Genomic DNA, 115,343 nt, shown 5'->3' on the forward strand with positions numbered 1-115,343 from the left:
GGTCAGGAGAGGTTTTTTCTTAATTCTTTTGAAAACCTTTATCTTTTACATATTGATTTAAATAGGTTCTCGGTTTTTGTTTCATGAACTGCAGGATTTGATCAGACCACGTTTCAACCCGCTTGCCGTTTGTTCGTTTATCATAATAAGCGGAAATGGTTTCATCATATTCCTTCATATAACTGCGGAAGTGTTCTTCATTCGTATCGTACGTGTTTTCATGATATACGGCTTGTTTCGGCAGGCGCGGCTTTTGACCGGACGGATGAGCGGGATGACCGACTACCAAGCCGAACAGCGGCAGCACATGGTCAGGCGTTCCAAGCACTTCCGTCACCTGATCAAGTTCATTTCGAATGCCTCCGATATAACAAATGCCAAGTCCCATTGATTCCGCGGCAACACTTACGTTTTGTGCGGCAAGTGCGGCATCAATGACGCTGACCATAAACATTTCCGTATTCTCAAGAAGCTCGGTAATGTTTTCGCCTTTTTCCTCAGCAAGTTTTTTATGACGGTACAAATCAGCGCAAAACACAAACAAGTGCCCATTATTCTCGACGTAAGGCTGGTTTCCGGCCAGTGCCGCCAGCTTCCGCTTTTTCTCCTTATCAGTTACGCCGATGATGGAGTAAGCCTGCACGTAACTGGACGTTGACGCCGCCTGGGCGCTTTTCACTAATGTATCTATCTCTTCTGCTGTCAGAAGCTCGTCAGTAAATGATCGGATCGACCGATGATTAAGTATGGTTTCGATGGTATTGTTCATATAAAAGCCTCCTTCTTTCTATATCATATCCGAAAGGGAATCATGTCAAAAGCGAAATGCTCTAAACAAAAAAAGACAGCCCGAAGAACGAGCCGTCTCACATTAAGAATTGAACAAGTAGCTTTTATATTTCGTCAGCTGCACACTTGCGTTATATACGATCCCGAAGCTGATTAATGTAGAAAGCACCGAGCTCCCCCCATAGCTGACAAACAGCAGCGGAATACCGGTAACCGGCATAATGCCGATATTCATCCCGATGTTCTGGAAGGTGTGAATCACGATAAGTGCAGTAAATCCTACGCAAAAAAACGCGCCAAATCGGTTAAACGCATGCAAGCGGTCAATCAACACCACAAGCCTGTAAATTAAAAAGAAAAACATGACAACCGCAATGGCGCAGCCTAAAAATCCAAAACTTTCACCCAAAATCGCAAAGATAAAGTCGGTCTGTCCCTCAGGTACGTACACCTTCAGATTATGAACGCCGTTTCCGGTAATGCCGCCCGATCCGATCGCCATAACGGCCTGATCCACCTGCCAGCTTTTATCGCTCTCTGCCTGAGTCGTTGCCGCACTGGAGTCAGACATCCACGATGTAATCCGGTTAATTTGATAATCCGCAATGCCGATTGAATTCGCCACATGGGGAAATTCAATCACCAGCACTAAGAAAAGGCCAAGCACAAGCGCGGCCGAACCGCCGATAATGGTGATCAGCTTCCAGTTTACACCTGACATAAACACCATCACCATAACGATAAACAGACAGATCGCACCCGTTCCGGCATCCTGCAAAACGATCATCCCGATCGGAATAACCGTCCATGCCGCAATTTTCAAAAGCAGATTCACATCTTCCCGAAGTGACCTTTGATCCTTCGGGCCCGCCTTCGATATAATGGACGCGACCATCATCATAATTCCTATTTTCGTAAACTCAGAGGGCTGGAGGGTAAAGTTTCCGATTTGAAACCAGCTCTTCGCTCCGTTTTTAATCGGCGCGATGGATTCCGGCGCCACACGCAAAAGGAGCAGCGACAGCACGCCGGCAATCAATACGTACAGACTCAGTTTCTCAAGCTGCTCTAAATCAAAGTACAGCAATAATCCGATGAATCCCGCACCTATAACATAGAAGACAATCTGTTTCATCCAGGCACTGCCTCCGTACTGCCCGAACTGTCCGGCCGCATAAATCGCGGCAACACTAATTATTAAAAACACACCAAATATAAAAATCAAATCCCCCTGATAATAGGGATTTTGCTGTTTCTTATATCGACTCATTCTATCCCGCCTTACATTTTCATCGGAAGTCACTATTGTTTATTATACATGAACACCGTTCAAGAAAACATGTTGAGGTTGCTTCCTTTTTATTTTTTACGGTTTGGGGACTACACGACATATGACGTGTCAGAAAAGGAAATGTTTCGGTCATGATGAAACTTTTCCGATAAAAAACCCCTTCTCGTCAGAAAAGGGGTTTCAGCCTATGTTTAACGTCATAAACAAGCTGTTCGGGTCCTCTTTATAATGTGCAAACGGATCACAATATTGAAACCCGGCTTTTTCATACAGGCGTCTGGCGGGGAGAAAAGCCTCCATAGAACCGGTTTCTAAGCTGATCCGCTGATAGCCCCGCCGCCTTGCTTCTTCAAGCATATGGCGGAGGATCCGGTTGGCAACGCCTTTTCTGACATGATGCGGAGAGGTTTTCATTGATTTGATCTCACCGTGCCGGCTGTTTAGCTCCTTTAAGGCACCGCAGCCGAGCAGGATGCCGTTTTCCCTCGCACTCCAAAACGTAACGTCAGGCTGACGCAGCCGGTCCGCATTGAGCGCATGTATACTTTCCGGAGGAGAATGCATGGTCATGCTCTTCAGATGATCCTGCAAAAGCGCAAAGACATCCGGCGCTGTGACATCTTCTTTCCTTACGTCCACTTCAAACCACCCTTGCTGTGCATATTTTCTTTGACCATAGCAAAGGTTCACAGCCTGCGCCATTCCATTGTCCGGAAATGTGACAGGGTATTTGGCCTTTCCGGTTTCTTGTACCTATCCAAAAATGAGGCAATAGTTGCAATACATTTCTCGAAAAAGCGGTATCAAAAATTGGAAAACATGGTATAATAATTGTAACAAAATGTTCAAAAAACGACCACAAAACAGACACATTTTATTCTCTGTATTTCATTTTGGAAACGCTCCCATAAAATGAAAGGAGACATGTAAGATGGACATGTTTTTTGCTTATTTACTGGTCGCAAGCGCAACACCCCTCTTTATCTGGCTGGATAACAAAAAAGTCGCTCTTTCGGCCATACCGCCAATTATTCTCATGTGGGTTTTCTTCTACTTTTACGCAACCAGCAGCCTATCCCCTCTCGGCCACACACTTATGATCATCCTGTTTGCCGTCAACGTCATCGTTGCCCATATCGCCGCCTTTATCATTTACGGCCTTCCGCGCCTGCGCCGGAGAAGAAGCCAATAAAGGCACAAAAAACCCTCTTCGCATAAACGAAGAGGGTTTCTTTTTATTCCTGATGTTCGGAATGATGCTTCGCACCGCCAGGAGGGTTTCCATCCATATGGTCACCGTGATGGTAGTGCGCCGCAAAGATCCAGATGGAACCAAGGATGATAACAATCGCTCCGAAAAATCCGAAGAGCGTGTTTCCGACTTGAATTCCGCCGTTTTCACTTTCTGTCATGTGCATGAACATGAGAAGCTGAAGACCGGCTTGGATAAATGCGAATCCGAAAATGATCCAGAGTTTTGCTGATGAGCTTAAATCCGTATATACCGCAACCCAAAGGGCCAGCAGGGTCAGAATAATAGACAACGCAAAACCTACGATATGCTTCCACGGAAAGTGGCTGTGTTCAGCAGATTTGTTTGCCATATTATAGTCCCCCCAATCCGATGAGATAGACGCCTGTAAAGATGAAGATCCAAACAACGTCTAAGAAGTGCCAGTATAAACTTGAGATAAAGATTTTTGAAGACGTCTGCGGCGTTAATCCGCGTTTCTTCAATTGCAGTAAGATGCCGGCAATCCAGAAGATACCGATCGTTACGTGCGTTCCGTGCGTTCCCAGAAGGACGAAGAATCCAGACCAGAAAGCACTTGTACCGAGAGATGCTCCTTCATGTACATAGTGGATGAACTCGTTAAGCTCACATCCGACGAAGCCCGCGCCGAGAAGAAGCGTAATGATCGTCCAAATGACGACGCCTTTTAAACTTCCGCGACGCATTTCATGAACAGCGATCCCGCAGGTGAAACTGCTGATCAGAAGCAGGAATGTCATGATCATGACAAGCTTCACTTCAAATAATTCAGCCGGTAAGACTCCTCCTGCTGTTCTTCTTTGAAGAACGAAGAAGGTTGCAAATAGTGTTGAGAACAACACAATCTCTGCCCCTAAAAAGATCCAAAACCCGAGAATATTGAGTCTGCCGGTTTCAGATTGATATTCCATAGGCGCGTTAGAATTGCCGTGTTCTGCATGTTCCATAAATCACGCCTCCTTTATTCGGAAATCTTTCTTTCCGTCTCTTTTATTTCTTCAACAGGTATATAGTAGCCATTGTCATATTCAAATGAACGAAGCACCATGCAAAGCAGAATGCCGATCAAGCCGACAATGCCCATCCAGAACCATTCAAATACAAGTCCGAAGCCTGCAATACCGAACGCCACTGACATAATAAGCGGTCTTCCGGAGTTGTGCGGCATATGGATTTTCTTGAACTTGCTTTCCGGATGAATATCCGTTTTGTCTTCTTTCAATTGCAGGTACGCATCTTGAGATTTCACTTCAGGAAGCACCGCAAAGTTGTAATGCGGCGGAATCGCAGATGAAGTCGCCCACTCAAGCGTACGTCCCACGCCCCATGAATCTCCGCTGATCTCGCGAGTAGAGTAGCGGAAGCTGTAGTAGATGTTGTAACAAAGGATTAAGAATCCGACACCCATCATGAAGGCTCCGACAGTTGAAATAAAGTTCAATGCAGTCCATCCGTCATTCGGTCCGTATGTGTAAATACGGCGAGGCATACCTTGCAGCCCCAAGAAGTATTGAGGGAAGAAACATACATTAAATCCGATCATAAAGATCCAGAAGAACCATTTTCCGATTCTTTCGTTCAGCTTGTGACCGAACATTTTCGGATACCAGAAAATAAATCCTGCGAAACATGCAAATACCGTACCCGCGATCAGCACATAGTGGAAGTGAGATACGAGGAAGTACGTATTATGGTATTGATAATCCGCTGCAGCCATCGCAAGCATAACCCCTGTTACCCCGCCGACAACGAAGTTCGGGATGAACGCGAGCGCCCACAGCATCGGTGTTGTAAAACTGATTCGGCCTTTATACATCGTAAAGAGCCAGTTAAAGATTTTAACCCCGGTCGGAACCGAAATCGCCATCGTTGTAATCGAGAAGAAAGAGTTAACAGACGCACTGTTCCCCATTGTGAAGAAGTGGTGAGTCCATACAAGGAAACTCAGGACGGAAATGGCGATAATTGAGCCGACCATCGCTTTGTAACCGAATAACTGCTTTCTTGCAAACGCTGAAATAATTTCAGAGAAAATACCGAATGCCGGTAAGATAACGATATATACTTCAGGGTGTCCCCAAATCCAGAACAAGTTAGCCCAAAGCATCGGCATACCGCCGGCTTCCAGCGTGAAAAAGTGAGCGCCGAACAAACGGTCAAATGATAACAGCGCCAATGCCACTGTCAAAACAGGGAAGGCGAATACGATAATAACCATTGTAATCAGCGTCGTCCATGTGAACATCGGCATACGCATCAGCGTCATGCCTTTCGTACGCATTTTCAGGATCGTCACCATAAAGTTGATACCCGTCATCAGCGTACCGATACCGGCAATCTGAAGACCGAGCAGGTAGAAGTTCTCACCAGGCCCGGGACTCATGTCGTTGCTTGCCAGCGGCATGTAACTCGTCCAGCCTGCGTTCGGAGAACCTCCGATAACGAAAGAAATATTGAAAAGCATCGCACCTACGAAGAACGTCCAGAAACTCAGGTTGTTCAAGTAAGGGAATGCTACGTCGCGCGCACCGATCTGCAAAGGTACGACAACGTTGATCAGACCGATTAAAAACGGCATCGCCATGAAGATAATCATGATCGTACCGTGAGTCGTAAAGATCTCATTATAGTGGTTTGAGTCTAAAAAACTGTTATTAGGAAGCGCTAACTGGGCGCGCATCATCAAGCCGTCGACCCCGCCGCGGAACAGCATGATAACAGCAGAGATAATGTACATGATTCCAAGTTTCTTATGGTCTACAGACGTCAGCCATTCAGACCAGAGCCATTTCCACTTTTTGAAGTATGTGAGTACAACGATGATAGCGATAGTGGAAAGCGCAATGGAAACTTGTGCGCCCAGAATTAATGGGTCACCTGTTACAAAAAATTCATCCCATCTCAATTTCATTCGGGCTTCCTCCTTTCTTGTTCAATTTCAATCTTGTTTATCGTCGGATACTTTAAATTCGTTTTTCTTTACATTTTCCCACGGATCTGTTTTAGAGTGCGGTGATACGGCTTTGTAGCCAAGGCGTTTGCGCGCCTCCATCGCATATTCGGCATCTTGGCCGTGGTCAACGTATTTTAAGTGTGTAGAAGAGAACGTTAATTTACCGACATTCTCCGGAAGCATCAGTTCGTCATACTTCTCTTTCGTCAGCTTTGGAGAATCGCTTTGGGCTTTTTTCACCCAGCTGTTAAAGTCTTTTTGCGTAACAGCTTTTACGTTGAATTTCTGGTCGGCAAAGTGTTCGCCGGTGAAGTTCGCGTTGCGGCCTTCATATGTTCCCACTTTGTCAGCCTGTAAGTATTGATCCATCAGCATTCCCGCCATCGCGTATTTTTGTCCCCCAAGCTGAGGAATCCATAGCGATGCCATTGAATCGGCTGAAGAAATTTTAAATAAAACCGGACGGTCTACAGGAATGTTCAGGTAGTTAACCGTCTCAATATCCTGCTCTGGGTAGCTGAATACCCATTTCCAGTCTACCGAAGTAGCATAAACAACAAGAGGCTCTTTATCCTTTGTCGCTTCAGGCGCTTTTTCTAACGAATATATCGTCTGTACGGTAGGCACAGAAAGTGCAATAACAATTAAAATTGGGATCACTGTCCAGACTACTTCTAAGAACGTGTTGCCGTGCATCTCGGGCTTGTAATTTCCGCTGTCTTTGCCTTTGCGGTCGCGGTACTTCACTAAAATGATTGTAAATAGTACGAAAACGACGCCGACAATGAACAGCATAAATCCGATTGACAAGAGAATCAGATCTTTCTGCTGGTCTGCTACAGGTCCTTTCGGATCTAAAACGGAAATGTCGCTGCATCCGCCCAGTACGAAAACAACAGCCAACATCGCTAATAAAAGTAACGGTTTAAATGCTCTGAACAAGAAGATCACCATCCTTCCTATTGATGTAGTGAATCTGAAATGTACTTTCTCAAAATCTTTTCTCTATCTACCTTGTTATGCTATCAAAATCTGCCCTTATTAGCTTTATTTTTTTCTAAAGTTCATCTTTTTTTCGACCTAATGTCACAAAATCGTCAAAAAATGCATGAACTTTTTCCACTTGCGCAAACCAAACATAAAAAGTTTTAGATCATTTAGCATATATAGAGAAAAAAGATAGTGAGAACGAATAATACCAAATAAAGGTTTACCATAATAAAAAACGCTGGTCAACAAAAAGATTCATTTTGTTAAACATTCTACAAAAGAAATATTTTTTCCTTTGTTCACACCTTTTCACACGGTTTCCATTTTAACGCAACGCATTATGAAAAAAAAGACCGGAACGCGCCTTGATATGTTCATTATAAAAAACACATTTATATGTTTAATATGGACAAAACGAAGGAAACATATAGGCATAAATAATAAAAAATAGGAAGTGATATTTATGGGTTTTATCGTATCTCTGATTGTCGCTATTATTATCGGCTGGATCGGAAGTTTATTTGTAAAAGGCAGTATGCCCGGGGGAATCATCGGGTCAATGATCGCCGGTCTGATCGGCGCATGGATCGGGCACGGACTGCTCGGCACATGGGGTCCTCACCTTGCCGGCTTTGCCATTATTCCGGCAATCATCGGAGCTGCGATCGTGGTGTTCTTATTCAGCCTGATCGCCAGAAGCAGAGGATAAAAAAAAAGCCTCGTCCCTTATGGGATGGGGCTTTTTTCCGGTAGAGCGCCCAAATGGCGGATAAACCGCCGGAAAGCCGCTCTGCCTTCTTCTGTTTGTTTAAAGACGCCGGCATGCTCCAGTATCCGCGCAAAGGCATGGCCGATTTCCTCTTTCAGAATCTGTTCCGCGTTTTCTTTCGTTACCTTCCGCTTATGCAGCACACTGAGCGCCCAATCTTTATGCGCTGCCGCAGAAGGGTCTGCCGTTAAGACCGCTTCCGGGTCCGGTGAGCACAGCGCTTCAGCCGTGTATTTCATTTCTTGTTCAAGGCGGCCCGGCAGAATCGCAAGCCCCATTACTTCAATCAGTCCGATATTTTCTTTTTTCAGGTGATGAACTTCCTGATGGGGATGAAAAATTCCCAGCGGATGCTCATCAGAGGTGCGGTTATTTCTGAGGACGAGATCTAATTCGAATAAACCGTTTCTCCGCCGGGCAATCGGCGTAATTGTATTGTGCGGTGTTTCTCCTGAATGGGCGAGGAGATCAGCCGCCTCATCGGAATAACCGCGCCACGCCCGCAGGATGGCATCCGCCGCGCCGGAAAGCTCAGACGCACTCTCGCTTTGCAGGCGGATGACCGACATCGGCCACTTCACAATTCCCAACACCGTTTTCGGATAGTCAGGCAGCCTGTACCGGCTTTCTGTCTCCGCCCGCGCCATCGGGAATTCATAATTGCCCCCCTGAAAATGGTCGTGGCTTAAAATACTGCCGCCGACAATCGGCAGATCAGCATTGGAACCGAGAAAATAATGAGGATACTGGCTGACGAACGACAGCAGCCGGTCAAACGTTTTTTTGCTGATCTTCATCGGTTCGTGCCGGTCTTTCAAAACGATGCAATGCTCCCGGTAATACACATACGGAGAAAATTGCAGAAACCACTGCTCATCGCCGAGAATTACCGGAATGACACGAAGGTTTTGACGCGCCGGGTGATCCGGTCTCCCCTCGTACCCGACATTTTCTTTACAAAGAACACATCTCGGATAATCGGATTGAGGCTGCTCTTTGGCAGCGGCAATTGCTTTCGGATCTTTTTCCGGTTTTGAAAGGTTGATCGTGATGTCCAGCTTTCCGTAAGCCGTCTCAGCCGTCCACCCGACATTCCGCTGTATTCTGTCCGAACGGATATAATACACATCCTCTGAAAATCGGTAAAACGCCTTTGTCGCCTGCTCCGGCCCGTGCACCGCCTTTGTTTCTTCAAAACGACGGACAATCTCGGACGGCTGCGGGGCAAAGCAGCCCATGATCTTCGCACTCAGCAGGTCGCGATAGGTGTCTGTATCGGCTGCAATCCGGCCCGTTTCTGCCGCCCATTCATAAACCGGGGCCAATATGTCCGGCAATGATGCCGTCGATACATTTTCTTTCTGTTCTGGAACCTCCGGATGGGTGATATGCAAAGCTTCATACAAACGGTTTCTCGTATATTCAATATCAAGAAATGAAATCAGCTCTTTTTGCAATCCGTACCGGATTAAACGTTCCACGTGCCGCTCAATTGCCATCGTCATCCCCCTTTAGTTCTCTCGCTCCGGCTCCGACATCCGCCGTGTAAAAGTCAGCTTTTCTCCCTGTCTTCTCCTCATAGCGGGCCCCTGCCGTTTCAATAAAATCCGAAACCGCATCGTCCTTGACGATACTGACTGTACAGCCGCCGAAACCGGCTCCCGTCATCCTTGATCCGATCACCCCGCCGTGGCGCCAGGCCGCTTCAGCCAGTGTATCCAGCTCATGACTCGTCACCTCGTAGTCATCGCGTAAAGAGAGATGCGAATCCCTCATTAATTCACCGATATGATGAAGCTGATTGTTACTGAACATGTCGGCGGCCTCTATTGTGCGGTGATTTTCATAGACGGCGTGTTTCGCCCGGCGTCTGTTCACTTCATTCTGAATCAGCTCCGCATGGGCGTCAAAAGCGGAAGGGGTCAGCTCTCCCAGTGATTGAACGGAAAGATGCTTCTGAAGATCACAAAGCGCTTCCCCGCACTCCTTGAGCCTCGTATTATAGCCTGAGTCTGCAAGCGTTCGTTTTTTATTGGTATTTGCAATAACGATCGACAGCCCCGACAGCCCGAGTTTTGTATATTCAAAGCTGAGCGTCCCGCAATTCAGCAGAATCGCATGATGTTTCTTTCCCATTCCGATGGCGAATTGATCCATTATTCCGCAGCTGACGCCGATAAAGGAATTCTCCGCCGTCTGAGCGAGCTTCACCAAGTCGAGCATATCCGCCTCAAGCTCATGGCATTCCTTGAGAATGACCGCCGTAACAAGTTCAATCGAAGCCGAAGATGACAGCCCCGCGCCGTTCGGGATGTTTCCCCAGAACACAATATCGAAGCCGTGCGGAAGGGAAAAACCGCTGCCGAGACATTCCGCCATGACCCCTTTCGGATAATTGGCCCACCCGTCCTCTTTTTGATAACGGATATTATCGAGACTGCATTCCTTTATGCCCGCATCTTTAAAATGATGAGAGTACATTCTGACGAGCCTGTCCCCTCTCTCCCGGACGGCTGCATATGTACCGATCGTCAGCGCGCAAGGAAAGACGTGGCCCCCGTTATAATCCGTATGCTCTCCGATGAGATTCACTCTGCCGGGCGCAAAGAAAATGCGCAGGTCCTCCGATTCCCCGAATACATCAACAAACGCTTTCTTTATTTTGTGCTTCATACGCATCCCCTTTCACCATTACACTTTCCCCCGGGGCGCGGAAAGAAACCGTTATGACACGCCCTCTTCTTTCGCTTTTCTGAAGACAATCCACTTGCTGGCCGCATAGTTGACGACTACGATAATGACGTTATCGGCGATTTTCGCCAACGTTTCGTTCATATGAAATTGACTGACCAGAAGAATCATCATGGCGAGATCGATGGCTAGAGACAATACCCGCACGCTGAAAAAGGCCGTCAATTCTTTCATCAGACTCCGCATCCCCGCGGTCTTTTGCTGAAATACATACAGTTTATTCGTGACATATGCAAATAGAACGGACAGAACCCAAGCAGCGACAGTCGCCGCCTTGTAATCCATCTCAAATGCCGACGTCAGAAAGTAAAAACTGGCGATATTCACGATGGTCGTGAATATCCCCATAATGATATACATCATAATTTCTCTGTAGCGCATGGCAGTTCCTCGCTTTCTGAAAGACTTTTCTAAACCTTTTGTCAAATCAAGAAGAACGTTACCCTGATTTTCTGCCGCTGACAAAAACATAGAGCGCGTCAAACATGCTGCGGAAAGTAACCGGCCTTCCCAGCACATTGGATTGCTTAATCATCCCGTCGATGAGCGCGCACATCATGTTAGCGGTATGCTCGGTATCTATATGGTCTTCTATTAAATTTCTCGATTTGAGCCAATTTATGTACATGGTGCTTTCTTCTATCCATAACTTATAAAGACGGATATAAGCTTCATATTCACTGACGACTTTGTAAGTAGGCATATGAACGGCAAAAGACACAACATTCCAGGCAGGCTTGCTGTTTACAAACCGCATCAACAGGCTGGCCGCGCTTGCCGCAGCTTCACAAAGCGTCAACGGCCGCGCTGTTTGCTTTTCTAATTCGTCGAGATAGCCGGTGATGATCCTTTTTTTAATCTGACGCCTGTCTAATAAATGCTTCAGAAAATCTTCCTTGCTTTCAAAATGAACGTAAAACGCGCCTTTGCTGAAACCCGCCGCTTTACTGATGTCATCGATTGAGACTGAATCGTAAGCTCTTTCAATCAGGAGATGAAGGCCTGCGTCAATAAAACTTTCAAATGTTTCTTCTCTCTTAATTTGAAATTTGTTTTTTTTCATTTTTTACCCCAGCTGTTTGATCATTCACTTTATCTTACACCGAATCATTCTTTTGCGGTATTTTTTATGCAAAAAGAATATGCTAGTCGACGCTTTGAGGGTAAATATTAATAGGTCATATGATTTATTTTTATTTGCATACTATCCAGTCAGTATTTATTTGTTTATTATTATACGTAAGAATTCTTGAAGGATTTTGGTTATTTCAGTCATTTTCTTAGGGAATAGGTAGGTGAATTCATCTTCAATTTGGGATTACCGGCCAACTATGTGTGATATTTGTTATACATTGGCTGCTGTAGCTGGGCAAATCAATTTTTCAATTGGAGGTTCTTATGAAAACTCATGTAATGAAAGATATAGATCAAGATTGGCAATTGTTAATTCAAGAGGCTAGAATCATGGGTTTGCACATTGACGATGTGAGGCGCTTCTTAAATACTGAAAAAGCGGTGAAGAAAAAAACACCAATGAAAAACACCATCCGCCAGCGGTAAGATTACAGGCGGATCCTTTTACTATATGACCTGCCACAGTCCGCCCGCACCCGAGTTTTCAAAGGAACAGCCGCAATAAGAGGGGAATCAGAGAACAAACCGTATACCGGACAACCATTCCCGTCCGCATTCCGCAATTGAACAGCCAAACATGGTGATATGAGATCCCCCCGCTGCATATCTTGTGTATATGCCCATTTATGAGGTGATACACAGATGGATACGAATCCCTATTATGATGAAAAACAACAGAACTACTACGAAGGCCTGAATCCTTATTTATTGAACAAAATAGACGAAAACTGGCGGACAGTGCTTGATGTCGGCTGCGGAACAGGCAATTTAGGAGCGGCGATCGAAGACCGCGGAATAACGGTTTACGGCATTGAAGCGTATCCCGAAGCCGCAAAAAAGGCGGAAAGCAAATTGAGCCACGTGCTTTGCGGCGACATTGAATCCGCCATTCTTCCGTACGAATCAGAACAATTCGACTGCATGCTGTTCGGAGACGTTCTTGAGCATCTTATCGATCCGTGGTCCGTGCTGAAAAAGCTTCGTCCTTATGTAAAAAAAGACGGCACGGTGCTTGCATGCATACCGAATGTCGGCCACATCTCAGTGGTGCTGGAGCTTTTAGCCGGCAAATGGACTTACAGTGACGCCGGATTAATGGATCAGACCCACCTGCGTTTTTTTACCCGTGAAGAGACGCTTTCATTATTTAAAGCCGCCGGTTATGAGGTGAAACGCATTGAGGCGATCCGCGTTGATCACCCCTCTTATCACAAAGCCATCGCAGCATTGCACGAAGTATGCGTACAGCTTGGCATAAGGCATGACTTTATGACAGAAGCATCGGCCTATCAATATGTGATTGAGGCCGAGAGGAGCATGTAATGGATTCACATTCATTTCTGTTTGTCGTCTGTGTGAATGACGAGCCGCTGTACTCCCGGTGCAAGAGCCATATCATGCAGCTTACCGTCCCCCCTTCATACTCCGTTGATATCATGCCGATATACGATTCAGCAAGCATGGCCTCGTCCTACAACAAAGCGCTGAGACACCCCTCCAAATATAAAATTTATCTGCATCAGGATACCTTTATCATTCATCAGCATTTCCTTCATGACATGCTTCATATCTTTCAATCTCATCAGGAGCTCGGCCTTCTCGGTGTCGCCGGCTGCAAAACCCTGCCGCCGAACGGCATTTGGTGGGAAAGCGGAGAGCGGATGGGAAAAGTGATTGAATACCGGGGGAATGCTTATCACCCGCTGGACTTTGAGCACGGCGATGAAGACGGCCTGTTTACGCCCGCTGACGCCATTGACGGCTTGTTAATGGCGGCTCAATATGACGTGGAGTGGCGGGAGGATTTGTTTCGCGGCTTTCATTTTTACGACACATCACAGTCGCTTGAATTTCAAAAACACGGCTATCAAGTCGGCGTCGCCTGCCAAAAAGACCCTTGGTGCCTTCATTTTTGCGGCGACTCATTTGACGCCGCGGCATATGAAGCGGACAGACAAACATTTGTCAAACACTATATGGCAAAGCCCTCTCGCTGATCGAGAGGGCTTTTTTCGGGTTAACGTTTATTCAGTTCCCGCTCAATGATTTGTTCAAAGGTTTCCTTTCCCGCCGCGCCAGGGATTCTCTCATCGCCGATGATAAACGTCGGCACTGCCGTAATGCCGGCTTCTTCATAAGCATGGCGGAGCGCTTCCTGCTGTACGTGTCTGTACGCTCTTGTCTCAAGCGCCTCTTTAAAGGCAGCGCCGTCAAGTCCGGCTTCTTCCGCAAGCTTTGTCAGCACGCCAACGTCACCGATATTTTGTTCTTCCTGAAAGAACGCCTGAAAAACGCGTGTATGGTATTCGCTTCCTTTCCCATGTTCCTTTGCGAAATGAAAGCCCTCAAATGCCAAATCCGTGTAAGGATGCGGTGACACGCGGGGGAACGTGATTTCAACGCCTAACGACTGCGCCATCGGCTCAATGGAGTTTTTCCACATCTGCCGCTTGGCGGGATCATTCACCGGATCAAGTTTCGGCGAGGGGCTCGGACGCAATTCAAACGGCATCCATTCCACCTGTACGTCCTTGTCCTTGATTGCTTCTTCAAACGCCGCTTTGCCGACAAAGCAAAACGGACATACATAATCAGAATATACTTTAATCTGCAGTGTCATTGTAAGTCTCCTTTCCTTTTCATTTTAAGTTGTAACACATATAGTTACAATTGTTTTTTTAAAAACACCCTCCATATGGAAGGTGTCACGATTCCAGCAGCCTTTGGGCGATATATTCTCCTTTTTTACAGCCGCCGGGACAGGCGAATAAGGAAGAGCCGATCGTTTGTGTGTATTCATTCAACGCATCCTTTGCCGCCAAAGCCTTCAGCATCGGGACAAATTGGCGGTCCGGGTCTTTTTGAAAGCAGATAAACAGCAGCCCTGCGTCAACATAGCCCGTCTTTGGATCAATTCCGTCCGTATAGGAAAATGCCCGGCGCAGAATCTGTCTGCCGGTTGATTTTGCCACGCTGACATGCGAGTCGGCGGGAATTTGATTCAGCTTCACGGGATCGGTTTCCTTTTTTTGTCCGAAAGGCGCGCCCGAGCTTTTCACCCGTCCGAACGTGTCCTCTTGTTCCTTCAAGGATGAACGGTCCCATATATCTAAAAACATCTTAATTTTCCTAAACGCCATGTACGTGCCGCCCGTCATCCAGTCCGGCTCTCCTGATTGAACCCAAACGATCGAATTCATCAGGTTTTCATCCTTCGTGCTTTGGTTGCCGGTGCCGTCTTTGAATCCGAAGAGGTTGCGCGGTGTTTCCCCGTTTTTCCCGCCGCTTAAGAAACCTTTATTGAGAAAGCGGACTTCGCACACGCCTGCTGCCTGTTTCATCAGGTTGCGCACCGCGTGAAACGCCGTTTGTTCATTATCCGCGCAGACCTGTATGACGATATCACCGCCGCCTTGTTTTTTATCGAGCTTGTCGTTAGGCATCGGCGGAATATCGGCGAGATGCTTCGGTTTTTTATCTTTCAGTCCGAAGCGGTCCTTCCCGTCTTTCTCGAAAAACCCGGGGCCGAAGCCGAAGGTAACGGTCAAATTCGCCGGGGCCAGATCCTGCGACTCCCCGGTATCCTGCGGAGGCATATATTTATTTTTCTGTTCGCCCGACGGGACGGCGCCTGAAGTCAGCAGCTGCGTCAGGCTTGTCCATTGTTTGAAAAGGGAGATGACATCGGCTTTGTCGCTTGACATGACATCAAGCGCTGCAAAATACACATACGTCTGATGTGCCGTTGTGATTCCCGCTTGGTGCTTTCCGTAAAAAGGAACGATTTGATCACGATCACGTTTTTCATCATTCTTCTTTGAAGCGGTGGCCGCCGGTTTGAAGAGCGGCGCGAGTCCTCCGAGGCCGCTCGCTCCGACAGCGACGGCGGCGCCCGCGACGGCGCCCCACTTCAGGACATCCCGTCTGTGGATCTGTTTTTCCTTGTTTTGTTCATCGCTCATGCTGTGTCTTAACTCCTTTTAAAGCACATCGGCAATCTTCGACATGGTTTCAGAAAGGGCCGTCAGCTTCGTGCTTATCTCTCTGATTTGATCTGTACTTAATGTATCACAAGACATATACGATTGATCGCACGTTTTGTATTTCGACATCAAAACTTCAAATTCGCTGAATTCCGCATCAAGTTTTTCCGTGACCTCGAAATGATCTCTCACTGCGCGCTTTTCACTGTTTCATAGAGGGCTTTTAAGCCTTCGGCGCCGGCAGTGATTGGTTCAGGCATCACTTTGAGCGAAGCGATAGAGCCGTCAAACACTTCGGTCGATATTGCAAGCTGATTGCCCTGTTCTTGACATACGGCTTATATTCTCCAAGTCCGTCACTGCCTTTTTGCGCACACAGAAAAAGGGCCGCCCTATCGGGACAGCCCTGCTTTGGAGCGCCGAATTTCCTCTGAAAACTTCCGCGCCGCCGCTTTTGGATCTTCGGCTTGGCTGATGGCGCTGATCATGCTGACGCCGTCTGCACCCGCTTCAATGACGGGCGCCGCGTTGTCAGCCGTAATGCCGCCGATTCCTACAATCGGAATGGTGATGCCTTGACACCTTACCTCTTCAATCAATGTAACGCCCTGCACGGCTTCAGCATCTTTTTTTGTTTCGGTCGGATAGACCGGGCCCATTCCGACGTAATCGGCTCCGGCGGCTTCCGCCCGCTTCACCTCGGAGACGTTATGTGCCGACACACCGAGAATCATATCGCCGATTGCCGCTCTCGTTTCTTCGGCGTCTGCGTCATCCTGCCCGATATGCACTCCGTCCGCCTCAAGGCGCAAGGCCAATTCGACATCATCATTAATGATGAAAGGAATCCCGGCCTGCCTGCAGACATCCTGCACCCGCTTCGCGAACAGAACACGTTCCTCCCCTGTTAAAGAACCGCTCCCCTTTTCCCGAAATTGAAAAAGCGTAGCGCCGCCCTCAATGGCTTTTTTCACCACGGAAACGGGGTCTGCGCTTGTATTGTTTGATCCCATAATAAAATAAACCGATAACATATCCTTCATCATTTCCCGAGAAATACGCGTCATTTTTCTATCACCCTTTCAATTGCGGCAAGCTCGGCCGCTTCTTGTTCTGAGATGCTTGCCAGCTTGTTTAAAAGCTCAATCTGGAAGCTGCCCGGCCCCTTATGGGAGGTGTCCAGAGCGGCAAGCTGAGCGGCGCTTCCGTATACAGAAACGGCTGAAACGGCCGCTTGCAGAACGTCCTGCTCCGCTGCGCAGAAGGCTCCGATTACAGACGTCAGCAGGCATCCCGCCCCCGTCACCTTCGTCAGCAGTTTATCACCGTTATGTACGGCGTATGTGTCGTCGCCGTCGGAGATGACGTCGGTTTTTCCGGTAATCGCAATGACCGTCTTCAGCCCGCTTGCAGCCGTCTTTGCGAGCTGAACCACATCTCCTCCGGCTTCCCCCGCATCCACGCCTTTTATCTTCCAATCAGGGGCGCCGGCAATATTGGCGATTTCCGCGGCATTTCCGCGAATGGCGGACAAGCGGACCTCCTGTATGATCTTGCTGGCTGATGCCGTCCGAAACGGCGTGGCGCCGGCGCCTACCGGATCAAAAATGACCGGAACGCCGTTTTCATTGGCCGATTTTCCGGCTGCGATCATAGCTTCAACCGACGCCGAACTGAGGGTGCCTATATTCAGGACGAGCGCTCCTGCGATTTTCGCCATGTCGGCTGCCTCCTCAATTGCATAAGCCATAACGGGCGATGCGCCGAGCGCGAGCAGTCCGTTAGCGGTGAAGTTCGTGACGACATTATTGGTGATACTGTGAACGAGCGGGTTTTGATCCCGCACTTTACTCAAGTGTTGAGCTGCGGTTTGTGCGTCCATGCTTAATCATCCTTTTTTCTCTTTTTCGGATTCCATAAATACGATTTCGTATGCTCCAGCCAGGCTCTGGCGGCAAAGGACATATAGCGGTCTTTCCGCCAAATGATGGCTAAATGCCACGGAATGACCGGATGAACGAGCGGAATGGTTCTGACTTTGTCCGGATCAAGACCGCGGCAGATTCTTTCCGGCAAGAGGCCGATACCGAGATTGGCGGATACCATTTCGCTGATAAAGTCCCACTGTGACGTTTCATAAATGACGTGCGGCCTGAATCCGGCTTTCACGCATTCCGTCATAATTCGATTATGAAGGACAAAATCCTCCCTGAAAAATATGAACGGCTCTTCTTTTAATTCGTGAAGACTGCATTCTTTCTCGTCAGCGAGCCGATGTGACGGATGGACGACGAGCATAAGGGTTTCCTTGACGATTGTGAACGTATGAAAAATCTCTTCATTTGCGGGAAGCACGACGACCCCGATATCAAGCGAGCCGTCCTCCACCCCTTGCTGCACTTTAATAGAGCCGTCCTCAACAAGCTGAAACGTCACATCGGGATATGTGACGCGGAAGTCACCGAGCACTCTCGGGAAAAAGCCGGACCCGATCATCGGCGGAAGACCAATGCGGACGTGCCCTTTCTTCACTTCCATAATATCGTTCAGCTCTGACGTCAGGTTTTGGAATGACTTTGTGATTTCCTGCGCCTGCACATACATGCTCTGCCCGGCGTCAGTCAGTTCAACTTGCCGGCCATTGCGGTAAAACAGCTTAATGCCGAGCTCCGTCTCCAGGTTTTTAATCATTTTTGAGATTGTCGGCTGTGAAACATACAGCGACTGTGAAGCCTTCGTAAAGCTTTTCAAACGGGCCACTTCCAAAAAATACGTTAAGTGCCGGATATCCATTACATTTCATCCTTTCTATAGACAAAAGGAATACACATTATTCTTTATATGTATTTTACCTATAGCAAAACCTTCTGTACAATATAAATATAAGGGAGGCATCATTATGAAAAAATTGCTGCTTACCGTTATTCAAATCGCTCTGCTGTTTATATTTGCGCGTCTGATCAATTGGGTCACGGCGGCTCTTCATATAAATATTCCCGGCAGTATAATCGGGATTGTGATTCTTTTCACATTATTGCATTTCAAGATTATCAAACTTGAATGGATTGAGCTTGGCGCAGCATGGCTCCTCGGTGAGCTGCTGCTGTTTTTCATCCCGTCTGCCGTCGGAGTGATTGAATACGGAGATATTATGTCTAAATTCGGCGTAAGCATTTTACTTGTCGTCGTCATCAGCACATTTGTCGTGATGGTTTCAACAGGTACGCTTACACAGCTGATAGCAAAAAGAAAGGAGAAAAAACAAACGTGTTCATCGGAATCATAAGTTTATTCTTAACTGTCTTAGTATATTTGGGCGCGAAAAAACTCTACATTCGTTTTCCGCGGGTGTATACGTCGCCGCTTCTGATTACGCCCGCTGTTTTGGTCGTACTGCTGCTTCTTGTCAATGTCCCGTATCAGACATACAATCTCGGCGGCGGACTGCTGACCGATATGCTTCAGCCGGCAACAGTGGCGTTCGCCATCCCGCTTTATAAATATTTCCCGATTTTAAAGAAATACGCCGTGGAAATTATTTTGAACGTAGCGGTCGGTTCATGTATCGCCATTCTGTCAACGGCCTTTATCGCGAAATGGTTCCATCTCGGCAGCAGCTTAGTCGACAGTCTCGTGCCGCGATCAGTGACGACGCCGATTGCCATGAACGTTTCAGAAATGATCGGCGGGATGCCGGCCGTTACAGCGGTTTTCGTCATTTTAACGGCTTTATTGGGAACGATCATCGGGCCGATGGTCATCCGCTATTTCCGCATTGATAACGAAATTGCCCGGGGCGTGCTGCTCGGAACTAGCGCGCACGGAGCGGGAACATCTAAAGCATTTGAGCTCAGCTCCGTATCAGGTACGATCTCAAGCGTGTCCATGATTCTCGCCGCAATTATGACGCTGTGCGCGGCCCCGATTTTGCTTTCGTTTATGTCATAAAAGACTGCTCCTTACAGAGCGGTCTTTTTTTATTTGCCACTCAGATGGATTTGTCTGTCCTTCATAAAAAGACGAAAACACGATATGATAAGATATGAAGTGAAAAGACTGAAGAACGGATGTGTCATATGAACGGCCAGCAGCGAAGCAGCATCAGAAAAGGACTTGAAGTCGATATCGTCCTGAAAGCCGATCAGCGTTCAGGAAAGCTGACAAGAGGAATCGTGAAAGATATTTTGACGAACTCAAGCTTCCACCCGCGCGGCATTAAGGTCCGCCTTGAAGACGGACGAATCGGCCGGGTGCAGCACATTATTGAATAGAAAAAAGCCGGAGCTTCACGCCCGGCTTTTTTTCTTTAATTTCAGCAATGAAATCCTCATATGTTCTCCCTTTATATACAAAAAATTTTAAACCAACTATTGACTCTTACGTTGCGTAATACTTTAGAGTAGCCATTAAGGAGGCGGCAAACGTGATGGGTATGAAAGTAAAAGAAGTAGCTGAACTGATTGGAGTAAGCATACGTACTCTCCATCATTACGATCAAATCGGATTATTGACTCCTCAGGAAACGACCGATTCCGGTTATCGGCTTTATTCTGAAGAGAATCTTGAACAGCTGCAGCAGATACTATTTTTCAAGGAGCTCGATTTCTCCTTAAAAGAGATTAAAGAAATCATTAATAGTCCTTCATTTAACCGAAGGGAGGCATTAATTTTACAAAAGAAAATGTTGATTGAGAAACGGAATAGAGTCGATAAAATGATTGAAACCATCGATAAATCAATCAAACATTTGATGGGAGAGATTTGCATGACGAACAAAGAGCGGTTTGAGGGAATGAACTTCAATCATAATCTTTATGAACAAGAAGCTCGCAAACGGTGGGGTGATCAACCTGTCGATAAGGTAAATATTAGATTGAAAAACATGACTGATGGTGAGCAAAAAGATTTATCTGATAAGTGGACTGCAATGTTCAATAAATTTGCACTCCTTATTAACCAATCTCCCAAGTCCCCAGACGTACAAACAGCTATCAAAGAGTGGTTTGATTTTCTCAATGAAAATTTTGGTGAATATTCTTTTGATGCCTTTTACGGATTAGGTCAACTCTATATTGAAGATAAACGCTTCACTAAGAACATCGATCAGTATGGTGAAGGATTGGCGAAGCTCATGAGTGATGCCATTACAATTTATATAGATCATCAAAAAAAGGGTGGTACCCATTAAAATCATTATCGAGGATACAATTGGGCAATACGAAACGTTATTTTCAATGATTGAAAATAGAGAAGATTATTATCGGTATTCAATGATGAAACCTTTTGAAGATATGTGGAAAAAGATGAATGTTCCCTTAAAGGCAAAGCAACCTAACGGATATGATGTAATCATGGCTGCAAATATGCTGGGCTATCTGAGCATATTTGATACGGAAACCGGAAGAAAAGCATTAGAGAATTTAAAAGAAATTCAAGCTCTTCAAATTGCATATGGCACTTTAACTCATTGTGTAGAATTTATCAAACAAAACCGCTTAAAAATAAATGCTGATGAAATAAGGTTTGGGATGTATCTGGCCAATCAAAAAAAGCTTGAGTTACATAGAGGGTATTGTGGATTCGGAGGAATTCCGGGATTTATTCAAGTTTCAATATTCCCCAATTCTTATAACATACCGAGACTGCCTGCTGTAATCGCACATGAATTTCATCATAATATTCGTTTTTCGTATTTCAATTGGGATTATGGGAACGTAACGGTTGGTGATTACTTAATTATAGAGGGGTTGGCAGAATCGTTTGCCAAAGAACTTTACGGAGAAGCTCTGTTAGGTCCTTGGGTTACTTCTTTTGAAAAAGAAGACTTAGAATACTCAAAAGAAATCATCAAAGACTCGTTAAATAAGAAAGGGTTTGCTGAGGTCAGCAGTTACATGTTTGGTGACACCTTTGCAGCCGAACAAGGTTATCAGCATGTCGGCTTATCACCGTTTGCAGGTTATGCGGTTGGCTACCAAGCGGTGCAATCCTTCATGAAAGCCAACAATGTGGGGATTAGTGAGACCACTTTACTTAGCACAGATGAGATACTAAGTAATAGCGGGTTGTTTCTTTAAGATATGAAGATTATTTTATCCCGTATTAACGCGATGAAAGAGGGTTTTCTTTTCCCCTCTTTCCACGCTATAAATGGTCATTCTATTTTTTCCGCAAGAAAACAACCTTCAAATAGTTCCCTTCTTTAAACGCGGGAATCGTTTTGAAATCTTCCGGAAGCGTGTATTCTTCCAAAATGTCGTAACGCTCATTTGTTTCTTTAAAGGCGGTCTCTATAAAGCCTTTAAATTTCTTCATATTGAAGGCGCTGCTGTTTGTCGAAGCGACGATGATGCCGTTTTTTGCGGTGATGGCGATCGTTTCCTTCAGCAGATTTTTATAATCTTTCGCCGCGCTGAACGTCCGTTTTTTTGTGCGGGCGAAAGAAGGCGGATCAAGGATGATGAGGTCAAACTCCAGCCCTTTTTTCTCCGCATAGCCGAAGTATTTGAAAACATCCATGACTTTAATGTCATGCGCCTCATAATCAATTCCGTTGGCGCTGAACTGTTCAATCGTTTTTGCGAGACTGCGGTTGGCGACATCGACGCTGGTCGTTTTCTCAGCTCCTCCAAGCGCCGCCGCAACGGAAAATGCCCCCGTATAAGAGAACGTATTCAGCACCCGTCTGCCGTTTGCATACTTGTCCCGAATCGCTTTGCGTACATGACGCTGGTCTAAGAAAATGCCCGTCATCGCCCCGTCGTTTAGATCCACCGCGTATCGGATGCCGTTTTCTTGAACAATGACCGGAAAATCTCCTCTTTCGCCTTTGACAAAATCGTCGTCTTCCACGTATTGCCCGGCCGTATCGAATCGTTTCTTTTCATAGATCGCTTTATAAGAAAGCTCCAGTCCGTCAATCGCCTCAATCATGCTGTCCTTATAAGCGTAAATGCCTTTACTGTACCATTGAATCAGCAGATAACCGTCATAAAAGTCAATCGTGACGCCGCCGATGCCGTCGCCCTCACCGTTGAAAAGCCGGAACGCCGTCGTATCGGGCGCCTTAAACAGATGGGCTCTCGCTTCAGCCGCTTTTTTCAGCTTGTCCAGAAAGAAACGTCCGTCGATCCGTTCATCTCTCGCGCGGGACAGCACCCAGCCGACTCCTTTATTCTGCAAGCCGTAATAGCCTTTTCCGATAAACTCACCCTTCTCGGATGTCACACCAAAAAGATCGCCCTCTGTTAAATGAGCCGAGCTTCCGGACAGAGCGTCTTTTTCAATCAGGGGGAATCCTTTTTTCAGCTTTCCGGCAAATGTATCTTTCACTGTAAGTAGCTTCATTGTGCATTCCTCTTTCGTTTTGCTTTCTCTTATCGTACCATAAAACATGATCAACACCGCATTGTCCCGAAAAATTCAAAACAGGGGGAAAACCATGACAGCCAAAAGAATCGACCATACAGGCATTATGGTCAAAGATATTGAAACATCCATCGCCTTTTATCAAGACGTTCTCGGTATGCAGTTAAAGGATCGTATCACTCATACGAACGGCATTATTGAACTTGCCTTTCTCGGCTTTCAGGAAGGGCCGGAGACAGAAATTGAGCTGATCCAGGGCTACAGCAGCGAGCTTCCCGCAGAAGGAAAAGTCCATCATATCGCTTTATTGACAGAAGATATCGCGGCGGAATTCACGCATGCGAAGCGTCAGGGCGCCGTATTTATCGATGAAGAAATCACGACGCTTCCGAACGGGTACCGCTACTTTTACATTGAAGGACCAGACGGCGAATGGATCGAATTTTTCCAGCGTTAAAAAAAACGGGCGAAAGTGCCCGTTTTTTTTATGTTTCTTCAGTGACGTTTTGTTCCGCCGCCCGTTCCTCTCTCCATTTTTGAAGATCCCAAATTCGGAAAAACGGATAATAGATGATAAATGTAATCAGGAGATTGATCAGCTGCATGACCGAACCGGAGATTTTCCCGCCCGTCGCCAAATAACCGGAAATCAGCGGCGGCATCGTCCACGGCACGGCGATTCCCGCCGGTTTTGCCACCATCCCCGTGCTCATCCCGATGTACGTCGCCGTAATGGTCAAGAGCGGCGCAATGATAAAAGGCACGATTAACAGCGGATTCATGACGAGCGGCATCCCGAAAATAATCGGTTCGTTAATGTTAAAAATCGCGGGCCCGATGCCGAGACGGCCGAGCTGTTTCATCTGTTTGCTTCTGGAGCGCACAAGCATGGTCAGCACAAGGGCAAGCGTCGCTCCGCTTCCGCCGACATTAATCCATATTTGAAAGAACTGTGTCGTAAAAATGCTCGGCAGCGCTTCTCCCGCCTGAAAAGCCAAACGGTTGGCGTCCATCGCCCCGTACCAGATCGGCGACATGACGCCGCCGATAATGGACGCGCCGTGTATGCCGCACGACCAAAGCAGCATTTGCACGAATTCGGCGATAAGACTCCCGCCGAGACTCCCGCCCAAAATAGACAGCGGGGTGCCCAGCAGATCGCCTACGACATTGTGGAGGCTTTTAAAAGGAGTTATTTCAATAAACAGACGGGCCAGCCATACAAGCGTAATAATAATGAAACCGGGGATGAGCGCAACGAACGATTTGCTGACCGCAGGCGGCACTCCGTCAGGCATTTTAATGACGATATTTCTTTGTATGATAAACCGGTACACTTCCGTAGACAGCATTGCAATGATCATCGCGACAAACAGACCTTTGCTTCCGAGCAGCGAAATCGGAATGCCGCCTCCCACCATAATCTCTGTTGCCGAGCCGTCAGGAATAAACGGAATCTGATACGGCGTCGCCAATAAAAAGGCGGCAAGGGCAATGGCTCCCGACGACAGGGCATCCACCTCATAGCTTTCCGCAAGCCGGTAAGCAATCCCAAAGGCGGCGACAAGCGCCATAATATCAAAGGACGCATTCACGGGATACCCGAGCTTTTCAACCCAATTTTCACCGAAAAGACCAGCCATAAAATCGGCATAACCGGGAATCGGAAGACTCGTCAGAATCAGAAAAACCGATCCGATGATGATAAGCGGCATAGTCAAAATAATGCCGTCCCGCAAAGCTCTTAAGTGCCTTTGGCCGGCGACTTTTCCGGCGACAGGCATGATTTTTTCTTCCATGACCCGATTGAACGTACTCATTTATCAAAAACCCCCTTTTTGAGTTCATTGCGCAGATGTCTTAAAGCATTTTCTCCATCCTATTTTGGAAACGCTTACATTTGCATACAGAAATTTTCCTTATCCCTTAGGAAAAAAAGAATTCCGCACTGCCGATATATAAAGAAAAAGGGGGAATTGCAATGTATCACACCCTGAAACCGATAATGGCCGCGGCCTTGTGCGCCGGCCTGTTCTCCGCCGCGGCGCCCGCGCACGCCGAGACGCACGACCGGGACGTTATCGTGGTGTACAAAAATCAAAACGGCAAGGAATCCGCCATAGACAGCGGAGCGGATGTGGAACAGACCTATCAGCATCTCCCGGCATTCGCCGTGTCAGCCGATTCACAAACGGTGAAAGACCTGAAACAGGACCCTGACATCTTATATGTAGAAGACAATGTATCCTTTCAGGCAGCAGGCGGTTCTGATATCCGCCCGTTATCAGCGGTCCAAAGCAGCAGTTACGCGCTGCCGCAATGGGATATAGAACCGACTCAGGTCAAGCAGGCGTGGAAAGAAGGCTTGACGGGAAAAAAGGTGAAAGTGGCTGTCATTGACAGCGGCATTTATCCTCATGATGATCTGTCCATTGCGGGAGGCTATTCCGCAGTCAGCTATACTTCCTCATACAAAGATGACAACGGACACGGGACGCATGTCGCCGGAATCATTGCGGCCAAACATGACGGATACGGCATTGACGGCATCGCGCCGGATGTCCGGTTATATGCGGTTAAGGCATTAGACAGAAAGGGTGCAGGGGATCTTAAGAGCCTTCTTAAAGCAATCGACTGGTCGATCGCCAATAAAATGGACATCATCAATATGAGCCTCGGGACAAACGCAGACAGCAAAATCCTTCACGACGCCGTAGATAAAGCATACAAAAAAGGAATCATGATCGTAGCCGCCGCAGGAAACGACGGCAACAAAAAACCCGTCAATTATCCGGGCGCCTACAGCAGCGTAACGGCAGTCTCAGCGTCAACTGAAAAAAACGGGCTCGCGGCTTTTTCCACGACCGGAAAACAAATTGAATTTGCCGCACCCGGCACCAATATTACGAGCACGTATCTGAATCAAATGTACGCCACGGCTGACGGCACATCTCAAGCCGCGCCCCACGTCACCGGCATGTTCGCGCTGCTCAGGCAGAAATATCCCGAGGAAACAAATACACAGCTCCGGCAGCAGATGCAGCAAAACGTCAAAGATCTGGGCGCTCCCGGACGTGACAGCCGATTCGGGTACGGCCTGGTGCAATATCATGTAAAGCAAAAGAGCTATGCCGAACGGGCCGTAATAAAAGCGGAAAAGACGAAAAAACAGGCAGATATCAATCAAGCAAAAACGGCCGTCAGCAAGCTGTCCAAGTCAAAGGGAAAAACCGCTCTCGAGTCCCGGATCAATAAAGTTCAGACGGCAAGAAATGTGACGGACGCAAGAGACAAAGTCCGGACTGCCGAAAAACAAAAGAAAAAAACCGCCGTCAATGCCGCACAAAGCGCCATTCGCAAATTACCGGCCGGTTCAGAAAAAAAAGGGCTGCAAAAGCGGCTGAACGCTGTCAACTCAAGCCTTTTGAAAACAGCTGAGGCCAGCGTCAAGCAGGCGGAAAAAAAGACCTCTGAGGCCAGCACCGTAAAAGCCCAAAAAGCAGTCAGCGAAATCCAGCCGGGAAAAGAAAAAAACGCTCTGGAAAAACGGCTTGACCGGATAAAAGATAAACTCAACCGGCAGCAGGCTAGAGACAAAGTAAAAACGGCTGAAAAAACCAAGACGAAAAAAGCAAAATCAGCGGCGCAAACGGCAGTCAGCCGATTGAAGCCGTCTGCCGAAAAGACCAGCCTGCAAAAACGCGTGCGTGCGATTCGGGTGAAATAGCAAAAAAACGCTTATGAGCCGGATAACGGCTTCACAAGCGTTTCATCACACCTGCCTATTGGTTCATGGCCGGGCGGTCGATCGTGTTCCATTTCGTAAAGGACATATATCGGAAATAATGATCACGATACGGGTGCGAGGTGCCTGTATTCCAAGGCTTGTCGCTGCCGCAGAAATGGACGATGGCCGGTTCGGCACGTGTTTCTCTGTAACGTATACGGTCGATCAGTTCAGGAGGCGTTTTCTCGTTCATGATAATATGCGTCTGCGCATTCCAGCGCGGATGCAGTTCATGCCATTGATCATATAAGATCGCGTTAAGCGCGTCCTGATCATGAAACACGAGAAAATCCTCCGAGCTGTTTTCGTTAATAAAATCAATCACCTTTTCGGAAATATTTTGTTTTCTCCAAGGTTCGAAATCTATAATCATAATACCGGAATTAAAATACTTGGCAGTGTCGCTGATATTCATTTTTTTCAGCCTTTCATGCTGTCCGGCGTCTTCTACCGCCGCAACTATTGCCGGGGAAATATCCAAGTCCCATAAAACCGAAATATCTTCCATCACAATTGCATCGCAATCGATGTAAATCATCCGCTTTACGGACTCATCCTTAATTAAATCAGGGATGGAAATGCGGTAATAAGCCGCTTTTGTAATGTGGCTGCTTTCGACTGCATGCTTGTATTGATCAGCGTCTACTTCTAAAAATTCAAGCGGCGTCCCGAATGACATCGCGGTCTGTTCAAGCTTGTCCTTGTTTTCGGCAGTAATTCCGCCGTCGATTACATATAATTTTGCATCCCTTGTTTTATCCATATTCATCAATAAAGAAGCGAACATCCCACCCAAATGACGAGCATAATGATCATCGGCACATGATACGATATGCATTGTTTCATTCTTTCCCACTGATATTCATCTCCCTTTTTGTTGTACAAATGTCTTTCCCTTTTTTTAAAAAGTAAACCTCGATCTTACACATTTTTTCTGCGGGAATGCGCTGTTTGCGATTTGATATCTACTGCATTCCCTGTTCAAATTCAATCAGGATTTCAGCCTGAATCATCGTCAGAATATATCGCGCAGGAAAGCGAAAACACGTAAACATAAAAACAACCAGCCGGACTGCACATAAAAGCGGTCCGGCTGGTTGTGATGCATCAATCGTTTAATCGACTTCTTTCTTAATCCCAAGCATCTTTTCGTCTAAATAATGGGCGATGTCCGCCGCTTCCTTCAGCTCGTCGGTCAGATGCTTTGGGACTTCGTTATTTAATTTGTAATAAATTTTATGTTCAAGACTCGCCCAAAAATCCATGGCGATGGTGCGGATTTGAATTTCCGCCTTCACATATTCCACACGATTCGTCAAATAAACGGGAATTTCAATAATCAAATGCAGGCTGCGGTAGCCGTTCGGCTTCGGATGTTTGATATAATCCTTCACCTTTACGATCTTCAGGTCCTTATGCTGCTTCAAAACCTCAGCGACATTATAAATATCGGAAATAAAGGAACAGATAATCCTGACACCCGCAATATCATGAATATGCTCTTTCATTTCCTGCGTCGTCACATCACAGCCTTTGCGCATCAGTTTATTGACGATACTCTCAAAACTTTTCACGCGTGATTTTGTATGCTCGATCGGGTTATGCCCGTGAATCAGATTATATTCCTGGCTGATGATAGAAAACTTCGTATCCAGCTCATCTAAAGCGAATTTATAAACTAATAATTCATTTTTCCAATCTTCCATGACCGTTTTCAAATCATCCATATGGGCTGTTGACAAGTCCATTTTTTTCATCTCCTTGCTTTGCTGTCCGTATATAAGACGGGTCAGTCCGCGGTCAGGTTCTTTACAAAATCGTGAAGATTATTTCATAAAAAAAAGCAAATGCCGGTTATGGCATTTGCCCTTTCATTTAATCAGCGGAAATAACTGATCAGGAGTCCGATGGAAAGCAGGAATCCGAAAAATGTATTGGTTTGCGCCGTTGATTTCATCGCAATAATCATGTTCATCGGCATTTCGTTTTTCACAAAGCCTTTCACGGCCTGAACGGGTTTCGGCACGCTCAGGAAGACCAGGAACAGCCACGGGCTTGTGTAACCCATGATGACAAGACCGACGATCCAGATGTAAGCGATGGCAAAAGATGCGGCCAGTATCATGACGGCCCCTCTATGCCCCATCAAAATGGCCAGGGTTTTACGTCCGCCCTTTTTATCTTCCTCAATATCACGGATATTGTTGGACAGATTAATGGCTCCGACCAAGATGGCGATCGGGATGGAAATCAAAATGCTCTGTTCATTAATTCTGCCTGTCTGAATGAAGAAAGAAATAAGGACAAATACAGAGCCCATGCAAATGCCGGAGAATAGTTCCCCGAACGGTGTATACGCAATCGGCAGCGGGCCGCCCGTATACAGATAGCCGATCAGCATGCCGGCAAGGCCGATAGCCGCAAGCCACCAGCTGCTGCTCATGCAGATATAAACACCGAGCACGAGGGCAATCGCATAAGAGCCGAGCGCCAGCTGCAGAATTGTTTTCGGCTTCATGCCGTGGCGGACGATCGCTCCGCCGATACCGACGGAATCCTCCGTATCTAAACCGCGTTTAAAATCGTAATATTCATTGAATAAGTTCGTGGCGATCTGGATCCAAAGGCAGGAAAACAGCATGGCCAAAAACAGCAGGAAATCAACCTTTACGTAAAACATCGCCAATACGGTGCCGAGAAGTACGGGTACAAACGATGCCGTCAATGTATGAGGGCGGGTTAGCTGCCACAAAATGCGGCCCATGCTTTCTTTCTCGGGCGTCTTTTGGCTGCCCCCCATATTGTTTTGATTCATTTTCCTCTTCCTTTCTATTAAAAGGCTTTCACAGTCAGCCGATAACAGTAGTGTTGAATTGGGGTTTTCACGTTTTCTGCTACCTTATCTATCATAATAATTTCTTCCTCATTTCACAAGATGCGGCGCTTTATCGGCTATCCTGCCGGAAACGGCTTTTCGCCCTTCTCCATTGGGGTTCGGCACAAGCCTGCTTAAGAAAAAGCCGCCAAAATTTTTTTACCTCGTTTATATTTACGATAAGTTAAAAATCCCGCCTGAACAGCGCCTTTTTAGTATGATCATTTGCCAATTTATACATGCGTGTTTTCCATCCTTTTGTTTCTCATTCATTTTTAAGGAAATTTTAAGCTTAGGATATTAGACATATTTTGAAACTTTTTGTTAATCTAATCGTCATATACTGGTGTAATTATTGAATACGCGGGGAAGGAATTTTGAATATGATGCAAAAATTAAAACGTGCTTATGAAAATACATTGATCAAATGGACGTTTCATACGGGCTTTTATTTTCTGATATTAGTATTGCTCTTTTGGATGTATGGATTTCATACAGCGAATACCGGCACTTATATTTACAACGATTTCTAATCGGGGAGGATAACTATGAAACTACTTGATGCTATAAAAACATACGCAGACGCCAAGCCGCAGGCCGAAGCGTTTCGTTCCTTAGATCATTCCCTCACTTACGGGGAATTATGGGATTTGTCGGAGCGGGTTGCGTCCGGCATTCAAAAACATACAGCTGACGGTTCGAAAGCGCCTGTCCTGGTTTACGGACATATGGAGCCGAATATGATCGTTTCTTTCTTAGGAAGCGTCAAAGCAGGCCGCCCTTACATCCCTGTCGATGTTTCCATCCCGGCGGAGCGGATCGTCAAAATCATTGAAAGCTCAGGCGCAGAGCTGCTTATCAGCGTATCGGGCGATGCAGTCGATACGGGAAGCAATCTGATTAAAACCGTTACGCCCGAAGAGCTTGCAGCTGACGAAGATGCAGACCTCAGCCGTGAGAACTGGGTAAAAGAGCTGGACACGTTTTACATTATTTACACGTCCGGCAGCACAGGAAATCCGAAGGGCGTGCAGATATCGGCTGATAACCTGCAAAGCTTCACTGACTGGATCTGCAGGGATTTTCCTGTGGGCGAGGGTAAGACATTCTTAAACCAAGCTCCGTTTTCTTTTGATTTATCTGTCATGGACATTTTCCCGTCGCTTCAAACGGGAGGTACGCTGCACTGCGTAACGAAAGACAAAATCAATAAACCGAAAGTACTATTTGAAGAGCTGGAGAAATCCAAACTGAACGTCTGGACATCGACGCCGTCTTTCGTCCAAATGTGTCTGATGGACCCCGGCTTTACGCAGGAGCTCCTGCCTGAGGCAGAAGTATTTATGTTTTGCGGAGAAGCGCTTCCGGCTGCCGTGGCACAGGAGCTGTTAAACCGTTTTCCGAAGGCCCGCGTATTCAATACATACGGCCCGACTGAAACAACGGTTGCCGTCACCTCCGTTGAAATTACGCAGCAGATCATTGATGAAAATGAATCTCTGCCTGTCGGTTTTGCAAAACCCGATATGGATATCTTCATCATGGATGAAAACGGGAATAAGCTTCCGGACGGAGAAAAAGGGGAAATCATCATCGCGGGCCCGAGCGTAAGCAAAGGCTATCTCGGAGAACCTTCTCTGACGGAAAAAGCGTTTTTCCCGATCGACGGCCAGTGGGCATATCACACGGGTGATGCCGGTTATGTTCAGGATGGTCAGATTTTCTGCCAAGGACGCCTTGATTTCCAGATTAAGCTTCACGGCTACCGCATGGAGCTGGAGGAAATCGAAGTACATGTAAGGCAGTCTCAATATGTGCGCACGGCGGTTGTCATCCCGTATCAGCCTAACGGACCTGTCGAATATTTAATTGCCGCCATCGTGCCTGAAAAACATGATTTTGAAAAAGAATTCCAGCTGACAAGCGCCATTAAGAAAGAACTGGCCGCTTCGCTTCCGGCCTACATGATTCCGAGAAAATTCATTTATCAGGATCACATTCAAATGACTGCGAACGGAAAAATCGACCGTAAACGCATTGGCGAAGAGGTTCTTGTATGACGCCTTACAGCTCGTTTTTCTTCTTTATCTTACTTGGAATCCTTCTTTTGCCGACGATTATTTTAGGGCTGAACGGCAAGAGATTCCAAGGATACAACATGTTTATATCCATCATCGTATTGGCTTTGATTTTCGCGCATGATCTGCACGGCGTGATCGCACTATGTATCTTTACGCTGTGGCAGGTGCTTTTAATCAGGGGTTATCTCGCTTACAGACTGAAAGCCAACAGCGGCTTTGTCTTCAGTATGGCCGTGATCGCGTCCATTTTACCCCTGTTTTTATCTAAATTATGGCCGTTTTTCTTTCCGCCGGTGCCTCATCACCCGGTTCATAACCTGATCAGTTTCTTAGGAATTTCTTATTTGACATTTAAAGGCGTCCAGCTGATCATGGAAACGAGAGACGGGCTGATTAAAGAAAAAATGCCGCTTCACCGCCTTTTGTACTTTATAATGTTTTTCCCGACCATTTCTTCCGGTCCGATCGACAGATACCGCAGATTTGCCAAGGACGAACAGAAAGTATGGACAAAGGGAGAATACGCTGATTTACTGTATACCGGCATTCATAAAATTTTTATCGGTTTCTTATACAAATTCATTATCGGATATGCGATTAACACGTATTTCATTATGAATCTGTCTCATATCACCCACAGCAAACTGTGGGGTAATGTGCTGTACATGTACGGATACAGCTTGTACCTGTTTTTTGATTTTGCGGGTTACACGATGTTTGCCGTCGGTGTAAGCTATATCATGGGTATCAAATCTCCGGAAAACTTTAATAAGCCGTTTATCAGCAAAAACATTAAAGACTTCTGGAACCGCTGGCACATGTCCTTATCCTTCTGGTTCAGAGACTACGTATTTATGCGCTTTGTTTTCTGGATGACAAAGAAAAAATGGATAAAGAACCGGATGGCCGTCTCAAACATCGGGTATTTCCTGCTGTTCATGCTGATGGGCGTCTGGCACGGACTCGCCCTGCAATATATTGTATACGGCCTGTACCACGCCGTATTAATGACCGGGTATAACTTTTTTGAGAAATGGAATAAGAAATACAAGTGGCTGCCCGCCAATCGTTTTACGGCCTTTTTAGCCATCGTCATCACATTCCATTTCGTATGTTTCGGATTTTATATTTTCTCAGGAAAACCATTTCATCACTAAAGGAGATTGAAAACACATGGAATTTAAACAGGAAGTATTAGACGTATTAGCTGAAGTTTGTCAGGAGGACGCTGTGAAAGAAAATCCTGATATTGAAATCTTTGAAGAAGGACTGCTTGATTCTTTCGGAACTGTAGAGCTGCTGGTCGCCATCGAAAACCGCTTCGGCATTACAGTGCCGATCACTGAATTTGACCGTGACGAGTGGAATACGCCAAACAACATTGTAAACAAACTGACTGAGTTGAAGTAAATGAAAAAGCGTTTCTTTGGACCAATTATTTTAGCGTTCGTCCTGTTTGTCGGAGCTATCGCAGTTCCGGCTTCATGGCTTACGCGCTTCATTCCTGAAAAACGTGTCGAAGAGTCGGCGGCAGCCTTAAATCCGAATATGTTCCAGGGACTCTATCTTCAAAACAAAATGTTCGAAGACTCGAAGTATCTGCCGATTTTCGGTTCTTCCGAGCTTTCAAGACTGGATGAGTTTCACCCGTCCAACTATTTCCAAGTGAACAACCAAGGCTTTACGCCTTATCTTGTCGGAAAAGGCGGTTCGCAATCTTTAATTCATGCCATAAATTTTGCCGCTCATGCTGATCAGCTTAAAGGCAGAAAGATGGTATTTATTGTATCACCGCAATGGTTTACAAAACATGGTTCAAATGAGCAGCATTTTGCTCCTAATTTCTCATCATTGCAAGCTCTTGACTTGGCTTTTAATCACAACATTGAACCAAAACTGAAAAAACAAATGATGAAGCGTATGCTGCACTACAAAGTTGTACAGAATGATGCAGTCCTGTCTGAACTGTATAAAGCGGCTGTAAAAGGTCAGACATGGAAAGTAAACGCATTAACACCGGCTGCGAAGCTTTATTATAATATCTTAGAAAAGAAGGACCTTTATTATTCGATAGAAGAGCCGCAAGGACCAAAACGTTTCGTTAATAATAACCTAAAGGGAAAGTCCTGGTCCCAGCTTGAAAAACTGGCTGCTCAATATGGTAAAGATCACACGCGTTCTAATCCGTTTTTTATAGACGATTCTGTTTATAAAAAAATCAAGAATAAAGTGCCTAAAGCCAAAGGTTCAAACAAAGGCAGAACATACGCCTATAAAAAGTCACTGGAGTTCAGAGATTTTGAAGATATGCTTACTATTCTGAAGGATGCCGGGGCTAAGCCGATGTTCGTCGTCATTCCCGTAAATGGGAAGTTTTACGACTACACCGAATTCCCGAAAAAAGGCCGGACTGATTACTACAAAAAAGTCACTAAGCAAATTAAAGCGAAGGGCTTTCAGGTTGCCGACTTATCCGGGCACGAATATGATCCGTACTTTATGAAAGACACCATCCATATCGCCTGGAAGGGCTGGGTGTACGTCGATAAAGCAATGGAGCAGTTTTACAAAACCGGCAAGGTGACGGTTCACTGAGCACGGTGATGACAGAATACGTAAAAACGAACACGCAGGGGGCATTCTCTCCCCTGCTTTTTATGTGATTTGATTTTTTCACAAATTTGAGGAAAACTATTGCGAATATTTGTTGAAGGTATACAATAGAATATAAATTATTTTCAAATAAGTTTGACAATAACACCAATAGGGAGACAGAACATTATGAAACAAGATATTCGTGTTGAATTGACTTCAGCCAAAAAACCGAAACCGGACCCCCATGACCTTGCGTTCGGCAGAATTTTCACCGACCATATGTTTGTTATGGATTACGACGCCGATCAAGGCTGGTATGATCCGAGAATTATCCCTTATCAGTCCATCTCAATGGATCCTGCGGCCATGGTTTATCATTACGGCCAAACCGTTTTTGAAGGGCTTAAAGCGTATGTAACGAAGGATCAGGAAGTGCTTCTGTTCAGACCGGAGAAAAATATGGAGCGCCTGAACCAGTCAAATGACCGCCTTTGCATCCCGCTCATTGATGAAGAGCTTGTTCTTGAAGGCCTGAAACAGCTCGTAGCCATCGACAAAGACTGGATTCCGAAAGCGGAAGGCACTTCCCTTTATATCCGTCCGTTTATCATTGCGACTGAGCCTTTCCTCGGTGTAGCGGCATCCCATACGTACAAGCTGTTTATCATTCTTTCCCCGGTCGGCTCTTATTACAAAGAAGGCATTAAACCGGTAAAAATCGCCGTGGAAAACGAATTCGTGCGCGCCGTCAAAGGCGGCACCGGAAACGCGAAAACCGCCGGCAACTACGCATCAAGCCTGAAAGCGCAGCAGGTTGCGGAAGAGAAGGGATTTTCCCAGGTTTTATGGCTTGACGGCATTGAGAAAAAATACATCGAAGAAGTCGGCAGCATGAACATCTTCTTCAAAATCAGCGGCGAAATCGTGACGCCGGAGCTGAACGGAAGCATTCTTGAAGGAATTACGAGAAATTCCGTCATCACCCTTCTCAAACATTGGGGACTGACTGTGTCTGAGCGGAAGATTTCGATCGATGAAATCATTCAGGCGCATCGTGACGGCCGATTGGAAGAAACATTCGGAACCGGTACGGCGGCGGTCATTTCTCCGGTCGGCGAACTGGTCTGGAATGATGAAAGTCTTGTCATCGGCAGCGGTGAAACCGGAGAGATCTCGAAGAAATTGTATGATACCATTACAGGCATTCAAAAAGGCGCGGAAGCCGACGTGTTCGGCTGGACGACGGAAGTCGCCTCACTAAGCGAATCAAAATAAGCAAAAAACCCGGAAGCGAATCCGGGTTTTTTTTACTGCTCTTATGCTTCAATCGACTTAAAGAAATGAGGCAGATGATCTTTGTGGGCCTCAAGCATTTCATCCAGAATGGCCTTTGCCACGGAGTCTGACGGGACGAGAGGATTGATCGTCATCGCAAGTAGCGCCGTTTGATAATCTCCCGTGACGGCTGCTTCAGCGGCGACACGCTCAAATGATTTGATTTGCTGGACGAGTCCGCGGACAGACACCGGCAGATCACCGACGGCGATCGGTTTCGGACCGTCTTTCGTCATAACACAGTTCACTTCGACCGCTGAGTCATTCGGAATGCTGGCGATCGCGCCGTTGTTGATCGTATTGACGGGCTGGATATCATGTTTGTCGTTATAGATGGAGCTGATCAGGTTGCAGGCCGCGTCACTGTAGTACGCTCCGCCCCGTTTTTCAAGCTGCGGCGGTTTAATGGCGAGATTCGGATCTTTGTACAGTTCGAACAGTTCTTTCTCAACCTTCTGTACGACCTCGGCGCGTGTGCCCTCCGTCTGTGACGCTTCTATTTCATGCTCGAGCATTTCTTTCGTTTTGAAATAATAGCGGTGGTAGCCGCAAGGAATCAGATCGAGCGCCTTCAGGAATTCAGGCTCCCATTCCGCCCCTGAAATATTTTTCATCGTCATGGCGTTTTTCGGGTCTCCCATGGCTTCAATGACTTGATCTTTCACGCTGACGCCGTCTAAGAAAACATCTAATCCGAAGACCATATGATTCAGCCCGGCAAATTGCACTTCGATCCGGCTGACATCCACGTCCAATGCTTTTGCGACGCCCATTTTAATGCCGATCGGCACATTGCAGAGGCCGACGACTTTTGTGAGATTCGAGTAGCGGAGCAAGGCCTCGGTAACCATGCCGGCAGGGTTTGTGAAATTCACGAGCCATGCATTCGGACAAAGCTCTTCGATGTCTTTCGCGATTTCCAGAATAATCGGGATGGTGCGCAGCCCTTTGAATAAACCGCCCGGACCGTTTGTCTCCTGGCCGATTACACCGTATTTTAGCGGAATCCGTTCGTCTTTGGCGCGGGCCTCAAGAAGGCCGACGCGGAATTGAGTCGTTACGAAATCCGCATCCTTCAAAGCTTCTCTCCGGTCAAGCGTCAGGTGAATCTCTATCGGAACACCCGCTTTTTCGACCATGCGTTTTGCAAGCGTGCCGACGATATTGAGTTTTTTCTCGCCTTCGGGAATGTCGACGAGCCATAATTCTCTGACAGGCAGTTCCTCATAGCGTTTAATGATGCCTTCCACAAGCTCCGGTGTATAGCTTGAACCTCCGCCGATCGTTACAATTTTAATTCCTTTTGTCATATTTTTGCTCCCCCTTGCAGACTCACTTTTTCGTAAATCTCGACTAACTCAGCGGCCAAGTCTTTCACGGTCATGGCATTCATTAAATGATCTTGCGCATGCACCATCAAAAGCGTCATGTCTGTTTTTTCTCCGCCGGCTTCATTTTGGATCAGTTCTGTCTGATAATGATGGGCTTCGGTCAGTTCCTTTGCGGCTTCCTGAAGCTTTTCTTCCGCCATGGCTCTGTCCCCCCGCTTTGCGGCGGCAATGGCTTCCATTGATGCGCTTCTGCCGTTGCCGCCATGCAGGATGATCTGAAAAATGGTCTGTTCCATTTTTTCATTCATGTGTTTCACTCCCTTTCTCTACAGCACGGCTTTTTCGTCTCCCTGTACGGCTGGCGCCTGCGATTGTTCAAGTTCGTTTTCTTCTTTCAGCTTTTGCGAATCCCACATTCTGAAGAACGGATAGTACACGATAAAGGCTGTGATGATATTAATCGCCTGCATGACAGCCCCTGATATTTTTCCGCCCGTGGCAAGATAGCCGGAGAAAATCGGCGGCATCGTCCATGGGACGGCAATGCCGGCAGGTTTGGCGACGAGGCCAGTGCTCATGCCGATATAGGTAAGGACCAGTGTGACAAGCGGTGTGATAATGAACGGAATGAGAAGCATCGGGTTCATGACGATCGGCATTCCGAAAATAATCGGCTCATTAATATTAAAGACGGCCGGCCCGATGGCGAGTTTCCCAAGCTGCTTCATCTGCTTGCTTCGCGAACGGAGAAACATGGTGACCACGAGCGCCAGTGTCGCGCCGCTTCCGCCGATGTTGATCCAGATTTCAAAAAACTGCTGGGTGAAAATATTCGGAAGCGCATCGCCCGCCTGAAACGCAATCCGGTTGGCATCCATCGCTCCGAACCAGATCGGCGCCATGACGCCGCCGACTATGTTCGCCCCGTGTAATCCGCACGCCCACAAGAGCATTTGAACCGCTTCGGCTATCAGGCTTCCGCCGAGACTTCCCCCAAGAATCGAGAGCGGTGTCCCCAGTACAACGCTTACAATGTTATGAAGGCTTTCAAACGGTGTCGCTTCGACAATTAAACGCGCGCCCCAGATCAGAAAGATGACGGCAAAACCGGGAATTAAAGCGATAAACGATTTGCTGACCGCAGGAGGCACGCCGTCCGGCATTTTGAAGACGAAATTCCGCTGGATGATCAGGCGGTAAATTTCCGTCGACAGCATGGCGATGATCATCGCGACAAACAGCCCTTTGCTTCCCATGAGAGACAGCGGGATGCCGCCGCCGACCATGATTTCCTCTTTGGCGCCGGAAGGCAGAAACGGAACTTTGTACGGCGTTGCCAAGAGAAACGCCGCCAAAGATATCGCACCGGCCGATAATGCATCCACCCCGTATTTTTCGGCCAGGCGGTAGGCGATTCCGAAAGCGGCGACAAGACCCATGATTTCAAAGGTCGCATCAACCGGATATTGCAGTTTTTGAGACCAGGCGCTTCCGAACGTCTTTGCCATGAAATCCGCATATCCCGGAATCGGCAGGTTGCCGATGATCAGAAAAAATGAACCGATGATGATAAGCGGCATGGTGAGGATGATCCCGTCACGCAATGCTTGCAGATGCCGCTGGGAGGCAATTTTTCCGGCAATGGGCATGACTTTCTCTTCTAAAAACTGGTTCACCTTATTCACACGGCCCGCCCCTTTCTACGATGCGTTTCCGAGCTGTTCCGCTGATTTCAGAACCTCCGCTCCGTTGCATGTGCCGTAATGGACGGTATTGATGACTTCAACCGGCACTCCTTTTGATTCACCCAATTTTTTCAGCTGCGGAAGCAAATAACGGACTTGAGGCCCAAGCAGCAATACGTCCGCTTTATCAATATGCTGGTTGACTGAATCGCCTGACACCGCCCAGATTTTATATTCTTTTCCTTGTTCCTGCGCGCTTTTTTCCATCTTGGTGACGAGTAAGCTTGTTGACATCCCTGCTGCACAAACGAGTAATATATTCATGTAAAAGACCTCCTGAAAGTTTGATATTTTGTATGTCTCGATGTTAGTACCATCATATTATGAAATCGCTTTCATAACTACTCAGGCTTTTTCCGCTGTTAACGGAAAAAAGGTGTATCCCGGTCTTTCTCTGATCGTTTGTCTCTGAATACTCGTAAAACCTCCTGATAGGTTGTGCATTTTAAGAGACGGCTTACCGCGGCCGGATCATCTAACATCCCGCCGAGCCATTTGTACATATGCTGGAGGTCGGCTTTGCTTTCTTTCTCGACGCAGAGCAGGCAGACAAATTGGACACGCTTATCCGCCCAGTCAATCGGCTTCTTCAGCGTACATACCGCCCAAAACGTCGTGTCTGTCTGCGGAACGAGCGGGTGCGGAATCGCCGTAAGATTGCCGAAACTCGTAGGAGAAATCGCTTCCCTTTCAAAAATAGAATCGGTCAGAGAATCAGAAGCGAGGCCGGCTTCTGCAACCTGCTGTCCGAGAAAACGGATGACGTCCTCCTTCGTCTCCAGATCCTGCTGCAAAAATACCAGCTCCGGTTTCAGAAAGTTCAATTGTTCCCGCTTTTCTTCCAGCATGGCGTCGATTTTTGTAAAATCCCCGCCGCCCAACAGCGTATGAACCTTTAATACGGGAACGGGCAGGTCTTTTTTGATCGGCACTGTGCTGACCACAAAATCAATCGACTCAAAGGAAAGCTGGTCAAGGCTGCAGTAATCAGCCGTTCCGACGATTTCAAGACGCTTTGCGAACCGGGAACGGAGCTTTTCTCTTAAAAGCTGTGCGCTGCCGGCGCCGGACGCACAGACAATCAAGCAGCGTTTAGGCGGCCGTTCCGTCTTTCTCCTTTCAATGGCGGCTCCGAAATGAAGCGCCAAATATCCGATCTCATTCTCATGAATATCAATGCCGGTTTGCTCCTTGATCACGATTCCCGCAATCACTCCCGCTTCAAATGCGAGCGGATAATTTTCCTTTATGGCGGAGAGCATCGGGTTTCTCAGGTTCATTCCGTACCGGTTTCGGTTAATCGCCGGCTTGATGTGAAGCGCAAGACCCGCTTTCAGCTCATTGTCGTCCGTGATTCCGAGCTTCAGCTCCCGCTCAATGGCTTCGATCATGGCCTCCGTCAAACGGCTGGTTTCCCCGTCTATCAGCCTTGTAAGCTCTTTTCCTTCCAGTTGTGACTGGGTCATGCGCTTTGTCCCGAGCAGGTGAATGGCGATATAGGCGGTTTCCTGTTCGGGAAAGGTGACCGAAAGCGCAGATTCAAGCTCTTTTACGATGGCTTCCGCTGACTGATATTCTGTTTCAAGCTTAATATCATGAAGATCTTCCGGAATGAGAGATACATAGTTTTCTGTCCGGATTCGTTTGCAGGCAATGGCGATATGGATGATGAGATTGTTCAGGCCGAAGAAAGAAAGCGGGATCTTATGGTTTCGAACCTGCTTCATAATGGCTGTGCGGATCACATGAATGTCGTCTTTCGGCAGAATACCGGCCTTTTCACTCAGGAGATCAGGCTCAGGCTCGCGGTCGTCCACTAAGTATTCCGCCATACAATAACGGAGGCGGAGCTCTTCGCCGCGCAGCTTAAAGCCGTAGTTCGGCCTTGTTTCCAAAATGATGTCATAGGGGCGGAGCCGTTTTTTGACTTCTTTTAAATCAGATTGAAGTGTGGATTTACTGATGAATAGTTCTTCCGCCAAGTCATCCAGCTTGAGGTAGCCGTCGGCCAGAAGCATTCTTTTCATAAGGTAATCTATCCGTTCATCGGGAAAAATCGGCACGGTGCTGTTCTGCTGGAAATTGTCCTGAAGCCAGTTTTTAAACGGCTGCTCATTCCGGATCAGCAGCTTATAGCCGCTCCCTCTGACAGATTGAATGGATGCGCCGTGTTTTTCTACAATGGTTTGCAGTTCCTTTATGTCATTGCGGACCGTCCGCGTCGTTACCTTTACATTTGCAGCGATGACTGAGCTTGTAACCGGTGTTTCAGCAGCTAAAAGCAAGCGCAAAAGTTCACGAAGCCGCCCATGAAGCATGAGAAAAACCTCCTATCAGATCAGATGCAGACGTGAAAAACGGGCAAAAAGAATGAGGAAGGGGTAAATGTATGTAAATTCTATAATGGGGAGGATTTCAAGTCAATGCGGCAATCCGATGCCAAGCCCGTAAAAAAACAGCCGGATCAGCCGGCTGTTCGGGATGCGGACATGCGGTTCCGCTTAGATGCCTTCCGTTCTTTTATGATTTTTCTGATGATCGGATAGATGACGGGCGCCCATTTGATAATCGTTTTGAAAAATTTTTTCAATGTCTGAATCCCCTTTCTTTTACCTTGTCTTTCCCCTGTTATCAGCGTTTATAAACATGGTCAGCGTGAGACATACCGGTTCCCCGTCACCCAATAGCGCCACGGATAATCCCGGGCTTCTCCGCTGTTGTCAATCCCGATTCTCGGGCCTGTTGATATATGCTCAGGCGTAAAGCCCTCCGTAATATACAGCGGCGGTTCCGTGATCATGCCGCCGTAGTCGTTCATTGAAATGCCCATCGCCTTCGTCAGTTTTCCCGGGCCGTTTGTCCACTCTCTCGGGGGTCTGCCCGGTCTCCTGCTCTCCATCAGGAACTGTCCTTCATGAGGCTCCGCCGCCCTGATTAACACGGCCTGCGGAATGCCGATGTCCGCGGCGACGACGTTCATTAATGTATGAGTGTGCATGACGTATGTATAAATGCGGCCCGCCTCATGGAACATAATTTCCGTCCGTTTCGTGCGCCGGTTGCCGAAGCTGTGCGCCGCCCGGTCTTCCGCTCCCATATAAGCTTCCGTTTCCACGATAAAACCTGAAGCCGTTCCCTCATCCGTCTCCTTCACCAAGAGACAGCCGAGCAATAAAGGGGCAAGCTCCACTGACGGTCTCTGGTAAAATTCAATCGGCAAAGGCTTTCGTTCTCCCGCCATTTGCCTCCCTCCTTTCTGAATATAGCGATTTCCTCTTTCACGTTTTTCACTTCTTTTTTACAATATAAACATGAGAGAAAAAAGGACATTATTGTTGAACGCTCTATTGCGTTTTGAAAATCGGCTCGGTATAATATGATGGTTCAAATGAAAATGATTCTCATGTTCAATAAATACCGGACAATGATCATAAAAGAAGGTGAATTGATTTTTGAGCGATTCTGTCAGGTCCGCAAGCCGTCTGATCAGCATCTTAAAAAACGGGGTTTTCTTCCTGATCGCGGTGACCGGGCTGCTTGTATCTATTTTTTTCGCCGTCTCATTCGGCGCGAAAGACATTACTTTACATACGGTTTGGTCGGCTGTTGCTGATTACAATCCGAATATAACGGGCCAGCAGATCATTCATGAATTGCGTCTTCCGAGGGTGCTCGGGGCGGCCGTTACAGGAGCCGCTTTTGCCGCAGCCGGCGCCCTCATGCAGGGTGTCACGAGAAACCCGCTTGCCGATTCGGGTGTCTTAGGCGTAAACGCGGGCGCCATGTTTGTTGTTGCGCTCAGTTTTGCTTTTTTCCCTCATTTGTCATACGCCCTGCTGATGGTGATGTCATTTTTGGGAGCACTGGCAAGCACCGGCTTGATTTTCTTTATCAGTGCGGCGGGAAAAGGCAGCATGACACCTTTAAAAGTGACGCTTGCCGGGGCGGTCGTGGCCGCTCTTTTACATTCACTCAGTACCGGTGTGGCGATTTATTACGATTTAAGCCAGGATTTGGCCTTCTGGTACGCCGGCGGGGTGTCAGGGATCAAGTGGGCTCATCTACAAGTCCTTGTTCCCGTGATTGCGGTCTTCATCATTCTCGCGACATTCATGGGCCGGTCCGTCACCCTTCTCTCAATGGGAAATGACGTGGCGGCGAATTTAGGGGTGAACACGGCTCTGACGCGTGCCGCCGGATTAATGATCGCCGTCGTTCTTGCCGGTGTGTCTGTTTCCGCTGCCGGCGCGATCGGCTTTGTCGGGCTGGTCATTCCCCATATCGCGCGAAAGATCGTCGGCGTTACGTACAGGCTGATTATTCCGATGTCCGCGTTACTCGGCGCGATTCTATTGATTTTGGCTGACCTGGCCTCGCGCACGGTCAGTCCCCCGAGGGAATTGGCGATAGGCATTATGGTCGCACTTGTCGGTGTCCCTTTCTTTCTTTATATTGCCCGCAAGGAAGGGAGAGACTTATAAATGAAAGTGCAGAAAGAAACAAAAAAAGCGGCGGCGGCAGGAATCATTCTGCTGGTCATCGCCGTTTGCATTATTCTGATCGGGCTGCATACGGGCTCATTCCGGCTTTCTCCTCTCACGGTGGGAAAAACGCTGTTCGGATACGGCACGTTTCAAAGCACAACCGTTTTATTCGATTACCGGCTTCCCCGGATTCTGGTGACGATGCTGGCCGGCATCGGTTTAGGAGTGTCGGGCGCTATTTTGCAGGGTGTATCCCGAAATCCGCTTGCCGATCCGGGCATTCTCGGACTGCATGCCGGCGCTTCCTTCGGTTTGATGATGTATATCACGTTCTTTCATTCCCTGGAGGCGCAGGCATCGATGTTCATCCCGCTGTTTACGTTTGCGGGCGGAACACTCGCCGCCCTGCTGATCGTAGTGCTTACGTACGACAGGCTGAACGGTTTTTTAACGATCCGCATGCTGTTAGTCGGGATCGCCGTTTCCGCGGGCTTCAGCGCCGTTACATTGTTTATGTCGCTGCGCCTGAATGAAGAAACTTATACATTCGCTTCCCGCTGGCTGGTGGGAAACGTCTGGGGCAGGGATTGGATTCACGTGTGGTCGCTATTGCCCTGGATCGGCATTCTCGCACCGCTTGCATGGCTGAACGCCCGCTCTTTGAATATTTTAATGCTCGGTGACCAGGCAGCCGCGGGGCTCGGCGCACACGTGCAGAGAAAAAGGATCATGCTGATCGCCATAGCGGTCGGCTTGTCCTGCGCGAGCGTCGCGATGGCCGGGGGAATCGGCTTTATCGGCTTTGCCGCCCCTCACTTGGCAAGACGGCTCGTCGGCACCATGCATCAGCATATTATCCCGATTGCGGGATTAATCGGACTCGTCATTCTTGTCGCGGCAGACACCATCGGCCGGTCTTTGTTTCAGCCGAACGCCATTCCGGCCGGCGTGGTTGCGGCAGCCATCGGCGCGCCGTATTTTCTCTATCTCGTCATGAAAATCAAATCATAAAACAAGGAGTATTCCCATGAAAAAAATAATTGCGCTCGTCAGTTTCATGTGTATTTTCTTATTGGCTGCCTGCCAATCCGATTCAACACAGCCGGAGTCAAAAAAGAAATCCGGCGATCATAAAATCGCTTCGATGTCCATTCACCTGACAAATGATCTGCTGGCTCTCGGCGTTACACCTGCCGGTTCCGTCGTGGGCGGAGAATTGAAAGATTTTCTCCCTCATGTGAAAAATCAGCTGAAAGACACGAAAAAACTCGGACCTGCCTCAGACCCGGATATGGAAGCTTTACTTGAGCTGAATCCAGACAACATTTATCTTGATAAAGAATTTGCGGGGAAAGATGTGTCAAAATACAAGAAAATCGGAAACACACACGTTTTCGACCTTGATAAAGGCACTTGGCGCGATCATTTAAAAGATATCGGAAAAATCGTCAACCGTGAAAAAGAAGCGAAAACATTTATTCAAGATTACGAAGATGAAACAAAACAAGTCAGATCCATGATGAATAAGGAATTAGGGAAAAACGCCAAAGTCATGGCGATCCGCGTGAACGCAAAAGAGCTTCGCGTCTTCAGCACACGCCGTCCGATGGGACCGATTCTGTTTGACGATCTGAAGCTGAAACCGGCTGACGGCATTAAAGAAATGAACACCTCCCGCCCTTATGAAGTCATTTCTCAAGAAGTGCTGCCTGATTACAACGCAGATGCGATTTTCGTCGTCGTTAACAGAGACGACAAGTCACAGCAAGCCTATAAAGAATTGCAAAAAAGCGCTGTATGGAAAGGGCTGAAGGCCGTGAAAGCAAACCACGTCTATAAAATTGCCGATCAGCCTTGGCTTGATTATTCAGCACTGGGAAATAAATTAGCAATGGATGAAGCGAAAAAACTGTTCCAAAAATAAACATGAGCCGGTTTTGCAAAAAGTGCAAGGCCGGCTTTTTTATATTGTCGTTTACTTATATAAACATCTGCTTATATAATAGTGTAAAAAAGGAGTGAGCGCATGGAACGGAGGCATCATGCTTTAAGTTCCGAAGGGATCAGCCAGTGCCTCAAACTTCTAAGCGACCCGACGAGGCTTTTGATGCTGAAGCTTCTGAAGGATAAGGAATATTATGTCTGCGAGCTGACAGCTATTTTTCATATAAGTCAGCCCGGCATCAGCCAGCACTTGCGGAAGTTAAAGAACGCCGGCCTTGTGCGGGAAAGACGCGAGGGTCAGTGGCGGTACTATGCCATTCATCCGTCCGGTCCGGAATACGCGCTGGTTTGCTCGATTCTGCAGCAGATAGATGAAAAGGACGAAGTTTTACAGACATTGCGGCAAAAAGAAGTCACTGTTACATGCCGGTAAGGGGGATATATCTTGGGAGTTGCGGTTTTATCAGCGCTGATTTTTGTGCTGACACTTGTGTTTGTCATATGGCAGCCGAAACATGTATCAATCGGCTGGTCTGCCTGCGGCGGGGCGGTCCTCGCTTTGATCGCCGGAGCAGTCAGCCTGCACGATATCGCGGAAGTGACGGGAATCGTCTGGAATGCGACACTTGCCTTTATCGCCATTATTATCATTTCATTGATTCTTGACAGTATCGGTTTTTTTGAGTGGGCCGCGCTGCATATGGCCATGGCGGCCAAGGGCAGCGGGCTGCGGATGTTTCTCTATGTGTCGGTCTTAGGGGCTGTTGTCTCCGCCCTGTTTGCCAATGACGGAGCGGCGCTCATTTTGACCCCGATCGTACTGGCGATGGTGCGGGCTTTGAATTTACCTGAAAAGCTGGTTTTTCCTTTTATTATCGCCGGAGGATTCATCGCCGACACCACCTCGCTTCCGCTCGTTGTAAGCAATTTGGTCAATATTGTATCCGCCGATTACTTTCATATCGGATACATTGAATATGCATCACGCATGCTGGTGCCCAACCTTTTTTCTCTGGCGGCAAGCATTTTGGTGCTGTATCTCTATTTCAGAAAAAACATTCCGAAACGGTATGACACCGGTCTTGTGAAACATCCGGCATCCGCGATTAAGGATGAACGCCTTTTCCGGTTATCGTGGGCTGTGCTGGCCGTTTTATTGATCGGATATTTCGTCAGCGAACTGCTGTCGATACCCGTTTCCTTCGTTGCCGGCTCCATCGCGGTCATTTTTCTCATTCTGGCGCAGCGAAGCCCCGCCGTCCCTGCAAAACAAGTCATCAAGGACGCCCCGTGGGCCATCGTGTTTTTTTCTGTCGGCATGTATGTTGTCGTGTACGGCTTGCGGAATGCCGGACTGACGGATCTTCTTTCTCAGCTTATACAGAAATCGGCGGATCACGGTTTGTTTGCGGGCACACTCGGAATGGGGTTTATCGCGGCGATCCTCTCCTCCGTTATGAATAACCTGCCGACGGTGATGATTGACGCCATAGCCATCAGCGGAACGGGCACTCACGGGCTGATGAGAGAAGCATTGATTTACGCGAATGTTATCGGTTCGGACCTCGGGCCGAAAATTACGCCGATCGGGTCGCTGGCGACGTTGTTATGGCTCCACGTGCTGAGCCGGAAAAACGTGAAAATTTCCTGGGGAATGTATTTCAAGACAGGTCTGATATTAACCATTCCGACGTTATTCATCACCCTGATCGGACTTTATTTATGGCTGTTATGGCTCGCTTGAGATGAAAAACCTTTTAAGTTGAATCTTAAAAGGTTTTTTTGTGTCAAAAATCCGAAAAGTAAAACTTTTATATTTTAAAAGTATAGACATTTAATTTCAAAAGATTATAATATTCATGAAAACGTTTTAACTTTATGAAAGAAGGGATTCCTCATGAAAAGAATTTTATTAGCCTGCAGCTCAGGCATGTCCACCAGCCTTCTTGTTACGAAAATGCAGAATTACGCCCGCTCCATCGGTGAGGAAGCCGAGATTTGGGCAGTCGGACAGGATAAAGCAAAACAAGCGATGAAAGATGCAGACGTCGTACTGATCGGCCCGCAGATGAGTTTTTTAAAAGGTGAGCTTCAAAAAGAGGCGGACCCGCTTCACATCACCGTTGATGTGATTGACATGATGGCTTACGGCATGGGAGACGGCAAAAAAGCATACGAACAGGCCGTTGCCTTGATAGAGAACAAATAAAGGAGGCGATAAGCATGGAAACGTACACGGATGAACAGATCAGTTTTCAGCTGATTCTTCACAGCGGCAATGCCCGCAGCAATATTATTCAATCGATACGCGCATATAAAGACGGCCGGACAGATGAGTCAGACTCCTTTCTGACAAAGGCTGAAGAAGAACTGGGGAAAGCGCACGACATCCATTTTCAGATGATTCAAAAAGAAGCCGGCGGCGCCAAAACGGATGTCTCTCTGCTTTTTATGCATGCTGAAGATCACTTAATGTCAGCGCTTTCAATGAAAGAGCTCGTCAAAGAAATGCTCGACTTATTTCAATCAAAGAATTTATAAAAAGCCGGGGGTGAAGACGTGTTTGAGAAAATCAGCCAATTCCTTGTTCCGATCGCGGGAAAATTAAACAATAACCGCTACTTGCAAGTCTTACGGGATGCTTTTATGCTGGCGTTTCCGCTGACCATTTTCGGTTCGGTGTTCGTCGTGCTGACGAACCTGCCGTTTTTAAACAAAATCATGAGCAGCTCCGCCCTGTCTGTCTTTCAATCCGGATTTGGCGGCGCTTCGACGGCGACGATGGGGATTATGTCCATTTTTGTCGTCTTCGGGATCGGCTATTACCTTTCCAAAAGCTACGAAGTGGAGGCCGTATTCGGCGGAGCGATCGCATTGGTTTCTTTTCTGCTGCTCACCCCGTTCGTTTTAGAGCCGGAAACGGGCAAAGCGGTCGCAGGCGTCATTCCGGTTGACCGGCTTGGAGCAAAAGGGATGTTTCTCGGCATGATGACCGCGTTTTTGTCAGGTGAAATCTACAGAAGAATCGTCCAGAGAAACTTAACGATTAAGATGCCTGCCGGTGTTCCTCCGGCTGTTGCTAAATCGTTCGCCGCATTGATTCCGGCTTTTATCACGCTTACCGTCTTCCTCTTGATCAATGCGGCTGTCACCCAGATCTTTCACACCAATCTGCATGATGTCATTTATCATACGGTTCAAGCCCCGCTTGTCGGACTTGGAAGCGGCATCATTCCTACATTAATCGCTGTTTTCTTTATTCAGATTTTATGGTTTTTCGGACTTCACGGACAAATCATTATCAATTCCGTGATGGACCCGATTTGGAATACATTACAGGTCGAAAATTTAGCTGCATATACAGCGGGAAAAGAGATTCCCCATATTATTTCTAAGCCGTTTATGGAGATTTACACCGTCGGAATGGGCGGAACCGGAATGACATTGGCCATAGTGATCGCCATCTTGCTTTTTATGAAAAGCAAACAGATGAAACAGATATCCAAACTCGGTCTCGCGCCAGGCATTTTCAACGTCAATGAGCCGGTTATTTTCGGTTTGCCGATCGTGATGAACCCGATCATTATCATTCCGTGGGTGATCGCACCGATGGTTGTCACCCTTGTCACCTACCTGGCCATGTCGGCGGGGATCGTGCCCCCTCCTACCGGCGTGACCGTGCCTTGGACCGTCCCCCTTTTCATTAACGGGATTATGGCGACCAATTCCGTCATGGGCGGCATTATGCAGCTGGTCAACCTCTGTATTGTGTTTGTCATCTGGTTCCCGTTTCTTAAAGCGCTGGACAAATTAAACATGGCAAAGGAAAAAGAAGCTGAGACCGAGCAGCATGCCCGGGATGACAGCATGAGTATGTAATCAAAATCGCAGTAAGGGAGAGAAATCAATTGACTGAATCAAATATTCAATATCGTTTTCCGGAAGGATTCTGGTGGGGGTCTTCCGCCTCCGCCACCCAAACAGAAGGCGCCGCTGACAGAGACGGAAAAAGCCAAAACATATGGGATTACTGGTATGAAAAAGAGCCGAGCCGTTTTTTTAACGGCGTCGGCCCCGGCGACACGTCACGTTTTTACGATCAATACAAGGAGGATATCCGGCTGATGAAAGAAATCGGCCATAACTCCTTCCGGCTGTCTATTTCCTGGTCAAGATTGATTCCGGACGGAACCGGCGAGGTCAATCAGAAAGCGGTCGCGTTTTATCAGGACGTCATCGATGAAATGCTTGCCCATCGCATTGAGCCGTTTGTCAATTTGTTTCACTTTGACATGCCGCTCGCCCTTCAGCGGAAGGGGGGCTGGGTCAGCCGGAACACCGTTGACGCGTTTGAACATTACGCCAAAACCTGCTTTTCGCTATTCGGTGACAAGGTGAAAAAATGGTTCACTCACAACGAGCCGATTGTGCCGATTGAAGGCGGCTACTTATACGACTTTCACTACCCGAATCACGTTAATTTTCAAGAAGCGGTGCAGGCCGGTTTCCATACCCTGCTGTCGAATGCAAGGGCTGTCAAAGCCTACAGAGAATTGAAACAGGATGGACAAATCGGAATCATTCTGAATCTGACGCCTTCTTATCCGAGAAGCTCACATCCTGAAGATGTCAAAGCGTCCCGGATTGCCGACGCCTTTTTCAACCGTTCATTTTTAGATCCCGCCGTAAAGGGCGAATTTCCTGAGGAGCTTGTCGAGATTCTCAAGGCGGAAGGCTTTCTGCCGCATTATGAGAAAGAAGATCTCCGCCTCATTCAGGAGCATACGGTCGACCTGTTAGGCGTGAACTACTACCAGCCGAGGCGCGTCAAGGCAAAAGAACATGTTCCGAATCCGCATGCCCCTTTTCTGCCTGAGCGTTTCTTCGATCCGTATGTCATGCCCGGCCGGAAAATGAACCCTCACCGCGGGTGGGAAATTTACGAAAAAGGAATCTACGACATTCTTACCAATCTCAGAGAACATTACGGAAATATCGAGTGTTTTATTTCTGAGAACGGCATGGGAGTTGAAGGCGAGGAACGCTTCCGCGATGAAAACGGCATCATTCAGGATGATTACAGGATTGAATTTATCCAGGAACATCTGAAATGGGTGCATCGGGCCATCGGAGAAGGTTCAAATGTAAAAGGCTATCACCTGTGGACTTTCATGGACAACTGGTCTTGGACAAATGCTTATAAAAACCGCTACGGCTTTGTATCTGTCAATCTGGAAAACGGGGGCGAACGGACCGTCAAAAAAAGCGGCCGCTGGTTCAAATCCGTTTCGGATCAAAACGGATTTTAACAGATGAGGAGGGACGGCCATGCTTGGAGGTATTGAAGCCGGCGGCACGAAATTTGTCTGTGCCGCCGGACAAAGAGACGGCACCATTCTGGACAGAGCAGAGTTTCCGACGGGAGAACCGGATGACACACTCAGACAGGTCATCCGTTACTTTACAGATTTCCCGATAGACGCCATCGGCATCGGTTCGTTCGGGCCGATTGATATCCGTCCTGACAGTCAAACTTACGGGTGCATCACCGCGACGCCGAAGACAGCCTGGCGGAACTGCCCTATTCTTCAAACGATCAAAAGCGCTCTGGATATTCCCGCAGGCTTCACCACCGACGTTAATGCGGCGGCGCTTGGAGAAGCTTCTTTCGGCGCGGCCAAAAACGCGGACAGCTGCCTCTATTTGACGGTCGGCACAGGCATCGGCGCGGGCGCCATCATGAACGGCAGATTTGTTCAAGGGCTGTCTCATCCTGAAATGGGCCACATTTATGTCAGAAGACATCCGGACGACGGCTACAAAGGCAATTGCCCATACCATACAGATTGTCTGGAAGGCCTCGCGGCAGGCCCCGCCATTGAGAAACGCTGGGGGAAAAAAGCATTTTTGCTCACGGATCAGCAGGAAGTGTGGGAGCTTGAGGGCTATTATATTGCCGAAGCGCTTGTGCAGTATATTCTCATACTTTCGCCGGAAAAGATCATTCTCGGCGGAGGCGTCATGAAGCAGCGGCAGCTGTTCTCTTCTATCCGTCAGCACGTGAAAAAGCGGCTGAATCAATATATTGATCTGCCCGACATTGAACACTTCATCGTTCCCCCTCAACTAGGGATTCACTCCGGCGCGGCCGGTTCGCTCGTATTGGCGGAGCAGGCCTTAGAAGCGGCAAACCGGGAGGCGGGAAAATGACGAAACTCTTATTTTTGGAACCGGTTTTTAAAGAAAGATTATGGGGCGGGACGAAGCTGCGCGATACATTCGGGTATGAGATTCCTTCTGAGCGGACGGGCGAGTGCTGGGCGATTTCAGCTCATCCTCACGGCACATCCATCGTGCGGAACGGGCCTTTTTCCGGAACATCATTACACCGTCTCTGGAATGAACACCCTGACCTGTTCGGACATCCGAAAGAAGACGCCTTTCCCCTGCTTACAAAAATTCTTGACGCAAATATGGACTTATCCGTACAGGTGCATCCGGATGACGCATATGCACATCGGCATGAAAACGGAGAACTCGGAAAAACGGAATGCTGGTACGTGTTGGACTGCAAAAAAGACGCGGAGCTCATTTTAGGACACCGCGCCCAAACGAGAGAAGACTTCGTTCGGCTCATTGAACGAAACGAGTGGGATCACCTGCTCCGCCGCATCCCCATTAAGCCCGGCGACTTTTTCTATGTCCCGAGCGGCACACTGCACGCTTTATGTGAAGGTGCGCTCGTTCTTGAAATCCAGCAAAGCTCTGATGCCACCTACCGGCTTTACGACTATGACCGGACGGATGGGAACGGGAATAAACGCGAGCTTCATCTTCAGAAAGCAATTGACGTAACAGACATTCCCCATACCGATGAAAATGTAAAAAGCACAAAGCATCGGATTGGAGATGCTCTGATTACGATACTCGCCGAAACACCTTTCTTTTCAGTTTATCAATGGGATGTGAGCGGGAAAGCATCATTCCCCGCACCCGGCCGGTATTTACTCGCAAGCGTCATGAAAGGACGCGGAGAACTGGATGGATGCCCCATTCACAAAGGCGATCACTTTATCGTGCCGGCGGATTCCGGAGATTTTGTTATAGAAGGAGATTGTGAGGTTATCGTTTCACATCCTTCATCATCTTAAAAATCAGGAGGTCTTTTATATGCTCAAAAGGTTAGCAGTCTGCCTGTCTATCGTTTTATTACTCTTAGGAGCCGCCAGTCCGATATCGGCTCACACCGTTTATCCCGTCAACCCAAATGCCCAGCAGACGACAAAAGATATCATGAACTGGCTGGCGCACCTGCCCAACCGTTCAGAAAACAGGGTCATGTCCGGGGCGTTCGGCGGGTATAGCGATGTCACTTTTTCAATGACAGAGGAAAACCGCTTGAAAAACGCGACGGGACAGTCTCCCGCCATCTACGGCTGTGACTATGGGAGAGGATGGCTTGAAACAGCGGATATCACCGATTCTATCGATTACAGCTGCAACAGCAGCTTAATCTCATACTGGAAAAGCGGCGGCCTCCCTCAGGTCAGCCTGCATCTCGCAAATCCGGCTTTTCCATCCGGAAACTATAAAACGGCCATCTCAAACAGCCAGTACAAAAACATCCTGAACCCTTCAACTGTTGAAGGAAAACGGCTTGAGGCGCTGCTCAGCAAAATCGCCGACGGCCTTACTCAGCTGAAAAATCAAGGCGTCACCGTTCTGTTCAGACCGCTGCATGAAATGAACGGCGAGTGGTTCTGGTGGGGGCTGACAGGCTACAACCAAAAAGACAATGAAAGAATCTCGCTGTACAAAGAGCTTTACAAGAAGATATACCGCTATATGACAGAGACAAGAGGATTGGATAACCTTTTGTGGGTGTATTCGCCGGATGACAACAGAGACTTTAAGACAGACTTTTACCCAGGCTCATCTTTTGTGGATATTACCGGTCTGGACGCTTACTTCACTGATCCGTATGCGATATCAGGCTATGATGAAATGCTGTCTCTGAAAAAACCGTTTGCCTTTGCCGAAACCGGTCCGTCCGGTAATATCGGAAGCTTTGATTATGCTGCTTTTATCAATGCGATCAGGCAAAAGTATCCCGAGACAACGTACTTTTTGACATGGGATGAACAATTAAGTCCGGCGGCCAATCAAGGCGCGCAAAGCCTTTATCAAAACAGCTGGACGCTGAACAAAGGCGAAATATGGAACGACGGGTCCTTGACGCCGATCGCGGAATAACTGCTTCTTTTGAAAATCGGTTTTAAATTACGGCTCTGCTGGGCATATTGTTACCGTTCAAAAAGGAGGGTTCAACAATGGAAAATAACAAAAACAGCGAAGAAACGCTTTCCAGTAAGACGACCGGTAAAGGCGAGTCAGAAGACACGCTGACAAACCGGCAGGGCCATCCGGTCACTGACAACCAGAATGTCAGGACAGTCGGCAATAGAGGACCGACGACATTGGAGAATTATGATTTTTTGGAGAAAATCAGCCACTTTGACCGCGAACGGATTCCCGAGCGCGTCGTTCACGCGCGCGGCGCCGGCGCACACGGATACTTTGAGGCGTACGGAAGTTTTGGAGACGAGGAGATTTCTACATACACAAGAGCGAAAGTGTTTCAAAAGAAAGGAATGAAAACTCCGGCGTTTGTGCGGTTTTCTACCGTCAACCACGGGAAGCATTCCCCGGAAACATTGCGTGATCCCCGGGGTTTTGCCGTTAAGCTTTATACCGAAAACGGCAACTGGGATCTGGTCGGCAACAACTTGAAAATCTTTTTTATCCGTGATCCGCTGAAGTTCCCGGATCTTGTGCACGCATTTCAGCCTGATCCCGTTACGAACATTCAGGACGGCGAGCGTATTTTCGACTTCATTTCCCAATCACCGGAAGCGACTCATATGATCACATTCCTGTTTTCGCCGTGGGGCATCCCGGCCAACTACCGGCAGATGCAGGGCTCAGGCGTCCATGCCTACAAATGGGTCAATGAAGAAGGAAAAGCCGTGCTCGTCAAATATCACTTTGAACCGAAACAGGGCATCCGCAACCTGACACAGAAGGAAGCGGAAGAGATTCAGGGGAAAAACTTTAACCATGCGACACAGGATTTGTATGAAGCGATTGAAAAAGGCGATTACCCTGAATGGGAAGTGTATGCGCAAATCATGACTGATGACGAACACCCCGAGCTGGATTTTGATCCGCTTGATCCGACCAAGCTGTGGTATAAAGACGATTTCCCTTGGAAGCCGATCGGTAAATTGGTTCTGAACAAAAACCCGGAAAACTACCATGCCGAGGTGGAACAAGCGTCATTCGGAACGGGCGTGCTTGTGGACGGCCTTGATTTTTCGGATGACAAATTACTTCAGGGGCGGACATTCTCCTATTCAGATACCCAGCGGTACCGCGTCGGCGCAAACTACCTGCAGCTTCCGATCAACTCGCCGAAAAAGCATGTCGCCACCAACCAGGAAGGCGGGCAAATGCAGTATCGGGTCGATCGGGCAGAAGGACAAAACCCGCACGTCAACTATGAGCCGTCCATTATGGGAGGACTCAACGAAGCAAAGCAGGATGGGAAAGACCATACACCTCATGTCGAAGGCGATGTGAAGCGGGAAGCGATCGACCGGCCGAATAACTTCGGCCAGGCCGGAGAAACATACCGCAGATTTTCGGAATTTGAACGGAACGAATTGATCACAAACCTGGTCAATACGCTTTCTTCCTGCCGCAAAGACATTCAGGATCAAATGATTGAGAATTTCACAAAAGCAGATCCGGACTACGGAAAACGTGTGGCGGAAGGGCTGAAAAAAGCCTCCGAAAGCAACAGCGGCGGGCCGATCGGCACTACTGATACAGCACAAGCCGCAAAACAGGCTGAACAGGAAAGCCATCCGTCTGATCCGTATTAAATAAAAAAACAGGACAATCGCGTCCTGTTTTTTTTGAGCTAATTCAGCTCCTGTATATTCTGCTCCGCCGCGGCCGCAAATACTTTCGGCTCCGGACGGTCAAGATCTTCATGGAATAAACTTACTTTGTGAATCTGCCGGTTGTCGTACAGATGAAAGTAGTAGTTCCCGGTGTCACAGCACATGACCGACGTATACTGCGTATAATCAATTTCATTCTCCTCTGTGATCACCGCGCCTTTTGGAATATTCACATTGGACAGCACGTGAAAAGCGGCCGTAACGCCATCCGTTTCATGAGCGGCAGGCTCTAAATGCTCTTTCAGATAAGCGGCTCTGATAAATCGGGATGGCGGCGTGTAATCACCGGGAAGCCCGATCGTTCCAGATCCTTGGCCGAAAGCGGTTAATGTCATTCCGCCCAATGTTTTGCTTTCTGACTGCTGCGGCCTGATTCCGATATAATGGCGCAGATTGGTCACATGCCAAGGAAATTCCGGACTGTTGGTCATCACTCCGGGTTTGTTGTCATATACTTTCATTCCCTCCGGTGTCGGCTCGATGACAATGCAGCCGCCCGTGCGGTCTGATAAAATCCAATGAAGAGGCAGCACCGTATCCAATAACATCAATTTCTTCTCTACAATCGTCAGCGAACCGAGCTTTTCCTTTATGTCTTCAAGAGATTCACAGTTTGATAAGGCCCAGGTGACAAACTCATGAGGAGCGATGTGACAGGTGCCCTCCCGTTCCGCTTTCTTGTATCCCGCAAAGCCCGGAAAATACAGCGTCGCACACGACAGCCCTTTTTCATTTACGCCGTCGGCAAACAGAACATTGCCGAGATTTCTCCCCATGCCGATAAATGCGTATTTCGTCTTATGCATCCTGCCGTCAGCTTCGCTTTTCCAGCTGTACTGACGAGGATAAAGCACGACGTCCGTCCCGAGCTGAAATGCAAAATCCATCGTTCGCGCCAATAGGTGATTACCGTCTGTCGTTTTCAATGTAAGACTTGTACACATATCATCAATCCCCTTTTCATTAATGAAATTTACACAAAGTAAACTATTCTTCCAGCTTAACGAATAATGGCTCCATTCGTCAAAAGATTGACACATTTCTCCTTAATACATATTAGTCCGTAAGCATATCCATGCCTTTTAAACCCTGGCAAATCGTTTTGGCGGCAGTGTTTGTTCCGTTTTTCAAAAAAACTTTTGAACGGCTGTCAACGAGGCTTTACAATGTTTTTCCTGCATGCTGGAATTTGTAAACGGCAGGTCAATCTGTTAAGCTATGTCTTTATGTTAAAGAAGAACATACGGAGGAGATTATCTATTGAAAGTAGAAAGGCGAACGATTGAACATATTCCGCATGACGAAAGACACGGAAAGGCTAAAGATTTATTCCCCGTCTGGTTCGGGGCTAATATGCATATTACGACGTTAGTCACAGGCACACTGCCCGTTACAATGGGGCTCGATCTCTTTTGGAGTATCGCCGCCATTATTATCGGAACCTTTATCGGCGCAATCTTTATGGCGTCTCATTCCGCACAAGGACCTCAGCTCGGAATTCCGCAAATGATTCAAAGCCGCGCGCAATTCGGCGTGATCGGAGCGATTCTGCCCCTCTTTTTGGTCATGTTTATCTACCTGGGCTTCTTTGCGAGCAGTACGATTCTCGCAGCCGGTACACTGAGCAGCTTTGTACCGATTCCGGCTTCATGGTGTATTATCGGCTTAAGCGCCATCTGTTTTTTACTCACGATCTACGGTCATGATCTGATTCACAAAATGCAGAAAATCCTCTCTTGGACCTCCTTTGCCGTTTTTTTTGCTGCAACGATTCTTATTTTTCAACTGCCGATTCCTTCAGGAAGCTGGGTGCCCGGCTCATTAGACCTGCCTGTTTTTCTAGTGGCGGTCAGCGCGGTGGCCACATGGCAGCTGGCATACGCGCCATATGTCGCAGATTATTCCCGTTATCTGCCGGTCAAAACACCGGCATCGCATACCTTTTGGTACAGCTACGCAGGTACGTCAGTCAGTTCCATCTGGATGATGCTTCTCGGCGCCATTTTGACGACGGCGCTCCCGGAATTTACCGCTAATGCGGGAAATGAGATTGTCCGATTGTTCGGTCCGTTTTCCTTTATTATGCTGATCATTGTCCTGTTCGGGCAAATGGCGATCAACGTCTTTAATTTATACGGAGCCTTTATGTCAACGACGACTACCTTGGAGCCGTTTTTAAAACTGAAGGTGACGCCGAAAACGAGAGTGGTAATGATCCTTTGTGTGACGGCAGCAGGTACTGTATTAAGTCTCTTGGGCCAAAGCAATTTCCTGGAACTGTTTTTAAATTTCATCTTTTTCATCAGTTATTTCTTAATTCCATGGACGGCGATCAACCTCGTGGATTACTATTTTATCCGCCGCGGAAAATACCACGTCAAATCGATGTTTGACGTCAACGGACAATACGGCAGGGTCAATTGGATTACAGCGGCCGCCTTCGTTTTGTCGATTATATTAGAAATCCCGTTCATCAATACATCCTTTTACATTGGGCCGCTCGCTGAAATATTCGGCGGAGGCGACATTGCCTGGGTCATCGGCCTGGCCGTTCCATCGCTGCTGTATTATGTCCTGATGAAATCAAGGGTAAAACAACAAGAGGCGCCTTCTCTATGAAGACGCCTTTTCTTTATTCATATTCCTTCCATACACGCGGCAGCAGTTCAGAAAGTTCGTGCGCCAATAAGGTATGGGCGGAGCGCTCTTTCGTCCATAACTCCGCACATTCACCGTGAAGGCGGACGGCGTTCAATACGGCATGCTTCGGGTCTTGATGACAGCACAGCATGCCGAGAATCATTCCCGTCAGCGTGTCGCCGGTCCCGCCTTTTGCAAGCGCGCCGTTTCCGGTTGTATTCCTGCGGCATTCCCCGTCGGGAAAAGCGATAATGGTTTCGTTTCCTTTCAGGACAATCGTGACGTGAAGCCGCTCCGCCCATTCCGCGGCATATCCCGCTCTGTTCTGCTGAATCTCTTGAATCGGAAGGCCTGTCATTCTGGAAAATTCGCCGGGATGAGGCGTCAAGATCACGGGGGCTTTCCTCTTTGGATAGGTTCTTTTCGTAATGGCGCCCGCGTCCAGTATGACGGGATAATCGGCAGAAAGCAGCTGATCAGCCGCCTGCTGCACTTCGTCTGTTTGGGGAAGGCCCGGTCCGATGGCAGCGGCCCGGATGGTTTCCCCGGGCTGGCCCGCCGCGGCTTTTTTCCAGCCGTCACGCCAGTACGTCGCTTCCGGCAGCACCGGGACGATAAGCGGGATGACGCCTGCCGATGTACCGATGACGAGCTTGCCGACACCGCTTCTCATCGCGCCCAATCCGGCCAGAAGGGCGGCTCCCGGCATGTCTTCGCTGCCGGCCAGCAATAACGCCGTCCCGAACGTCCCCTTATGGCTGTCTGCTTCCCGCTTCGGCAGCGTATCTTTCACATCCTGTTCCGTCCAATCCATTATATTCATCTCTGTACCTCCTCTTCTGTCTCCTATTTATATTCCAAACAAGAAGAGATTTTAAACCGCACAAAAAAAACAGCCGCTTGTTTGCGGCTGTTTATGTTCTGATTGGAACATCAAGACGGTAAAGCTTCCGGTACCGTTCGTTTTCTGCAAGCAGCTCTTGATGAGTTCCTTCCATTTCTGCTTTTCCATTTTCTAAAAAGACGATTTTATCAGCTGTTTCCACACCCGCTAAATGGTGTGTAATCCAGAGGATCGTTTTCTCTTTAAAGACATCAAAAATCGTATCAAGCAATTCGCGTTCAGTGACCGCATCAAGGCCGACCGTCGGTTCATCAAGGATAATGACCGGCGTGTCTTGGAGCAGAATACGGGCAAGCGCGATCCGCTGCCGTTCCCCGCCTGAGAAACGAATCCCCGTCTCCTGCACGGACGTTTCATATCCGTCAGGCAGTGATTCAATATAATCATGCAGCTTCACTTGCCGAGCCGCACGCTTAACATCTTCATCACTCGCCTTGCCGTTTCCGAGCCGGATATTGTTCATAATGCTCGTGTTAAAGAGATGAGGTTTCTGATTCAAAACGGCCACCGCTGAGGAAATCTGCTCCTGCACGGCCGCAGTTTCCAGCCCGTTCAGCATCACTTTGCCCGAATCGGGAACTAAGGCGCCTTCAATTAAAGCGAGAGAGGTCGACTTACCGGAGCCGCTCCTGCCGAGCAGCGCCATTTTTTCACCTTGGCGGAGAGTGAAGGAAAAACGGCCAAGCACATGACTGTGCTGATCATAAGAAAACGTCACGTTATCAAATGTAAGTGTCACATCAGATACATCCAGTTTCTCATCCGTCTGCTTCACCTCACGACTTCGCAGCTCCGGAGCCGCCTGACTCATTCTTTTGATGGAATCCTGATAAGAAGGCACTTCCGTCAGCGCATCCGAAAGGGGCAGAAACGCATCCGTCAATGGAAATACGACAAGCACAAAGGCCGCGATCATCGTGTTGGCGATGCTGCCGTCCGCATACTGACCCGCCGTCCAGAACAGCATGATCAATATGAAGCCGCCGACAAGGCATTGCGCGGCGAGATCACGCCATCTCGTAAACCGCTGACGTTTGCTTTCAAGATCAAACCATGCCTTCTCTTTCTCTTCATAAGAGGAAATAAAGGCCGCCTGGCGTCCCGAGAACATCCAGTCGCTCACGCCGAGCACGGCATCTGTCAGCCGGCTGTAGAGCGTATTCCGTCCGCTTTTCAGCCTCATGTTTTTCGCTCTCGTCACAAGAAGCGACACAACCGGAAACAATACAACCAATATAAACAGGTAAATCGCCGCAAAAGCGGCAAACGGCCAGGAAAAAAAGCCGAGTCCGATAACGGAGGCCGCATACAGCAGCAAAGCGGAAACCGCCGGGAAAATCGTTTTTAAAAACGCATCCTGCAAATGCTCAATATCCTCAGCCAAAATGCCGAGCATGTCGCCCGTCCGAAAACGGGATGAAAGCATGAGCGAGGCCGGCTCCAGCATATTGTAAAGCCGCACCCTCATGTCGGACACGATTTTCAGAATGATATGGTGCCCCGTCAGACGCTCGGCGTACCGTGAGACTGAACGGGCAATCCCGAAGGTCCGCACGGCTACAATCGGAACGTACACCAGCAGGATATTCTCAGGCCTGGTCGCCGACTTAGAGATCAAAAAACCGGAAGTGAACATGAGAAAGGCCGCCGAAAAAATCGTCACCGCGCCTAAAAAAATCACAAGAACAAACAAACGGGCATTTTGCTTCATATACGGCAGAATCCATTCTTCTTTTCTCATGTTCTTTCCCCCAGTTGCGCCTTTACAAGTTTGGCGTATACGCCTTGTTTCGCCATCAATTCGTCGTGGGTGCCGATTTCCGCCACCGCGCCGTCATCAAGCACGATAATTTCGTCCATCTCAAGCATCCAGTGAAGACGGTGAGTGGCCAGAAAAACAAGCTTGTTTTCAAACAGGTCTTTCATCGTTTCTTTTATTTCATATTCTGTTTCAATATCAAGGTGAGCGGTCGGCTCATCCAAAAGGAGAATCGGCCGGTTTCCTAAAAAGGCTCTGGCCAGCGCGACACGCTGAGCCTGCCCTCCGCTGAGCGCCCGTCCGCCCTCGCCGATCCGGCCGTCAAGGCCGCCGGGCAGATCACGGATCAGTTCGGAAAGACCCGCCGATCTAGCGGCCTGCGCCGTTTCCTCACGCGAAGCATCAGGATGATAAAACCGGATATTATTCAAAAGCGTGTCATCAAAAATATACGGGTGCTGCGGAATATAAAGCAGCTGCTTCTGCCAGCCGTCCGACTGCAGATGCGAGCGGGATTCACCGTTTACCTTGATCTCACCGGACGCAGGCTCTAAAAAGCCGCCCAGCACATCAATGAGTGTCGATTTTCCCGCACCGCTTTCCCCGATAATTCCGATTTTCTTCTTCCCTTTAAAGGACAGATGAAATTCAGACATCGATTCTCGGACGGACAAACGCGTAAGCTGTAATTCATCCCCGTCAGTCCACGTATCAAGTTCGAGCGGCTTTTCTTCTTTAAAACCGGGCTGCGCCAAAATCGCTTGAATGGTTTTCCCCGCCTCCTGCCCGTTTAACGTCGCGTGGTAATCATTCCCCACTTCGCGGACCGGGAGAAAATATTCAGGCGCGAGAATGAGCGCGGTCAATGCCGGTCCGAGCAGAATTTGTCCGTCTATCAGCCGCAAGCCGAGAAACACCGCCACTGTCGCCACCGACAGCATCGTAAAAAAGTCCAGGGCGAATGATGATAAAAACGCGACCCGGAGCGTGCTCATCGTCGCCTTGCGGTATCTCTCACTGACATGAAAGATATTTTTACTGTGTGATTTGCTTAATCCTAAAAACCGCAATGTCTCCAGTCCGCGGAGCGAATCCACGAAATGATTGGAAAGCGTCTGATAGGACTTCCATTGGCGATCGGCTTTTTTCTGTGCGACAAGTCCGAGCAGAATCATAAATACAATCAAAATCGGAAGCGCAAGAATCAGAATCAATGCCGATGTTTTATCCTGAAAAAACACGTAAATAACAACGGCCGCCGGCACAATCGCCATGCTGACCATTTTCGGCAGAAACAGCTCTAAATAACGGCGGAACTGGCTGATGCCTTCCATCGCCAGCGTCACCATCCGGCCTGTCCCCTCTTTTTTCGCAAAGCGGGGGCCGAGACGGAACAATTGCTCAAGAAATCTTTTTCTTAAGTCTGCGCCGGTTTGCGCGGCATATTGGTACACGATTTTCTGCCGGACCGTTGTCACCGCATGCCGGACCAAAAACGCAAGCAGGAAAAAGCCGATAACCGGATAAAGAGAAGCAATCCGCTTCCCGTTAAATAATCCGGTTACCGCCTGGCTCAGCCATTCCGCCTGCAAGATGATGGCGGCCGTTTGTATAATCGTTAATCCCGTAATGATCGCAAGAATCCGCTTCATTCCTTTATAAAGAAACAGGTCTTTTCCCATTAATAAGTCATAGGCTCCTTATGGCTGACGCGTTTCCGGAAGACATAATAGCTCCAGATCTGACTGCCGATGACAAACGGCAGCAGAGTCAGTGCGGCAATTGTCATGACCTTAAGTGAATAATCACCGGAAGACGCGTTAGCTACTGTTAAGTCATACGCGCTTTTCAGCGAACTGACCATGACGCGCGGGAACAGAGAGATAAAAATCATCGCAACTGTCAAAGCAAGACCCGCGCCGGTCATACCGAATGCCCAGCCGTCTTTTTTCTTGCTCATGAACACAACGGCAAGAACGTTGCAGATGACAATCAGCACGAATACCGGAATCGTGATGTTTGCCCGGCGTGTAAACATATCCGTATCGTATGCAGACATCGCAAAGAAAGCAAGTACAACAAGAAAGATAACACCGATTACGCGTTTTGCCATTTTTCTCGCACGCTCTTGTAAATCACCGATCGTGCGCAGGGTGACAAACATTAAACCGTGCAGGAATGAAAGAAGGGTGACGGCCGCTCCGCCAAGGACGGAATACACGTTCACAATATCTGAGAAACCCGCATGCATATTCATATGGCCGTCAATCGGCATGCCGCGGAACAAGCTTGTGAAGATAAGGCCGAATACAAACGGCGGGATAAGGCTGCCGAAGAAAATCACCCAGTCCCATGTTTTGACCCATTTTAAATGATTCACTTTTCCGCGGAATTCAAACGCCACGCCGCGGCCCATTAAAGCAAGAAGGATGATGATAAACGGAATATAATATCCGCTCAGCATCGTCGCATACCAGTTCGGGAATGCCGCGAAGATCGCTCCCGTACCTGTCAGCAGCCATACCTCATTCGCATCCCAGAACGGGCCGATGGTGTTAATCAGCACTCTGCGTTCTAATTCATTATGGCCAAGAAATCGGGTCGAAATGCCGACACCGAAGTCAAAACCTTCTAAAAAGAAAAATCCGACAAACAAAACTGAAACGAGTACAAACCAAAGATCATGAAGTGACCCCATGGTAAACCTCCTGACTGAACGGATCCGTTGATACAGGAACATCCTTATGATCATCATGGTCCGCACCTTTTTTAATTTCACGAACGAATAGGAAGACAAGCAGCGCGCCTAAAATCAGATACATGACGCCGAAGCCGATAATTGAAAACAGCAGAGATCCCGTCGTTACGTTAGGCGAAACGGATTGTGCGGTCGTCATTTGCCCCATAACCGTCCACGGCTGGCGGCCGATTTCAGTCATAATCCAACCGGCAGAGTTCGCAATGAACGGGAATGCGATCAGCGCGATCATGCCCCGTAAATACCACTTGCTCGTATGAAGCTTTTTGCGGCGGTTCAGAATAAAGCCGGCAATCGCGGCAAAAATCATAAGCGCGCCCGCTCCCGCCATAATGCGGAAACTCCAGAACGTCGTTTTAACAGGCGGGATATAGTCGCCTTTTCCGTACGTTTTTTCATATTCTTTTTGAAGTGTTTTCATCCCTTTCACACTGCCGCTGAACTTCTGGTAAGCCAAGTAGCTGAGTGCGTAAGGAATTGAAATCTCTGATGTGTTTTTTTCTTTATTCGTATCAATATTCGCAAAAGCCGTCCACGCGGCAGGATCACCGCTGTCATCCCAAAGTGCTTCACTGGCAGCCATTTTCATCGGCTGCGATTCCATTAAATGCTCAGCCTGCATATGTCCGCTGAACGCAACGCCGATACCGGCGATCAGACCGACAATCATCGAAAGCTTGAAAGATTTATGGAAGAAAGGCACTTCTTTTTTCTTCAATAATTTAAATGCGCTGACACCGGCGATAAAGAAAGCACCCGTCGCAAGCGCCCCGAAAATGACGTGAGGGAATTCAACCCAAAGCTGAGGGTTTGTCAAAAGCGCCCCGAAATCATTCATTTCCGCTCGGCCGTTTTTAATCGTAAAGCCGACCGGCTCCTGCATGAATGAGTTTGCCGTCAAAATCCAGAAAGATGACATAATCGTTCCGAAAGATACAAGCCAAATGCAAAGCAAATGCACTTTTTTAGATAAACGGTCCCAGCCGAAAATCCATAATCCGATAAAAATAGACTCCATAAAAAACGCCAAAAGCGCTTCAATCGCAAGCGGAGCCCCAAATACGTCTCCGACAAAACGGGAATAATCAGACCAGTTCAATCCGAACTGGAATTCCTGAAGAATCCCTGTGACGACGCCGACAGCGAAGTTAATTAAAAAGAGATGCCCCCAAAATTTAGCCATTTTGAGATAGGTCTCTTGTTTTTTGACAACATAAAGCGTCTCCATCAAAGCAACCATAAACACAAGCCCGATAGACAAAGGCACAAACAAGAAGTGAAACAATGTTGTAGATGCAAATTGAATGCGGGCTAATACCAACTCACTCATGATGTTTTTCCTCCAATCTGGTAAATTGCTCAACATTTCACAAACATAACGAAATCATTGCTCGGTATTTCACAAAAAATGATATATTTGCTCAATGTTTCACAAATTCGTCAAAACTATTGAAATATCAGCCTGTACACCCTGGGGACAGCGGCTGTCATAGAAATGATTCAATATCATTACTTTACAACGATTCAGCCTAAAAAAAAAGATCAATATACCTAAAATAAGGCTGAAATTGTGACCGATTATTGTCGGATTTGTAGAGATTTTATGTCAGCACCTAGGATATTTGTCCCTTTGATATCGTACCTCTTTTTTATTCGTGTGGCGAACAAAATGCTTTTCTCGGTGAAAAATCCCGCCAAATCGCCATTTTGAGAAAGAAAATGTGAAGAAAGCATGCCCTCTAGTAAATTCATAATATATGAACAATTTAAATTTTTTAGTATACTTTAAATGGGGATATTTTTTCACTACATAACGACTGGGGGAACAAGCATGGGAGAACTTCAACCAAAATTGCAAACGGATTCAATCCAAAAACAGGAACGGACTGATAACTGGTTTGCCAGAGCAATGAATATAAGAATCGGCATTATTCCTCTTCCTATCTATATCCTGCTTTTCTTGCTTATTACGGTGTTTGTCATGAGCCGTGATGTAAAAAGCGACATTCTGACATCAATTGCCGTCATGAGTTTTTTCGGATTTACCTTCGGCCAGATCGGAAAATCCATTCCGATCGTGCGTTCCATCGGCGGCCCTGCGATTCTCGCAACCTTTATTCCATCCGCTGTCGTCTACTACCACTTGCTTCCGAAAGACATTATTACTTCAACAACAGAATTCACAGAAAGCTCCAACTTTCTCTATCTATTTATTGCCGGTATCGTCGTCGGCAGTATTCTCGGGATGAAAAGAGAGACGCTCGTCAAAGCTTTCGTCAAGATTTTTATTCCGCTGATCGCCGGCTCGATCGCGGCCGCCATCGTCGGCTTATGCGTCGGGACGCTGCTCGGGCTCGGCTTTCAGCACACACTGCTTTATATTGTCGTTCCGATTATGGCGGGGGGTGTCGGTGAAGGCGCGATTCCTTTATCCATCGGCTACTCCGATATTATGCCGATGTCCCAGGGAGACGCCTTTGCGCTTGTGCTGCCGTCCATCATGCTCGGCAGCCTGTGCGCCATTATGTTATCGGGTTTGCTGAATGTCATCGGGAAACGCAAACCGGAATGGACGGGCAACGGGAAGGTTGATAAGTCTGATCATTCCGCTCCCGCATTGGAACAGCCGGCCAATGATAAAACGTTTGATTTGTCCTTTTTCGCTTCGGGCGGTATTTTAGCGGTTTCCCTCTATTTAGTCGGCATGCTGGCGCATGATTTCTTTCAGCTTCCGGCTCCTGTCGTGATGCTCGTCCTTGCCGTTCTCATTAAGCTGTTCAGGCTGGCGCCGGCTTCGATTGAAAACGGAGCCTTCGGCGTCTCGCGCTTTTTCTCGACAGCCGTGACCTATCCGCTCTTATTTGCGATCGGCGTTTCAATGACACCGTGGGACAAGCTGATTGCGGCGTTTACGATCAGCAACATCATTACCATTTTATCAATCGTCGTCACGATGATGGCCGTCGGTTTTCTGACCGGAAAATGGCTGAATTTGTACCCGATTGAGACGTCAATTATTAATGCCTGCCATTCCGGCCAGGGCGGCACCGGCGACGTCGCGATCTTGAGCGCCGCTGAACGGCTTGAGCTTATGCCGTTCGCCCAAGTGTCGACCAGAATCGGCGGAGCGATTACCGTGAGTGTCACCCTTCTGCTGCTTCATCAATTCTATTAAACTGAAAAAAGCCTCCGCATATGCGGAGGCTCTGTTATTTCATCACATTTTGAATATAAGAGCCGAATGCCGCGCCGGACATGCCCGGCGATACACGGACGCGGTGAAGCCCGTAAAGCCCCTGATCTCTTGACGCCGCTCCCGGCTCCGTCGTGACCGCCATACGGTAGCCTGACGCGGCGGCGGCTTTTAATGTTTCCTTATTATATCGTCCGACAGGGTAGCTGATCATAGACGTCCGCTGCCCGAACATTTGATCAAATAAACGCTTAGAGTCCTTCATTTCACGTCGCTGCTGCTGCGGTGTGAGCCCGTTCAATTCGAGATGGTTCATCGTATGGCTCTGAATGGAAATGCCGTGGGCGGCCATCTCCTTCATCTGCTTCTCAGTCAGATGATTCTTATGCCCGATATAGTTTCCGATCATAAAGATTGTCGCTTTCATCTTGTATTTCTTTAAAATGGGATAAGCCGCTTTCACATTGTCGGTATAGCCGTCATCAAATGTGATCAGAACACATTTTTCACGCGGCTCCTTATCCTCCGTCAGCATCAGATAGGCCTCTTCAGGAGTCATCGTATAATAGCCGTGATCATGAAGCCACTTCATATGCTGCCGGAATTCTTCCTTCGGCACACGCAGGCTGTTTCCCTCAGAAATGCTGTGGTACATCAGAATCGGCAGTCTTGCCGTTCCTTTCGTTTGAACCCAGGCGGACGTATCCGGCTCTTTTTTGATTTGGCGCTTTACAGACTTTTTATCGTGGTGCGCTTCTGCCTTCGGAATGCTTTGTTCGGCGCTTGCCTCATGGCCCGAGCAGGCGGCAAGCGTAAACACGGCAGCCAAAAGGCACATGCACATGATCATGCGTTTCATCGTTTTCCTGCTTTCTGTCTTCTATTTACTTTTTATATCGGTTATGCGTCATAAATTGTTACATCTAAAAAGCCGGACATCCAGCTGTCCGGCTTTGCGTTATGAGCGGATTCTGATTTCTGTTTCACTGTCAAAAAAGTGAGCTTTATTCATGTCGAAAGCGACGGTCAATTCCTCACCGGCACGTATATCATGGCGGGCGTCAATCCGGGCGATAAAATCCTGATCCCCGATCCGGGAATAAACCATAATTTCTGACCCGAGCAATTCCGCGACATTGATTTTAGCTGTGATGGATGAATTCTTATAGGATTCTACCACAATCAGCTCATCATGTATGTCTTCCGGGCGGATGCCGAAGATAACCTCTTTGCCGGCATACCCTTTTTCCCGGAGCATTTTCATTTTCCCTTCCGGCACGCTGAGAGCGGCTGAACCGATCTGAATGGCGTCGTCCGTCAGCTTTCCTTTGAAAAAGTTCATCGCTGGGGAGCCGATAAACCCGCCGACAAATACGTTTTCGGGATGTTCATACACGTCTTTCGGCGTGCCGATCTGCTGAATTTTTCCGTCCTTCATGACGACGATGCGTGTCGCCATCGTCAGTGCTTCTGTTTGGTCGTGCGTCACATAGATTGTGGTTGTTTGCAGCCTTTGATGCAGCTTAATAATTTCTGCCCGCATCTGCACCCGAAGCTTTGCGTCCAGATTTGACAGCGGCTCATCCATTAAAAACACTTTGGCGTCCCTGACAATCGCCCGGCCTAATGCAACCCGCTGCCGCTGCCCTCCGGAGAGCGCCTTCGGTTTGCGGTGCAGATACTCTGTGAGCCCCAGCATTTTCGCCGCTTCTTCGACCCGTTTTTTTATCTCAGGTTTCGGCATCTTCCTCAGCTTCAGACCGAAAGCGATATTATCATAGACCGTCATGTGCGGATATAACGCATAGTTTTGAAACACCATGGCGATATCCCTGTCTTTAGGAGCGATGTCATTCACTCTCGTGTCACCGATATAGAAATCGCCCTTCGTAATGTCTTCCAGCCCGGCAACCATCCGCAATGTTGTCGACTTGCCGCACCCCGACGGACCGACAAACACGATAAACTCTTTATCTTTAATATGAAGGTTAAAATCATCGACAGCCGCTTCTTTTTGATCGTAATACTTATAAATATGCTCCAGCCGAAGTTCCGCCATGTCATCTCCCCCTTTTTGTAAACGCTTTCTTTAATAGGATTGTAACAGCGTCAGACGGCGGCGGATATAGGCAATGTTCATAAAAAAAGTCCGCTGCCTTCGTGCACATTTCCCATTTAATGTGATTTTTCATACTGCAGACAAATGAAATAAGCCAGCAGGGCGCCCCGATATGTCTTAATATCAATACCCGAGCGTTCCGCAAATTTATCAATCCGATATTGAAGACTGTTGCGGTGCAAATGCAGTCTTTTCGATGTGAGCGACATGTTCGAGTTATGTTCAATAAAAGTCTGAATCGTATGCTTCAGCTCCGGTTCTTTCTGAAACAGCAGCACCGCTTCTTCGTGAAGCAAGGCTGAGAGCTTTTCTCTGCTTTCTTCCGTGAGCATGGCCGGAAATACCGTTTCCGCGGTCAGCGTGCTCAGCTGCGGGAGATAACGCCGGCCAATCTGACAATATTGCTGTTCTCTCCGATAATGAAGGCGCAGACGTTCTCCCGCGCCATAATACCTTCCGATGAAAAAACGGACACTGAAATAAAAATCGCCTTCGAGAATCTTCACAAAAGATGCGATGTCATCCGAATCTGGCGCTTCCAGCTTTTCTTCCTCCACAATCACGCCTTGATCCCTTCCCGTCCGGACAACTGTATATGAAACCGGCCAGAAATGGCGCAGCGCTTCCGTAAATGCCCCCCAATCCCGTTCTCCCAATAAGTCATAATGGATAAAACGGACACGAGGCTCCTTGACATCAGGCACCGGGCCTTCTTCCAGCAGAAACCGCCGCCACCTCTTTGCTGCCGCCGTCTCCGGAAAAAAATCGCCTTTTTCTTCAGCGGGCGTCAAAAGTGATTCCAGAAGCAGTTTCTCCTTCGGGGTGATATCCTCCTTCGGAATGGCGACATAGACCCGCCTTTTCTCATCATAAAAGCAAAAGACATCCTCCGCCGTACAGCACTTATCAGACAACACAGCCCTCGGGTAAATTGCCAATAACGGGTTCATATGCGCTCCTCTCTATCGCTCTATCATATTTTCAGTATAAAACGTCCGGCCGATTGTATCCACTTCGTTTTAAGAAACAGCTTTCAGGCTATTTCCCGGGAAACGGATCATAACAGCTTCTGCCGGCATAAGAAAAAAACCCTCCGCGCCGGCAGAGGGATCCTTTTTATTTAGAGATATCGACGAAGCCTTCACCAAAGACGTCACGCACATCATGAACAATGACAAACGCTTTTGTATCACAGCTTTTAATAATTTTTTTGAGCATGGAAAGCTCTTGTTTCTGGATGACGATATATAAAATTTCTTTCGACTGCCCCGTGTAATTTCCTTTACCCGACAGCAGCGTAACCCCTCTGTCCATAAGCGTGTTGACCTGTTCGGCGATTTCGTGCTTATGCTCAGATATAATCGTCACCGCTTTTTTCGTATTCAGGCCTTCAATGATAAAGTCCATCACCTTCGTTCCGATGTACAGCATGACAATGGTAAACATCATTTTTTCTGCACCGATGATGAAATAAGAACTGAAGACGACAATCAGATCAAAGAACAAAAGCGCATAGCTGATATTCCAATCGAGATATTTGTTCGCAATCCTCGCCAAAATGGCAGAACCCGCAGTCGTGCCTCCGACTCGAATAATGATCCCGATTCCGACACCGGCAAACACACCCGCAAAAATAGTATTAATAATGAGTTCATGTGAAGGCGAGTGCCAATCATGCGTCAGATGCAGAAACAGTGAGTTGGCGACAACCGTAATGATCGTATAAAGCGTTGTTTTTCCGTCTAAGAATTTATATCCGATAATCAATAAGATCCCGTTCAAAATGATATTCGTCACCCCGGGCGACCATTCAAACACATAGTACAAAATCAGGGTGATTCCCGTTACCCCGCCCTCTCCAAGATCATTCGGAATGGCGAATAAATTAACGGCCAAAGCAAAGATAAAAGCCCCAATAATCAGCATCAGCACATCCAGCAATCTCTTTTTCATCCCAGACACTCCCTTTATATAAAATCAAAAAAGCCCGGGAGAGCACTCTTCATTAAAAGAGCAGAAACTCCCGGGCTTTTATCCCAACGTGTCACAGCAGGAACCTGCTGTGTGTTTTCTCTCGGTCCAGACCAATTCAGCATTGCGGAACCCTAGAAAACCACTGTTTTTTATGTTCAGTTTTTGTATATCTTTCAAGATTATACGGGAAATCACGAACATGTTCAACCACTCTTTTTTCAATAAACGTATAAAAAATATGAACGATCTGCCGATACTAAAAAAGGCACTAAAATACATGACTAAAAAATCATTAAAATACTTTTTTTCTCAAAATATTATTGACTATAGGTTATTTTACAGGCATTATAGTATGTAGTTTTCAAGAAATAGTTTACATAGGAGGAAATATTATGGCAGGTAACCTGGTGTCTTGTAAGGCATGCGGCAAAGAAATCGCTAAAGGCGTTAAAAAATGCCCAAACTGCGGTAAAGATCAGAGAAACTTTTTTATGAGACATAAAATTATCACATTGCTTCTGGCAGTAGTGGTTATTATCATTCTCGTAAACATCGGCGGCGGAGGCGGATCTTCATCATCTAAAACCGCGTCTTCAAAAGCTGCGGAATCCAAGGAAAAACTGTATAACATCGGTGACACTGTTAAGACTGAGAAAACTGAAGTTACTGTTACGAAAGTGGAAAAAAGAGATTCAGTAGGCTCTCAATTTGTCGAGAAAAAAGCAGCTGACGGCGGCGTTATCGTAGCTGTTCAATACACAGTTAAAAATGTTTCAAACAAGCCGTTAAGCTCTTTCTCCATTCCAAGAGCGAAATTAGTAGATTCTAAAGGAACATCCTATGATTCAGATATTGATGCTTCTTCAAGCTATGCAACAGAAACAAAAGTAGACAACAGTAAAATTTTAAGTGACTTGAACCCGAACATTAAAGTTACTGACGTAAAAGCTTTTGAAGTTGATAAAAACGCATACTCTAAAGGCACTTGGAAATTAAAGTTCAGCAACGATGTTGAAGTGAAAATTAAATAATGACCGTAATAAAAGAGACCTTCACCATTTGAAGGTCTCTTTCTTTTTACACCTTTTGGTACCCGTTCACATTGGAGGACTGCCACTTCCAAGAGTCGGCGCACATTTCTTCAAGCCCGCGCTTTGCTTCCCAGCCTAATTCAGCCTTTGCTTTTGCCGGGTCTGCGAAGCATGCGGCGATGTCTCCCGGGCGCCGGGCGGCAAAACGGTACGGCACTTCTTTTCCCGATACTTTTTCAAACGCCTTGACCATCTCAAGAACGCTGTAGCCTCTTCCCGTGCCGAGATTATAGGCATCCGCGCCTGTTGTGTTCAGCACCTTCTCAAGCGCTCTGACGTGGCCCTCGGCAAGGTCAACGACATGGATGTAATCCCGCACGCCGGTGCCGTCCTTTGTCGGATAATCATTGCCGAACACCTGCAATTGCTCAAGCTTGCCGACAGCGACTTGTGCGACGTACGGCATTAAATTATTCGGGATGCCGTTCGGGTCTTCTCCGATCCGCCCGCTCGGGTGCGCGCCGAACGGATTAAAGTAGCGGAGCAGCGCAATGCTCCATTCAGAATCCGCTTTATGCAGATCGCGTAAAATCTGTTCCAGCATCAGCTTTGTCTGCCCGTAAGGATTGGTCGCGCTTAATGGAAAATCCTCAGTGATCGGCGTTGTTTCCGGAACGCCGTAAACCGTCGCTGAAGAACTGAAGACGATTTTTTTCACACCGTGTGCCTGCATGGCTTCACATAAAATAAACGTCCCCGTCAGATTATTATGATAATAACGGAGCGGAACAGCCACAGACTCACCGACGGCTTTTAATCCCGCAAAATGAATGACGGCTTCAATCTCATTTTCAGCAAACACCCGGTGAACGGCGTCACGGTCAAGGAGATCCGCTTCATAAAATACAAGCCCTTTTCCGGTAATGTCTTTCACACGCTCCAATGCTTCCGGTGAACTATTTGACAGATTATCCAAAACCACGATGTCATAGCCGCCGTTTAACAGCTCGACACATGTGTGGCTTCCGATATAACCCGCTCCGCCTGTCACTAAAATCGCCATGAAGAAAGCCTCCCCTATTGAATGAATTGACCATATTATATCGGTTTTTTCTTCCTCAATCATCCATTTCCAAAAAGTTTAATCGTTTAGTCATCGTTTCTTCATAATTTGTTTTCATTCGCGTAAAACACAGAGCCTTCGATTCAAACCGGTTGCGAAATAGAAATCCCTCCCCCGCGCATGGTAAGATAAGACAAAGGAGATGACGGTATGAAAAATGAAATCATTGAACGCTTTACCTCTTATGTAAAAGTCGATACACAGTCTGACGAAAACAATGAAAACTGCCCTTCAACCCCCGGCCAGCTGACATTGGCCAACATGCTGGCAGATGAATTAAAGTCGATCGGCATGACAGACATCACAGTCGATGACAATGGGTACGTCATGGCGACTCTGCCGGCAAATACGGATAAAGACGTGCCGACTGTCGGTTTTCTGGCTCACGTGGACACCGCGACCGATTTTACCGGGAAAAATGTGAATCCTCAGATTATTGAGAGCTACGACGGACATGATATCGTTCTGAATGACAAACTCAATGTCGTCCTGTCGCCTGAGCAATTCCCGGAGCTCTCCCGCTATAAAGGCCAGACGCTGATCACAACAGACGGCACGACGCTGCTCGGAGCCGACAACAAAGCGGGCATTGCCGAAATCATGACGGCAATGGCGTACTTGATCAAACATCCGGACATCAAACACGGAACGATCCGGGTCGCGTTTACGCCCGATGAAGAAATCGGCAGAGGCCCTCACAAATTCGATGTCGGCCGCTTCAACGCCGCATTCGCCTACACGATAGACGGAGGCCCCCTCGGCGAACTGCAATATGAAAGCTTTAACGCAGCCGCCGCAAAGCTTACTTGTTACGGAAAAAGCGTCCACCCGGGAACGGCGAAAAACAAAATGGTCAACGCTTCAAAAATCGCGATGGAATTTCATCACGCGCTGCCGAAAGAAGAAGCGCCGGAATATACGGAAGGGTATGAAGGCTTCTATCATTTACTCTCCATGAACGGAGACGTTTCTGAAGCCGCCCTGTCGTACATCATCAGAGACTTTGACAGAGACCGCTTTGCAGAACGAAAAGAATATATGCAGAAAACCGCCGATGCGCTGGCGGCCAAATACGGCAAGGAAAGCATCAAGCTTGAACTGCGTGATCAATATTACAACATGAGAGAAAAAATCGAACCGGTCAAAGAGATAGTCGATGTCGCCTATCAAGCCATGAAAAACCTCGATATCGAACCGATTATCGAACCGATCCGGGGCGGAACCGACGGATCACAGCTCTCTTACATGGGGCTGCCGACACCGAACATTTTCACGGGCGGCCAAAACTTCCACGGAAAATATGAATACATTTCCGTCGATCATATGGAAAAGGCGGTAAACGTCATTGTTGAAATCGCCAGGCTCTTTGAAGAGCGCGCTTAAAACCAAAGCCCCCTGCTTTGGTTTTTTTCTTTCACATGAAACCTTTCCTTCTTTCTTTCCGTATATAAGGTATGAATTGGAAAGAAGGAGTGAAGACTATGGCAAGAGGGACTGTAGCGAAAGAATTGAAAAAAACCTTAAAAGACCCGCGTATTCTGGAGACGAAATCAAACCCTTTTAAAAAACTGCGGAAAATGTTCAAACGATTTTTTTAAGATAACATCTCGTTTTCTTTAAAAAAATAAAGAAAGCGCTGTCATCCCGCAGTCATCTGTTAGAAGCAGTTATTTTGCATATGATAAGGTTTTTTAGGGTACTGAATAACACAAGGCAAACGAAAACACTGAAGTAGTTAATTAGACACTTACAAAAAATAGTGAAAAAGTTATATAAACGATCATCATTCATCAGCCGATACAATCTATAGAACCACAACAAGAGCAAAATCTCTTCAACCCATAGTCATTTTTACGGAAAATGACGTTATTTTTTAAAAAAGTGACAATTGTTTGAATACTTTTCGTTTGTTTTTTCGTACAATAATAATACCAAAACTTTTTTTGGGAGGTATGTAAAATGATGCTACTTATTTTTGCTGCTTTGACAGGGTATCTTGTTTTCTCTTTCAGTAAGGACAACCGCCGGAAAACGCCAAAGACAAGCCCGCTGGTGACAGCTGCCGACACGAATAACATCATTGATTTAAATGCGATCCGTCAAAAACGCCGGATGCCGCTATCATAAAAACGACAGCTGCCGCAAAATCGGCAGCCTTTTTTTTATGTACCCGGCCGATATGAAACCAACCGCCTCCTTTTTTCGTACAACATAAAAAAGGAGTTTTTTTATGTACCATTTTTACATCAAAGAGCGAATGTTTACGTTTAAGAATCGTTTTCAAGTGTTTCTTGAAAGCGGAAAAGAAGTCTACAATGTTGAAGGAAAGCTGTTTTCATTCGGTGATGAACTGAAGCTGACTGATTTGGACGGCCGCACGCTCGCCAGCGTCAACCAGAAATTGATGTCGCTCGTTCCCCGTTACGAGATTTCCGTCAGCGGCAAACCCGTCTGCCAAGTCATCAAGAAAGTCACGTTTTTCAAACCGAAATTTGAAATTTCCGGACTCGGCTGGGATCTTACCGGCGATGTGTGGGGCCGGAATTTTCAAGTGACAGACGGAAAATCAAACCGGATGACCGTCACCAAATCATGGATGAGCTGGGGCGATTCCTATCATTTGCAGATTGAAAAGGAAGAGGATATCGTTCTTTGTCTCGCGATCGCCATTGTGATAGATATGATTCTATTTGAGGGTGATAAATAAAAATATTTATCGAAATATATTGACAATATAAGATAATATACTAAGATTAAGAGTATTACAGTTTATTCTGAAAAATAGCATATTTCCTTATCAAGAGAGGTGGAGGGACTGGCCCTATGATACCCGGCAACCGCTGTTCAGCAGAATGGTGCTAAATCCTGAAGATAAGGTTGAGATTTGCGGACGCAAGCTCTTCCCTATCCGAGGGAAGAGCTTTTTTATATTTCATCAGGAAAGAAGGAATCGTTCATGTCACAGCAAAACACAGAACAACCATTGCATACGCTTCTAAGAAAAAACCCGCCGTTTCGCGCGGATCAGGTCGGAAGCCTGCTGCGGCCGGCGGCTGTGAAGCAAGCCCGCCTGCAAAGAGCGGCGGGTGAGATTTCGGCAGAACAGCTGCGCGAAATCGAAAACAGAGAAATCATCCGCAGTGTGAAAAAGCAGAAAGAAACCGGCCTCAATGTCGTGACTGACGGCGAATTCCGCCGTGCCTGGTGGCATTTTGATTTTCTCGAAAATTTAGACGGCGTCGAAGCGTTTACGCCTGAAAGCGGCATTCAGTTTCACAACGTACAGACGAAAGCGCGCGGCATTAAAGTAACGGGAGATATTGATTTTTCTCAGCATCCGATGCTCGAAGATTATAAATTCCTGCACAGCATTGCCGGCGATGCTGTTCCGAAAATGACCATCCCAAGTCCGAATATGCTGTTTTTCCGCGGAAAATTGGAAAAAGCGTCCTACCAGAATGATTACAAACAATTTCAGCACGATGTGTCAAAAGCGTATAAAAAAGCGATTCAAGCTTTCTATGACGCCGGGTGCCGCTACCTTCAGCTCGATGACACCGCATGGGCCGTTTTCTTATCAGAAGCGGGGCTTCGTCAGATTGAAGCTTTCGGCACGACGCCGGATGAGCTGCGCAAGCTGTTTGCCGCTTCCATTAATGACGCCATCAAGGATCGCCCTGACGATCTGAAGGTTACGATGCATATCTGCCGCGGCAACTTCCAATCCACATGGACGGCTGAAGGCGGCTATGATGCAGCGGCTGAAACGATTTTTGACGGGCTTGACCTTGACGGATTGTTCCTGGAATATGATGATTCCCGCTCCGGCGGCTTTGAACCGCTCCGTTATGTCAAACGCTCTGATCTTCAGCTTGTGCTTGGCTTGATTACGTCAAAACATGGCGAACTTGAAGACAAGGACGCGATTAAACGCCGGATTGAAGAAGCTTCACAATATGTCAGCCTGGATCAGCTTTGCCTCAGCCCGCAATGCGGATTCGCCTCCACTGAGGAAGGAAACCTGATCACAGAAGAACAGCAATGGGCGAAACTGCGCCATGTCGTCAACATTGCCGGTGAAGTCTGGAAATAAAAAAAAAGACACGCGATTAGCGTGTCTTTTCCGTTTTACAGCGGATCGGTTCCGATTAAAATATTGATATCTATCGTGACAGCAGCCTCTTTCCGGCTGATAAACCGCTGGATGCTGGCATCAGTACATTTCCATGTTAAGGGCGTCATTTTCACAAGCCGCTCGAGGTCAGGCTGCGCTAAAGTCTTTGTGTAACACAGCCGTTTGCGCTCAAAGGTTTGAAAGCCCGCTTGGAATCGTCCGGCCGCAGAATCGGCGGTGTCATTCCGCCGAGGACTGTCTCCGAAGAAGAATTCCCTTACTTCCTTCAAATAATCACGCCGCGGCACCGCTTTAATGACTGTGCCGCCCTTTCGTAAAAGCCTGCTGCATTCCTTGTAATTCCAAGGTGATAAAACAGACATTATGACATCAAAACGGCTGTCGGCAAACGGCGCATCCGCCACATCAGCGACGGCAAAAACCATATGATTCCCGAAGGCCTTTGCGGCATGCAGCACACCTTCTTTCGAGAGATCAATGCCGATTCCCGTCACGGAAAAAGCAGGCTGAAGCCATTTGCATACGGCGGCTAAATGAGACCCTTCTCCGCACCCCGCATCCAATATCGCCGCTGATGTTTGCGGAGATTGAATATGGGTGATGATGGCGGCGATCTCCCTTTGAACCGGCCCAAAAAATTCCCGGCTGTCAAAAAGCTCGCGTCTCGCTTCGAACAGCTGCCTGTCATAGCGGGTTTTGACCGATTTATTGAGGAAATTCACATATCCTTGTTTTGATATATCAAATGTATGCCCCTGTCCGCAAATCAAGCTTCGGTATTGTGAGACCGCCATGGCCGACCGGCATAGCGGACACCTGAACACGGACTGGCATGATTGCAGTAATTCCGCGCGTTTTCTTTTTATAGACGTCAAAAAAACACCTCATTCATTCGTTATTCCGATGAAATGAAAAAGGCATAGACAAATAAACCTCGCCAAATTGGAAGGTTTAACCTATTCATCTATACCTCTCATTATCTGTAACGAATGAACTGGATGATCACGAAAATGACCCCTTTTCTGCCGTCTTTTGAAGGCTGTGCCCTCAGATCCATTTTATCAGCTGCATCCCGTCTTTACAATGAACTGGAACTGTTTTTGGGAGTCTTTTATACCTTTATTATCCAATTACTTATGCACATCCTTTATTTTCTTTATTTATAATATAAATTTATTATTTTGAAAATATCTAAAAAGGTTGATTTTCAAAAATTGAAACGATAAAATACTGCTATCTCATGTAATATCGTTATTCTTGTATATGATCAGTAATATGGTCTGATTGTTTCTACCTAGTGCCGTAAAAGACTAGACTACAAGAAAGTTTGCATAAATTTGAACGAGTGAAAAGCATATGATGCTGTCAGTCTATTCTTTTCTTTTGGCTCTTATTTATCACACTTTCTGGCTTTCAGGAATTTGTGACGAATAAGAGCTTTTTTTATTTCCATAATACCCTTATAGGAGTTGCTCACATGTACTTTTTATTGAACATTGTCGGTCTCATTGTTGTCATGGCTGTTGTTTTCTTATGCTCTCCCAACAAGAAGAAGATTAAATGGCGTCCGATTGTCATGCTCCTCGTCTTTGAGTTTCTGATTACTTGGTTTATGTTAGGGACAAAAGTCGGCGGCTTTGTCATCGGGAAGATCGGCGCGTTCTTTACATGGCTGATTTCCTGCGCCAGTCAAGGGATTGCGTTCGCTTTTCCGTCTGTCATGGCCAATCCGACGGTTGATTTTTTCTTCAGCGCATTGCTGCCGATTATCTTCGTCGTGACCTTCTTTGATATGCTGTCGTATTTCGGTATTCTGCCGTGGCTCATTGATAAAATCGGCTGGCTGATTTCTAAAATATCCCGTCTGCCGAAGCTGGAGAGCTTTTTCTCCATCCAGATGATGTTTTTAGGAAATACGGAAGCTTTAGCCGTCATCCGCCAGCAGCTTGCCGCCGTCAGCAACAATCGGCTTTTGACATTCGGGCTGATGAGCATGAGCAGCATCAGCGGCTCGATCATCGGATCATACTTGACGATGGTTCCGTCCACTTATGTGTTTACAGCCATCCCGCTGAATTGCTTAAACGCGCTTTTAATCGCCAATATGCTGAATCCCGTGGACGTTTCTAAAGAGGATGATATTATTTACGTTCCTTCAAAAGCGGAGAAAAAAGACTTCTTCTCCACGATTTCTAACAGTATGCTTGTCGGCATGAACATGGTCATTGTCATTTTAGCGATGGTAATCGGCTATGTGGCGTTAACGGCCGCGTTAAACGGCGTACTCGGGCTGTTCATGCACGGGTTGACCATTCAAAAGATTTTCTCATACATCTTCAGTCCGTTTGCCTTCCTCCTCGGATTAGGCGTACATGACGCGATGTATGTCGCACAGCTGATGGGCATCAAGCTCGCGACGAATGAATTTGTGGCAATGGCCGATCTGAAAGGGCAGCTGAATTCACTTCCGCCGCACACGATTGCCGTGGCTACGACATTCCTGACATCATTCGCAAACTTCAGCACCATCGGTATGATCTACGGATCTTATCAATCTCTGCTTGATGGTGAAAAATCAGCCATCATCGGAAAAAACGTCTGGAAGCTGCTTGTCAGCGGAATTGCCGTTTCCTTATTGAGCGCGGCGATTGTCGGATTGTTTGTCTGGTAAAAGAAAAAAAGCGATACCGCTCCATTTTGGAGTGATATCGCTTTTTTTTATTGATAGACGGATGCAGGTACGAAAACGTCCCGGATTCCTGCCGCGTAAGGTCCGAGATCATATTGTCCGAACACAACGGCAATGCCGTTTTTCGTAAAGAAGAAAGGTCTTTCGCTATTCAGGATGATCTCTTGTTTTTTGACGTCCTGGTCAAACAGATCGTCATGTTTCTTGATGTAGCCGTAAAGATAGTCTCTCGTTTTGTTAGCTTTCGTTTTTGTATTCAGCACATTATCGAGTGTGACCCGTTTTTTCGCGGCCAGGTCGTAATTAAAGGTCTGAACGGATGTCAGCCCGTGTGCGCCGCCTGTGTAACTGTAGTCTTCCGTCTGAATGCTGAGCTTGCCGTCTTGATTATACTTCACCTTAAAATCTGTTTGGTATTCCGCTTTGTAGCCTTGTTTTTCACCGTCTTTTTTGTTTTTCACATATTCTTTGTACGATTGTTCAATATAGCGCTTGAAGTCCTGATTGACTTTCTTTTCAAAAGATGCGTTTCCCGTATTTGTGACCTCGGGGTATGTCAGCTGCTTTACATGCTTATACGTATGGCTTTTGACAACAGGCTTTGCGGTTTGCGCGGCCTCGGCTGAAGGCGCGAAACCTCCGAACGGCGCGGCTGTCAGCACGGTTAAGAGCACGGCCGCCATCATTTTGAATGCCTTTTTCATCACAACTCCTCCTTTTCATTACCGTTCCCTTTTTGAAAACGGGTTACACTCTATAGACAGCGCAGATCAGTAAATTGTTTCTGGGCCTTCTTTCACATTTTCTCCATGAAAAAAAGAGACATGGAAAATCCACGCCTCTTTTACCGTGAAGGTCTTTGCGCAATGGCTTCATAAACGGCTTCCGCCAAATCGGAGTTGCCGAACATCTCCAAAACGCCGATAACGGTTTGATCAGGAATCGGTTCTGATTCCTCCTTCGGCACGACAAGCTCTTCAGCCGTTTTTTGCAGCTCTTCGTTTAAAGGCTGTCCGGGATAAGCCTTGCTGTAAATGGCCATCGGATCAAGGTCATGATTGACGCACCATTGGGCAAACACCAAAATCATCATGTTTTCGTCACGCCGGTAATATTCTTCGAGTTGTTTTTCGGTAAACGGCTTCACTATCATTCGCTCCTCCAGAAAATCTACCCCTAAGATACACAAACACAGAGCGGAAGTAAACCAAAGATCATTTCACCATCAGTCAGAACCCTTTAAATAATGCAATGCCCTGACTCTCTAAAACTGTTGTCTGAATGTCCCGGACAGCGGAAGGTACGGATTTGCACGGAAGCCATTTTCGTTTTCTCCCAATATTAATGCTTCGTTCAGATATTTCACTTTCACAAGAAAAAAGCGCCCCTCTCATAAAAGGCGCTTTTTCATTCTTATATGTTTCTGTCCCAATGCCGATGCTCAGCCACGGCCTTCAGAAATTGTTCATGGTTTCCGTCCGGAACAAGGCCGGGGCCGTTTTCGGTTCCGGCGGCGAGGGCGAGAAGTTCTTTTCCTTCACCGGAGGCGCCGATCGCTTTGTAATGGCTGAAAGCTTCGCTGACGAAGTCTTTAGCCGATTTTTGGGCTTTGAGGCTGTCTGTGCTTTGTTTTCCGCCCGGAATGAAAACAGCGTCGTACAGGACGGAATCCGCTGTCAGGAAAGTGGCTGACGCTTTCAGCTCCGTACCGTTTTCTCCCTTGACAGTTCCCAGCGCGGGGCTGATGATATCGGCTCTGACTCCCGCCTGTTTGCATGCGTCAAGCACTTGTTTGACTTTCTCATCAGAAAACCCGTGGTCGGTTAAAACCGCGACCTGCCTTGTCGCTGCCGTCTTCACCGTGTTTTCCTGGCTTAAGGCCGGGGAAGTGAACGTTTCATCAGATTCACGGTCCTTCGGCGGCGGGTTCACGCCGATTCCTTTCGCAACACGCTCGGCAAGCCCGGCGTCGACGTGACTGAAGACATCCACCACCTGCTGCTGCACGTCCTTGCTGTTCACTTTTCCGACTTCAAAACAGAACGCGGAGATGATATGTTCTTTCTCGGCGGGAGACATGCTGTTCCAGAACATCTTGGCCTGAGAAAAATAGTCATTGAAGCTCTCACTGCGCTGGCGGATTTTTCTGCCTTCTACTTTTTCCTGGTAATGAACGTATCCGCCTTCTTCTTCTGAAGCCGGCGACGGATCATTGTTCTGCAGGGAATTTTTATGATAGGCGACGGGGCCCTTATTAATCGTCATCCGGTGGTAGCCGTCGTATTGGTTGTTATGGAACGGGCAGACCGGCCGGTTGATCGGAATCTCGTGAAAATTCGGCCCGCCAAGACGGATGAGCTGTGTATCTGTATAAGAGAAAAGCCGGCCCTGAAGAAGCGGATCATTGGTGAAATCAATGCCCGGCACGACATTGCCCGGGTGGAATGCGACTTGTTCCGTTTCCGCAAAGACATTGTCCTGATTGCGGTCAAGGGTCATTTTTCCGATCAGCTTGACGGGAACCAACTCCTCCGGCCACAGCTTCGTCGGATCAAGGATATCGAAATCAAATTTAAATTCATCTTCTTCGTCAATCATCTGAACACCGAGCTCATACTCGACTTTGCCGCCGTTTTCAATCGTTTCCCACAGGTCGCGGCGGTTGAAATCGGGATCTTTCCCGGCAATTTTCTGCGCTTCATCCCATACGAGGGAATGAACGCCGAGCACGGGTTTCCAGTGGAATTTTACAAAGCGCGCTTTTCCTTTCTCGTTGACGAAACGGAACGTATGCACGCCGAAGCCCTCCATCATCCGATAGCTTCTCGGGATGCCGCGGTCAGACATCGTCCACATGACCATGTGCGCGGATTCAGGATTGTTTGCGACAAAATCCCAGAACGTATCATGAGCCGTCGCAGCCTGCGGCATTTCATTGTGCGGTTCCGGTTTTATGGCGTGAACGAGATCCGGGAATTTGATCGCGTCCTGAATGAAGAACACCGGAATATTGTTTCCGACGAGGTCATAGTTCCCTTCTTCAGTATAAAACTTCGTCGCAAATCCCCTGGCGTCACGGACGGTGTCGGCTGACCCCTTGGAACCCGCCACTGTTGAGAAACGGACGAAAACAGGCGTTTTGACGGACGGGTCCTGCAAAAATTTCGCCCGTGTATATTCCGTCATCGGTTCGTACACCTGAAAATGCCCATGAACACCGTACCCGCGCGCATGAACGACCCGTTCCGGAATCCGCTCGTGGTCAAAGTGCGTCATTTTTTCACGAAAATGAAAATCCTCCATCAGCGTGGGGCCGCGGCCGCCCGCTTTTAAAGAATGTTCATCCTCAGACACGCGAAGCCCCTGATTGGTCGTCATTTTTTTGCCGCTGTTATCAGACCGGTACTGCTCCAGCTGTTCGTCCTTTGAGTGTTCATTTACTCGTTTGTTTTGATCATCACTCATGTCAGTTCCCCCTTTTAAAACGAAACATTCTACAGCACATTTACCCGCGGCGTTCTTCATATAAACTGCTGATCCGCTCATTAGGATTTTAGGTCTGTATTTACATATGCGGTCATACACATTTTGAAATAAGCCATTTTCACAGAAATAAATTGTGAAAACGCTTACCGAAATAGCTGTTGAACAGGGGAGGTCATATCGTGCTTGCCATACTCGGTTTTGTGATGATGATTGTCTTTATGTATCTTATTATGTCTAATCGGCTTTCCGCTCTTATTGCTTTGATTGTCGTTCCTGTTGTGTTTGCCCTGATCAGCGGATTTGGCAAAGATCTCGGCGAGATGATGATTCAAGGCGTTACAGACCTCGCTCCTACCGGGATCATGCTGTTATTCGCCATCCTGTATTTCGGCATTATGATTGACTCAGGTCTGTTTGATCCCCTCATTGCCAAAATTCTATCGCTTGTCAAAGGGGATCCGTTAAAAATCGCCATCGGCACAGCGGTTCTGACGATGACCATTTCGCTGGACGGAGATGGGACAACAACGTATATGATTACGATTGCGGCAATGCTGCCCCTTTACAAACGGCTCGGCATGAACCGTTTGGTGCTGGCGGGAATCGCGATGCTCGGTTCGGGCGTCATGAATATTATTCCGTGGGGCGGGCCGACGGCGAGGGTTTTGGCTTCCTTGAAATTGGACACGTCGGAGGTCTTCACACCGCTGATTCCTGCTATGATTGCCGGCGTTCTCTGGGTGATCGCCGTTGCTTATCTCCTCGGAAAAAAAGAACGGAAGCGGCTCGGTGTCATTTCAATTGAACACGCGCCGTCTTCTGATCCGGAGGCGGCGCCGCTGAAGCGTCCCGCTCTCCAATGGTTCAACCTGCTGCTCACTGTCGCCCTGATGGCCGCGCTGATCACCAGCCTGCTTCCCATCCCTGTTCTTTTTATGATCGCGTTCGCCATCGCCTTGATGATCAACTATCCAAATGTCAAAGAGCAGCAGAAACGGATTTCAGCGCATGCGGGTAATGCGTTAAACGTTGTCTCAATGGTGTTTGCGGCAGGCATATTCACAGGCATTCTCTCCGGCACAAGAATGGTGGATGCGATGGCGCATTCTCTCGTTTCCCTCATCCCTGATGCCATGGGCCCGCATCTGCCGTTGATCACTGCGATTGCCAGCATGCCTTTCACCTTTTTCATGTCAAATGACGCCTTTTACTTCGGTGTGCTTCCCATCATCGCCGAAGCCGCTTCCGCTTACGGAATAGACGCCGCTGAAATCGGAAGAGCCTCCTTGCTGGGCCAGCCGGTGCATCTGCTCAGCCCGCTTGTGCCATCCACCTATCTATTGGTCGGAATGGCGGGCGTCAGCTTTGGCGATCATCAAAAATTCACTATTAAATGGGCCGTGGGGACAACGATTGTGATGACGATTGCGGCGCTTTTGATTGGGATTATTTCGTTTTAATTAAAAAAGGATTTCCGCCAGCGGAAATCCTTTTCTGTACATTATTTTTTTGTATAGCGCACCCAGTCATAATGAGCGTATAGCGGATTTACACCATTGTAGGAACCGAGCCAGTCATCGACACCTATCCCATTCCACAAGTTCATCATGATCTTTCCCGGGTTTGTCGGGATTTGGCTTGTCGCAGTATGTTTTAATTGCCCATCGACATACCATTTAATAGAGTTTGGCTGCCAATCGAACGCATACGTATGATAGGCATTGGCCGCGTCAAATCCGAGATCCGCAACCTTCTCATGGTTTCCCGCGCCATTTGTATAATAGTTAAATTGAACCTTTGTCGTGTCTTTTCCTAAAAATTCGATATCAATCTCATCCCAAGGAGTGCCATCCGTTGGACCTGTATAAGTGAAGAACGATGAAACGATCCCTGTGTTTTTAGCCGGTTTCATTCTGACTTCATAAAGTCCGTAGCCATAGGTTTGAACGGAGCGGTTCTCCCCGCAGTCAAACTTGTTATAAGACGGGCTTGTCAGCGCCAAACGCATTTCACCTGATGACGTCATTGATACATTATTTGCACGCCACGTGCAGTTGAACATATCTCCATTGGAATAACCATTTGCTTTTTGCCATAATCCGGAGTTATAGCTGTTAAAAGGTTCAAAAAACGATCCGCCTGTTTGAGCTGATGCAGTAGAAGTGATCGCACACAAACTCAAAAACAATCCAGTGACAAGAAGCAGCAGCACTCGTTTCATACGATAAAACATGTCGGCATTCCCCTTTCTTTGAAAACGATTTCTTTATCGATCATACATGATTCTGTTAAAAGGGGACATCGGTCAGAATAATGATAATAATGAATCTTAAAAAAACCTAAATTACCATCAGCACAAACAGAAATGATCAGCGCTCATTGTAATTTAGGTTTTGCCTGCTTATCAGTAACAATCCTAACAAGATCATATGTGAATGTAAAAAAGTGAATACAAGAAAACAAAAATGCCAACGCTTTCATTATGCTTATTTGACTACCCTTTCTATGTGAATCGTTAAATACAGCAGCTCGTCACTGGTGAGCTTGTGCTTATACGCCCTCTCAATGCATGTTTGGATTTTCTTCGTGCATTCATACGCCCGATGGTACTTTTCTTTCACTGTCTCCAGCAAAAAATCGTCCTGGCTTTCCATATGTGTGCCGTTAAAAAGACGCTGCGCGAAAAACTTTAAGTGGGTGACAAACCGATAATAGTGAAGTGATTCCTCGTTGAAGTCAATCTTAAAATGGTATTTTACGATACTCAAAATCTCTTGCATGACTTTTGTAATGTTGATGATATTGGGCATCTCTTCATTCAGCTCGGCATTGACAATATGCAGCGCAATAAAGCCTGCTTCATCCTCCGGCAGAGACACGCCAGTCTTGTTTTTTACCATGGCCAACGCTTGTTTGCCGATTGCAAATTCGTCTTTGTACAGCCGTTTCGTTTCCCACAGTAAGGCGTTTTTGATATCCAGCCCTTTCTTATTGCGCTGGATCGCAAAGTTAATATGGTCGGTCAGCGACACATAGATGCTGTCATTGAGCTTTATGCCGAGCTGTAATTTCGCATAGCTGATAATCTCTTCGGATACTTCCATACATTCGATCGGGATATCATACAAAAGGGTTTTGAACTTTTCGGATACATCTTTGTTATCGAGCGTGAACACTTTCTCAATGCGGGCTTCATCTACCGGGTCTCCCGTTTTCTTTTGAAAAGCAATGCCCCGGCCCATGATAACCAATTCCTGATTGCCTTCTTTGAGCACACTGACAACATTATTATTAATGACTTTCGCAATCTTCAATTCTGTCTCCCTCCCGCCTGACCATTTACCTGCTACACCTTGATTTTACATCCTTTTTGAACTAGGTCAATATCTCCAGGTCAATCAGAAAACGCCGTTCAGAAATCATTGTCCAACGATGAGGCAGCGGCGCATATAATGCAGAGAACCGGTTTTTGGGAAGGAGCGTGTGTGATGAAACGGTTTTCGAAAGAAGAAAGCAGCTGGATGCTGTACGATTGGGCCAATTCAGCTTATTCGGTCATTATTATGACGGCGGTATTCCCCTTGTTTTTTAAAGCCGCGGCGGCGGAAAACGGTGTCAGCGCGGCGGATTCTACCGCTTATTTGGGCTATACGATTGCCGCCGCGACTTTTATTTTGGGGATGCTCGGCCCCGTCCTAGGAACGATTGCCGACTACAAAGGATGCAAGAAACGGTTTTTTGCCTTCTTTTTTCTGATCGGTGTGGCGGGCACCGCCGCGCTGGCTTTGATTCCCGGCGAATCTTGGATGCTGTTATTAATTTGTTATACGATTTCCACGATCGGCTTTGCCGGGTCTAATGTGTTTTATGATGCGTTTCTCGTTGATGTGGCCGCAAAGGAGCGGATGAATATGGTGTCCGCCAGGGGGTTTGGGCTGGGCTATATCGGCAGTACGATCCCTTTTCTCCTCAGCATTGCCGTGATTCTTTCAGCACAAGCGGAGGTGATTCCGCTGTCCGCCCAGGCTGCCGGCCGCATTGCCTTTTTGATTACGGCGGCATGGTGGGGGCTGTTTTCGATCCCGCTCCTTCTCCGCGTCCGCCAGCGCTATTATATCGAGAGGGAGCCGCGGCTTGTACTCAGCAGTTTTAAACGGCTGGCCGGCACGCTGAGGCAGATCAGGAAGCACCGGGCGCTGTTTTTGTTTCTGCTCGCCTATTTCTTCTATATCGACGGGGTCGGCACCATCATTACGATGTCCACGTCATACGGGGCTGACCTCGGCATCAGCGCGGCAAATCTGCTGATTGTTTTATTTGTCACTCAGGTCGTCGCCGCGCCTTTTTCGATTTTGTACGGACGGCTGGCCGAACGGTTTAAAGGAAAAACGATGCTTTATGCCGGAATCGGCGTGTATATGATTGTCTGCACGTATGCTTATTTTATGGATTCCGCTTTTGATTTCTGGGTTTTGGCTATGCTTGTCGCCACTTCCCAAGGAGGTATTCAGGCGCTGAGCCGCTCTTACTTTGCAAAGCTTGTCCCCAAACAGAACGCCAATGAGTTTTTCGGCTTTTATAATATCTTCGGCAAGTTCGCTTCGATTATCGGCCCGCTTTTGATTGCCGTGACCGCCCAGCTGACCGGAAATTCGTCAGCCGCCGTGTTCAGCCTGATCATTTTGTTTGTAATCGGGATTGGCATTCTTGCGTTTGTGCCCGAGGAGACGGCGTAAAAAAAGCCTGCGCGCGGCAGGCTTTCTTTTTTATTTCTTGGCTTTATGGACTTTCAGTTTTTTGCCTTTGACCGTCGTATTTTTCATGATGTCAAGAACGTGCGGGCCTTTGCCGTTCAGAATTTCGACGTACGATGCGTTGTCCAGAATCGTGATAATCCCGATATCATCGGCTGAAACGCCGTCGATTTTCGCAATCGTTCCGACAAAATCGACCGCTCTGAGTTTTTTCTTTTTCCCGCCGTTAAAGTACAGTTTCATGATGTCTTTGTTTAACTGTTCGCTTTTGTCTGTTTTGACGTCTGGGCGGGCGTTCAATTTTTCCGCAAAAGCCGCTTTCCGTTCCGCTGTTTCTTTTTCTGACGGTGCTTCCCGCTTTTGGATGCGGAAACCGATATATGTCTCAATGTCATTCAGAAACCGCGCTTCAAACGGCGTCACAAACGTGATGGCCCGGCCGCGGTGTCCGGCGCGCCCCGTTCGGCCGGTGCGGTGCACATAGCTTTCTTTTTCAAGCGGAATATCATAATTGATGACGAGGCTGATGTTTTCGATATCAATTCCTCTGGCGGCAACATCGGTCGCAACGAGATAGCGGAACTCGCCGCGCTTGAACTCGTTCATAACGTCAAAGCGGTCTTCCTGCACCATGCCGCCGTGAATTTTATCGCAAGGATAGCCCAGCCTGTCCAGCTCATCGGTTAACTGGATGACTCTTTCTTTTGTCCGGCAGAATATAATGCAGCTGTCCGGGTTTTCGGTGATCAGGACATCACGCAGCAAAGATGTTTTGTCCTCTTCTTCTGTTCTGGTGACAAAATGCTCAATGTCTTTTGTCGTCAGGCCTTCCGCTTTTACTTCAATCAATTCAGGGTCTTTCATATATGTGCGGCTCAGCTTCTCGACGTCATCCGGCAGCGTCGCTGAAAACAGCATGGTGACTCTGTTTTTCGGCAGATGCTGAATGATGGCTTCCACCTGTTCAATAAATCCCATATTCAGCATTTCATCCGCTTCGTCAATCACCACATACGCCAGCCGTTCAAGCGGCAGCGTCCCTTTTTCTATATGATCAAGCACACGCCCCGGCGTTCCGGCAACGACGTGGCTTTTTTGCTTCAGTTCGGTTTTCTGTTTATCAAAAGAAGCTTTTCCGAAAACCGCCGTGGCTTTTATCCGTTTAAAACGGCCGATATTCGTGATATCTTCTTTAATCTGCGCCGCAAGCTCGCGGGTCGGCGTTAAAATCAGCGCCTGCGGTTTGTTTTCCTCCCACTCCGCAAGCTCGCAGATCGGAATGCCGAAAGCCGCGGTTTTGCCGCTGCCCGTCTGCGATTTGACGACGAGGTCTTTTTTTTGCAGCGCGGCGGGGATGACGCGCCGCTGCACTTCAGTCGGCTCGGTGTATTGCAAGCCATTCAGCGCCCGTCGGATTTCGGGGCTGATCGCATATTCATTAAACTCATTCATGACTAAACTCCTTCTCTGTCCGGCTCCCCTCATTATACGCGAAATGCCGCCGCTTTACCCTGACGTTTTGCCGGGCCATTCGGGGGACTGCTTTTTCTTCATGTCAAGCACGACCCACTTGGCGCAATAGAAGCTCATTCTTCCTTCCCCGTCATCGACATAATAGCGTATCGATTCCCAGCCGCCGTCGACCGGGCTGATACCCAGACGGATGTCGGTGATGCTCTCCAGATCATCCAGCCGGGCAGCACTCACACCTTCAAACCGCAGCACAGCATCATACTGTCCATCAGCCAGCTTCAGCTCAAACACCGGGATTTTATCATAAAACTCGTTATACCCGGTATAGAACGTAAACTCCGTCAATTCAAAACAACCCGGCGAATCCGGCCCCAGCAGAACTGCTTTCTCATGTTTGTGCCATTCCATTTTTGCCTCCTTTTTTTCTGAATTGGCATGTCTGACTCAAATGAATTTTTCTTACAAACCCCCATGAATTTCTTTATATGTCTGCATCCAATCTTTTAATTCTTCTATCGTATGCAGATAAGAATCAGGCGAATCTTTCAGATCAAACCCGCTCAAATACACGAGCATCTCCCAAACGTTTTCATCCTCAACCGCCGGATCATCTGCACTCACATACTCAGGCGCCCAATCCGACACTTCTTCCCTTACCGCTTGACCGTTCAGGATCAGATCAGCCTTCTTCAGACATTCTGCTATTGTTGGTTCTTTCACGTCAGAAGCCTGCCTTTCTTGTTTAAAATGCTGACCAACAGCCCTCTCACCCGTTCATGCCGCCCGATTTCCCGGCTGAGCTCCGGATAATCCGTTAAAGCATTTTTCAGCTGCGCATATTGAGGATACAGCTCAAAAAAGGATTTATATAAAGCTTTACGCTGCCGCGCAGGCATTTGTTTATCTGCCAACACAAAATCTAAGCTGCCGCAGATAAGCGCGAAATACTCATAAAAATCCCCCGCGCAGTCAGCCCCCTCAAAGTCTTCTTCAAATCTCCCAGCATCTGAAGGCAGCGGACCCTCTAATTCTTTTTTGTGTAATTTCAGGTTTTGGATGACGTCATCATTTAAAGAATATCTGTTGGATCTTAACATCTCAGAATCACTCGAATATCACCTAATTCATCGATGATCGTAAACGAAAGCCCGTCATTCTGATGCCGTCCGAGATACAGATGCCCGCAGTAATCAAAATGACAAAAACATCCTTTTACTGATTCTTCGACTATCTTATTCATTTTTATTTTCATGTCATTGCCCCTTGTATTTATAATGCGCCGCGAGCTTTTTTTGAAATTCATCCGAAACAATCTGATCCGGGAATACAACAGATACCCAGTCTAAAACACGGTCGTCTAAGGGCCTCCATGATCCTAACGTTTTTCCCGCAATCTCCTGATCAATACCTAGAATACAGATTTCAAAATCTCTCTCTCCGTAAATCGCCCACTTTAAAGTCGGTGAAGCCCATACGACGCGGGATGCAATATTCATTATGCTGTCATTTTTACTGTGCTTTGGATAATCAGTTAAGATTGAAAGATATTCATCTTCGGTTATATTTAAAGGAATCTTTAACCAGTTAAAATATCCGAATTCCTCGTAAAACCGATTCATATCATCCGGTTGTGTCAGAACAGCCATTAAGATAAATTCATCGTGATGATGATGCGCCAAACTTTTGAGCATTTCCCAGCCTTCTTCAGACAAGACCCAGTGGAATTCTTCGAATAGATAATAATGTTTTCGTTGTTTAAAAACTTGTTCGGGCAACGCTTTGTCTTCATGAAATAAGGAATATATTCGAAATTGAAAGACTGCCGATTCCTTTGTGTTCTTTATAAAAAAGGGATGCATCTTGTACCTCTTTTCGGCGGTTTACACACAAGCTCACAGCCGTATTCTGTGTGAAATAAACAGACAGAAAATGAGAAGGACGGCTCCACTAAAATAAAGCTGTTAGAAAGCAGCCGGCCTTCAAAATCTATAAAATCCATGAGACAGTGCAGATGACTTGCACAATCCTTCAGCGCACATTTGATAGCACCGACTTCATTACTATACGGATGAAACAGATAAACAATATCATTCATCCGTTCAACCCCCGTATCCGCAATGTTTTCTAAAATAAGCGATATGGCTGTCTCCTTGTCGCTTATATCAACTTCACGCACTGCACTTGGGAAAGAATTCGATAATATAGTCTCAAATATCTGCCTGCTTTGTTCTGCCTCAGCTAATTGATAAACAAACCCTGATTCTTCACAAGATCTTAGCGAGGCACGCACCTGTTTCATTAAAAAATGCCTCTTGTTTTCCTCAAGCTTGTCAATTAACTTTTCTCTCATCACTGAACACTTCCTTACAGGATATTTTCATTCTGCCGGCATGTATGCTGCATAGAAGTAATCAATACTTCACCAGATATAAATCGTTATCATGAAAGATAAACATGCGGTCCTGTACGGCTCTGTACGTTGTTTCTCCTTTTCTATCAATACCGTGTATCATGACGTCAGTCTCTGATAAGCCTTTGTTCTCTTCATGAAATGCAAATAGGGTATCCTCGTGACTCTGAATCAGCAGCACCCTTTTTTTCGAAACGGATAGCTGATCACAATAGGAGTATTGATCGCCGTCCAGCACATATTCTGCAACAGTACGAATTCTGTCCCGTCCAATCTGATAATGCCCGATGATACAGCAATCCTCTCCCTCGAAACATACATACAAATCAGATTTGATCGATTGTACGGCATAGCACTCATGCATCATTTCTTTAAAATCGTCTTTAAAATAAAACGTTCTGTCTTCTGCATGAAAAGCAAATATCGCTTTCCCTTGAGGGTTTCTCTCATCATACATACCCTCGTCCGTTAATCCGATCCATAGTAATCCATCCTCACCCAGATGAAATACATTGGCGCTTAATAGAAAAGAACAAATCGGATTGATTTTATTACTGTTTACGCAGCATACGGCTAATTGACACGTATGATTTTCCAGGTAAACGATCACGATAGTGTCATCGTACGAATCAACCAGATAGAAATGGGCATCTTCAGAAAATCCGTGTAACTCTTTTTTGATTAAAAGAGAGCTGCCTTTCATAACCTCCAATATTACTTTGTGATCATGCACCGACACAATAAACACTTGATCATCCCGACCCGCATTGAAATAGATGATGTGCTCTCTTTTATATGACCCAACCCGCTCCGCGGTAAGTTCTAACATCAGCAACACTCCGTTGATTAGGAATCTGGAATTTATATTAAATTAATCAATGATATATAAATCTGCTGCATCGTATTCAAACCAAATGATTTTTTCATTATTTTCAGTAGTTACATCAACCTTTTGAGTGTTCAGGTTCATATAGGACTTATTTTTGGCAGGGTTTGCTATTATAACTACAAAGTCATTGATCGATGCTAAAAAATATAATTCATCTAATAAGTGATCTGCCATCAATTGTTCTTTGGTTAGGGCACATTCAATATGAATGAACTTTTTCGAAACAGTATTCATATGTATCATTTTCTTTTCAACCTTCTTCTTCCATTCTTCAATAAAAGAAGGGAATGCCATTACTTCTATTAGAGCTGTTTCGAACTCTAAGTCATTCATTAATTGAGAAAAAGTATCTTTACTCACTAGATCACATGAATAAATCGAATTGTATTTAAGCGGATTAATCACATTCAGATTCCCTATAGCCCTCAATGATTCTTTTTGTAAATTTAAAGGAGTGTTCATGTTTACCTCCGTAAACGGTTTCGTTATGTAAGAAAAGAGAGGCTGGGAACCTCTCTTATTTGTTTATTTATGATTTCGGATGATACGCATAAAATGATTGGTCGTCAAAGCGAACTGTTTCAGCTTCTACAGCAATCAGCATGCTGTTCATATTTATAAGAAAATTAGCATTTGATTGATACTCCGGAATTACAGCATTTGATAGATTACCGATTCCTTCCGGGTGGTAACTCATCTCAAATACTTGCCAATTGTATTCTTCCGGATCTATTTTTTCTAATCTCATATCACCAATATCTGCACTAAAATAAACAGATGCTGCATTTTGAAAAAGAATGTTATGCGTACATTCGGCTTTATTTTCAACGACCTGAATCTTAAGTGAAAGCTCTTTTTTAAACACATGAAAGTCAAAATGAAGGACAGCGCACCCTCCGTCTATATAATCTACCCATTCATTAATTGTCTTGTACACCGTTTATCTCCCTAATAAAGTTTTGGAGTCTTTGAGATCTGATTTTAAAGTCTTCACGAAAATTTCTAGCTTTTCTTCATTACAGTTCAATTTATAGAAGGTTGTATTTGAATGATTCTCCATAAATCTAATGATAAATCTGTAATGTTCGTTTTCTTTATCAATACTTAGGATAAAAAATGGTTCAATTGTTTCTAAACGTATCCTGTCTTGATTGCCTGCTGATAATGCTTCAATATCTGATATCAGCATTTTATATTCACTTTCTAATAAAACGGCAGAGTAATCGCGGGCGATTGCTTTATTATGTTCCAACAGTTCAAACGTTGTTGAGATAAATGGATCATCCTTCGCCTCATGATACCTTCTCGGTGTTATTTCAAGTTCCAGACAACCGTCTCCGATTTTGGCCATGCTGTCTCCTCGTTCTCTACTTAATAGCTTTAATTTAGTAGTAAATGATTTGAATGACGCTCTGGAATTCAAGCTAAGTTTAAATCGATTGTCACCTTTTACTGTCTCAGTTCTAATCACCTACCCACTTATTATCTATAATTTTTTTTAAAAAGCCTGTTAACCAAAAGATGATCAACAGGCTCATCTATTTTTTATTTAATGCCATTATTTAATAATGTTTATAATATTTTCCTTATGTCTAGATCCTATTCTGATTGTCTCGGAATCTGTTATTTCTATATGATAAAGAACATAATCCAGTAAATCTTTAATAATTGTTTTCTCTGCTAAAGGGGCTCCATTTAATATATCTTTTAACTCAACATCTTTTTCCAATAAGATTATATTTTCATGCGCAATTATTGTATTTTTGTACTCTTCTGCTGAGGTTTTTATAAATGAGATTTTTTTATTAAACAAAGTATTTGTTTTTAAGCTCGCTGAGAATATACAAGTATCACTATCTTTATTTGAAACAGAGTAAGAATACATTGCGTATTGTTTATTTTCCATATTTTTTAATATAACAAATATTAAATCCTCTATTGTTTTATACTCTTTTTCAACCGAATCATAGTCATTGAGAGTTGATATTTCATAAAAATAGTACATTTAATTCTCTCCTTCTATCTTTTATACACTGTAAATCGTATGAGATAGAATAAGTTCCTTCGTCGTATTGGTAGCCTGTTAGCGGTAGCGCTTGTCTTTTACTTCGTCTCAGCGATATGTTATTCCCACGTGTTCCGTGTGTAGTTTGGTTTTTATCATATAAGATAAGAGAGGTTGGTAACCTCTCTAAATCTCTTCTCTAAAAATAACTAAAAGAAGCCATAAATTACTCTTTTAATATTTTTATTATATCTGTAGCTTCTAAAAACAATTGATTTATCTTATCTTGGATTTCTTTTGCTATTTCCTCTTCACTTTCTAAATCTGTTAAATATCCCACTTTCCCCGAAAACAACCTTCTTTCACAAATCCATATATCTAAATGGTCTATACAATAGCCATCTTCATTATCATGAAAGTCGGTACCATCCAAATAAGCTACAGAAAAAAATATTAATGAGTTATAACTATTCTCAAAACAATCTGAGGGCTGTACTTCGTTTCCTATTACTTTTTCGTCTCCGACTCTTCCAAAAGCAGCTTCAATTTTCAATCCCATTTTTCTAAACTTTTCTTGATTGTTTTCTATTTTGTTTAATGCGATTCGTTCAAATTGTTTTTCTATTTGTAAGATTTCTTTTTGTGTAATAGAGTTGAGATTGATTTTTTTCATATTATGTCTCGTTCAGCATTCAAAACATTTACTACTGTCAGTATCTGTACAGTAAGTATCCTTTAACATTAATTGCAAGAATGTAAGGAATCAGTCTTTTACAATTCATTCTTTATGATTTCTTCCATTGACATTCCTGCAAAATATTTATAGAGAATAGATTCTACAGATGAATGTCCAAATATACCTAATGGGTTAGGGATGTCCTTGCCTGTTTTCTCATCTGCCTCTGCTAATTCATCTTCTGATGCAAATGAATCGCCTTCACTTATGAGATATTTACCGTCTTCATATAAAACAAATTTCAATTGAGAATGACTGTTTTTCTCTATTATCTCTTGAGGCATCTTGGATATTACTTTCCAATCTCCTTGCAGAAAACCTGTGTGCCCGGTATTAGCCGCAAATATTTTCTTATTTTCTTCTTTCATTAGACGAATGATTTCTTCTCTGCTAAGTGTATTTTCAGTGAAAATATTATAATACTGAATAAGAATGTCATCGTCTTTATTTTTTGATAGATCACCTTCAATGACCCAAGCATAAGTATACTTCCCGATCTTATCCAAAGGTATTTGAATAACAGCTCCCGGTGTTACTTTAGCTATTGGTTTCACTTTCCTGGTCGTTGGCTTTATTTCTACTATTCGCTTATCAACTAACTCTGTGAAAGAAGAATCTCCATTTGTATTCATTACGGTAACTAAAGTTGCTAAGAATTCTTCTAATATCGGTTCTCTATCCAGCTCCCTCTTATATAATTCACAAAATTTCTCTACAGCATCAAAACATATATCTAAGCCTTCATCACTAAGTAAAACTTTCTTGTTTTTATATTCTTCTTCCCAATATCCCAATAGAACGGCCTTCTTTCTTTTCTATTTCATACCGCTCATTCCCTGAATAATATCGTGTCTGAATTCTGTACGCCCAGAGGTTAAAAAGGTTTCCTTCATCAACTACTCAATATCGTAATCCTCCCACTCCCTCCAGTTATTATTTACATCACCTACATCAACTGAACCTGCGCCTTTTTCAAGATATTGCGCAAATGATTGAAAAGAAATTAATTGGCTTGGATCTGTTAGGTAATCAGGATATTCCCAATCCTCTGTTTCGAATACTCCTTCTGCTTCGCTTTTTAGATCCAGTATATTTAATAGTTTTTTTGGCTTTATCCAAAGCGCCTCTCTAAAAGAAGCATCCTCAAACAAATTCCTGAAATAAGTTTTCCAAGCCCTTTCTTTTGTACTCTTTTGGAATTCATTTCTTTGGTGAATATTTACGCAATAACGAGACTCTTTAATTTCAATTTCCATTACTTCGCTTAATTGTTGAAAATCACTTTCACTATATGTTATTTTCTCACCTGCTTCAGTCTTTAAGGCGAAGTCATCAATTATTATCGATTTGTAGTTGTCTGAAAAACAGTTACTATAGGTATGAATAGCCAGAAAAGGTCCTTTAGAATCTACTTCGAAGCAATGAATTGCCAGTAACCAATTGTCATCATTTAATCTTAATAAGGTACATTTACTCCCAACATAATTAGATTCACGCCATTCAAAAATTGGTCGGTTTAATTCACTAAATTCATCATCTAATAGGCTAAGAATTTCTTTACTTTTAATCAAAATTCATTCTCCTTATTAAATTATTTTTATATTTTATCTTCCACATAATAATTTATTTAATATATAACGGATTATTTCCAATTACTGCATGTCTATAATATCTTCAAAAGTATTGAACAGAATCTGTGTGTGCCCATTTTGGCCACTCTGTGTTACCATCATCATGTTTTTGAATATATGCTATCTCTTGACGGGAAATTGCTTCGGCAATTGATTGAAAGAAAGGAGACAAACTAGGCAAATCTTTTTCTCCTTCTGGATGCATCCATAATTCTGTTGAATACAATTGTTCATACTCCGAAGAGAGACCCGCTATTTCCAGTTGTTCTTGTTTCGTCAGCCAAAGTGTGTCAAGAAATAATCTATTTTTGGTCATATGCCTCAAACATGTAATCCATTCATTCTTTGGGGAAATCTTATCTTTTATTTCCTGCTCAATAAAAAATTGAAATGTTTTCTCTCTAAGAGACACATTGATTTGTTTACTTGTAAAACCCGATTCTATATCTTCCAATTCCAGCAAATTTCCTTTTTCATCTGCAAATAAAAACGGTTCATCATCTAAAAAACTTACTTCATTATTTGTTAATTGATTACCCACCGCATAAAAATCAATAGCTGGTCCCAATCTCGACAATCCAAACAGCTGGAACGTTAAAAGCCAGTTATCTCTTTCAATAAAAATCGAAAGCTTCCCTTTTGCGAAGTCAAAATTCTCATTATCAAGAAACGGAAACTCTTCCTTATTGAATGAATCGTTAAGCAATGCGAGAATGGCTTCTTTTTTTCCACCCAACATCCTCACCTCCGTTGATGTCTTTTTCTCAGAATAGCACTAGTATATCCTCCTTGTTTTCGTGAACAAGTTTGACAATGAGGATATAGCCTTTGTCGCTGGCCTTTCTTCCTTAATTTTGATACTGGTTGGTGATCCGCAATCCAATTTCTGCTTTTAGTTCCAGGGTGCCTTCTACCACAAGTATGACAGCCATATTTATTCCCAATTTTGTTTAATACTCTTCTTTCCTTTTTATTTAACCTGCTACTTGTACTTCTTGCAGGAATTGACCTTCTAGCGTATTTACCAGGTTTTAAATACTTCTTGGCGGCCTTCGCAAATCCCAAAGCCTTCTTAGCACCTTTAAACACTTTCCCGGGCCCAAAGTTCGAAGCTGCAGCCCAGGCTGCACCTCTCCATCCTTTACCTGATTTATATGCTTTATATCCATCATAGGCTGCAAATCCGGCATTTACCACAAGCCACACCCAATGCCCATCCGGATCGACGTTCATGACTGGGTTGTTGTTTCCGTATGCATACCCATTCTGATCCAGCGAATCGCCGTCACTGCCCGGGTCTGGGTCTAGTGATAAGAACACGCCGTTTCTTGGTTCGTAGTAGCGGGCCATGAGATAGTACAGGCCGGTTTCTTCGTCGTATTGGTAGCCTGCGTAGCGGTAGCGGTTGTCATTTACTTCGTCGCTCGCTTCGGTTTTTGTCGGATTTCCCCATGCATCGTATTGATATTTGGCAACGGTTTTTCCGGTGCTGTCTGAGATGGCGATGACGTCGCCGTGTGCGTTGTAGTGATAGAAATATTTCTTGCCGTTCTTTGTATAGGATAACAGCTGGCCGCTGTCACCGTACGTGTATGATTTAGTGACGTTGTTGTCGGCGTCTGTTTCATACAGGACATTCAAGCTGTCTCCGTCGTAGAAGTAGTTCGTGACGTTTCCGTTGACGGTTTTTTGGATTCTGTTTCCTTTTTCATCGTATTTGTATGTTGCGAACGGCTTGTCTTCGCCTTTTTTCGTGACGGCGGTCAGGTTGTCTTCCGCGTCCCACGTATATGTGTATTTGCCGTCGGATGTGCGGTTGCCGTTTTTATCGTAGGACAGGTCTTCGTCATTCACCTTCGTCAGCTGGTTCATGATGTTGAAGGAAGCGTTGACTGATTTGCTTGCGCCGTCCTTTGTGGTGGTGACGTTTGTCCGGTTGCCGAAGCCGTCGTACGTATATTGAATGACGGTGCCGTCTTCATGAGTTTCTTTGACGAGCTGGTTGAGCTTGCCGTATTCGTACTGCACCTTTCCGCCCGCTGAGCTGTCGATGACCGTGCGGTTGCCGTTGGCGTCGTATTCATAGCTTTCCCGGAAGATGCTGCCGCCGTTTTTCGCTCCGATATGAAGAGAGCTGACAAGATTCCGCTCATCATATGAGAAGCTCGTGCCGACTTCATTTCCACTGATGAATGTCTGGACATTGCCGTTTTCATCATAATCAAATGTATAGGCTGAAGTGCCGTCTTTCATTTCAATCATTTGATCAAGTTTGTTGTACGTAAAGCTGTTTGTTCCTTTTTGGCCGCCGTGGCTCCATGAGAAAGTTTTCAGCTTATCCGAATCAGCCGGATACGTCCAGCTTTGGCTGCCGCCGCGGTCGGTTAATTCGGTCAGGCGGTTTTTGTTGTCAAAGGTGCGTTTTTTCGTTGTATTTTGTTCTTTGTTTGTGACCGACGTTTCATTGCCGTTTTTGTCATAGGTAAAGTTGTATTTTTCAGTGCCGTTATACGCTTTTGACTTAACCCGGTCGGTGCCGTCATAGGTCAGCGACACCTCATTGCCGTTGGCGGAAACGGTTTTCGTCAAGTTGCTGTTGGCGTCATATTCACTCTTCAGTACATTGCCGAGCGGGTCGGTTGTTTTGACGAGCTTGCCCATGACGTCATATTCATATTGATAGGTCTGGTCCGCGTCGGCCCGAATCGTTTTTGTCAGCTCATTTCCTTCCTTGTCATAGCTGTGAAGGATGGATGTGCCGTTTGACAAGGTCAGCTTTGTCAGCTGGTCGGCCTGATCGTATTCGTAGGCGGTTGTTTCGCCTTTCGCGTCGGTTTCAGACATTTTCTTTCCAGTCTCGTCATATGAAGCAGTGCTTGCATACCCTAGTTCGTCTTCTTCTTTTGTGACGTAGTTTCCTTTTTCGTCATAGGTGTTTTTCGTCAGGATGCTTCCTTCGATTAAACGGATATCATCAAACCACGCCGTTCCTGTGGCGCTTTTTTGGAACAGAATGCTGAGTTCGATTTTATTGATCGGCTTTGTTTTCGGAATGACTGCCGCCGCCCGGTTCCATTCCTGTGTCCCCTGCGGGAATTTAGCGGTGTAGACGCCCGTCGTGCCGTCCGCATAAGTGACGTCAGCCTGAAGCGCGTAATCATTGTCGTTCGTAAATTTTACGCCGTCAGCCTTGGACATCCCTGTCAGCGTGATATATACCGGCTTATCGTCCGCGCTTTGGCCTAATGTAACGGTTTGTTTTGCGGCCGCATTGGCTTGTGATGCATTTGTGCGGGACGCTTTTAATGAGCTGTCATCATCGAAGCCTTCATCAAGGTCAGCGGCGGCTCCGCTTGTGCTCCAGCCATCTGTTTTGGCCGTGAAACTGCTGTTTTGCACCGGGTTATAGCTTGAAGAGACTTCGCCTTTTTCCAGCTGAACCTGATCAAACCACGCTTTTCCTTTACCGTCCTTGTCGTTATGATCCACTTCCATATAGACGATGGCTTTTCCTGCATTGGCCGGTGTTGTAAAGGTGATCTGCCGTTTCGTCCAGTCATTCTTTCCGGCTAATGCGCCTGATTCATTGTGAATCCATTGAATGCGTTTTTGGTCTTTGTCACGCAGATCAATGTTGAAATACGCTCTTGCCTTTGTCAGATCCGTTTTGATCTGGCCGCTGAGTGTATACGTCGTATTCGGCTCAAGCTGCACTTCCTGCGTTGCGGACGCATGGCCGTGCTCCGTTCCGGCTGAAGCGGATTGTGACAAGATCTCCAATGCTTTTTGTCCGGACAGCGCGCCGCTTCTTCCTTTGACAGACGCGATGCTTCCGCTGTCTCTCGTAGCGGTGAGATTCCAGCCCAGCTTTGTTCCTTCAAAGCTGCCGTCTTTCAGCAGACTTGCCGAAGCTGCCAGCTCTTTGCTTGATTGAATGAGATTTCCGTACTTGTCATACACGGCGGCGGATGAGGATTTTCCGCTTTGATCCGTTTCAGAAACGGCATCAAGTCCGTCGTACGCAATGTCAGTGACGTTCCCCTCGGTGTCCTTCATTTTCGTTACGTCATTGTTTTTGTTGTACTGATACGTTTCGGTGCCGTAGTTGTCTTTTACGGCTGTGACGTTGCCGTCTTTATCATATTGATAGCTTTCTGTCGCTTTGCCCGCATCCGCGTCGTTCGGATCGGTGTCCTGAATGACGTTGTTGCCTTCGTATACGGTGTTGGTCGTGATTTTCAGCCCTTCGGCATCATCGATCATCTGAATCGGGTTGCCCGCTTCGTTATAGCCGTACTGCACTTTGCGGCCGTTCGGCTGCGTCATGAGCAGCGTTTTTTTGTCCGCGTCATAGCTGTAGTCGTACGTTTCTTTTTTCGCATTGACGGCTTTGGCCAGACGGTGGCCGCTGTATTGGTATTCAGTGAACAGCGGTTTATCATCCGTGCTGTTTGCGGAATACTGCTTGACGAGGCGCCCTTCGGCATCATAGTCGTAGCTTGTGACGCTGCCGTCAGTATCCGTCACCTTTTTGAGAAGGTCTTTGTCATATGAATATGAAATCTTTTTGTTTTTCGGCCCTGTAAGAGATGTGACATGGCCGTTTTCATCATAGGTAAATGTCAGCTTGCGCCCTGATGCGTCTGTTATGGCGGTCAGCTGATTGCTGTCGTTATATTCGTATACGGTTGTATTGTTGTGTCCGTCAACGATTTTTTGGAGCTTTCCGCCTTTTTTGCTGAAATAAGCGTTCATCTGATCTTTTGTTTTTAATACAAATTGATCGCTTGTTTCCGTCAGTTCGAGATAAACGCCCGTCGGCGGCTGATACGTGCCGTCAGATTTTTTCGTGAAGACATGTGTTGTCGCGTCCTCATCAATATAAACGGCTCTGCCGTCTTCAGAAAGGATCGACGTTTCCGCATCGGCATACCAGCCTTGGCCGAACATATGGTCAGAGCTGTCAAGGCTGTTGAATGTCCGGGAGAGCCCGAGCCCCGGCCCGCGTCCGTCGATTGACATATCTTCCTCATTGACGATGACATTTCCCGTCGCGCCGTTCAGCTGTCCGTCCGGAATGTCGATAATAGACCAGAATTCTTCCGTTCCGAGGAATTCCGCCCCTTCATGGAAAACAGGGTTAAAAGGTGCCGTCGGTAGGCTGTCACCGTTTGCGTCATAGGCGGTCAGCGTGAAGGAATAGTTCTTCTTCCCTTTGTAATTGCCGTTTGCGTTATCGTAAACAGGTGAAGGGTCAAGCGCCAGTTCGCCGCCCTTTCCGTCCGTGTGAAGCTGGAATCTTCCCGCTTTCACTTCATCGGCTGAAGGCCAGATGTGTTTGTTTTGGGTCGTCCAATGATCGGTATCCCCGACATCGAATGATTGATAGTCTTTTCCGTTGTAGATGTTGATTTTGTAGCCTTTGGCGTTTTTGACTTTATCCCATATGAGATTGACATAACCCGTTTGGCTCGATTTCGTGTTCGTATAGACATAGCCTGTCAGGTTTTTCGGCTTTGCGATATCAGGCAGCGCCGGACTCGCTTCCGGTGAGGCGATCGCTTCTCCGTCTTTGTTATAAGCAATGACTTTAAATCCGTAGGTTTTCCGGTTCGCATCTCCGCCGGCGTTTTTATAAACGGGGCCTGGGTTGATCGGCAATTCCGCACCTTTTTTGTCTTTCAGGTGAAGCGCATATTTTCCGGCGCTGATTTCCGCCTTTGTCGGCCAGATGTTTTGATCTTTTGTGGACCAGGATGTTTTATTTCCGAGGTCAAGCATTTCAAAGCCTTTGCCGTTAAAGACTTGCATTTTATACCCGGCTGCGCCTGATACGGCTTTCCAGGAAAGATCAAACCAGCCTGTGGCGTTGTTGTTATTAACGCCTTTCGTGCTTGGTTTCTGAACTCTTCCGATATTCGGAATGACGGGCTTGGCGGCCGCAGACATGGCGCCTTCTCCCTGGTCAAACACCGCGCTGACCGCGACCCAGTAATTTTTACTTGCCGGATAGCTGCCGCCGGAGTTTTTATAGACCGGCGAAGGATTAAGCGCTAATTCACTTCCGCCTTTTCCGTCTGTATGCAGCTTATATTTGCCGGAGTCGATTTCCGCTTTTGTCGGCCAGATGTTTTTTCCTTTTGTGCTCCAAGAGGTTGCATTGCCGACCGGAATGGCCTGATATTCTTTCCCGTTATAAAGCCAGACTTTATAGCTTTTGGCGCCTTCAGCTTTTTTCCAGCTGATATTGAAAAATCCTGTCGAATCTCCGTTATGATACGCTTTGACAGACGGCGTGTCCGCCTTCGGAATTGTGTATGTCACTTCAATGTATGGTTTTTTAGCAGAGTTTGCTGATGACATCAGCTTCTTCCAATACTCTTTTCCGTTTCCGTTTGTGTGAAGCTTAAAGCCGTAATTGGCGCCGCCGCTGTTCCACGACTTGACTGCGGAGGTGACATCGAAGCTTGCCCATTGGCCTTTATAGACCTCGGCTTTGCCGATGTTTTTGGAGCCCGGCTTGTTCTTCCACGTAATCTTGGCATTGTCGTAATTGCTGTTAACGGTGTCGAGCCAAAGCCCCGTCGCTTTTGATCCGTAATAGGAGTGGGCTGTGTACGCTTTGAGCGTCGCTTTCGTCACCGTCATGTTTTTGATCGGCTTTAGATTATCAAACTTCATAAAAGCGTAGTTCGTTCCGGTTGTGCCGTCATAATATCCAGTTTTCAGCACGTACGCTTTCAATCCGGCGTCCCATTTCTGCGAAGCGGCAGAGTAGTTTGTCGTCGGGTACGCGCTCATGACAAAGGTATCGGATGACACAGATACTGATGTTGAAGGGTCAATAGATACCGGATAAACCCGCTTGGGATCTTTCAGCCATTTTTCATCGGCCGTTACATGGAGCAAGTAGCCTTCGCTGTTTTTTTCAAGCTTGAAGCTGACATCTTCTGACCTGTTGACTTCACCTGACTTTTCGTCGAGATCTGAGTCGGTCATAAAGGGCTTCGGCACGGTGTAGACGACATTGTCTTTATCATCAGAAAACGCGATAGAGCCGTCTTCCTGTTCTTTAGCCTGAAGGTCGGTTTTGATTTGAAAGGTGAAGGAATTGTAGCCTTCATATTTGTGAAGCACAAGGTCTTCTTTTATGTTTTCGTTAAATGTGTAGGTTTGTAAATCAATTGCAGGAAACACTTGCTGATACGTAAGCTCGTTGCTGTCTTCCCTTACTTTTGCTGAGGCATCTGTCGGAGTAATTGCAGCCTGATCGGGGCCTTTTGCGCCGGTTAATGAGTATGTGAGCTTATGATCATTGTGTTCAAATGTAGCGTATAATCCGTTTTTCATTTGCTTCAGAAAATCGGAATTCAGCACTGTATTTTCCGTTCCGACTTCCTTTGAGCCGGTTTTCAATTCAGGAGAAACGTCTTCCCAGTCCGCATTGGCGGTTTCTTTCGTATGAATGGGGTCTGTGTAGATTTCCTGTTTGTACACACCCTCGCCTTCATAGTAAAGCTTTGAATTCTCAGTTCTTTCAGACGTGATCTCACCGTCTTGATTAATATCTTTTTGATCAAAAGGCATCTGCTCAGATGCTTTTTCCGCCGGAAGATCTTTTTCCGGGTCTGCAGCCGGAATGGCGGCGGTTTTCGCTTGATCTTGTTTTTCACGCGTTTCTGCCGCAAACACATCGGCAGGCGCAATGGAAATTATCAGCGTTGCCGCAAGAGTGCCGGCCAGCCATTTTTTCCACTTGTTCTTTTTTCCTATTTTCATAGGTTCTCCTCCTTCTTTTGTAATATAGGCTTAACAATAGTAATATTATTGAAATTGTTTATCAATATTTTCCTAGGTATTTAAGGTTATTTTAAGGATTATAGGGATTTTGAACCTTTTATTCATATAAAAAAACCGCCGGCTGCCGGCGGTTTTTCGTATTATGGATAGCGGAGATTTGTATTTTGCGCTCCCGCGTAAGATTGGGCGAAGTTTTTGGCGTCCTGGGCTGAGAGGGTGCCGTAGCTGTAATTTGATCTCGGATTCCAGCTGGTGCGCGGTGATTTCGGGGCCTTGAGCGACGGGAATGAACCGGTGTCGGTGAATTGGGCCGTCCCGTAGTCGTCTATCATTCCGCCTTTTTCATTTCCGTTACCGAAATAGTTGGCTTCTGAGAAGACAGTCGCGTTTGTATGAATGGTGAATCCTAAATTGAAATTGGTCACATAGTTGTTTTTCGCGTGAAAATAGCCGTATCTCATCAGGCCCGGTGAACGCACATAGACGTTATTAAAATAGTTGTTGGTGATCGTCATATGCGGATAGCCGATATAATTGCGTCCTTCGTTATCATCATTCGGATAACCGAGAATCAGGCCGTACAGATGGTCTGTGAATTTAGAGTTAGACAGCGTCACAAAATCCGCTTTGGCGCCGACATACAGAAGCTTTCCCAAATCACTGTGGCTGTTCGGATTGTAGCTGTGTCCTTCAAACCACACGTGGTCAATCCAGTAATTCTGTCCGTTCGCTATGTACATCGGAATGTCGTTGTTGCCTGTAATGGCGGCACTATGGCTGATAATGAGATTTTTGAAAATCACATTGTTTGAGCCGGAGCCGGTGGTCAGATAGATGTTGGTCAGCCTGTGGCTGGTATAAGAGCCGACGATGGTTTTATTGGCGCCGACTGTCACGACGGCTTTACCCGGGGAAGAAATATCACTTGTGATGACGATGGTTTTGCGATCCGTTCCGCCCGCATTATTTTTCAAATCATTGAGATTGCTGACGTAGACGACGGGGCCGCCCTGGCCGCCCGATACGGCGGATTTTGCTTTTCCGTTATGATCCTTCGCATTGCCCGCGAATCCGGTAAGTCCCTGCATCACATCCGGATAAGCCGCTGCCGCTTCTGCCTGCTTTGATGCGGAACATACGATGGCCAGACAAAGCGCAAATCCGAATGCAGCCAAGAAAGCGAGATGACGCGTCTTTTTTATCATGCCCTTCACTCCTTTAATTTCTTAAATTGTAAACACAAGAAGTATTATACAATTACTATCCTCTTTTTCCATGATCTGTTTGTCTGCTTTTTCGTTATGGCTGAAAAGCCCCAAAATAAAAAAAGCAGCCGGTACGGCCGCCTATATACGGGTGCTGTCTGCCTGAGTTTCCGCCGGCACGGCTTTTTGCTTTCGAATCAGGGACAGCGCCATTCCAGCAAAAATCAACACAATCCCCAAAGATTGATAAAGGTCGGGGCGAAATCCCGTAAATACGGTGTCAAGCACAATCGCCACCGCCGGATCAAGAAATACGATGATTGAAATAAACCGGGTGGATAAAAACCGCAAGCTGTCAAAAAAGAGCAAATACACAATTCCCGTATGGATGATACCGGTCGACACAATCATGATCCAGTTCACATGCGACAAATCAGAAAAAGCGCCGAAACGGACGAACGGGAGAAGAATGATAACGCCCAACCCGGTCTGCAAACAGGTGACCGCATATGGACTGAGACTGTTGATGCCTTTCCCGGCCAGTGTCGTAAAAGCATAAAAAAGGGCGGCCAGCACGGCCCAAATAATACCCGATCCCATCAGCTGAGAAAATGATGTATTTCCGTTGATGCCGGAAATCAGAGCGGTGCCCAGAAAACAAATTACGATGGAACTGACGGACACAATATGCAGTTTCTCCCGGTATATAAGGCTCCCCAGAAGAAGGACGAGAACCGGAGCCAAATGATAAACGGAAATCGCTATCGTCACTGATGTCTCCTCAAACGATTTAAATAAAAACACCCAGTTCAGCACGAGAAAAAATCCGCAGGCCAGTGTCTGCAGCACCTCCCGCCGGTTCCATTGTTCGGTGCGGTACCGTCCGGAACCAAACCAGCAAACGCCCAGAAACAATGAGGCGCACAGACATCTCACAAAGACCAGTTCAATTGAAGGCACATTCGTATGTTCCGAGAAAAAGCCGATTGATCCGAAAATGACCATGGAAATGACCATTTTGATGACGGCATTTGATGTTTGTTCAGCTTGCATTGATTTGCTTCCTCCATATCATTGACTGTTTATTCAGACAAATACTAACAGCCATTTTACTTGATTCAGAGGAAGATTTCACCCTATTTTTCGAAAGCCGGCGGTCTTTTCTCATGAAAAAAACCCCGCATCAGCAGGGTCTTCTGTTTAATGAACGATCAGTACAGGACAAGGAGACAATTGTGAGACCTTATGGCTCACGCTTCCGAGCATCATTTCTTTAAATCCGCTGATTCCGCGGCTTCCGACGACAATCAGATTGAAATGCTGTTCTTTCGCTATGTTTAAAATTTGATGCGCAGGTTCGCCTTGGACGTACAGGCTTTCCGCATTTACTCCGCTTTCTGCCGCTTTCTGCTTGGCATCTTCCAGAATGGCTGCTCCTTTTTGCTCGACTTCATGTTTGATGTCTTCAATGAAGTTTTCCGGAACATAGACAATCCCGGTTAAAGCTGATGTGGAGACAACGGCTTCACGTCCCGCATAGAGAATGGTGAGTTCAGCCTGCTGTTCTTTCGCCAGATGGATGGCTGCGTCCAGGGCTTTATTGCTCATGTCTGAACCGTCTACTGCTGCAAGAATTTTTTTAAACATATGAATCCCGCCTTTCTGCTTTTATTGTCCTCCTCTCTTTGCTGAATGTCAATTTTGCCGGCTTTCTCCGGAACATTGCGCTTACAGACTTTCTCCGTTTGTGGCGATGACGTCTTTATACCAATAAAAACTTTTCTTTTTCTTTCTTTCAAACGTGCCTTTTCCGTCATTGCCGCGGTCGACATAGATATAGCCGTAGCGTTTTTTCATTCTAAAAGGGTTCGGGTGGCGCTGAGTGAGTCAACTCCTTAATCCTCCCTACGGTCCGGTTACCGTTGACTCACGCCCTATTCGCTTGCTACCCTAAAATTCTTTAATAACGCAATTCAAAAAAATAATTAACACAACAATCGCAGTAACAACCACTGCTTCTACAGTGTAGGTCACTTTTTTCCTTCGCATTTGCTCTTTATATTTTCTTTGGATTTCCCTCTTCTTATCAACATTCATTTTTTCGGCTCCTTCCCACCCCCTCGAAAACTTCACATCCCTTATTTTGAACTACCGGAATAAGACAGCTCCAGCGCTTTTCTTATGTATTCTTCTTCTGTGATTTCTCCATGAAACCGCCTTTCTAAAAGCTTTTCCTCTTCTGCCGTCAGCACTAAACCCTCAAAGCCAAGGGTTGCTCTTACATATTTCATCCCTGTTTCAAAATCAATCTTTTGCATTACTACCCCCTCCTCTTTATCAAAAGCCCCTGCGGGTCATTTCCGCCAATACGCCCCAATTTATTTGGTGCGTATAACTGGGCACTCCGTGAACGCTCCTAAATTCCAAAACAAACTCAAACACAAAAGAACCCAGTCAGTCCCCTGTCATGACTGGATTTTTCCTCTAGTTTAGGTATGCAGCGCTCCTTTTGAAATGCACCCTTTTCAAAACAACTCAAACATAATAAAGGGTGCAACACTTGAAGGTGTCTGGCCTCGCCATAGCGAACCTATTTTACGAGGTGATTCGTGATGGATATGGGAGTCAAATTATCGTCCAAGGACGTCGCAAAACACCTCGGTATAGAGCCGGTGACTGTCCGCAAGTATGCCAGTATGCTTGAAGAACAAGGCTACTCGTTCAATAAAGATTCGAAAGGATGGCGACTCTATACCGAGGATGACGTAAAGACTTTAGAGTATCTATGTACAATGACTAAGATCAATGGACACTCACTCGACGAAACGGTAAAGCACATAGCAAGCCTATATCGTTCAAAACTAACCATATCGGATACCGCTACATCGCTACAGGACAATCCTTTGGTTGAATTCATGAAGCGACAGGAAGAATTCAACCGCCAGATGGCAGAACGGATGGAACAATTCGAAAAAAGACAGCAAGAAAGACATGAGACACTCACCGCCGCATTACGGGAGTCTCTGGAGACACAAAGAATGATCGCAGCCACTAAACAAAAAAAGTGGTGGCAATTTTGGAAATAGAACACACGGAAAATGGCGCACTTATACACACAACCCTGTGTACATGCTAAATCTCTCGATTTCCGTCAGGCGTGTTACAAAAAAGGAGACTTTCACCGAGTCCACTTTTTTATTTTTTCACTCATGCATAACAATTTTCTCTCTTTTGCACCGCAATAAAAAAACAGGCCTGAAGGCCTGCTTAATCTATTTTAGCTTTTTTCCATGTACTCCTAACAATTCCCATGATCACTATGTATACAATCGCAATACCAACAGTTACACCCTCAATTTTTATAAAAAAGCTATTCAAAATTATTAAAAAAAACGCTAGTACTGACGCAAACCAGTGTATAGATTCATATTTTTTGTCACTCATTGCTGATTCCCTCACTCTCTCTGTTAAACACTTTATATACCAAAATCCATCATGACACAATTTCTGCTATGGAATCAAGCGGTAAAATGGTTTATAATTTACAAGGTATTTTTAAGTAAAAAAGGGGGATAATATGAAATTTGTTCTAAAGTACAGAAGTAAAATTATTTTGGCAGTTGTTTCAGTGTTTTTATTTTCAATCCTTGGAACGACAGCCGCTGAAGCCGCTGAATCACCGAATAATCAATCATTAGTTCGAGACACTAATCTCGAAAAAGAATTTTCAAGTTTGCTTTCTAGTCAAAAAGCATTATACGCAATTGAAAACATACCTGACTCAGTGATCAACCAAGGTTCTGATGCAATTTTAAATTGGTTCAGAAATAACATCGATGATCAATCGCTAATCAATGATATGAACGCCGCTGCAACTGAGCTTCATCAATCGGACAAACCATTCAAGACTCAAGGTGTCCTAGGTTGTATAAGTGCTGTTGGTACCGCACTTGCCAGCCTAGCTTTCGCTCCTGCAAAATTGTTAAAGATCAAAAAGGCAATAAAAGCCTTGGGTGGAGTAAAGACATTCGTCACTAAAACATATCAGTACTACAATTATTACAAGAAAAAATACCGCAGTAAAAAAACCGCTTGGAACAAAGCAGTCTCCAAAGCAGCTTCAAAAGCCAGCCCTGAAATAAAAGAGGCGATAATGGACTTCTTTGGCATTACGGCCATCGTTTCTGCTTGTATTGAATAACGGTTCCACAAAGTAAGAGAGCAAGCCACATGGCCTGCTCCCTTTCACTTGATTATGTAATTTTTAATGCCTGGATGCCAGTAAGCCATTACCTCAAATGCTTCATTCGCCACCTCGTCATCCTCTTCCTCGATCTTGACAAGATCGCCGTCCTCCGCATCACCAAGGTTCAGCTCCTTATGAATTTCCTTCAAAATGCCGCCATAGCCAATAAGCCGGCGGGCAGAAAGCGCATCATCTAAATAAAACACCGTGTTCAGATTGTCTTCCGTCACCTTGCCGCCGCGCACAACATCGGTATCTTTCACTGGATACTTAGAAATCTCCAAAACTGCTTTTTGCTCCATCATGGCTTCCCGCACATCGCTCTCGATCTGCTCAGCATCAATTTTAGCTCTTCCCTTGACTCTTCGTATATCAACAATCGGCGTGTAGTCCAGTTTCATCGCCCTTTTCCAAAGGCTTGTCCATTCCGCCTGCTTGATATAATTTTTGCCGAAATAACTTCTCTTCACAGGCAATAACACATGAAAATGCGGATGATATGTATCTTCTTCATGATTTTTCGTAATCTCTAAAGCTCTAAAATAGCCAAGTACAGCTGTATCGACCCTTTTGTATTTCATGAGCCGATTAAACCCTTTCATCATGTCAGAAATCTTAGGCTTCAGCTCTTCTCCTGCTACATTTCTGACGGTCAGCGTGAGAAAAATCCACCCGCAACCGTACTGCCGGTTGGCTTCCTCTACAATCAATTTATTATGATAAGCAATTTTTAACGACCGGCGCCACGCACACATAGGGCATAACCTCACTTTGCAAAAATGGGCTTGATACAGCTTTAGTTTGTCCCCTGCTTTACCATATGGAAATCCATCTTGATCTCCTGTCCCATATCGCACCTCATCTCTTCTCTTTTTGTTTTCGGATCTCATTCTCAATTGATCGTATTCTGTGCTGAAGTGTATGCACGTCACCCTCTAATATAGAAATCTTTTCATTAATTCGTTCAATTATCCCGTTCACCTGGTCCTTTTTGATATCAGCCCAGGCATGTGCCATATCTTCGCGAACCTCTTCAAAGGCCTTTGCATGGCTCCCTTTCCACGTATGCGGGGATAAATGAGGCTGACTGATCAAATGGTTGATATCTGAAAACTCATATTTTAAATTTGTTATTTCATGTCTGACTTGTTTCAGGGCATGAATGTGCTCTTGTTTTATAGCAAAGTCGGCTCTTGCCGAATGTAATGCGTTCATCTCTGCTAATATAAGTAAACACCTCGCTTATAAATTTTGGGCATTATAGACTATTTTCATGTTACACTATGGGTTTATTTGGATGAATAGGTAAAAGGAATTGTTTATCACCGGAAAATTTATAATCAGTTATCTACATATTCGTTTTTATAAAAGTTTCTATCTCATCTATTGTTCTTTCAAAATTCTCTTTAAAAGCATGTTCCCACACCCTTAATATATGCCAGCCATTTTTTATATAGTAGGAAGTAACCTTTTGATCTCTTTCCTTATTCCGCTTCAGCTTTTTCTCCCAATACGCTTTGTTGCTTTTTGGCTGATTTCCGTGAGAGATGCATCCGTGCCAAAAGCAAGAATCAACAAAGATAACAATTTTGTATTTTTTAATAGCTATATCTGGCTTACCAAAAAGAGATGAAACATTTCTTCTGAATCGCAGCCCCCTCTTCCATAAGGCTGCGGATACTTTATCTTCTAATTTTGATTTTGCTTTAATTGCCTGCATATTCTTTCTTCTTTGTTCTTTTGTATGAGTGTCAGCCATACGATTCCCCTCCCGATTTGTAAAAGTTTTCCCTCAATGAAAACATTTAAATCTTCTATTAAAACAAAAGTTTTCTCCTTTTAAATTCGCGAAACAAACGTTCTCTTCTTAGCGTTAAGATGTGTTATAGTTTATAATGTGTATGAGATCAACAAATGGAGGTTTTTATATGATCTTCCGAAAAGGAGAATTGTTCAGCGGACCAGGAGGACTGTCTTTAGGAATTACAAGTGCCCGTGTCGTTGACAGTTCCGGTAATGAATACAGCATAAAACATGAGTGGTCTAATGATTATGACGAATCTGCATGTAAAACATACAGAAGAAATATCTGCAAAAATATTGATGACCCGTCAGTAATTGAGGGTCCTGTGCAAGAATTGGATATAGAAAGCCTCCCTCCTATAGATGCATTAGCCTTTGGATTCCCTTGCAATGATTACAGTATAGTTGGAGAACATAAAGGAATGAGCGGAGATTACGGCCCTCTTTACTCATATGGCGTAAAGGTGCTCAATTATCATAATCCGAAATTTTTTATTGCTGAAAATGTGGGCGGTCTGCAAAGTGCAAATGAAGGTAAAGCTTTTATTCAGATATTGAGGGAACTGGGAGAAGCGGGGATGGGTTATACAATCACTCCTCACTTATATAAATTTGAGGAATACGGCGTACCGCAAAAAAGACACCGTATTATTATAGTAGGTATCAGAAAAGACCAGAATTTAGAATTCAAAATTCCTGCTCCTACTACTCCTAATCAGTATGTTACTGCATACGACGCACTCAATAATCCGCCTATTCTTGATTTTACTGAAAATCACGAGCCTACGAAACATAATCAAAAAACTATTGAGATGCTGAATTATATTCCTCCCGGAAAGAACGCTTGGTATGAGGGCATCCCGGAAGAATTACGACTTAAAGTGAAAGGTGCCCGAATGAGTCAGATTTATAAACGTCTTCATCCGGATGAACCATCTTATACGGTGACTGGAAGCGGGGGCGGCGGCACTCACGTATACCATTGGGAAGAGCCCCGCGCCTTAACCAATAGAGAACGGGCACGCCTGCAAACCTTTCCTGATCATTTTGTATTTGAAGGAAAGAAAGAAAAGGTAAGACAGCAAATCGGCATGGCTGTCCCTCCAAAAGCTGCTCAAATTATTGCAGAAGCGATACTAAAAACGTTTGCTGGAATTGAATATGACTCCATTGAGCCCAAATGGACTTTTAAAGAGTTAGTTAAAGAGGAAAAAGTTCCATTTCTCATCTAAAATACAATCATTACTTGCAAATGACAACATTTGCAAGTTTTTCATTTGTTAAAAATAAAAAAATGGGACTGACCCCCTTTTTTAATCAATGTTCAATCGTTAAAATCAGTCCCGTCCTTTTATAGCATTTTTAATCGTTCGGTATGTCATTAGTTGAAAACATAAAATAGGTATTTCCATCTGGGAACCTTAAATTAGGCACCCATAAAGGTTTGTCATCAGACCACCCTTTATTCGCAGATCCAATGTACTTATACATAATTAAAGTCGGACCATGCGGATTGAATAATAAATTATCATCTGATGACAGCATTGTTCTGGCATTCTTTTTTATGTCTCTGTTTCTGCGTACGGCAATATAGCCACGGTTATTATACATCTCTTTCATATTTTTCAAACAAGCTAAAATTGCTTCATCATCCCAGTTGCTGCCCTCAATATTTTTAGACTTAGTTAGATTGACGATTTCTATCAATCTTTGAATCGTTATCATTTCCAGCCCTTGCTGATCTTTATAATCTTCTAATAACTGATCTAACAAACCCACATTACTTACCAATGGATTTCTAGGAAAATAGCGTTTTCCTGACATATAAAATAATACAGAATCCAGATAGATAACATTCGATCTTGTCGGCCTGAGCAAAGAGTGTTTTGTCCTTGATAGAACTAATGCTTGAAGGTCACTAGAATCAGCCTTATTAATTACTGTTCTTAATCTTTTTTCAGAAAGATAGGCTTCTGTAAAAATCTCAGCTATTGAGTACGATGTGAAAAATCTTAAAACACCTAAATCTCGTTCTCTATAACCATACATTCTGGCATGTTGAAGAATTGTATCAACTTTTGGCGCTTGGCTGGAACGTCCATAATAAGTAACTAATAACCTTTTAACTGTTACTCCCCTGCCTAATTTATTTCCTCCTATTAGAATATTAAATGGGGAACTGTATCTAGGTTTTTTAAAATGACTCCCCGAAATAATTAATTGTGACTGCGTGCTGGTTATGTTATCAGCTAGCTCCGATATAACTAATTCAAATGAAGGCGTCCTGCTGTTAGTTTGCAGCAAATCTTGATAAGCTTCATTTAAATAAGTATATACAATATTTTTTTCTGTTTCATGGTTCTCTTCGTGTAAAGCCTTAGATAGACTTGTAATAAAGCCATTAACCATCGTCTCTAACCTTCGATGGTCGTCCTGTTTATGACTGACGTGACAAAGAAATGTATAATTTGTACCTTCTCCATTGCAAATTTTAATCGAAGCTCCAATAAAAAAAGTGCATAGGGCTTGTCTTAAACCGGTAGGGATAGCGAGCCCCTTTGTATGGGGAGCAATATCTGATTCTTCGTTCATTATGTCATCAATCTCTGAGTCTGCAAATGTCTTGAGAGCACCAGCACCTTCTTCAAAGAACGCTTCTCCCCCTATATAACCTGCGCCGGGACTGAATTTCACAATAAAATCCGGTCGAAATTCTTTGTTTGCGCCTTGTAATAACAGTGCTTGAGGCGTAGCGGTTACTTGAACATAGACATGATTGTTAAAAAAATCTCTAAGGTTAACAATAGCAGCACTTACTTCACTTAATTTATCCTGCACTTCAGTATTGGCAAACGTATTTAAGCTCGCTTGATCTGCTTCATCATCAAATATAACTGATCTTGTATTCCGGGGTATGTGCTCTTTAATAAACTCCTGCATTTTAGGTAATATTTTTTTATTCTTAGTGGTAACTAAAACAACTCCTCCGTTATGGTTTAACGCTGTTTGAATTCTAGAGGTCATTGATTCAATTCCCCATGAATCCTTTCCAAGAGTAAGTAACCCGGGGAGTGCTT

General features: G+C 46.1%; 114 protein-coding genes, 3 pseudogenes and 3 riboswitches (1 of these 120 running past the window's edge). Of the genes and pseudogenes, 44 read left to right on the forward strand and 73 right to left on the reverse strand.

The features are described from left to right. Positions 1-19: 19 nt before the first annotated feature. From nfsA to NQS30_RS16275, 3 genes are all read right to left on the reverse strand, one after another. Positions 20-769: an oxygen-insensitive NADPH nitroreductase gene (gene nfsA / locus NQS30_RS16265; protein ID WP_007407708.1), complete on the reverse strand. Its 750-nt coding sequence runs from the start codon at positions 767-769 to the stop codon at positions 20-22. A gap of 102 nt (positions 770-871) precedes the next feature. Continuing rightward, positions 872-2,059 carry an FtsW/RodA/SpoVE family cell cycle protein gene (locus NQS30_RS16270; RefSeq protein ID WP_007407709.1) on the reverse strand — a complete coding sequence of 396 codons (1,188 nt, stop codon included), beginning with the start codon at positions 2,057-2,059 and terminating at the stop codon, positions 872-874. Between the two features lie 201 nt (positions 2,060-2,260). Next, positions 2,261-2,719, reverse strand: a complete 459-nt coding sequence (locus NQS30_RS16275; protein ID WP_015240818.1) for a GNAT family N-acetyltransferase — start codon at positions 2,717-2,719, stop codon at positions 2,261-2,263. 292 nt (positions 2,720-3,011) lie between these two features. Here NQS30_RS16275 and ywcE point away from each other — a divergent pair, with 292 nt between their 5' ends. Further along, positions 3,012-3,272 carry a spore morphogenesis/germination protein YwcE gene (ywcE, locus tag NQS30_RS16280; protein ID WP_003150937.1) on the forward strand — a complete coding sequence of 87 codons (261 nt, stop codon included), beginning with the start codon at positions 3,012-3,014 and terminating at the stop codon, positions 3,270-3,272. Between the two features lie 43 nt (positions 3,273-3,315). On the opposite strand, the gene qoxD is transcribed toward ywcE, so the two are convergent. The 4 genes from qoxD to qoxA are packed head-to-tail and all read right to left on the reverse strand — an operon-like array spanning position 3,316 to position 7,257. After that, a complete protein-coding gene (gene qoxD, locus NQS30_RS16285) occupies positions 3,316-3,684 on the reverse strand; it encodes a cytochrome aa3 quinol oxidase subunit IV (protein WP_007614576.1) in 369 nt (122 codons plus the stop codon). Between the two features lies 1 nt (position 3,685). Further along, on the reverse strand, positions 3,686-4,300 hold the full coding sequence (qoxC, locus tag NQS30_RS16290; RefSeq protein ID WP_003150930.1) for a cytochrome aa3 quinol oxidase subunit III: 615 nt from the start codon (positions 4,298-4,300) through the stop codon (positions 3,686-3,688). Positions 4,301-4,314: 14 nt separating this feature from the next. Beyond that, the gene (gene qoxB / locus NQS30_RS16295) at positions 4,315-6,264 is read right to left on the reverse strand and encodes a cytochrome aa3 quinol oxidase subunit I (RefSeq protein WP_012118743.1); all 1,950 of its coding nucleotides are present in this window, start codon (positions 6,262-6,264) and stop codon (positions 4,315-4,317) included. 27 nt (positions 6,265-6,291) lie between these two features. Then, positions 6,292-7,257: a cytochrome aa3 quinol oxidase subunit II gene (qoxA, locus tag NQS30_RS16300; RefSeq protein ID WP_012118744.1), complete on the reverse strand. Its 966-nt coding sequence runs from the start codon at positions 7,255-7,257 to the stop codon at positions 6,292-6,294. A gap of 502 nt (positions 7,258-7,759) precedes the next feature. Between qoxA and NQS30_RS16305 the strand changes: the two genes are divergently transcribed. Next, positions 7,760-8,005: a GlsB/YeaQ/YmgE family stress response membrane protein gene (locus NQS30_RS16305; protein WP_003150926.1), complete on the forward strand. Its 246-nt coding sequence runs from the start codon at positions 7,760-7,762 to the stop codon at positions 8,003-8,005. A gap of 17 nt (positions 8,006-8,022) precedes the next feature. Here the strand turns inward: NQS30_RS16305 and galT are convergent, their stop codons facing one another. The 4 genes from galT to NQS30_RS16325 all read right to left on the reverse strand — a co-directional run bounded on the left by galT (position 8,023) and on the right by NQS30_RS16325 (position 11,879). After that, the gene (gene galT / locus NQS30_RS16310; RefSeq protein WP_069007050.1) at positions 8,023-9,564 is read right to left on the reverse strand and encodes a UDP-glucose--hexose-1-phosphate uridylyltransferase; all 1,542 of its coding nucleotides are present in this window, start codon (positions 9,562-9,564) and stop codon (positions 8,023-8,025) included. Further along, positions 9,554-10,738, reverse strand: coding sequence for a galactokinase (locus NQS30_RS16315; protein WP_094032587.1), 1,185 nt, complete (start codon positions 10,736-10,738; stop codon positions 9,554-9,556). Before NQS30_RS16315 ends, galT begins: the two co-directional genes overlap by 11 nt. Before the next feature lie 51 nt (positions 10,739-10,789). Beyond that, positions 10,790-11,176: a GtrA family protein gene (locus tag NQS30_RS16320; protein WP_032869853.1), complete on the reverse strand. Its 387-nt coding sequence runs from the start codon at positions 11,174-11,176 to the stop codon at positions 10,790-10,792. 79 nt (positions 11,177-11,255) lie between these two features. After that, a complete protein-coding gene (locus tag NQS30_RS16325; RefSeq protein WP_007614590.1) occupies positions 11,256-11,879 on the reverse strand; it encodes a TetR/AcrR family transcriptional regulator in 624 nt (207 codons plus the stop codon). A gap of 335 nt (positions 11,880-12,214) precedes the next feature. Here NQS30_RS16325 and NQS30_RS16330 point away from each other — a divergent pair, with 335 nt between their 5' ends. The 3 genes from NQS30_RS16330 (at position 12,215) to NQS30_RS16340 (ending at position 13,947) form a co-directional block, all read left to right on the forward strand. After that, on the forward strand, positions 12,215-12,376 hold the full coding sequence (locus tag NQS30_RS16330; RefSeq protein WP_003150917.1) for an anti-repressor SinI family protein: 162 nt from the start codon (positions 12,215-12,217) through the stop codon (positions 12,374-12,376). A gap of 216 nt (positions 12,377-12,592) precedes the next feature. Next, positions 12,593-13,273 carry a class I SAM-dependent methyltransferase gene (locus NQS30_RS16335; RefSeq protein ID WP_007407718.1) on the forward strand — a complete coding sequence of 227 codons (681 nt, stop codon included), beginning with the start codon at positions 12,593-12,595 and terminating at the stop codon, positions 13,271-13,273. Continuing rightward, positions 13,273-13,947 (forward strand): glycosyltransferase family protein, encoded by a 675-nt coding sequence (locus NQS30_RS16340; protein WP_020958014.1) that lies wholly within the window; start codon positions 13,273-13,275, stop codon positions 13,945-13,947. Before NQS30_RS16335 ends, NQS30_RS16340 begins: the two co-directional genes overlap by 1 nt. A gap of 20 nt (positions 13,948-13,967) precedes the next feature. On the opposite strand, the gene NQS30_RS16345 is transcribed toward NQS30_RS16340, so the two are convergent. The 6 genes and pseudogenes from NQS30_RS16345 to cidR all read right to left on the reverse strand — a co-directional run bounded on the left by NQS30_RS16345 (position 13,968) and on the right by cidR (position 18,726). Then, complete coding sequence (locus NQS30_RS16345; RefSeq protein ID WP_007407720.1) at positions 13,968-14,570, reverse strand: DsbA family oxidoreductase; 603 nt, start codon at positions 14,568-14,570, stop codon at positions 13,968-13,970. Between the two features lie 85 nt (positions 14,571-14,655). Beyond that, positions 14,656-15,912, reverse strand: a complete 1,257-nt coding sequence (gene efeB / locus NQS30_RS16350; protein ID WP_069007053.1) for an iron uptake transporter deferrochelatase/peroxidase subunit — start codon at positions 15,910-15,912, stop codon at positions 14,656-14,658. 18 nt (positions 15,913-15,930) lie between these two features. Next, positions 15,931-16,250 (reverse strand): annotated as a pseudogene (locus tag NQS30_RS16355) (Efem/EfeO family lipoprotein); the annotation flags it as partial. A gap of 75 nt (positions 16,251-16,325) precedes the next feature. Further along, the gene (gene thiE / locus NQS30_RS16360) at positions 16,326-17,000 is read right to left on the reverse strand and encodes a thiamine phosphate synthase (RefSeq protein WP_094032590.1); all 675 of its coding nucleotides are present in this window, start codon (positions 16,998-17,000) and stop codon (positions 16,326-16,328) included. Beyond that, a complete protein-coding gene (gene thiM, locus NQS30_RS16365; RefSeq protein WP_167340923.1) occupies positions 16,997-17,815 on the reverse strand; it encodes a hydroxyethylthiazole kinase in 819 nt (272 codons plus the stop codon). The genes thiE and thiM overlap by 4 nt, the downstream gene beginning before the upstream one ends. Positions 17,816-17,817: 2 nt before the next feature. Next, the gene (gene cidR / locus NQS30_RS16370; RefSeq protein ID WP_003150908.1) at positions 17,818-18,726 is read right to left on the reverse strand and encodes a cidABC operon transcriptional activator CidR; all 909 of its coding nucleotides are present in this window, start codon (positions 18,724-18,726) and stop codon (positions 17,818-17,820) included. Between the two features lie 106 nt (positions 18,727-18,832). On the opposite strand from cidR, the gene NQS30_RS16375 reads away from it, so the two are divergent. The 5 genes from NQS30_RS16375 to NQS30_RS16395 all read left to right on the forward strand — a co-directional run bounded on the left by NQS30_RS16375 (position 18,833) and on the right by NQS30_RS16395 (position 22,010). Continuing rightward, positions 18,833-19,219, forward strand: coding sequence for a CidA/LrgA family holin-like protein (locus tag NQS30_RS16375; RefSeq protein ID WP_007407725.1), 387 nt, complete (start codon positions 18,833-18,835; stop codon positions 19,217-19,219). After that, the gene (locus NQS30_RS16380; RefSeq protein ID WP_012118753.1) at positions 19,201-19,881 is read left to right on the forward strand and encodes a CidB/LrgB family autolysis modulator; all 681 of its coding nucleotides are present in this window, start codon (positions 19,201-19,203) and stop codon (positions 19,879-19,881) included. The genes NQS30_RS16375 and NQS30_RS16380 overlap by 19 nt, the downstream gene beginning before the upstream one ends. A 128-nt stretch (positions 19,882-20,009) precedes the next feature. Further along, entirely contained in the window at positions 20,010-20,204 is a 195-nt protein-coding gene (locus NQS30_RS16385) for a YwbE family protein (RefSeq protein WP_003150901.1), read from the forward strand. A 155-nt stretch (positions 20,205-20,359) separates the two neighbouring features. Then, positions 20,360-21,121 (forward strand): MerR family transcriptional regulator, encoded by a 762-nt coding sequence (locus NQS30_RS16390; RefSeq protein WP_012118755.1) that lies wholly within the window; start codon positions 20,360-20,362, stop codon positions 21,119-21,121. Continuing rightward, positions 21,108-22,010, forward strand: coding sequence for a DUF2268 domain-containing putative Zn-dependent protease (locus tag NQS30_RS16395; protein WP_218791415.1), 903 nt, complete (start codon positions 21,108-21,110; stop codon positions 22,008-22,010). The genes NQS30_RS16390 and NQS30_RS16395 overlap by 14 nt, the downstream gene beginning before the upstream one ends. A gap of 82 nt (positions 22,011-22,092) precedes the next feature. Here the strand turns inward: NQS30_RS16395 and NQS30_RS16400 are convergent, their stop codons facing one another. Beyond that, positions 22,093-23,280, reverse strand: a complete 1,188-nt coding sequence (locus tag NQS30_RS16400) for a class I SAM-dependent rRNA methyltransferase (RefSeq protein ID WP_218791416.1) — start codon at positions 23,278-23,280, stop codon at positions 22,093-22,095. A gap of 94 nt (positions 23,281-23,374) precedes the next feature. Between NQS30_RS16400 and NQS30_RS16405 the strand changes: the two genes are divergently transcribed. Then, positions 23,375-23,758 carry a glyoxalase GlxA gene (locus tag NQS30_RS16405; protein ID WP_032875731.1) on the forward strand — a complete coding sequence of 128 codons (384 nt, stop codon included), beginning with the start codon at positions 23,375-23,377 and terminating at the stop codon, positions 23,756-23,758. A 28-nt stretch (positions 23,759-23,786) separates the two neighbouring features. Here NQS30_RS16405 and celB (NQS30_RS16410) read toward each other — a convergent pair whose 3' ends face one another. Continuing rightward, complete coding sequence (celB, locus tag NQS30_RS16410; protein WP_007407728.1) at positions 23,787-25,121, reverse strand: PTS cellobiose transporter subunit IIC; 1,335 nt, start codon at positions 25,119-25,121, stop codon at positions 23,787-23,789. 161 nt (positions 25,122-25,282) lie between these two features. Between celB (NQS30_RS16410) and NQS30_RS16415 the strand changes: the two genes are divergently transcribed. After that, positions 25,283-27,028, forward strand: a complete 1,746-nt coding sequence (locus NQS30_RS16415; protein WP_218791417.1) for a S8 family peptidase — start codon at positions 25,283-25,285, stop codon at positions 27,026-27,028. A 55-nt stretch (positions 27,029-27,083) separates the two neighbouring features. Here NQS30_RS16415 and NQS30_RS16420 read toward each other — a convergent pair whose 3' ends face one another. From NQS30_RS16420 to NQS30_RS16430, 3 genes are all read right to left on the reverse strand, one after another. After that, the gene (locus NQS30_RS16420) at positions 27,084-27,944 is read right to left on the reverse strand and encodes a glycosyltransferase family 8 protein (RefSeq protein ID WP_007407730.1); all 861 of its coding nucleotides are present in this window, start codon (positions 27,942-27,944) and stop codon (positions 27,084-27,086) included. 259 nt (positions 27,945-28,203) lie between these two features. Next, entirely contained in the window at positions 28,204-28,836 is a 633-nt protein-coding gene (gene ywaC, locus NQS30_RS16425) for a GTP pyrophosphokinase YwaC (RefSeq protein WP_007407732.1), read from the reverse strand. A gap of 131 nt (positions 28,837-28,967) precedes the next feature. Next, positions 28,968-29,903 (reverse strand): 1,4-dihydroxy-2-naphthoate polyprenyltransferase, encoded by a 936-nt coding sequence (locus NQS30_RS16430; protein WP_003150884.1) that lies wholly within the window; start codon positions 29,901-29,903, stop codon positions 28,968-28,970. Positions 29,904-30,346: 443 nt separating this feature from the next. Between NQS30_RS16430 and NQS30_RS16435 the strand changes: the two genes are divergently transcribed. The 6 genes from NQS30_RS16435 (at position 30,347) to NQS30_RS16460 (ending at position 35,914) form a co-directional block, all read left to right on the forward strand. Beyond that, a complete protein-coding gene (locus tag NQS30_RS16435) occupies positions 30,347-30,496 on the forward strand; it encodes a teichoic acid D-Ala incorporation-associated protein DltX (RefSeq protein ID WP_003150882.1) in 150 nt (49 codons plus the stop codon). 15 nt (positions 30,497-30,511) lie between these two features. Beyond that, positions 30,512-32,023, forward strand: coding sequence for a D-alanine--poly(phosphoribitol) ligase subunit DltA (gene dltA, locus NQS30_RS16440; RefSeq protein ID WP_015240829.1), 1,512 nt, complete (start codon positions 30,512-30,514; stop codon positions 32,021-32,023). Next, a complete protein-coding gene (gene dltB, locus NQS30_RS16445; RefSeq protein ID WP_015240830.1) occupies positions 32,020-33,201 on the forward strand; it encodes a D-alanyl-lipoteichoic acid biosynthesis protein DltB in 1,182 nt (393 codons plus the stop codon). Before dltA ends, dltB begins: the two co-directional genes overlap by 4 nt. 16 nt (positions 33,202-33,217) lie before the next feature. Beyond that, positions 33,218-33,454 (forward strand): D-alanine--poly(phosphoribitol) ligase subunit 2, encoded by a 237-nt coding sequence (gene dltC, locus NQS30_RS16450; protein WP_003150875.1) that lies wholly within the window; start codon positions 33,218-33,220, stop codon positions 33,452-33,454. After that, on the forward strand, positions 33,455-34,639 hold the full coding sequence (dltD, locus tag NQS30_RS16455) for a D-alanyl-lipoteichoic acid biosynthesis protein DltD (RefSeq protein WP_025285477.1): 1,185 nt from the start codon (positions 33,455-33,457) through the stop codon (positions 34,637-34,639). A gap of 183 nt (positions 34,640-34,822) precedes the next feature. After that, positions 34,823-35,914, forward strand: coding sequence for a branched-chain amino acid aminotransferase (locus tag NQS30_RS16460; RefSeq protein ID WP_218791771.1), 1,092 nt, complete (start codon positions 34,823-34,825; stop codon positions 35,912-35,914). A 41-nt stretch (positions 35,915-35,955) separates the two neighbouring features. Here NQS30_RS16460 and licH read toward each other — a convergent pair whose 3' ends face one another. The 7 genes from licH to NQS30_RS16495 all read right to left on the reverse strand — a co-directional run bounded on the left by licH (position 35,956) and on the right by NQS30_RS16495 (position 42,291). Further along, a complete protein-coding gene (licH, locus tag NQS30_RS16465; protein ID WP_015240832.1) occupies positions 35,956-37,284 on the reverse strand; it encodes a 6-phospho-beta-glucosidase LicH in 1,329 nt (442 codons plus the stop codon). Next, entirely contained in the window at positions 37,281-37,613 is a 333-nt protein-coding gene (licA, locus tag NQS30_RS16470; RefSeq protein ID WP_007407739.1) for a PTS lichenan transporter subunit IIA, read from the reverse strand. The genes licH and licA overlap by 4 nt, the downstream gene beginning before the upstream one ends. An 18-nt stretch (positions 37,614-37,631) precedes the next feature. After that, a complete protein-coding gene (celB, locus tag NQS30_RS16475; protein ID WP_015240833.1) occupies positions 37,632-38,990 on the reverse strand; it encodes a PTS cellobiose transporter subunit IIC in 1,359 nt (452 codons plus the stop codon). A gap of 15 nt (positions 38,991-39,005) precedes the next feature. Beyond that, a complete protein-coding gene (gene licB, locus NQS30_RS16480; protein WP_003150863.1) occupies positions 39,006-39,314 on the reverse strand; it encodes a PTS lichenan transporter subunit IIB in 309 nt (102 codons plus the stop codon). 98 nt (positions 39,315-39,412) lie between these two features. Next, positions 39,413-41,368 carry a transcriptional regulator LicR gene (licR, locus tag NQS30_RS16485; protein WP_007407741.1) on the reverse strand — a complete coding sequence of 652 codons (1,956 nt, stop codon included), beginning with the start codon at positions 41,366-41,368 and terminating at the stop codon, positions 39,413-39,415. A 146-nt stretch (positions 41,369-41,514) separates the two neighbouring features. Then, complete coding sequence (locus tag NQS30_RS16490; RefSeq protein WP_369719122.1) at positions 41,515-41,649, reverse strand: hypothetical protein; 135 nt, start codon at positions 41,647-41,649, stop codon at positions 41,515-41,517. A 51-nt stretch (positions 41,650-41,700) separates the two neighbouring features. Next, a complete protein-coding gene (locus NQS30_RS16495) occupies positions 41,701-42,291 on the reverse strand; it encodes a DNA-3-methyladenine glycosylase (protein WP_007407743.1) in 591 nt (196 codons plus the stop codon). A 241-nt stretch (positions 42,292-42,532) separates the two neighbouring features. On the opposite strand from NQS30_RS16495, the gene NQS30_RS16500 reads away from it, so the two are divergent. The 13 genes from NQS30_RS16500 to katX all read left to right on the forward strand — a co-directional run bounded on the left by NQS30_RS16500 (position 42,533) and on the right by katX (position 55,422). Next, entirely contained in the window at positions 42,533-43,531 is a 999-nt protein-coding gene (locus NQS30_RS16500; RefSeq protein ID WP_050515808.1) for a FecCD family ABC transporter permease, read from the forward strand. Continuing rightward, a complete protein-coding gene (locus tag NQS30_RS16505) occupies positions 43,532-44,545 on the forward strand; it encodes a FecCD family ABC transporter permease (protein WP_064107978.1) in 1,014 nt (337 codons plus the stop codon). 16 nt (positions 44,546-44,561) lie between these two features. Beyond that, positions 44,562-45,458, forward strand: coding sequence for an ABC transporter substrate-binding protein (locus NQS30_RS16510; protein ID WP_007407746.1), 897 nt, complete (start codon positions 44,562-44,564; stop codon positions 45,456-45,458). A 102-nt stretch (positions 45,459-45,560) separates the two neighbouring features. Further along, complete coding sequence (locus tag NQS30_RS16515; RefSeq protein ID WP_015240838.1) at positions 45,561-45,911, forward strand: ArsR/SmtB family transcription factor; 351 nt, start codon at positions 45,561-45,563, stop codon at positions 45,909-45,911. 12 nt (positions 45,912-45,923) lie between these two features. Then, positions 45,924-47,222, forward strand: coding sequence for an arsenical efflux pump membrane protein ArsB (locus NQS30_RS16520; RefSeq protein ID WP_015240839.1), 1,299 nt, complete (start codon positions 45,924-45,926; stop codon positions 47,220-47,222). A gap of 153 nt (positions 47,223-47,375) precedes the next feature. Then, positions 47,376-47,687: a PTS sugar transporter subunit IIB gene (locus NQS30_RS16525; protein WP_015240840.1), complete on the forward strand. Its 312-nt coding sequence runs from the start codon at positions 47,376-47,378 to the stop codon at positions 47,685-47,687. Between the two features lie 14 nt (positions 47,688-47,701). Then, a complete protein-coding gene (locus NQS30_RS16530; RefSeq protein ID WP_015240841.1) occupies positions 47,702-48,019 on the forward strand; it encodes a PTS lactose/cellobiose transporter subunit IIA in 318 nt (105 codons plus the stop codon). Positions 48,020-48,037: 18 nt separating this feature from the next. Next, positions 48,038-49,357 carry a PTS cellobiose transporter subunit IIC gene (gene celB / locus NQS30_RS16535; RefSeq protein ID WP_012118772.1) on the forward strand — a complete coding sequence of 440 codons (1,320 nt, stop codon included), beginning with the start codon at positions 48,038-48,040 and terminating at the stop codon, positions 49,355-49,357. 29 nt (positions 49,358-49,386) lie between these two features. Then, positions 49,387-50,787, forward strand: coding sequence for a glycoside hydrolase family 1 protein (locus tag NQS30_RS16540; RefSeq protein ID WP_015240842.1), 1,401 nt, complete (start codon positions 49,387-49,389; stop codon positions 50,785-50,787). A 19-nt stretch (positions 50,788-50,806) separates the two neighbouring features. After that, positions 50,807-51,688 (forward strand): ROK family protein, encoded by an 882-nt coding sequence (locus tag NQS30_RS16545; RefSeq protein ID WP_015240843.1) that lies wholly within the window; start codon positions 50,807-50,809, stop codon positions 51,686-51,688. Further along, positions 51,685-52,629, forward strand: coding sequence for a mannose-6-phosphate isomerase, class I (manA, locus tag NQS30_RS16550; RefSeq protein ID WP_015240844.1), 945 nt, complete (start codon positions 51,685-51,687; stop codon positions 52,627-52,629). Before NQS30_RS16545 ends, manA begins: the two co-directional genes overlap by 4 nt. 19 nt (positions 52,630-52,648) lie before the next feature. After that, on the forward strand, positions 52,649-53,731 hold the full coding sequence (locus NQS30_RS16555) for a glycosyl hydrolase (protein ID WP_015240845.1): 1,083 nt from the start codon (positions 52,649-52,651) through the stop codon (positions 53,729-53,731). Between the two features lie 77 nt (positions 53,732-53,808). After that, positions 53,809-55,422, forward strand: a complete 1,614-nt coding sequence (gene katX / locus NQS30_RS16560) for a catalase KatX (RefSeq protein WP_218791418.1) — start codon at positions 53,809-53,811, stop codon at positions 55,420-55,422. Positions 55,423-55,460: 38 nt separating this feature from the next. Here the strand turns inward: katX and NQS30_RS16565 are convergent, their stop codons facing one another. Then, positions 55,461-56,447 carry a choloylglycine hydrolase family protein gene (locus NQS30_RS16565; RefSeq protein ID WP_218791419.1) on the reverse strand — a complete coding sequence of 329 codons (987 nt, stop codon included), beginning with the start codon at positions 56,445-56,447 and terminating at the stop codon, positions 55,461-55,463. Between the two features lie 316 nt (positions 56,448-56,763). On the opposite strand from NQS30_RS16565, the gene NQS30_RS16570 reads away from it, so the two are divergent. Further along, positions 56,764-58,122 carry a purine-cytosine permease family protein gene (locus tag NQS30_RS16570; protein WP_218791420.1) on the forward strand — a complete coding sequence of 453 codons (1,359 nt, stop codon included), beginning with the start codon at positions 56,764-56,766 and terminating at the stop codon, positions 58,120-58,122. A 13-nt stretch (positions 58,123-58,135) separates the two neighbouring features. Here NQS30_RS16570 and NQS30_RS16575 read toward each other — a convergent pair whose 3' ends face one another. The 5 genes from NQS30_RS16575 to NQS30_RS16595 all read right to left on the reverse strand — a co-directional run bounded on the left by NQS30_RS16575 (position 58,136) and on the right by NQS30_RS16595 (position 64,894). Continuing rightward, positions 58,136-58,966: an NAD(P)H-hydrate dehydratase gene (locus tag NQS30_RS16575; protein ID WP_040238716.1), complete on the reverse strand. Its 831-nt coding sequence runs from the start codon at positions 58,964-58,966 to the stop codon at positions 58,136-58,138. Positions 58,967-59,057: 91 nt separating this feature from the next. After that, positions 59,058-60,788: a thiol reductant ABC exporter subunit CydC gene (gene cydC / locus NQS30_RS16580; RefSeq protein ID WP_015240849.1), complete on the reverse strand. Its 1,731-nt coding sequence runs from the start codon at positions 60,786-60,788 to the stop codon at positions 59,058-59,060. Continuing rightward, a complete protein-coding gene (gene cydD / locus NQS30_RS16585) occupies positions 60,785-62,488 on the reverse strand; it encodes a thiol reductant ABC exporter subunit CydD (protein ID WP_015240850.1) in 1,704 nt (567 codons plus the stop codon). The genes cydC and cydD overlap by 4 nt, the downstream gene beginning before the upstream one ends. Beyond that, the gene (gene cydB / locus NQS30_RS16590; protein WP_003150830.1) at positions 62,488-63,504 is read right to left on the reverse strand and encodes a cytochrome d ubiquinol oxidase subunit II; all 1,017 of its coding nucleotides are present in this window, start codon (positions 63,502-63,504) and stop codon (positions 62,488-62,490) included. Before cydB ends, cydD begins: the two co-directional genes overlap by 1 nt. Further along, the gene (locus tag NQS30_RS16595) at positions 63,488-64,894 is read right to left on the reverse strand and encodes a cytochrome ubiquinol oxidase subunit I (protein ID WP_007407763.1); all 1,407 of its coding nucleotides are present in this window, start codon (positions 64,892-64,894) and stop codon (positions 63,488-63,490) included. Before NQS30_RS16595 ends, cydB begins: the two co-directional genes overlap by 17 nt. A gap of 501 nt (positions 64,895-65,395) precedes the next feature. On the opposite strand from NQS30_RS16595, the gene cimH reads away from it, so the two are divergent. Beyond that, a complete protein-coding gene (gene cimH, locus NQS30_RS16600; protein WP_124692666.1) occupies positions 65,396-66,739 on the forward strand; it encodes a citrate/malate transporter CimH in 1,344 nt (447 codons plus the stop codon). A gap of 34 nt (positions 66,740-66,773) precedes the next feature. Here the strand turns inward: cimH and NQS30_RS16605 are convergent, their stop codons facing one another. From NQS30_RS16605 to NQS30_RS16620, 4 genes are all read right to left on the reverse strand, one after another. Continuing rightward, positions 66,774-67,616 (reverse strand): polysaccharide deacetylase family protein, encoded by an 843-nt coding sequence (locus tag NQS30_RS16605; protein WP_012118785.1) that lies wholly within the window; start codon positions 67,614-67,616, stop codon positions 66,774-66,776. Between the two features lie 99 nt (positions 67,617-67,715). Continuing rightward, complete coding sequence (locus tag NQS30_RS16610; RefSeq protein WP_124692665.1) at positions 67,716-68,816, reverse strand: ABC transporter ATP-binding protein; 1,101 nt, start codon at positions 68,814-68,816, stop codon at positions 67,716-67,718. A gap of 116 nt (positions 68,817-68,932) precedes the next feature. Next, on the reverse strand, positions 68,933-69,826 hold the full coding sequence (locus NQS30_RS16615; RefSeq protein WP_072589714.1) for a PucR family transcriptional regulator: 894 nt from the start codon (positions 69,824-69,826) through the stop codon (positions 68,933-68,935). Positions 69,827-69,992: 166 nt separating this feature from the next. After that, entirely contained in the window at positions 69,993-70,829 is an 837-nt protein-coding gene (locus tag NQS30_RS16620) for a YitT family protein (protein WP_003150818.1), read from the reverse strand. 65 nt (positions 70,830-70,894) lie between these two features. Next, positions 70,895-70,996, reverse strand: a riboswitch (guanidine-I (ykkC/yxkD leader). Between the two features lie 345 nt (positions 70,997-71,341). Here NQS30_RS16620 and NQS30_RS16625 point away from each other — a divergent pair. After that, a complete protein-coding gene (locus tag NQS30_RS16625; protein WP_132106642.1) occupies positions 71,342-71,881 on the forward strand; it encodes a DUF4352 domain-containing protein in 540 nt (179 codons plus the stop codon). Positions 71,882-71,927: 46 nt separating this feature from the next. On the opposite strand, the gene galE is transcribed toward NQS30_RS16625, so the two are convergent. Further along, positions 71,928-72,944 carry a UDP-glucose 4-epimerase GalE gene (gene galE, locus NQS30_RS16630; RefSeq protein ID WP_014419237.1) on the reverse strand — a complete coding sequence of 339 codons (1,017 nt, stop codon included), beginning with the start codon at positions 72,942-72,944 and terminating at the stop codon, positions 71,928-71,930. A 210-nt stretch (positions 72,945-73,154) separates the two neighbouring features. Here galE and pepT point away from each other — a divergent pair, with 210 nt between their 5' ends. The 4 genes from pepT (at position 73,155) to NQS30_RS16650 (ending at position 77,097) form a co-directional block, all read left to right on the forward strand. Then, a complete protein-coding gene (pepT, locus tag NQS30_RS16635) occupies positions 73,155-74,387 on the forward strand; it encodes a peptidase T (RefSeq protein WP_053285308.1) in 1,233 nt (410 codons plus the stop codon). Positions 74,388-74,963: 576 nt separating this feature from the next. After that, positions 74,964-75,131 carry a hypothetical protein gene (locus NQS30_RS16640; RefSeq protein WP_003150808.1) on the forward strand — a complete coding sequence of 56 codons (168 nt, stop codon included), beginning with the start codon at positions 74,964-74,966 and terminating at the stop codon, positions 75,129-75,131. 103 nt (positions 75,132-75,234) lie between these two features. Further along, on the forward strand, positions 75,235-75,711 hold the full coding sequence (locus tag NQS30_RS16645) for an LURP-one-related/scramblase family protein (RefSeq protein ID WP_012118790.1): 477 nt from the start codon (positions 75,235-75,237) through the stop codon (positions 75,709-75,711). Between the two features lie 84 nt (positions 75,712-75,795). After that, a riboswitch (SAM riboswitch) is annotated at positions 75,796-75,882 on the forward strand. A gap of 78 nt (positions 75,883-75,960) precedes the next feature. After that, positions 75,961-77,097: a 5-methyltetrahydropteroyltriglutamate--homocysteine S-methyltransferase gene (locus NQS30_RS16650; protein WP_044802395.1), complete on the forward strand. Its 1,137-nt coding sequence runs from the start codon at positions 75,961-75,963 to the stop codon at positions 77,095-77,097. Positions 77,098-77,132: 35 nt separating this feature from the next. Here the strand turns inward: NQS30_RS16650 and NQS30_RS16655 are convergent, their stop codons facing one another. Continuing rightward, a complete protein-coding gene (locus NQS30_RS16655) occupies positions 77,133-78,014 on the reverse strand; it encodes a methyltransferase domain-containing protein (RefSeq protein ID WP_218791421.1) in 882 nt (293 codons plus the stop codon). 362 nt (positions 78,015-78,376) lie between these two features. After that, positions 78,377-78,477: riboswitch (purine riboswitch) on the forward strand. Between the two features lie 139 nt (positions 78,478-78,616). Here NQS30_RS16655 and NQS30_RS16660 point away from each other — a divergent pair. Continuing rightward, entirely contained in the window at positions 78,617-79,810 is a 1,194-nt protein-coding gene (locus NQS30_RS16660; RefSeq protein WP_007407776.1) for a NupC/NupG family nucleoside CNT transporter, read from the forward strand. 47 nt (positions 79,811-79,857) lie between these two features. Here NQS30_RS16660 and NQS30_RS16665 read toward each other — a convergent pair whose 3' ends face one another. The 3 genes from NQS30_RS16665 to NQS30_RS16675 form a co-directional block, all read right to left on the reverse strand. After that, a complete protein-coding gene (locus NQS30_RS16665) occupies positions 79,858-80,532 on the reverse strand; it encodes a DUF3298 and DUF4163 domain-containing protein (protein ID WP_082998192.1) in 675 nt (224 codons plus the stop codon). A 140-nt stretch (positions 80,533-80,672) separates the two neighbouring features. Beyond that, entirely contained in the window at positions 80,673-80,981 is a 309-nt protein-coding gene (locus tag NQS30_RS16670) for a hypothetical protein (protein WP_038456400.1), read from the reverse strand. Positions 80,982-81,241: 260 nt separating this feature from the next. Next, positions 81,242-83,293 carry a catalase gene (locus NQS30_RS16675; RefSeq protein WP_218791422.1) on the reverse strand — a complete coding sequence of 684 codons (2,052 nt, stop codon included), beginning with the start codon at positions 83,291-83,293 and terminating at the stop codon, positions 81,242-81,244. Positions 83,294-83,493: 200 nt separating this feature from the next. Between NQS30_RS16675 and citH the strand changes: the two genes are divergently transcribed. Next, positions 83,494-84,774, forward strand: a complete 1,281-nt coding sequence (citH, locus tag NQS30_RS16680; protein WP_059367523.1) for a citrate transporter CitH — start codon at positions 83,494-83,496, stop codon at positions 84,772-84,774. A gap of 41 nt (positions 84,775-84,815) precedes the next feature. On the opposite strand, the gene bglS is transcribed toward citH, so the two are convergent. Then, positions 84,816-85,547: a beta-glucanase gene (gene bglS / locus NQS30_RS16685; protein WP_007407782.1), complete on the reverse strand. Its 732-nt coding sequence runs from the start codon at positions 85,545-85,547 to the stop codon at positions 84,816-84,818. A 253-nt stretch (positions 85,548-85,800) separates the two neighbouring features. Next, entirely contained in the window at positions 85,801-86,628 is an 828-nt protein-coding gene (gene licT, locus NQS30_RS16690) for a BglG family transcription antiterminator LicT (RefSeq protein WP_218791423.1), read from the reverse strand. Positions 86,629-86,799: 171 nt separating this feature from the next. On the opposite strand from licT, the gene NQS30_RS16695 reads away from it, so the two are divergent. Beyond that, the gene (locus NQS30_RS16695) at positions 86,800-88,050 is read left to right on the forward strand and encodes an MFS transporter (RefSeq protein ID WP_122504320.1); all 1,251 of its coding nucleotides are present in this window, start codon (positions 86,800-86,802) and stop codon (positions 88,048-88,050) included. A 30-nt stretch (positions 88,051-88,080) separates the two neighbouring features. On the opposite strand, the gene NQS30_RS16700 is transcribed toward NQS30_RS16695, so the two are convergent. The 23 genes and pseudogenes from NQS30_RS16700 to NQS30_RS16810 form a co-directional block, all read right to left on the reverse strand. Further along, on the reverse strand, positions 88,081-89,520 hold the full coding sequence (locus tag NQS30_RS16700; RefSeq protein WP_052828004.1) for a DEAD/DEAH box helicase: 1,440 nt from the start codon (positions 89,518-89,520) through the stop codon (positions 88,081-88,083). A 54-nt stretch (positions 89,521-89,574) separates the two neighbouring features. Then, on the reverse strand, positions 89,575-89,949 hold the full coding sequence (locus NQS30_RS16705; protein WP_124692662.1) for a hypothetical protein: 375 nt from the start codon (positions 89,947-89,949) through the stop codon (positions 89,575-89,577). Between the two features lie 51 nt (positions 89,950-90,000). Continuing rightward, positions 90,001-90,261 (reverse strand): DNA-binding protein, encoded by a 261-nt coding sequence (locus NQS30_RS16710; RefSeq protein ID WP_100001658.1) that lies wholly within the window; start codon positions 90,259-90,261, stop codon positions 90,001-90,003. Further along, a complete protein-coding gene (locus tag NQS30_RS16715; RefSeq protein WP_100001661.1) occupies positions 90,258-90,638 on the reverse strand; it encodes a YxiJ family protein in 381 nt (126 codons plus the stop codon). The genes NQS30_RS16710 and NQS30_RS16715 overlap by 4 nt, the downstream gene beginning before the upstream one ends. Next, positions 90,632-90,793, reverse strand: a complete 162-nt coding sequence (locus NQS30_RS16720) for a hypothetical protein (RefSeq protein ID WP_164463371.1) — start codon at positions 90,791-90,793, stop codon at positions 90,632-90,634. The genes NQS30_RS16715 and NQS30_RS16720 overlap by 7 nt, the downstream gene beginning before the upstream one ends. A 1-nt stretch (position 90,794) precedes the next feature. Further along, positions 90,795-91,400, reverse strand: a complete 606-nt coding sequence (locus NQS30_RS16725; protein WP_025285507.1) for a hypothetical protein — start codon at positions 91,398-91,400, stop codon at positions 90,795-90,797. After that, positions 91,382-91,840 (reverse strand): YxiF family protein, encoded by a 459-nt coding sequence (locus tag NQS30_RS16730; protein WP_253600590.1) that lies wholly within the window; start codon positions 91,838-91,840, stop codon positions 91,382-91,384. The genes NQS30_RS16725 and NQS30_RS16730 overlap by 19 nt, the downstream gene beginning before the upstream one ends. A 112-nt stretch (positions 91,841-91,952) precedes the next feature. Continuing rightward, the gene (locus NQS30_RS16735) at positions 91,953-92,780 is read right to left on the reverse strand and encodes a hypothetical protein (protein ID WP_085341626.1); all 828 of its coding nucleotides are present in this window, start codon (positions 92,778-92,780) and stop codon (positions 91,953-91,955) included. 42 nt (positions 92,781-92,822) lie between these two features. Next, positions 92,823-93,302, reverse strand: a complete 480-nt coding sequence (locus NQS30_RS16740) for a hypothetical protein (protein WP_025285510.1) — start codon at positions 93,300-93,302, stop codon at positions 92,823-92,825. A gap of 67 nt (positions 93,303-93,369) precedes the next feature. Continuing rightward, entirely contained in the window at positions 93,370-93,777 is a 408-nt protein-coding gene (locus NQS30_RS16745; protein WP_025285511.1) for a YxiG family protein, read from the reverse strand. 3 nt (positions 93,778-93,780) lie between these two features. After that, positions 93,781-94,191 (reverse strand): WapI family immunity protein, encoded by a 411-nt coding sequence (locus tag NQS30_RS16750; protein WP_032869335.1) that lies wholly within the window; start codon positions 94,189-94,191, stop codon positions 93,781-93,783. Positions 94,192-94,398: 207 nt separating this feature from the next. Next, positions 94,399-94,845 carry a hypothetical protein gene (locus NQS30_RS16755; protein WP_032869333.1) on the reverse strand — a complete coding sequence of 149 codons (447 nt, stop codon included), beginning with the start codon at positions 94,843-94,845 and terminating at the stop codon, positions 94,399-94,401. 226 nt (positions 94,846-95,071) lie between these two features. Further along, positions 95,072-95,518, reverse strand: a complete 447-nt coding sequence (locus NQS30_RS16760) for a hypothetical protein (RefSeq protein ID WP_047936315.1) — start codon at positions 95,516-95,518, stop codon at positions 95,072-95,074. A gap of 98 nt (positions 95,519-95,616) precedes the next feature. Continuing rightward, on the reverse strand, positions 95,617-96,375 hold the full coding sequence (locus NQS30_RS16765; RefSeq protein ID WP_108725236.1) for an Imm26 family immunity protein: 759 nt from the start codon (positions 96,373-96,375) through the stop codon (positions 95,617-95,619). Between the two features lie 102 nt (positions 96,376-96,477). Beyond that, on the reverse strand, positions 96,478-97,152 hold the full coding sequence (locus NQS30_RS16770) for a DUF7003 family protein (RefSeq protein ID WP_094032031.1): 675 nt from the start codon (positions 97,150-97,152) through the stop codon (positions 96,478-96,480). 103 nt (positions 97,153-97,255) lie between these two features. Next, positions 97,256-97,948, reverse strand: coding sequence for a DUF7003 family protein (locus NQS30_RS16775; protein ID WP_052941795.1), 693 nt, complete (start codon positions 97,946-97,948; stop codon positions 97,256-97,258). A gap of 5 nt (positions 97,949-97,953) precedes the next feature. Then, positions 97,954-104,991, reverse strand: coding sequence for a DNRLRE domain-containing protein (locus NQS30_RS16780; RefSeq protein WP_218791424.1), 7,038 nt, complete (start codon positions 104,989-104,991; stop codon positions 97,954-97,956). Between the two features lie 161 nt (positions 104,992-105,152). Continuing rightward, on the reverse strand, positions 105,153-106,217 hold the full coding sequence (locus tag NQS30_RS16785) for a polysaccharide lyase family 1 protein (RefSeq protein WP_015240880.1): 1,065 nt from the start codon (positions 106,215-106,217) through the stop codon (positions 105,153-105,155). A gap of 141 nt (positions 106,218-106,358) precedes the next feature. Next, complete coding sequence (locus NQS30_RS16790) at positions 106,359-107,270, reverse strand: DMT family transporter (RefSeq protein WP_047936319.1); 912 nt, start codon at positions 107,268-107,270, stop codon at positions 106,359-106,361. A gap of 147 nt (positions 107,271-107,417) precedes the next feature. Next, the gene (locus tag NQS30_RS16795) at positions 107,418-107,864 is read right to left on the reverse strand and encodes a universal stress protein (RefSeq protein ID WP_007407802.1); all 447 of its coding nucleotides are present in this window, start codon (positions 107,862-107,864) and stop codon (positions 107,418-107,420) included. Positions 107,865-107,945: 81 nt separating this feature from the next. Then, positions 107,946-108,074 (reverse strand): annotated as a pseudogene (locus NQS30_RS16800) (family 1 glycosylhydrolase); the annotation flags it as partial. A gap of 93 nt (positions 108,075-108,167) precedes the next feature. Then, on the reverse strand, positions 108,168-108,314 hold the full coding sequence (locus NQS30_RS16805; protein ID WP_165913839.1) for a hypothetical protein: 147 nt from the start codon (positions 108,312-108,314) through the stop codon (positions 108,168-108,170). A gap of 41 nt (positions 108,315-108,355) precedes the next feature. Continuing rightward, positions 108,356-108,535: an antitoxin VbhA family protein gene (locus tag NQS30_RS16810; RefSeq protein ID WP_132106580.1), complete on the reverse strand. Its 180-nt coding sequence runs from the start codon at positions 108,533-108,535 to the stop codon at positions 108,356-108,358. 294 nt (positions 108,536-108,829) lie between these two features. Here NQS30_RS16810 and NQS30_RS16815 point away from each other — a divergent pair, with 294 nt between their 5' ends. Next, entirely contained in the window at positions 108,830-109,303 is a 474-nt protein-coding gene (locus NQS30_RS16815) for a MerR family transcriptional regulator (protein WP_324285928.1), read from the forward strand. 491 nt (positions 109,304-109,794) lie between these two features. Next, positions 109,795-110,418, forward strand: a complete 624-nt coding sequence (locus NQS30_RS16820) for a hypothetical protein (RefSeq protein ID WP_132106578.1) — start codon at positions 109,795-109,797, stop codon at positions 110,416-110,418. A 44-nt stretch (positions 110,419-110,462) separates the two neighbouring features. Here NQS30_RS16820 and NQS30_RS16825 read toward each other — a convergent pair. The 3 genes and pseudogenes from NQS30_RS16825 to NQS30_RS16835 form a co-directional block, all read right to left on the reverse strand. Beyond that, a pseudogene (locus tag NQS30_RS16825) lies at positions 110,463-111,266 on the reverse strand (protein rep); the annotation flags it as partial. Positions 111,267-111,321: 55 nt separating this feature from the next. Beyond that, a complete protein-coding gene (locus tag NQS30_RS16830) occupies positions 111,322-111,678 on the reverse strand; it encodes a YwqH-like family protein (protein ID WP_232603439.1) in 357 nt (118 codons plus the stop codon). A gap of 133 nt (positions 111,679-111,811) precedes the next feature. Continuing rightward, positions 111,812-112,222: a very short patch repair endonuclease gene (locus NQS30_RS16835; protein ID WP_042635625.1), complete on the reverse strand. Its 411-nt coding sequence runs from the start codon at positions 112,220-112,222 to the stop codon at positions 111,812-111,814. Between the two features lie 169 nt (positions 112,223-112,391). On the opposite strand from NQS30_RS16835, the gene NQS30_RS16840 reads away from it, so the two are divergent. Continuing rightward, the gene (locus tag NQS30_RS16840) at positions 112,392-113,498 is read left to right on the forward strand and encodes a DNA cytosine methyltransferase (RefSeq protein WP_042635626.1); all 1,107 of its coding nucleotides are present in this window, start codon (positions 112,392-112,394) and stop codon (positions 113,496-113,498) included. 130 nt (positions 113,499-113,628) lie between these two features. Here the strand turns inward: NQS30_RS16840 and NQS30_RS16845 are convergent, their stop codons facing one another. Further along, positions 113,629-115,343, reverse strand: the 3' portion of a protein-coding gene (locus NQS30_RS16845) for a Z1 domain-containing protein (RefSeq protein WP_169510194.1). The gene runs 292 nt beyond the window's last position; the window shows 1,715 of its 2,007 coding nt (coding positions 293-2,007); the start codon falls outside the window, past its right edge — the gene reads right to left on this strand; its stop codon occupies positions 113,629-113,631.

It is taken from the genome of Bacillus sp. B1(2022) (assembly GCF_040259625.1).
Taxonomy (GTDB): domain Bacteria; phylum Bacillota; class Bacilli; order Bacillales; family Bacillaceae; genus Bacillus; species Bacillus velezensis.

Bases quoted from the DNA above. Each gene is read 5' to 3' on its own strand.
- nfsA (WP_007407708.1), bottom strand. From the start codon at position 769: ATGAACAATACCATCGAAACCATACTTAATCATCGGTCGATCCGATCA.
- NQS30_RS16270 (WP_007407709.1), bottom strand. From the start codon at position 2,059: ATGAGTCGATATAAGAAACAGCAAAATCCCTATTATCAGGGGGATTTG.
- ywcE (WP_003150937.1), top strand. From the start codon at position 3,012: ATGGACATGTTTTTTGCTTATTTACTGGTCGCAAGCGCAACACCCCTC.
- qoxD (WP_007614576.1), bottom strand. From the start codon at position 3,684: ATGGCAAACAAATCTGCTGAACACAGCCACTTTCCGTGGAAGCATATC.
- qoxC (WP_003150930.1), bottom strand. From the start codon at position 4,300: ATGGAACATGCAGAACACGGCAATTCTAACGCGCCTATGGAATATCAA.
- qoxB (WP_012118743.1), bottom strand. From the start codon at position 6,264: ATGAAATTGAGATGGGATGAATTTTTTGTAACAGGTGACCCATTAATT.
- NQS30_RS16305 (WP_003150926.1), top strand. From the start codon at position 7,760: ATGGGTTTTATCGTATCTCTGATTGTCGCTATTATTATCGGCTGGATC.
- galT (WP_069007050.1), bottom strand. From the start codon at position 9,564: ATGGCAATTGAGCGGCACGTGGAACGTTTAATCCGGTACGGATTGCAA.
- NQS30_RS16315 (WP_094032587.1), bottom strand. From the start codon at position 10,738: ATGAAGCACAAAATAAAGAAAGCGTTTGTTGATGTATTCGGGGAATCG.
- NQS30_RS16320 (WP_032869853.1), bottom strand. From the start codon at position 11,176: ATGTATATCATTATGGGGATATTCACGACCATCGTGAATATCGCCAGT.
- NQS30_RS16325 (WP_007614590.1), bottom strand. From the start codon at position 11,879: ATGAAAAAAAACAAATTTCAAATTAAGAGAGAAGAAACATTTGAAAGT.
- NQS30_RS16330 (WP_003150917.1), top strand. From the start codon at position 12,215: ATGAAAACTCATGTAATGAAAGATATAGATCAAGATTGGCAATTGTTA.
- NQS30_RS16335 (WP_007407718.1), top strand. From the start codon at position 12,593: ATGGATACGAATCCCTATTATGATGAAAAACAACAGAACTACTACGAA.
- NQS30_RS16340 (WP_020958014.1), top strand. From the start codon at position 13,273: ATGGATTCACATTCATTTCTGTTTGTCGTCTGTGTGAATGACGAGCCG.
- NQS30_RS16345 (WP_007407720.1), bottom strand. From the start codon at position 14,570: ATGACACTGCAGATTAAAGTATATTCTGATTATGTATGTCCGTTTTGC.
- efeB (WP_069007053.1), bottom strand. From the start codon at position 15,912: ATGAGCGATGAACAAAACAAGGAAAAACAGATCCACAGACGGGATGTC.
- thiE (WP_094032590.1), bottom strand. From the start codon at position 17,000: ATGACGCGTATTTCTCGGGAAATGATGAAGGATATGTTATCGGTTTAT.
- thiM (WP_167340923.1), bottom strand. From the start codon at position 17,815: ATGGACGCACAAACCGCAGCTCAACACTTGAGTAAAGTGCGGGATCAA.
- cidR (WP_003150908.1), bottom strand. From the start codon at position 18,726: ATGGATATCCGGCACTTAACGTATTTTTTGGAAGTGGCCCGTTTGAAA.
- NQS30_RS16375 (WP_007407725.1), top strand. From the start codon at position 18,833: ATGAAAAAATTGCTGCTTACCGTTATTCAAATCGCTCTGCTGTTTATA.
- NQS30_RS16385 (WP_003150901.1), top strand. From the start codon at position 20,010: ATGAACGGCCAGCAGCGAAGCAGCATCAGAAAAGGACTTGAAGTCGAT.
- NQS30_RS16390 (WP_012118755.1), top strand. From the start codon at position 20,360: ATGGGTATGAAAGTAAAAGAAGTAGCTGAACTGATTGGAGTAAGCATA.
- NQS30_RS16400 (WP_218791416.1), bottom strand. From the start codon at position 23,280: ATGAAGCTACTTACAGTGAAAGATACATTTGCCGGAAAGCTGAAAAAA.
- NQS30_RS16405 (WP_032875731.1), top strand. From the start codon at position 23,375: ATGACAGCCAAAAGAATCGACCATACAGGCATTATGGTCAAAGATATT.
- celB (WP_007407728.1), bottom strand. From the start codon at position 25,121: ATGAGTACGTTCAATCGGGTCATGGAAGAAAAAATCATGCCTGTCGCC.
- NQS30_RS16415 (WP_218791417.1), top strand. From the start codon at position 25,283: ATGTATCACACCCTGAAACCGATAATGGCCGCGGCCTTGTGCGCCGGC.
- ywaC (WP_007407732.1), bottom strand. From the start codon at position 28,836: ATGGACTTGTCAACAGCCCATATGGATGATTTGAAAACGGTCATGGAA.
- NQS30_RS16430 (WP_003150884.1), bottom strand. From the start codon at position 29,903: ATGAATCAAAACAATATGGGGGGCAGCCAAAAGACGCCCGAGAAAGAA.
- NQS30_RS16435 (WP_003150882.1), top strand. From the start codon at position 30,347: ATGATGCAAAAATTAAAACGTGCTTATGAAAATACATTGATCAAATGG.
- dltA (WP_015240829.1), top strand. From the start codon at position 30,512: ATGAAACTACTTGATGCTATAAAAACATACGCAGACGCCAAGCCGCAG.
- dltB (WP_015240830.1), top strand. From the start codon at position 32,020: ATGACGCCTTACAGCTCGTTTTTCTTCTTTATCTTACTTGGAATCCTT.
- dltC (WP_003150875.1), top strand. From the start codon at position 33,218: ATGGAATTTAAACAGGAAGTATTAGACGTATTAGCTGAAGTTTGTCAG.
- dltD (WP_025285477.1), top strand. From the start codon at position 33,455: ATGAAAAAGCGTTTCTTTGGACCAATTATTTTAGCGTTCGTCCTGTTT.
- licH (WP_015240832.1), bottom strand. From the start codon at position 37,284: ATGACAAAAGGAATTAAAATTGTAACGATCGGCGGAGGTTCAAGCTAT.
- licA (WP_007407739.1), bottom strand. From the start codon at position 37,613: ATGAATGAAAAAATGGAACAGACCATTTTTCAGATCATCCTGCATGGC.
- licB (WP_003150863.1), bottom strand. From the start codon at position 39,314: ATGAATATATTACTCGTTTGTGCAGCAGGGATGTCAACAAGCTTACTC.
- licR (WP_007407741.1), bottom strand. From the start codon at position 41,368: ATGCTTCATGGGCGGCTTCGTGAACTTTTGCGCTTGCTTTTAGCTGCT.
- NQS30_RS16495 (WP_007407743.1), bottom strand. From the start codon at position 42,291: ATGGCGGGAGAACGAAAGCCTTTGCCGATTGAATTTTACCAGAGACCG.
- NQS30_RS16505 (WP_064107978.1), top strand. From the start codon at position 43,532: ATGAAAGTGCAGAAAGAAACAAAAAAAGCGGCGGCGGCAGGAATCATT.
- NQS30_RS16510 (WP_007407746.1), top strand. From the start codon at position 44,562: ATGAAAAAAATAATTGCGCTCGTCAGTTTCATGTGTATTTTCTTATTG.
- NQS30_RS16515 (WP_015240838.1), top strand. From the start codon at position 45,561: ATGGAACGGAGGCATCATGCTTTAAGTTCCGAAGGGATCAGCCAGTGC.
- NQS30_RS16525 (WP_015240840.1), top strand. From the start codon at position 47,376: ATGAAAAGAATTTTATTAGCCTGCAGCTCAGGCATGTCCACCAGCCTT.
- NQS30_RS16530 (WP_015240841.1), top strand. From the start codon at position 47,702: ATGGAAACGTACACGGATGAACAGATCAGTTTTCAGCTGATTCTTCAC.
- NQS30_RS16545 (WP_015240843.1), top strand. From the start codon at position 50,807: ATGCTTGGAGGTATTGAAGCCGGCGGCACGAAATTTGTCTGTGCCGCC.
- manA (WP_015240844.1), top strand. From the start codon at position 51,685: ATGACGAAACTCTTATTTTTGGAACCGGTTTTTAAAGAAAGATTATGG.
- NQS30_RS16555 (WP_015240845.1), top strand. From the start codon at position 52,649: ATGCTCAAAAGGTTAGCAGTCTGCCTGTCTATCGTTTTATTACTCTTA.
- katX (WP_218791418.1), top strand. From the start codon at position 53,809: ATGGAAAATAACAAAAACAGCGAAGAAACGCTTTCCAGTAAGACGACC.
- NQS30_RS16565 (WP_218791419.1), bottom strand. From the start codon at position 56,447: ATGTGTACAAGTCTTACATTGAAAACGACAGACGGTAATCACCTATTG.
- NQS30_RS16575 (WP_040238716.1), bottom strand. From the start codon at position 58,966: ATGAATATAATGGATTGGACGGAACAGGATGTGAAAGATACGCTGCCG.
- cydC (WP_015240849.1), bottom strand. From the start codon at position 60,788: ATGAGAAAAGAAGAATGGATTCTGCCGTATATGAAGCAAAATGCCCGT.
- cydD (WP_015240850.1), bottom strand. From the start codon at position 62,488: ATGGGAAAAGACCTGTTTCTTTATAAAGGAATGAAGCGGATTCTTGCG.
- cydB (WP_003150830.1), bottom strand. From the start codon at position 63,504: ATGGGGTCACTTCATGATCTTTGGTTTGTACTCGTTTCAGTTTTGTTT.
- NQS30_RS16595 (WP_007407763.1), bottom strand. From the start codon at position 64,894: ATGAGTGAGTTGGTATTAGCCCGCATTCAATTTGCATCTACAACATTG.
- cimH (WP_124692666.1), top strand. From the start codon at position 65,396: ATGGGAGAACTTCAACCAAAATTGCAAACGGATTCAATCCAAAAACAG.
- NQS30_RS16605 (WP_012118785.1), bottom strand. From the start codon at position 67,616: ATGAAACGCATGATCATGTGCATGTGCCTTTTGGCTGCCGTGTTTACG.
- NQS30_RS16610 (WP_124692665.1), bottom strand. From the start codon at position 68,816: ATGGCGGAACTTCGGCTGGAGCATATTTATAAGTATTACGATCAAAAA.
- NQS30_RS16615 (WP_072589714.1), bottom strand. From the start codon at position 69,826: ATGAACCCGTTATTGGCAATTTACCCGAGGGCTGTGTTGTCTGATAAG.
- NQS30_RS16620 (WP_003150818.1), bottom strand. From the start codon at position 70,829: ATGAAAAAGAGATTGCTGGATGTGCTGATGCTGATTATTGGGGCTTTT.
- NQS30_RS16625 (WP_132106642.1), top strand. From the start codon at position 71,342: ATGAGACATAAAATTATCACATTGCTTCTGGCAGTAGTGGTTATTATC.
- galE (WP_014419237.1), bottom strand. From the start codon at position 72,944: ATGGCGATTTTAGTGACAGGCGGAGCGGGTTATATCGGAAGCCACACA.
- pepT (WP_053285308.1), top strand. From the start codon at position 73,155: ATGAAAAATGAAATCATTGAACGCTTTACCTCTTATGTAAAAGTCGAT.
- NQS30_RS16640 (WP_003150808.1), top strand. From the start codon at position 74,964: ATGATGCTACTTATTTTTGCTGCTTTGACAGGGTATCTTGTTTTCTCT.
- NQS30_RS16645 (WP_012118790.1), top strand. From the start codon at position 75,235: ATGTACCATTTTTACATCAAAGAGCGAATGTTTACGTTTAAGAATCGT.
- NQS30_RS16650 (WP_044802395.1), top strand. From the start codon at position 75,961: ATGTCACAGCAAAACACAGAACAACCATTGCATACGCTTCTAAGAAAA.
- NQS30_RS16660 (WP_007407776.1), top strand. From the start codon at position 78,617: ATGTACTTTTTATTGAACATTGTCGGTCTCATTGTTGTCATGGCTGTT.
- NQS30_RS16665 (WP_082998192.1), bottom strand. From the start codon at position 80,532: ATGAAAAAGGCATTCAAAATGATGGCGGCCGTGCTCTTAACCGTGCTG.
- NQS30_RS16670 (WP_038456400.1), bottom strand. From the start codon at position 80,981: ATGATAGTGAAGCCGTTTACCGAAAAACAACTCGAAGAATATTACCGG.
- NQS30_RS16675 (WP_218791422.1), bottom strand. From the start codon at position 83,293: ATGAGTGATGATCAAAACAAACGAGTAAATGAACACTCAAAGGACGAA.
- bglS (WP_007407782.1), bottom strand. From the start codon at position 85,547: ATGTTTTATCGTATGAAACGAGTGCTGCTGCTTCTTGTCACTGGATTG.
- NQS30_RS16700 (WP_052828004.1), bottom strand. From the start codon at position 89,520: ATGAATGAGTTTAATGAATATGCGATCAGCCCCGAAATCCGACGGGCG.
- NQS30_RS16705 (WP_124692662.1), bottom strand. From the start codon at position 89,949: ATGGAATGGCACAAACATGAGAAAGCAGTTCTGCTGGGGCCGGATTCG.
- NQS30_RS16715 (WP_100001661.1), bottom strand. From the start codon at position 90,638: ATGTTAAGATCCAACAGATATTCTTTAAATGATGACGTCATCCAAAAC.
- NQS30_RS16720 (WP_164463371.1), bottom strand. From the start codon at position 90,793: ATGAAAATAAAAATGAATAAGATAGTCGAAGAATCAGTAAAAGGATGT.
- NQS30_RS16725 (WP_025285507.1), bottom strand. From the start codon at position 91,400: ATGCATCCCTTTTTTATAAAGAACACAAAGGAATCGGCAGTCTTTCAA.
- NQS30_RS16730 (WP_253600590.1), bottom strand. From the start codon at position 91,840: ATGAAACAGGTGCGTGCCTCGCTAAGATCTTGTGAAGAATCAGGGTTT.
- NQS30_RS16735 (WP_085341626.1), bottom strand. From the start codon at position 92,780: ATGTTAGAACTTACCGCGGAGCGGGTTGGGTCATATAAAAGAGAGCAC.
- NQS30_RS16740 (WP_025285510.1), bottom strand. From the start codon at position 93,302: ATGAACACTCCTTTAAATTTACAAAAAGAATCATTGAGGGCTATAGGG.
- NQS30_RS16750 (WP_032869335.1), bottom strand. From the start codon at position 94,191: ATGGCCAAAATCGGAGACGGTTGTCTGGAACTTGAAATAACACCGAGA.
- NQS30_RS16755 (WP_032869333.1), bottom strand. From the start codon at position 94,845: ATGTACTATTTTTATGAAATATCAACTCTCAATGACTATGATTCGGTT.
- NQS30_RS16760 (WP_047936315.1), bottom strand. From the start codon at position 95,518: ATGAAAAAAATCAATCTCAACTCTATTACACAAAAAGAAATCTTACAA.
- NQS30_RS16780 (WP_218791424.1), bottom strand. From the start codon at position 104,991: ATGAAAATAGGAAAAAAGAACAAGTGGAAAAAATGGCTGGCCGGCACT.
- NQS30_RS16785 (WP_015240880.1), bottom strand. From the start codon at position 106,217: ATGATAAAAAAGACGCGTCATCTCGCTTTCTTGGCTGCATTCGGATTT.
- NQS30_RS16790 (WP_047936319.1), bottom strand. From the start codon at position 107,270: ATGCAAGCTGAACAAACATCAAATGCCGTCATCAAAATGGTCATTTCC.
- NQS30_RS16795 (WP_007407802.1), bottom strand. From the start codon at position 107,864: ATGTTTAAAAAAATTCTTGCAGCAGTAGACGGTTCAGACATGAGCAAT.
- NQS30_RS16805 (WP_165913839.1), bottom strand. From the start codon at position 108,314: ATGAATGTTGATAAGAAGAGGGAAATCCAAAGAAAATATAAAGAGCAA.
- NQS30_RS16810 (WP_132106580.1), bottom strand. From the start codon at position 108,535: ATGCAAAAGATTGATTTTGAAACAGGGATGAAATATGTAAGAGCAACC.
- NQS30_RS16815 (WP_324285928.1), top strand. From the start codon at position 108,830: ATGGATATGGGAGTCAAATTATCGTCCAAGGACGTCGCAAAACACCTC.
- NQS30_RS16820 (WP_132106578.1), top strand. From the start codon at position 109,795: ATGAAATTTGTTCTAAAGTACAGAAGTAAAATTATTTTGGCAGTTGTT.
- NQS30_RS16830 (WP_232603439.1), bottom strand. From the start codon at position 111,678: ATGAACGCATTACATTCGGCAAGAGCCGACTTTGCTATAAAACAAGAG.
- NQS30_RS16835 (WP_042635625.1), bottom strand. From the start codon at position 112,222: ATGGCTGACACTCATACAAAAGAACAAAGAAGAAAGAATATGCAGGCA.
- NQS30_RS16840 (WP_042635626.1), top strand. From the start codon at position 112,392: ATGATCTTCCGAAAAGGAGAATTGTTCAGCGGACCAGGAGGACTGTCT.